General features: G+C 63.6%; 105 protein-coding genes and 2 tRNA genes (1 of these 107 running past the window's edge). 53 read left to right on the top strand and 54 right to left on the bottom strand.

Translation table 11 applies throughout. The features are described from left to right. Window positions 1-938, top strand: partial view of a bifunctional DNA-binding transcriptional regulator/O6-methylguanine-DNA methyltransferase Ada gene (gene ada, locus ACOJSJ_RS11955; RefSeq protein WP_420145205.1) — the 3' portion only. It extends 115 nt beyond the left edge of the window; only the last 938 of its 1,053 coding nucleotides appear in the window; its start codon lies beyond the left edge, outside the window; it ends in the stop codon at window positions 936-938. Window positions 939-1,051: 113 nt separating this feature from the next. Continuing rightward, window positions 1,052-2,581 (top strand): hypothetical protein, encoded by a 1,530-nt coding sequence (locus ACOJSJ_RS11950; protein ID WP_420145204.1) that lies wholly within the window; start codon window positions 1,052-1,054, stop codon window positions 2,579-2,581. Window positions 2,582-2,646: 65 nt separating this feature from the next. Here the strand turns inward: ACOJSJ_RS11950 and ACOJSJ_RS11945 are convergent, their stop codons facing one another. Further along, window positions 2,647-4,818, bottom strand: a complete 2,172-nt coding sequence (locus tag ACOJSJ_RS11945) for a primosomal protein N' (protein WP_420145203.1) — start codon at window positions 4,816-4,818, stop codon at window positions 2,647-2,649. A 46-nt stretch (window positions 4,819-4,864) separates the two neighbouring features. Next, window positions 4,865-5,536, bottom strand: a complete 672-nt coding sequence (locus ACOJSJ_RS11940; RefSeq protein WP_420145202.1) for a DUF2490 domain-containing protein — start codon at window positions 5,534-5,536, stop codon at window positions 4,865-4,867. Window positions 5,537-5,668: 132 nt separating this feature from the next. On the opposite strand from ACOJSJ_RS11940, the gene fsa reads away from it, so the two are divergent. Then, the gene (gene fsa, locus ACOJSJ_RS11935) at window positions 5,669-6,322 is read left to right on the top strand and encodes a fructose-6-phosphate aldolase (protein ID WP_420145201.1); all 654 of its coding nucleotides are present in this window, start codon (window positions 5,669-5,671) and stop codon (window positions 6,320-6,322) included. 112 nt (window positions 6,323-6,434) lie between these two features. On the opposite strand, the gene ACOJSJ_RS11930 is transcribed toward fsa, so the two are convergent. After that, window positions 6,435-8,135: an FAD-dependent oxidoreductase gene (locus tag ACOJSJ_RS11930; protein WP_420145200.1), complete on the bottom strand. Its 1,701-nt coding sequence runs from the start codon at window positions 8,133-8,135 to the stop codon at window positions 6,435-6,437. Between the two features lie 240 nt (window positions 8,136-8,375). On the opposite strand from ACOJSJ_RS11930, the gene ACOJSJ_RS11925 reads away from it, so the two are divergent. Both ACOJSJ_RS11925 and ACOJSJ_RS11920 read left to right on the top strand, forming a co-directional pair. Further along, the gene (locus ACOJSJ_RS11925) at window positions 8,376-9,659 is read left to right on the top strand and encodes a citrate synthase (protein WP_420145199.1); all 1,284 of its coding nucleotides are present in this window, start codon (window positions 8,376-8,378) and stop codon (window positions 9,657-9,659) included. A 138-nt stretch (window positions 9,660-9,797) separates the two neighbouring features. Beyond that, the gene (locus ACOJSJ_RS11920) at window positions 9,798-11,315 is read left to right on the top strand and encodes an acetyl-CoA hydrolase/transferase family protein (protein ID WP_420145198.1); all 1,518 of its coding nucleotides are present in this window, start codon (window positions 9,798-9,800) and stop codon (window positions 11,313-11,315) included. Window positions 11,316-11,622: 307 nt separating this feature from the next. Here ACOJSJ_RS11920 and ACOJSJ_RS11915 read toward each other — a convergent pair whose 3' ends face one another. Further along, complete coding sequence (locus ACOJSJ_RS11915) at window positions 11,623-12,681, bottom strand: hypothetical protein (RefSeq protein WP_420145197.1); 1,059 nt, start codon at window positions 12,679-12,681, stop codon at window positions 11,623-11,625. A gap of 305 nt (window positions 12,682-12,986) precedes the next feature. On the opposite strand from ACOJSJ_RS11915, the gene ACOJSJ_RS11910 reads away from it, so the two are divergent. Next, window positions 12,987-13,421, top strand: coding sequence for a GNAT family N-acetyltransferase (locus ACOJSJ_RS11910; RefSeq protein ID WP_420145196.1), 435 nt, complete (start codon window positions 12,987-12,989; stop codon window positions 13,419-13,421). On the opposite strand, the gene ACOJSJ_RS11905 is transcribed toward ACOJSJ_RS11910, so the two are convergent. From ACOJSJ_RS11905 to ACOJSJ_RS11885, 5 genes are all read right to left on the bottom strand, one after another. Then, window positions 13,418-13,978, bottom strand: a complete 561-nt coding sequence (locus ACOJSJ_RS11905) for a hypothetical protein (RefSeq protein ID WP_420145195.1) — start codon at window positions 13,976-13,978, stop codon at window positions 13,418-13,420. The genes ACOJSJ_RS11910 and ACOJSJ_RS11905 overlap by 4 nt on opposite strands. Window positions 13,979-14,067: 89 nt before the next feature. Next, a complete protein-coding gene (locus ACOJSJ_RS11900; RefSeq protein WP_420145194.1) occupies window positions 14,068-14,682 on the bottom strand; it encodes an outer membrane protein in 615 nt (204 codons plus the stop codon). Between the two features lie 315 nt (window positions 14,683-14,997). Continuing rightward, window positions 14,998-15,828 carry an alpha/beta fold hydrolase gene (locus tag ACOJSJ_RS11895; protein WP_420145224.1) on the bottom strand — a complete coding sequence of 277 codons (831 nt, stop codon included), beginning with the start codon at window positions 15,826-15,828 and terminating at the stop codon, window positions 14,998-15,000. 687 nt (window positions 15,829-16,515) lie between these two features. Further along, window positions 16,516-17,133, bottom strand: a complete 618-nt coding sequence (locus tag ACOJSJ_RS11890) for an FMN-dependent NADH-azoreductase (RefSeq protein WP_420145193.1) — start codon at window positions 17,131-17,133, stop codon at window positions 16,516-16,518. An 82-nt stretch (window positions 17,134-17,215) separates the two neighbouring features. Then, entirely contained in the window at window positions 17,216-17,695 is a 480-nt protein-coding gene (locus ACOJSJ_RS11885) for a carboxymuconolactone decarboxylase family protein (protein ID WP_420145192.1), read from the bottom strand. A gap of 236 nt (window positions 17,696-17,931) precedes the next feature. Here ACOJSJ_RS11885 and ACOJSJ_RS11880 point away from each other — a divergent pair, with 236 nt between their 5' ends. Then, complete coding sequence (locus ACOJSJ_RS11880; protein WP_420145191.1) at window positions 17,932-18,255, top strand: hypothetical protein; 324 nt, start codon at window positions 17,932-17,934, stop codon at window positions 18,253-18,255. A gap of 71 nt (window positions 18,256-18,326) precedes the next feature. Here the strand turns inward: ACOJSJ_RS11880 and ACOJSJ_RS11875 are convergent, their stop codons facing one another. The 3 genes from ACOJSJ_RS11875 to ACOJSJ_RS11865 all read right to left on the bottom strand — a co-directional run bounded on the left by ACOJSJ_RS11875 (window position 18,327) and on the right by ACOJSJ_RS11865 (window position 21,470). Next, complete coding sequence (locus tag ACOJSJ_RS11875; RefSeq protein ID WP_420145190.1) at window positions 18,327-19,982, bottom strand: ATP-binding protein; 1,656 nt, start codon at window positions 19,980-19,982, stop codon at window positions 18,327-18,329. Between the two features lie 216 nt (window positions 19,983-20,198). Beyond that, window positions 20,199-20,687 (bottom strand): Rrf2 family transcriptional regulator, encoded by a 489-nt coding sequence (locus ACOJSJ_RS11870; RefSeq protein ID WP_420145189.1) that lies wholly within the window; start codon window positions 20,685-20,687, stop codon window positions 20,199-20,201. 99 nt (window positions 20,688-20,786) lie between these two features. Then, window positions 20,787-21,470: an alternative oxidase gene (locus ACOJSJ_RS11865; protein WP_420145188.1), complete on the bottom strand. Its 684-nt coding sequence runs from the start codon at window positions 21,468-21,470 to the stop codon at window positions 20,787-20,789. A 165-nt stretch (window positions 21,471-21,635) separates the two neighbouring features. Between ACOJSJ_RS11865 and ACOJSJ_RS11860 the strand changes: the two genes are divergently transcribed. The 3 genes from ACOJSJ_RS11860 to ACOJSJ_RS11850 all read left to right on the top strand — a co-directional run bounded on the left by ACOJSJ_RS11860 (window position 21,636) and on the right by ACOJSJ_RS11850 (window position 23,774). Further along, window positions 21,636-22,025 (top strand): group III truncated hemoglobin, encoded by a 390-nt coding sequence (locus tag ACOJSJ_RS11860; protein ID WP_420145187.1) that lies wholly within the window; start codon window positions 21,636-21,638, stop codon window positions 22,023-22,025. Window positions 22,026-22,049: 24 nt separating this feature from the next. After that, complete coding sequence (hmpA, locus tag ACOJSJ_RS11855; protein ID WP_420145186.1) at window positions 22,050-23,264, top strand: NO-inducible flavohemoprotein; 1,215 nt, start codon at window positions 22,050-22,052, stop codon at window positions 23,262-23,264. A gap of 219 nt (window positions 23,265-23,483) precedes the next feature. After that, complete coding sequence (locus ACOJSJ_RS11850; RefSeq protein WP_420145185.1) at window positions 23,484-23,774, top strand: DUF1971 domain-containing protein; 291 nt, start codon at window positions 23,484-23,486, stop codon at window positions 23,772-23,774. A gap of 17 nt (window positions 23,775-23,791) precedes the next feature. Here ACOJSJ_RS11850 and ACOJSJ_RS11845 read toward each other — a convergent pair whose 3' ends face one another. Both ACOJSJ_RS11845 and ACOJSJ_RS11840 read right to left on the bottom strand, forming a co-directional pair. After that, the gene (locus tag ACOJSJ_RS11845; protein ID WP_420145184.1) at window positions 23,792-24,334 is read right to left on the bottom strand and encodes a hypothetical protein; all 543 of its coding nucleotides are present in this window, start codon (window positions 24,332-24,334) and stop codon (window positions 23,792-23,794) included. 148 nt (window positions 24,335-24,482) lie between these two features. After that, window positions 24,483-24,824, bottom strand: coding sequence for a hypothetical protein (locus tag ACOJSJ_RS11840; protein ID WP_420145183.1), 342 nt, complete (start codon window positions 24,822-24,824; stop codon window positions 24,483-24,485). A gap of 250 nt (window positions 24,825-25,074) precedes the next feature. Here ACOJSJ_RS11840 and ACOJSJ_RS11835 point away from each other — a divergent pair, with 250 nt between their 5' ends. After that, window positions 25,075-25,758 (top strand): response regulator transcription factor, encoded by a 684-nt coding sequence (locus ACOJSJ_RS11835; RefSeq protein WP_420145182.1) that lies wholly within the window; start codon window positions 25,075-25,077, stop codon window positions 25,756-25,758. Continuing rightward, window positions 25,703-26,206 carry a response regulator transcription factor gene (locus ACOJSJ_RS11830; RefSeq protein WP_420145181.1) on the top strand — a complete coding sequence of 168 codons (504 nt, stop codon included), beginning with the start codon at window positions 25,703-25,705 and terminating at the stop codon, window positions 26,204-26,206. Before ACOJSJ_RS11835 ends, ACOJSJ_RS11830 begins: the two co-directional genes overlap by 56 nt. 130 nt (window positions 26,207-26,336) lie before the next feature. Here ACOJSJ_RS11830 and ACOJSJ_RS11825 read toward each other — a convergent pair whose 3' ends face one another. After that, the gene (locus ACOJSJ_RS11825) at window positions 26,337-27,002 is read right to left on the bottom strand and encodes a response regulator transcription factor (protein ID WP_420145180.1); all 666 of its coding nucleotides are present in this window, start codon (window positions 27,000-27,002) and stop codon (window positions 26,337-26,339) included. Between the two features lie 278 nt (window positions 27,003-27,280). Between ACOJSJ_RS11825 and ACOJSJ_RS11820 the strand changes: the two genes are divergently transcribed. The 4 genes from ACOJSJ_RS11820 to ACOJSJ_RS11805 all read left to right on the top strand — a co-directional run bounded on the left by ACOJSJ_RS11820 (window position 27,281) and on the right by ACOJSJ_RS11805 (window position 32,002). Then, entirely contained in the window at window positions 27,281-28,861 is a 1,581-nt protein-coding gene (locus ACOJSJ_RS11820) for an MFS transporter (protein WP_420145179.1), read from the top strand. Further along, window positions 28,858-30,036 (top strand): HlyD family secretion protein, encoded by a 1,179-nt coding sequence (locus tag ACOJSJ_RS11815; RefSeq protein WP_420145178.1) that lies wholly within the window; start codon window positions 28,858-28,860, stop codon window positions 30,034-30,036. Before ACOJSJ_RS11820 ends, ACOJSJ_RS11815 begins: the two co-directional genes overlap by 4 nt. Beyond that, window positions 30,033-31,436, top strand: a complete 1,404-nt coding sequence (locus ACOJSJ_RS11810) for an efflux transporter outer membrane subunit (RefSeq protein ID WP_420145177.1) — start codon at window positions 30,033-30,035, stop codon at window positions 31,434-31,436. Before ACOJSJ_RS11815 ends, ACOJSJ_RS11810 begins: the two co-directional genes overlap by 4 nt. Before the next feature lie 146 nt (window positions 31,437-31,582). Further along, window positions 31,583-32,002 (top strand): Ohr family peroxiredoxin, encoded by a 420-nt coding sequence (locus ACOJSJ_RS11805; protein ID WP_420145176.1) that lies wholly within the window; start codon window positions 31,583-31,585, stop codon window positions 32,000-32,002. A 47-nt stretch (window positions 32,003-32,049) separates the two neighbouring features. On the opposite strand, the gene ACOJSJ_RS11800 is transcribed toward ACOJSJ_RS11805, so the two are convergent. The 7 genes from ACOJSJ_RS11800 to ACOJSJ_RS11770 all read right to left on the bottom strand — a co-directional run bounded on the left by ACOJSJ_RS11800 (window position 32,050) and on the right by ACOJSJ_RS11770 (window position 38,097). Then, entirely contained in the window at window positions 32,050-32,982 is a 933-nt protein-coding gene (locus tag ACOJSJ_RS11800) for a LysR family transcriptional regulator (RefSeq protein WP_420145175.1), read from the bottom strand. Window positions 32,983-32,986: 4 nt separating this feature from the next. After that, entirely contained in the window at window positions 32,987-33,520 is a 534-nt protein-coding gene (locus tag ACOJSJ_RS11795) for a DUF6438 domain-containing protein (RefSeq protein ID WP_420145174.1), read from the bottom strand. A gap of 120 nt (window positions 33,521-33,640) precedes the next feature. Beyond that, window positions 33,641-34,345 carry a sensor histidine kinase gene (locus ACOJSJ_RS11790; protein ID WP_420145173.1) on the bottom strand — a complete coding sequence of 235 codons (705 nt, stop codon included), beginning with the start codon at window positions 34,343-34,345 and terminating at the stop codon, window positions 33,641-33,643. 71 nt (window positions 34,346-34,416) lie between these two features. After that, window positions 34,417-35,073, bottom strand: a complete 657-nt coding sequence (locus ACOJSJ_RS11785) for a sensor histidine kinase (RefSeq protein WP_420145172.1) — start codon at window positions 35,071-35,073, stop codon at window positions 34,417-34,419. Window positions 35,074-35,096: 23 nt separating this feature from the next. Next, window positions 35,097-35,537, bottom strand: coding sequence for a cupin domain-containing protein (locus ACOJSJ_RS11780; protein ID WP_420145171.1), 441 nt, complete (start codon window positions 35,535-35,537; stop codon window positions 35,097-35,099). Window positions 35,538-35,581: 44 nt separating this feature from the next. Next, window positions 35,582-36,346, bottom strand: coding sequence for an SDR family oxidoreductase (locus ACOJSJ_RS11775; RefSeq protein WP_420145170.1), 765 nt, complete (start codon window positions 36,344-36,346; stop codon window positions 35,582-35,584). A gap of 59 nt (window positions 36,347-36,405) precedes the next feature. Continuing rightward, complete coding sequence (locus ACOJSJ_RS11770; protein ID WP_420145169.1) at window positions 36,406-38,097, bottom strand: ATP-binding protein; 1,692 nt, start codon at window positions 38,095-38,097, stop codon at window positions 36,406-36,408. A 437-nt stretch (window positions 38,098-38,534) separates the two neighbouring features. Here ACOJSJ_RS11770 and ACOJSJ_RS11765 point away from each other — a divergent pair, with 437 nt between their 5' ends. The 4 genes from ACOJSJ_RS11765 to ACOJSJ_RS11750 all read left to right on the top strand — a co-directional run bounded on the left by ACOJSJ_RS11765 (window position 38,535) and on the right by ACOJSJ_RS11750 (window position 42,007). Continuing rightward, a complete protein-coding gene (locus ACOJSJ_RS11765; RefSeq protein WP_420145168.1) occupies window positions 38,535-38,957 on the top strand; it encodes an organic hydroperoxide resistance protein in 423 nt (140 codons plus the stop codon). Between the two features lie 13 nt (window positions 38,958-38,970). Beyond that, window positions 38,971-39,801 carry an SDR family oxidoreductase gene (locus tag ACOJSJ_RS11760; protein WP_420145167.1) on the top strand — a complete coding sequence of 277 codons (831 nt, stop codon included), beginning with the start codon at window positions 38,971-38,973 and terminating at the stop codon, window positions 39,799-39,801. A gap of 100 nt (window positions 39,802-39,901) precedes the next feature. Next, on the top strand, window positions 39,902-40,951 hold the full coding sequence (locus ACOJSJ_RS11755) for a threonine ammonia-lyase (protein WP_420145166.1): 1,050 nt from the start codon (window positions 39,902-39,904) through the stop codon (window positions 40,949-40,951). A 27-nt stretch (window positions 40,952-40,978) separates the two neighbouring features. Beyond that, complete coding sequence (locus ACOJSJ_RS11750; RefSeq protein ID WP_420145165.1) at window positions 40,979-42,007, top strand: alpha/beta fold hydrolase; 1,029 nt, start codon at window positions 40,979-40,981, stop codon at window positions 42,005-42,007. A gap of 7 nt (window positions 42,008-42,014) precedes the next feature. Here the strand turns inward: ACOJSJ_RS11750 and ACOJSJ_RS11745 are convergent, their stop codons facing one another. Next, window positions 42,015-42,989, bottom strand: a complete 975-nt coding sequence (locus ACOJSJ_RS11745) for an AraC family transcriptional regulator (RefSeq protein ID WP_420145164.1) — start codon at window positions 42,987-42,989, stop codon at window positions 42,015-42,017. 60 nt (window positions 42,990-43,049) lie between these two features. Here ACOJSJ_RS11745 and ACOJSJ_RS11740 point away from each other — a divergent pair, with 60 nt between their 5' ends. After that, window positions 43,050-44,012 carry an oxidoreductase gene (locus tag ACOJSJ_RS11740; protein ID WP_420145163.1) on the top strand — a complete coding sequence of 321 codons (963 nt, stop codon included), beginning with the start codon at window positions 43,050-43,052 and terminating at the stop codon, window positions 44,010-44,012. Window positions 44,013-44,061: 49 nt separating this feature from the next. Here ACOJSJ_RS11740 and ACOJSJ_RS11735 read toward each other — a convergent pair whose 3' ends face one another. Further along, the gene (locus ACOJSJ_RS11735; RefSeq protein ID WP_420145162.1) at window positions 44,062-44,436 is read right to left on the bottom strand and encodes a RidA family protein; all 375 of its coding nucleotides are present in this window, start codon (window positions 44,434-44,436) and stop codon (window positions 44,062-44,064) included. Between the two features lie 197 nt (window positions 44,437-44,633). Between ACOJSJ_RS11735 and ACOJSJ_RS11730 the strand changes: the two genes are divergently transcribed. From ACOJSJ_RS11730 to ACOJSJ_RS11715, 4 genes are all read left to right on the top strand, one after another. Then, window positions 44,634-46,085 carry a catalase gene (locus ACOJSJ_RS11730; protein WP_420145161.1) on the top strand — a complete coding sequence of 484 codons (1,452 nt, stop codon included), beginning with the start codon at window positions 44,634-44,636 and terminating at the stop codon, window positions 46,083-46,085. Window positions 46,086-46,323: 238 nt separating this feature from the next. Further along, complete coding sequence (locus ACOJSJ_RS11725) at window positions 46,324-46,758, top strand: YybH family protein (protein WP_420145160.1); 435 nt, start codon at window positions 46,324-46,326, stop codon at window positions 46,756-46,758. Window positions 46,759-46,773: 15 nt separating this feature from the next. Then, window positions 46,774-47,868: a bifunctional DNA-binding transcriptional regulator/O6-methylguanine-DNA methyltransferase Ada gene (gene ada, locus ACOJSJ_RS11720; protein ID WP_420145159.1), complete on the top strand. Its 1,095-nt coding sequence runs from the start codon at window positions 46,774-46,776 to the stop codon at window positions 47,866-47,868. Between the two features lie 368 nt (window positions 47,869-48,236). Then, window positions 48,237-51,323: a sensor histidine kinase gene (locus tag ACOJSJ_RS11715; protein ID WP_420145158.1), complete on the top strand. Its 3,087-nt coding sequence runs from the start codon at window positions 48,237-48,239 to the stop codon at window positions 51,321-51,323. A 278-nt stretch (window positions 51,324-51,601) separates the two neighbouring features. Here the strand turns inward: ACOJSJ_RS11715 and ACOJSJ_RS11710 are convergent, their stop codons facing one another. Continuing rightward, a complete protein-coding gene (locus ACOJSJ_RS11710; protein WP_420145157.1) occupies window positions 51,602-52,198 on the bottom strand; it encodes a response regulator in 597 nt (198 codons plus the stop codon). Window positions 52,199-52,621: 423 nt separating this feature from the next. On the opposite strand from ACOJSJ_RS11710, the gene ACOJSJ_RS11705 reads away from it, so the two are divergent. After that, window positions 52,622-53,050, top strand: a complete 429-nt coding sequence (locus ACOJSJ_RS11705) for a DoxX family protein (RefSeq protein ID WP_420145156.1) — start codon at window positions 52,622-52,624, stop codon at window positions 53,048-53,050. Window positions 53,051-53,102: 52 nt separating this feature from the next. On the opposite strand, the gene ACOJSJ_RS11700 is transcribed toward ACOJSJ_RS11705, so the two are convergent. Then, complete coding sequence (locus ACOJSJ_RS11700; RefSeq protein WP_420145155.1) at window positions 53,103-54,038, bottom strand: AEC family transporter; 936 nt, start codon at window positions 54,036-54,038, stop codon at window positions 53,103-53,105. A 144-nt stretch (window positions 54,039-54,182) separates the two neighbouring features. On the opposite strand from ACOJSJ_RS11700, the gene ACOJSJ_RS11695 reads away from it, so the two are divergent. After that, window positions 54,183-55,388: an MFS transporter gene (locus ACOJSJ_RS11695; RefSeq protein WP_420145154.1), complete on the top strand. Its 1,206-nt coding sequence runs from the start codon at window positions 54,183-54,185 to the stop codon at window positions 55,386-55,388. Window positions 55,389-55,394: 6 nt separating this feature from the next. Here the strand turns inward: ACOJSJ_RS11695 and ACOJSJ_RS11690 are convergent, their stop codons facing one another. After that, the gene (locus ACOJSJ_RS11690; RefSeq protein ID WP_420145153.1) at window positions 55,395-56,906 is read right to left on the bottom strand and encodes an amidase; all 1,512 of its coding nucleotides are present in this window, start codon (window positions 56,904-56,906) and stop codon (window positions 55,395-55,397) included. 111 nt (window positions 56,907-57,017) lie between these two features. Here ACOJSJ_RS11690 and purU point away from each other — a divergent pair, with 111 nt between their 5' ends. Further along, complete coding sequence (gene purU, locus ACOJSJ_RS11685; RefSeq protein WP_420145152.1) at window positions 57,018-57,875, top strand: formyltetrahydrofolate deformylase; 858 nt, start codon at window positions 57,018-57,020, stop codon at window positions 57,873-57,875. A gap of 164 nt (window positions 57,876-58,039) precedes the next feature. Here the strand turns inward: purU and ACOJSJ_RS11680 are convergent, their stop codons facing one another. Continuing rightward, the gene (locus tag ACOJSJ_RS11680; protein WP_420145151.1) at window positions 58,040-59,326 is read right to left on the bottom strand and encodes a spinster family MFS transporter; all 1,287 of its coding nucleotides are present in this window, start codon (window positions 59,324-59,326) and stop codon (window positions 58,040-58,042) included. Between the two features lie 151 nt (window positions 59,327-59,477). On the opposite strand from ACOJSJ_RS11680, the gene ACOJSJ_RS11675 reads away from it, so the two are divergent. Next, window positions 59,478-60,488, top strand: coding sequence for an alpha/beta hydrolase (locus ACOJSJ_RS11675; RefSeq protein ID WP_420145150.1), 1,011 nt, complete (start codon window positions 59,478-59,480; stop codon window positions 60,486-60,488). A 16-nt stretch (window positions 60,489-60,504) separates the two neighbouring features. Further along, window positions 60,505-62,049, top strand: a complete 1,545-nt coding sequence (locus tag ACOJSJ_RS11670; protein ID WP_420145149.1) for a M20/M25/M40 family metallo-hydrolase — start codon at window positions 60,505-60,507, stop codon at window positions 62,047-62,049. Window positions 62,050-62,469: 420 nt separating this feature from the next. Here ACOJSJ_RS11670 and ACOJSJ_RS11665 read toward each other — a convergent pair whose 3' ends face one another. Both ACOJSJ_RS11665 and ACOJSJ_RS11660 read right to left on the bottom strand, forming a co-directional pair. Further along, window positions 62,470-63,438 carry a diacylglycerol/lipid kinase family protein gene (locus ACOJSJ_RS11665; protein ID WP_420145148.1) on the bottom strand — a complete coding sequence of 323 codons (969 nt, stop codon included), beginning with the start codon at window positions 63,436-63,438 and terminating at the stop codon, window positions 62,470-62,472. Between the two features lie 11 nt (window positions 63,439-63,449). Next, on the bottom strand, window positions 63,450-63,944 hold the full coding sequence (locus tag ACOJSJ_RS11660) for a DUF2141 domain-containing protein (RefSeq protein WP_420145147.1): 495 nt from the start codon (window positions 63,942-63,944) through the stop codon (window positions 63,450-63,452). Window positions 63,945-64,073: 129 nt separating this feature from the next. Between ACOJSJ_RS11660 and lptF the strand changes: the two genes are divergently transcribed. After that, the gene (gene lptF / locus ACOJSJ_RS11655; protein WP_420145146.1) at window positions 64,074-65,300 is read left to right on the top strand and encodes an LPS export ABC transporter permease LptF; all 1,227 of its coding nucleotides are present in this window, start codon (window positions 64,074-64,076) and stop codon (window positions 65,298-65,300) included. A 3-nt stretch (window positions 65,301-65,303) separates the two neighbouring features. Continuing rightward, entirely contained in the window at window positions 65,304-66,404 is a 1,101-nt protein-coding gene (gene lptG, locus ACOJSJ_RS11650) for an LPS export ABC transporter permease LptG (protein WP_420145145.1), read from the top strand. 265 nt (window positions 66,405-66,669) lie between these two features. Here lptG and ACOJSJ_RS11645 read toward each other — a convergent pair whose 3' ends face one another. Next, on the bottom strand, window positions 66,670-67,737 hold the full coding sequence (locus tag ACOJSJ_RS11645) for a fatty acid desaturase family protein (RefSeq protein WP_420145223.1): 1,068 nt from the start codon (window positions 67,735-67,737) through the stop codon (window positions 66,670-66,672). 238 nt (window positions 67,738-67,975) lie between these two features. On the opposite strand from ACOJSJ_RS11645, the gene ACOJSJ_RS11640 reads away from it, so the two are divergent. Both ACOJSJ_RS11640 and ACOJSJ_RS11635 read left to right on the top strand, forming a co-directional pair. Further along, on the top strand, window positions 67,976-69,133 hold the full coding sequence (locus ACOJSJ_RS11640; protein WP_420145144.1) for an N-acetyltransferase: 1,158 nt from the start codon (window positions 67,976-67,978) through the stop codon (window positions 69,131-69,133). A 259-nt stretch (window positions 69,134-69,392) separates the two neighbouring features. Beyond that, window positions 69,393-69,575: a CsbD family protein gene (locus ACOJSJ_RS11635; protein ID WP_420145143.1), complete on the top strand. Its 183-nt coding sequence runs from the start codon at window positions 69,393-69,395 to the stop codon at window positions 69,573-69,575. A gap of 499 nt (window positions 69,576-70,074) precedes the next feature. On the opposite strand, the gene ACOJSJ_RS11630 is transcribed toward ACOJSJ_RS11635, so the two are convergent. Continuing rightward, the gene (locus tag ACOJSJ_RS11630; RefSeq protein WP_420145142.1) at window positions 70,075-71,445 is read right to left on the bottom strand and encodes an alanine/glycine:cation symporter family protein; all 1,371 of its coding nucleotides are present in this window, start codon (window positions 71,443-71,445) and stop codon (window positions 70,075-70,077) included. 123 nt (window positions 71,446-71,568) lie between these two features. Between ACOJSJ_RS11630 and glmM the strand changes: the two genes are divergently transcribed. From glmM to ACOJSJ_RS11610, 4 genes are all read left to right on the top strand, one after another. After that, entirely contained in the window at window positions 71,569-72,909 is a 1,341-nt protein-coding gene (glmM, locus tag ACOJSJ_RS11625) for a phosphoglucosamine mutase (protein ID WP_420145141.1), read from the top strand. A 93-nt stretch (window positions 72,910-73,002) separates the two neighbouring features. Further along, complete coding sequence (locus tag ACOJSJ_RS11620; RefSeq protein WP_420145140.1) at window positions 73,003-73,227, top strand: DUF1272 domain-containing protein; 225 nt, start codon at window positions 73,003-73,005, stop codon at window positions 73,225-73,227. Next, the gene (thiD, locus tag ACOJSJ_RS11615; protein ID WP_420145139.1) at window positions 73,224-74,108 is read left to right on the top strand and encodes a bifunctional hydroxymethylpyrimidine kinase/phosphomethylpyrimidine kinase; all 885 of its coding nucleotides are present in this window, start codon (window positions 73,224-73,226) and stop codon (window positions 74,106-74,108) included. The genes ACOJSJ_RS11620 and thiD overlap by 4 nt, the downstream gene beginning before the upstream one ends. Next, window positions 74,101-74,715 (top strand): ribonuclease HII, encoded by a 615-nt coding sequence (locus ACOJSJ_RS11610; RefSeq protein WP_420145138.1) that lies wholly within the window; start codon window positions 74,101-74,103, stop codon window positions 74,713-74,715. Before thiD ends, ACOJSJ_RS11610 begins: the two co-directional genes overlap by 8 nt. Window positions 74,716-74,949: 234 nt before the next feature. On the opposite strand, the gene ACOJSJ_RS11605 is transcribed toward ACOJSJ_RS11610, so the two are convergent. Then, the gene (locus ACOJSJ_RS11605; protein ID WP_420145137.1) at window positions 74,950-75,387 is read right to left on the bottom strand and encodes a hypothetical protein; all 438 of its coding nucleotides are present in this window, start codon (window positions 75,385-75,387) and stop codon (window positions 74,950-74,952) included. 560 nt (window positions 75,388-75,947) lie between these two features. On the opposite strand from ACOJSJ_RS11605, the gene ACOJSJ_RS11600 reads away from it, so the two are divergent. Beyond that, the gene (locus ACOJSJ_RS11600) at window positions 75,948-76,880 is read left to right on the top strand and encodes an NAD(P)H-dependent flavin oxidoreductase (RefSeq protein WP_420145136.1); all 933 of its coding nucleotides are present in this window, start codon (window positions 75,948-75,950) and stop codon (window positions 76,878-76,880) included. On the opposite strand, the gene ACOJSJ_RS11595 is transcribed toward ACOJSJ_RS11600, so the two are convergent. Both ACOJSJ_RS11595 and ACOJSJ_RS11590 read right to left on the bottom strand, forming a co-directional pair. Next, window positions 76,836-77,753 (bottom strand): alpha/beta fold hydrolase, encoded by a 918-nt coding sequence (locus tag ACOJSJ_RS11595; protein WP_420145135.1) that lies wholly within the window; start codon window positions 77,751-77,753, stop codon window positions 76,836-76,838. The genes ACOJSJ_RS11600 and ACOJSJ_RS11595 overlap by 45 nt on opposite strands. Window positions 77,754-77,895: 142 nt before the next feature. Continuing rightward, window positions 77,896-79,866 carry a PAS domain S-box protein gene (locus ACOJSJ_RS11590; protein ID WP_420145134.1) on the bottom strand — a complete coding sequence of 657 codons (1,971 nt, stop codon included), beginning with the start codon at window positions 79,864-79,866 and terminating at the stop codon, window positions 77,896-77,898. A gap of 170 nt (window positions 79,867-80,036) precedes the next feature. Here ACOJSJ_RS11590 and ACOJSJ_RS11585 point away from each other — a divergent pair, with 170 nt between their 5' ends. Further along, complete coding sequence (locus tag ACOJSJ_RS11585) at window positions 80,037-80,948, top strand: sugar kinase (protein WP_420145133.1); 912 nt, start codon at window positions 80,037-80,039, stop codon at window positions 80,946-80,948. A 47-nt stretch (window positions 80,949-80,995) separates the two neighbouring features. Beyond that, window positions 80,996-81,069 (top strand) — tRNA-Gly (locus ACOJSJ_RS11580). A 22-nt stretch (window positions 81,070-81,091) separates the two neighbouring features. Here ACOJSJ_RS11580 and ACOJSJ_RS11575 read toward each other — a convergent pair. From ACOJSJ_RS11575 to cyoA, 7 genes are read right to left on the bottom strand one after another with little or no spacing between them, the layout of a single operon-like run. Next, window positions 81,092-81,625: a response regulator transcription factor gene (locus ACOJSJ_RS11575; RefSeq protein WP_420145222.1), complete on the bottom strand. Its 534-nt coding sequence runs from the start codon at window positions 81,623-81,625 to the stop codon at window positions 81,092-81,094. Continuing rightward, entirely contained in the window at window positions 81,615-82,949 is a 1,335-nt protein-coding gene (locus ACOJSJ_RS11570) for an ATP-binding protein (RefSeq protein ID WP_420145132.1), read from the bottom strand. Before ACOJSJ_RS11570 ends, ACOJSJ_RS11575 begins: the two co-directional genes overlap by 11 nt. After that, window positions 82,946-83,665: an SURF1 family protein gene (locus tag ACOJSJ_RS11565; protein WP_420145131.1), complete on the bottom strand. Its 720-nt coding sequence runs from the start codon at window positions 83,663-83,665 to the stop codon at window positions 82,946-82,948. Before ACOJSJ_RS11565 ends, ACOJSJ_RS11570 begins: the two co-directional genes overlap by 4 nt. Then, window positions 83,662-84,111 (bottom strand): cytochrome o ubiquinol oxidase subunit IV, encoded by a 450-nt coding sequence (gene cyoD, locus ACOJSJ_RS11560; RefSeq protein ID WP_420145130.1) that lies wholly within the window; start codon window positions 84,109-84,111, stop codon window positions 83,662-83,664. Before cyoD ends, ACOJSJ_RS11565 begins: the two co-directional genes overlap by 4 nt. Next, window positions 84,108-84,731, bottom strand: a complete 624-nt coding sequence (gene cyoC / locus ACOJSJ_RS11555; RefSeq protein WP_420145129.1) for a cytochrome o ubiquinol oxidase subunit III — start codon at window positions 84,729-84,731, stop codon at window positions 84,108-84,110. The genes cyoD and cyoC overlap by 4 nt, the downstream gene beginning before the upstream one ends. A gap of 5 nt (window positions 84,732-84,736) precedes the next feature. Next, a complete protein-coding gene (cyoB, locus tag ACOJSJ_RS11550) occupies window positions 84,737-86,737 on the bottom strand; it encodes a cytochrome o ubiquinol oxidase subunit I (RefSeq protein ID WP_420145128.1) in 2,001 nt (666 codons plus the stop codon). Between the two features lie 5 nt (window positions 86,738-86,742). Beyond that, a complete protein-coding gene (gene cyoA, locus ACOJSJ_RS11545) occupies window positions 86,743-87,858 on the bottom strand; it encodes a ubiquinol oxidase subunit II (protein WP_420145127.1) in 1,116 nt (371 codons plus the stop codon). Window positions 87,859-88,047: 189 nt separating this feature from the next. Here cyoA and ACOJSJ_RS11540 point away from each other — a divergent pair, with 189 nt between their 5' ends. Then, window positions 88,048-89,379: an MFS transporter gene (locus ACOJSJ_RS11540; protein ID WP_420145126.1), complete on the top strand. Its 1,332-nt coding sequence runs from the start codon at window positions 88,048-88,050 to the stop codon at window positions 89,377-89,379. Between the two features lie 79 nt (window positions 89,380-89,458). Here the strand turns inward: ACOJSJ_RS11540 and ACOJSJ_RS11535 are convergent, their stop codons facing one another. The 4 genes from ACOJSJ_RS11535 to ACOJSJ_RS11520 all read right to left on the bottom strand — a co-directional run bounded on the left by ACOJSJ_RS11535 (window position 89,459) and on the right by ACOJSJ_RS11520 (window position 94,803). After that, complete coding sequence (locus ACOJSJ_RS11535; protein WP_420145125.1) at window positions 89,459-90,322, bottom strand: glycosyltransferase; 864 nt, start codon at window positions 90,320-90,322, stop codon at window positions 89,459-89,461. Between the two features lie 5 nt (window positions 90,323-90,327). Then, window positions 90,328-91,596, bottom strand: coding sequence for an ammonium transporter (locus ACOJSJ_RS11530; protein WP_420145124.1), 1,269 nt, complete (start codon window positions 91,594-91,596; stop codon window positions 90,328-90,330). Window positions 91,597-91,897: 301 nt separating this feature from the next. Then, on the bottom strand, window positions 91,898-92,179 hold the full coding sequence (locus ACOJSJ_RS11525; protein ID WP_420145123.1) for a LysR family transcriptional regulator: 282 nt from the start codon (window positions 92,177-92,179) through the stop codon (window positions 91,898-91,900). A gap of 317 nt (window positions 92,180-92,496) precedes the next feature. Then, window positions 92,497-94,803, bottom strand: coding sequence for a TonB-dependent receptor (locus ACOJSJ_RS11520; protein WP_420145122.1), 2,307 nt, complete (start codon window positions 94,801-94,803; stop codon window positions 92,497-92,499). A 407-nt stretch (window positions 94,804-95,210) separates the two neighbouring features. On the opposite strand from ACOJSJ_RS11520, the gene ACOJSJ_RS11515 reads away from it, so the two are divergent. Further along, complete coding sequence (locus tag ACOJSJ_RS11515) at window positions 95,211-95,807, top strand: TetR/AcrR family transcriptional regulator (protein WP_420145121.1); 597 nt, start codon at window positions 95,211-95,213, stop codon at window positions 95,805-95,807. Window positions 95,808-96,104: 297 nt separating this feature from the next. Here the strand turns inward: ACOJSJ_RS11515 and ACOJSJ_RS11510 are convergent, their stop codons facing one another. Genes ACOJSJ_RS11510 through ACOJSJ_RS11495 form a run of 4 tightly spaced genes read right to left on the bottom strand, consistent with a single transcriptional unit; the run spans window position 96,105 to window position 101,070 of the window. Continuing rightward, complete coding sequence (locus tag ACOJSJ_RS11510) at window positions 96,105-96,608, bottom strand: hypothetical protein (protein WP_420145120.1); 504 nt, start codon at window positions 96,606-96,608, stop codon at window positions 96,105-96,107. Continuing rightward, a complete protein-coding gene (locus tag ACOJSJ_RS11505; RefSeq protein ID WP_420145119.1) occupies window positions 96,601-99,489 on the bottom strand; it encodes a 2Fe-2S iron-sulfur cluster-binding protein in 2,889 nt (962 codons plus the stop codon). The genes ACOJSJ_RS11510 and ACOJSJ_RS11505 overlap by 8 nt, the downstream gene beginning before the upstream one ends. Next, a complete protein-coding gene (locus ACOJSJ_RS11500) occupies window positions 99,486-99,818 on the bottom strand; it encodes a sarcosine oxidase subunit delta (RefSeq protein WP_420145118.1) in 333 nt (110 codons plus the stop codon). The genes ACOJSJ_RS11505 and ACOJSJ_RS11500 overlap by 4 nt, the downstream gene beginning before the upstream one ends. 10 nt (window positions 99,819-99,828) lie before the next feature. After that, on the bottom strand, window positions 99,829-101,070 hold the full coding sequence (locus ACOJSJ_RS11495) for a sarcosine oxidase subunit beta family protein (RefSeq protein ID WP_420145117.1): 1,242 nt from the start codon (window positions 101,068-101,070) through the stop codon (window positions 99,829-99,831). Between the two features lie 270 nt (window positions 101,071-101,340). Here ACOJSJ_RS11495 and ACOJSJ_RS11490 point away from each other — a divergent pair, with 270 nt between their 5' ends. The 6 genes from ACOJSJ_RS11490 (at window position 101,341) to ACOJSJ_RS11465 (ending at window position 107,763) form a co-directional block, all read left to right on the top strand. Continuing rightward, the gene (locus ACOJSJ_RS11490; RefSeq protein WP_420145116.1) at window positions 101,341-102,582 is read left to right on the top strand and encodes an amidohydrolase family protein; all 1,242 of its coding nucleotides are present in this window, start codon (window positions 101,341-101,343) and stop codon (window positions 102,580-102,582) included. 48 nt (window positions 102,583-102,630) lie between these two features. Continuing rightward, a complete protein-coding gene (locus tag ACOJSJ_RS11485; protein ID WP_420145115.1) occupies window positions 102,631-103,170 on the top strand; it encodes a 3-hydroxyanthranilate 3,4-dioxygenase in 540 nt (179 codons plus the stop codon). A gap of 12 nt (window positions 103,171-103,182) precedes the next feature. Beyond that, a complete protein-coding gene (locus ACOJSJ_RS11480) occupies window positions 103,183-103,824 on the top strand; it encodes a cysteine hydrolase family protein (protein ID WP_420145114.1) in 642 nt (213 codons plus the stop codon). A gap of 67 nt (window positions 103,825-103,891) precedes the next feature. Then, entirely contained in the window at window positions 103,892-104,998 is a 1,107-nt protein-coding gene (locus ACOJSJ_RS11475) for a branched-chain amino acid aminotransferase (protein WP_420145113.1), read from the top strand. A 28-nt stretch (window positions 104,999-105,026) separates the two neighbouring features. After that, window positions 105,027-106,118 carry a threonine aldolase family protein gene (locus ACOJSJ_RS11470; protein ID WP_420145112.1) on the top strand — a complete coding sequence of 364 codons (1,092 nt, stop codon included), beginning with the start codon at window positions 105,027-105,029 and terminating at the stop codon, window positions 106,116-106,118. Window positions 106,119-106,158: 40 nt separating this feature from the next. Then, a complete protein-coding gene (locus ACOJSJ_RS11465) occupies window positions 106,159-107,763 on the top strand; it encodes a long-chain-fatty-acid--CoA ligase (protein ID WP_420145111.1) in 1,605 nt (534 codons plus the stop codon). A 26-nt stretch (window positions 107,764-107,789) separates the two neighbouring features. Here the strand turns inward: ACOJSJ_RS11465 and ACOJSJ_RS11460 are convergent, their stop codons facing one another. Then, a complete protein-coding gene (locus ACOJSJ_RS11460) occupies window positions 107,790-108,197 on the bottom strand; it encodes a hypothetical protein (RefSeq protein WP_420145110.1) in 408 nt (135 codons plus the stop codon). A gap of 367 nt (window positions 108,198-108,564) precedes the next feature. On the opposite strand from ACOJSJ_RS11460, the gene ACOJSJ_RS11455 reads away from it, so the two are divergent. After that, on the top strand, window positions 108,565-109,188 hold the full coding sequence (locus ACOJSJ_RS11455; protein WP_420145109.1) for a carbonic anhydrase: 624 nt from the start codon (window positions 108,565-108,567) through the stop codon (window positions 109,186-109,188). Window positions 109,189-109,369: 181 nt separating this feature from the next. Here the strand turns inward: ACOJSJ_RS11455 and ACOJSJ_RS11450 are convergent. Then, a tRNA-Arg gene (locus tag ACOJSJ_RS11450) sits at window positions 109,370-109,446 on the bottom strand. 69 nt (window positions 109,447-109,515) lie between these two features. Between ACOJSJ_RS11450 and ACOJSJ_RS11445 the strand changes: the two genes are divergently transcribed. Both ACOJSJ_RS11445 and ACOJSJ_RS11440 read left to right on the top strand, forming a co-directional pair. Further along, window positions 109,516-110,235, top strand: coding sequence for a queuosine precursor transporter (locus ACOJSJ_RS11445; protein ID WP_420145108.1), 720 nt, complete (start codon window positions 109,516-109,518; stop codon window positions 110,233-110,235). A 55-nt stretch (window positions 110,236-110,290) separates the two neighbouring features. Beyond that, on the top strand, window positions 110,291-111,307 hold the full coding sequence (locus ACOJSJ_RS11440) for a diguanylate cyclase domain-containing protein (RefSeq protein WP_420145107.1): 1,017 nt from the start codon (window positions 110,291-110,293) through the stop codon (window positions 111,305-111,307). On the opposite strand, the gene truA is transcribed toward ACOJSJ_RS11440, so the two are convergent. Together truA and fmt are read right to left on the bottom strand one after the other, a co-directional pair. Beyond that, window positions 111,300-112,055: a tRNA pseudouridine(38-40) synthase TruA gene (gene truA / locus ACOJSJ_RS11435; RefSeq protein WP_420145106.1), complete on the bottom strand. Its 756-nt coding sequence runs from the start codon at window positions 112,053-112,055 to the stop codon at window positions 111,300-111,302. The genes ACOJSJ_RS11440 and truA overlap by 8 nt on opposite strands. An 18-nt stretch (window positions 112,056-112,073) precedes the next feature. Then, window positions 112,074-112,982: a methionyl-tRNA formyltransferase gene (gene fmt / locus ACOJSJ_RS11430; RefSeq protein WP_420145105.1), complete on the bottom strand. Its 909-nt coding sequence runs from the start codon at window positions 112,980-112,982 to the stop codon at window positions 112,074-112,076. A gap of 203 nt (window positions 112,983-113,185) precedes the next feature. On the opposite strand from fmt, the gene recR reads away from it, so the two are divergent. After that, window positions 113,186-113,785 carry a recombination mediator RecR gene (gene recR / locus ACOJSJ_RS11425; protein WP_420145104.1) on the top strand — a complete coding sequence of 200 codons (600 nt, stop codon included), beginning with the start codon at window positions 113,186-113,188 and terminating at the stop codon, window positions 113,783-113,785. Window positions 113,786-114,185: the final 400 nt, after the last annotated feature.

The following is a 114,185-nucleotide window of genomic DNA, read 5'->3' as shown; positions in this document are numbered from 1 at the left end:
CCGGCATCTATTGCAAGCCCAGCTGCGCCGCGCGCCATCCCAAACGGGAAAACATGACCTTCCTGCCCGATCCGGCGGCGGCGCGGGCGGCGGGCTATCGCGCCTGCCTGCGCTGTCGCCCCGATGAGGTCGGGCGCGATCATGTCGCGGTACAGCGGGCCATCGCCTTTATCGAAGGGGCAGGGGACGTGCCGTCGCTGGAGACGATCGCCGCCCATGCTGGCTATGCCCCGCATCATTTCCATCGCCTGTTCAAACGGGAAACCGGCCTGACCCCGGCGGCCTTCGCGCGCGGTGTGCGGGCGGCGCGGCTGAAGGATGCGCTGGCCGGGCAGGGCAGCGTGACGGACGCCATCTATGCGGCGGGCTATAATGCCGCCAGCCGCGCCTATGCCGACGCGCAGCAGCATCTGGGCATGACGCCCAGCGCATGGAAGGATGGCGGGCGCGGCGTCACCATCCGCTGGCGGACGATCGACAGCCTGTTGGGACTGATGCTGGTGGCGGCCACGGATAAGGGGCTGTGCCGGATCAGCTTTGATGAAGGGGAGGCGGCCTTGCGCGCCCGTTTCCCGCATGCCGATCTGCAACCCGCCGATGCAGCGCTGGATGCGATGGCGGCGCGGGTCGTGGCGCTGGTGGATGATCCCGCTTCGGGCGCGGACCTACCGACCGATGTTCATGGCACCGCGTTTCAGCAGGCGGTCTGGGCCGCGCTGCGCGCTATCCCACCGGGCGAAACGCGCAGCTATGGCGACATTGCCGCCGCCATCGGCCGCCCCGGCGCGGTCCGTGCTGCAGGGACGGCCTGTGGCGGCAACAACCTCGCCATCCTCATCCCATGCCATCGCGTGGTGCGGGGGGATGGCAGCCCCGGCGGATATGCATGGGGCGCCGATCGCAAACGGGCGCTCCTCGCACGGGAGGGCGGCGCATAGCGCAAGGCCCGGTCCAGTACGATCGATCCTGCGCCAAAGCGCGGATAACCGACTTTGTACCTTTCCATCCCCCGTCATCGCGGACAGAATGAATTGATAAGTCGGGGGAAAAAATGCGATTCTGGACGAAGGCGCTGATTGCGACGGGCGTGGCGCTGGCCAATATGGGGACCGCGCAGGCCGCCTGGTATCAGGCACAGACCCGGCATTTCACCGTGTATAGCGAGGGGAATGACGAACGGCTGCGCGACTTTGCCGAACGGCTGGAGAAATTCGATTTCCTGTTGCGCCGCCTGACCGGCGTCACCAGCCCGGATCAGGGCAGCCCGGTCAAGGTCTATCTTCTGTCCAGCGAGGGGAAGGTGAAGGAACTGGCCCGCAACCCCAATATCGCGGGCTTTTACACGACGTCGGAACGTTCCGCCTACGCCTTCCTCTCCCGTGGCGGCAAAACCCATAAATTCGACGTCGGAGCGGAGGAAATCCTGTTCCACGAATATGCGCATCATTTCATGCTGCATCATTTTCCGGCCGCCTATCCCGCCTGGTATGTGGAAGGGTTCGCGGAATTTTTCTCCGTCGTGAAATTTCAGAAGGACGGGTCGATCCAGTTCGCCCATATCCCCATGGCGCGGGTGCCGGGGCTGGTGCTGGGGCAACCCTATCCGCTCAAACAGCTGTTTGCCCGCACGACCGATGGGCTGAACCTGCGCGACGGCGACCGCTATTATGGGACGGCATGGCTGCTCACCCATTATTATTTTCAGAACAAGACCGCCTACACCGCTGCCATGTCGCGCTATCTCAACGATCTGACGGGTGGCGTGAAGGATGTGCAGGCGGACAGCTATTTCGATGGCGGGCTGGACGGGCTGGAAACGGAGCTGAAGGCCTATATGAAACGCCGCATGACCATGTCGGTCATGAAACCGCAGGAAATGGCCATCGGCACGATCGCGGTGGAGCCGGTCGATCCGGCGCAGGGCGCGCTGATCGAGGATGAGCTGCATGTGACGCACCGGCCCAAGCCGGAGGATATGCCCGGCCTCATCCAGTCGATCCGCGCGACGCAGGCGAAATATCCCGACAGCGCCTATGCGCTCGCCCTGCTGGCGGAGGCGGAATGGACGGCGGAACAGAAGGACGCGGCGCTAGCCGATGCGGATCGTGCCATCGCGATCGATCCGAACTCGGCCCGCGCCTATGCCGTCCGGGCCAGGGTGCTGCTGGAACGTGCGCATGACAACGACCGGGAAGAAGACTGGAAGGCGGCGCTGACATCCATCGTGCGCGCGAACCGCGCCGATACCGAAGATCCGGTGCCGCTCGCTTTATTCTACCGCTATCATGCGATGCGCGGCGGGAAAATGCCCGACATCGGCTATGATGGCCTTTACAAGGCGTTCAGCCTGTTGCCGCAAAGCCCCAATTACCGGTTCCAGATTGCCCATGCCATGGCCGGGCGGGGCGAATATGCGGCGGCATCGACCCTGCTCGATCCCATCGCTTTTTCCCCGCATGATTCGGGAATGCGGCAGGCGGCGCTGCGCATCAAGGCGGGGCTGGACAAACAGGCCGCGCGCAAGGCCGCCGGGCAGGTCACGGACGATGCAGAGGATGACAATCCCGAACCCCCATCGTGATCGCATCGTGCCGCGCCAGTGAAGGATTCTCCCGGTGGTGCGGCACGGGCCGACCAGCCTGGCTCTCACATGAAACTGTAAGGATCGACGTCCACCGCCACCCGCGTTCCCGATTTCCAGGCGAGATTGCCCAGCCATTCGCGGATCGCCGCCTGCACATCCACCTGCCGCGTGGCGTGGACCAGCAGCCGGTGCCGGTGCCGCCCGCGCAGCACGGACAGCGGCGCGGGGGCGGGACCGTACACGCGCATCCCCTCTATCACGGGCGCGGACTTGCCGATCAGGCGCGCGGTCTGCGCGGCCTCGTCCGCATCCTCGCTCGATATGATGATCGCGGCGAACCGGCCGAATGGCGGGGCGTTGGCGCGCCGCCGGTTCTCCGTTTCCACGGCATAGAAACGCTCGGTATCGCCCTCGATCAGCGACTGGATCACCTCGCTGTCCGGCATCCGCGTCTGGATGAACACCTTGCCCGGCTTTTCGCCGCGCCCGGCACGCCCGGCGACCTGCACGATCTGCTGGAAGGTCCGCTCCGCCGCGCGCAGATCGCCTCCTTCCAGCCCCAGATCGGCGTCGATCACCCCCACCAGCGTCAGGTTGGGGAAATGATAGCCCTTTGTGATCAATTGCGTGCCGACGATGATGTCGACATCGCCCGCCTCCACCGACTTCACGAAATCGGCGGCGCGGGCGGGGGACCAGAGCGTGTCCGACGTCGCGATGGCGGTGCGCGCCTGTGGCCACAGCGCCTTCACCTCGTCCGCGATCCGCTCCACGCCGGGACCGCACGCGACCAGCGAATCCTCTTGCCTACAGTCGGGGCAGGCGCGCGGCGCGGGCACGACATGCCCGCAATGGTGGCAGGCCAGCCGATGCGTCAGCCGATGTTCGACCATCCACGCCGTGCAATTGGGGCATTTGAAGCGATAGCCGCAATGGCGGCACAGTGTCAGCGGTGCATAGCCCCGGCGGTTGAGGAACAGCAGGCTCTGCTCCCCCTTCGCCATCACCTCATCGATGGCGGCGACCAGCGGCGGGGCGATCCAGCGGCCCCGTTCGGGTGGATCGGTCAGCAGGTTGATCCCCTCGATCGCGGGCATTTCCGCCCCGCCATAACGCGACGGCAGCTTGATTTCGGCGTATCGGCCCAGTTCCACCTGATGCCGGGTTTCGATGGCGGGCGTGGCCGACGCCAGGATGACGGGGAATTTTTCGATCAGGCCGCGCATCACCGCCACGTCGCGGGCATGATAATGGACGCCGTCTTCCTGCTTGAAGCTCGCCTCATGCGCTTCATCCACGACGATCAGGCCCAGATTGGGATAGGGCAGGAACAGCGCCGACCGCGCGCCCACCACCACCTGCGCCTGCCCCGACGCGATGGCGCGCCATGCCCGCCGCCGCTCGCTCTGCCGCAGCCCGCTATGCCAGTTGACCGGCACCGTGCCGAACCGCTTTTCAAACCGCTCCAGAAAGGGTTCGGTCAGCGCGATTTCGGGCAGCAGGACCAAAGTCTGCCGGTCGGCCCGGATCGCCGCCGCAATCGCCTCGAAATAGACTTCCGTCTTGCCGGACCCGGTAACGCCGTCCAGCAGGAAGGGCGCGAAATCATGCGCGCGCACCGCATCGGCCATCTGCCCCGCCGCCGCCGTCTGCGCGTCCGACAGGGCGGGCGGCGCATGGTCCGGATCGGGCATGGGGAAGGGCGTATCGACGCTGACCTCGACCGGTTCGAAAATATCCTGCTTGATAAGGCCGCGGATCACCGCGTCGCTGACCCCGCCGATCATCGCCAGTTCGCGGATCAGGCCCTGCCGATCGCCGATCCGCTCCAGCGCCTGTGCGCGCTGCTCGGTCATCCGGTCGGGCACGGCGCCAGTGGCGCGATATTCGATCACCGTGCGCGCTCCCTCCAGCGCGGCCATGGACGACAGCGCCATGCGCAGCACGGCGGCAGGCGGGCTGAGATAATAATCCGCCGTCCATTCGATCAGCCGCCGCAATGTTGCGGGCAGGGGCGGGGCGTCCACCACCTCCATCAGGTTGCGCAGGCGATTGTCGCCGACCGTGTCGATGTCGGGGAAACTATCTTCTTCCCATACGACGCCGATCAGCTGGCGTGGCCCCAGCGGCGCGACGACGATGCTGCCGGGCTGCACCGACATGCCGTGCGGCACCCGATAATCGAGCGGCCCAAGGGCAGCGTTCAGGATCAGGACACGGGCGCGCGAAGACATGCCCCTGTCCTTATAGCGCTGGGCGCAGCGCGCAATCCTCTGTCGGTCAGAGCCGCCAGCTGAGCGTCAGCCAGGGAATGTGCGACACGACGTCCGGCCGGCCGTCACGCAAATTCTGCTGCCGCATATGCCGCATATAAAGCATCTGCGCGTCCAGTATCTTGCCCAGCGAACGGCGCAGGCCGATCTGCTGCCGCATCATGGCCAGGCCGGTCTTGTCATTCGCCCGCGCGCGGTTGAGGTGGAAGAAGATTTCTCCCGCCGCGATCACCGTCCATCGCTTGGCCCGGTCGACCGCCACGCTCGCCTGCACCCGTTGCCGCAATCGCCAGCTTGGGGTGTCGGCAGTGTCGAAGAAACGCTGCTCCATCCGCGTGTGGGCCAGCCATATGCCCTTGCTCAGGATCGCTTCCTGAAACAGGCGCAATTCCTGATCATCCTCGCTCTTCAGATAGGCGAAACCGCCGCCCATCTGCACAAGCGGCGCGATCTGGCGGTCCAGCGCGACGCGCGCCAGAAACTGCTCCCCGCCGCTGCGCGCATCGGATCGCAGCCGCTGGCTCGAATCGATGGTCAGTGTGTTGGCGTCGTCGATGCGGATCGTTGCCAGTTCGCTCACCCATGCCTGGCTTTCCTGCGTTGCGGCGCGTGCGGGCATCGATAATGGCGCAAGCAGGCACAGCGCGCCGATCAGGCGCGCACAGGGCAAACGGGGCATGTCTGGTCCTTTGGAAAGGTGCCCGCGCCCTAATCCGGCCCGATGGCATATGCAATTGTTACAGCGCAAAGATAGAAAATCCGCCCGCCAGCCGCTAAAGGGACGCGATTCGTCCTATCCCGGAGTCCTTCCATGAAATTCTTCGTCGACACTGCCGACACCGCTGAAATCCGCGATCTGGCCGCCACCGGCCTGCTTGATGGCGTGACCACCAACCCGTCGCTGATCGCGAAGTCGGGCCGCCAGTTCCTGGAAGTCGTGGCCGAAATCTGCGGCATCGTGGACGGCCCGGTGTCCGCCGAAGTCGTGGCGCTCGACCATGAAACCATGATGAAGGAAGCCGAAGTCCTGCGCACAATCGCGGACAATGTCTGCATCAAGGTGCCGCTGACCATCGACGGCCTCAAAACCTGCAAGGCGCTGACCGATGATGGTACGCAGGTCAATGTGACGCTCTGCTTCTCGGCCAATCAGGCGCTGCTGGCGGCAAAGGCTGGCGCGACCTTCATTTCGCCCTTCGTCGGCCGTCATGACGATAATGGTTTCGACGGCATGGCGCTGATCGGCGACATCCGCCTCATCTACGACAATTATGGTTTCGACACCGAAATTCTGGTCGCGTCGGTCCGTCACCCGATCCATGTGCTGGAAAGCGCGCGCATCGGCGCCGATGTGATGACCGCGCCGCCCGCCGTCATCAAGATGCTGTCGAAGCATGTGTTGACCGACAAGGGCCTCGAAGGCTTCGCCGCCGACTGGGCGAAGACGGGTCAGACCATTTTGTAAGAGAAAAGCACCGGCCCGACCTCTCACCCTGTGGGAGGTCGGGTAGGAGCAGCCGCCTCACGTCGCCGGACCCGAAAGACCATCGGAACCGGCGCCCATCTTTATCTGCCCCTCATTCCGCTGACGTCGATGCGGGTTCGGATTGGCGGGATTGCGGCTCGTACAGTTCCATCTGTCCCAGTTTCATCAGGCTTTCCGGCAACGCGAACGCCTGTTTCCGTACGGCGGCAATATGATCGGCGGTGCGCAGCGTCAGCGCGGCGATGGTCAGCGTGGGGTTGGCCCATCCCCCCGTCGGAAAGACGGACGACCCGACGATATAGAGGTTGGCGATGCCATGCACGCGGCCAACGCCATCGACCACGCCCGTCCGGGGGCTGTGCGACATGCGGGTGGTGCCCATATGGTGATAGCCGCCAATGGCATGGGCCGACACCCGATCGTCGCTATGCCATGGGATGGCGTCGTCCATCAGCCATGGCGCGGGCGACACCGTGCCGATGCCCAGTCGCGCAAATTCGCGGCCGACGGTATCGACCAGCACCGCGACACTGCGCTTGTCGATGTCGGACAATCGCCAGTCCAGCCTGACCTTCGGGACGCCCAGCGCATCGGTCGCCCGGTCCAGCATGATCCGGCTGTCGGGATTGGGCGCCTGTTCCGCCCGTACCGACAGCGTCAGTTCCAGCTTCCCCATCCTGTGCAGCAACCATGGGCGCAGTGGATCGACGGCACGCTGCGCCGCGGTCACCATCGCCTTCGTGCCCAGCCACAGGGCGCGGTTGCGGCGATTGGGCGCCAGCCTGTGCTTGGCATGGCTATAGGCCCGCATGCCCAGAAACGGGCGGTCATGTTCGGGCTGGCGGGCCGCGATGGTCAGCGAACTGTTCAATATCCCATGGCTCCGCTGGACCTGCTCGCTCGCGGTGATCAGGGCGGCGACATCCTGATCGTCCACCCGGTGCCGCTTGCCGAACAGGCGCAGCAGCGGCCAGGCCCGGTCGCTGTCGACCCGCCCACCGCGCGTGTGCGGATGCTCCATGAAGAACCGCCCGACCAGCCCGTGGCCGTTGCCCAGCCCGTCCTCGCTCAGCGACCGGGATGCAAGCAGCATGCGCGCATTTTCGATGCCGCCCGTCGCCAGCATCAGCACGCGTGGCCGCACCATCAGCTGACGACCCGTCAGCGATTTCGCCACGACGCAATCGACCGACCGACCATGGGCATGGGGGCGGATGTCGGTGACCGTGGCATGGGTGAACAGGGTGCAGCGCGGATGGTCGATGACGTCGCGACAATGGCGCATGGTGAAACGATCCTGCCGTGGATCGAACGACCAGATCGGCATGTTGATCCTGTCGCGGTCGAATGCCGGAACCGGCAACCCTGCTTCGTTCAGGTCGCGGCTGATCGGCATCCATGGGTTCAGGCCGAATGCGGATCGCGCCAGTTCATAATAGGGTTCCAGTTCGTCCCACCGGATCGGCCAGCCCGAATGGGGTATCCATGACCGTACCTCCAGATCGATGGGGGACAGTTCGGCGCATCTGCGGCCCCATATCGCGCTGGTCCCGCCGAAAAAGCGCAGCCGCGCGTCGCGCAGCGAATAATAGGGGCGCCCGTCGCACGCCCCGTCGTTCAGCTCTGCGGTCCTGCTTTCATAATCTCCCCCGCCGCTTTCCAGCAGCGTGACGTCGCATCCCGCCGCCAGCAGCCGTCGCGCGGCGGTGATGCCTGCAATGCCCGTTCCGACGATGCAGATTTCGGTGTGATGGAAATTGAGCGGACTGCTTGCCGTGGCGAGGTCGATCATATGGCTCTCCTGCGGAAGGACGTCGGGCTGAAAAGCAGAAGACCAGTTACGCGCCACGGTCGGAATCAGGTGATGGGGCAGAATGACCTATACGGATGGACAGGCGCTTTATCCCCATGTCCGGGCGTTGCCGCGCCGGGCGATCCGCCATTGGCATGGGGTCGATTGGACGTCCGTATAGTGGCCCGACATCAGCGGCTTGGCGACTGTGGCGCGCACATCATCCTCTGGAGCGCCTCCATGACCAGCACCGCCACATTCTCGCTATCGGGTGAAGATCGGGACTATCCCGTCCTGTCCGGAACGGTCGGACCCGATGTCGTCGACATCCGCAAATTCTACGGTCAGACCGACAATTTCACTTATGATCCCGGCTTCACCTCCACCGCGTCCTGCCGGTCGGCGCTGACCTATATCGACGGTGGGGAAGGGGTGCTGCTGCATCGCGGCTATCCCATCGGCGAACTGGCCGAACAGGCGAACTTCATGGAGGTAGCCTATCTGATGCTGAACGGCGAACTGCCGTCGCAGGGCGAACTGGGCGACTTCGTTTCCACGATCACCATGCACACGATGTTGCATGAACAGCTGGCCAGCTTCTACCGCGGTTTCCGCCGCGACGCGCACCCCATGGCGGTCATGTGCGGGGTGGTCGGCGCGCTGTCGGCCTTCTACCCGGATTCGACCAATGTGCATGATCCCGCACAACGGCTGGTCGCCAGTCACCGGCTGATCGCCAAAATGCCGACGATCGCGGCCATGGCCTATAAATACAGCATCGGTCAGCCCTTCCTCTATCCCGACAATTCGCTGTCCTATGCGGGCAATTTCCTGCGCATGACCTTCGGCGTGCCTGCCGAACCCTATGAAGTGAACCCGGTGGTGGAAAAGGCGATGGATCGCATCTTCATCCTCCACGCCGACCATGAACAGAATGCGTCCACATCGACCGTTCGCCTGGCCGGTTCGTCGGGGGCCAATCCCTTTGCCTGCATGGCGGCGGGCATCGCCTGTCTGTGGGGGCCGGCGCATGGTGGCGCCAATGAAGCCGCGCTCAACATGCTGCGGGAAATCGGCACGCCCGACCGGATCGCCCATTATATCGATCGCGCGAAGGACAAGGATGATCCGTTCCGGCTGATGGGCTTTGGCCATCGCGTCTATAAAAATTACGATCCCCGCGCGACCGTGATGCAAAAAACGGTGCGCGAAGTGTTCGACAGCCTGAAGGTCAGTGACCCACTGTTCGAAACCGCCCTGCGACTGGAGGAAATCGCGCTCAGCGATCCCTATTTCATCGAAAAGAAACTGTTCCCCAATGTGGATTTCTATTCGGGCATCATCCTGTCCGCGATCGGTTTTCCCACCACCATGTTCACCGCGCTGTTCGCGCTGGCCCGCACGGTCGGCTGGGTTGCCCAGTGGAACGAGATGATCACCGATCCCGATCAGAAGATCGGCCGTCCGCGCCAGCTGTATGTCGGCCCGGCGCAGCGCAGCTTCGTCCCCATCGGCGACCGCTGATCGCGCGTCGCGCATCAGGTAAACGGGGCGGCGATCATCGGATCGTCGTCCCGTCCAACCTAGACGTTCGGTTGATTGGCGCGATACCCGCCGGTGCCTACCGCGCTTTCCGTCCAGCAATGACAAGAGGATGCCGTCATGTCCGTTTATTCCCGCATCGCGCATGCCGGTTTCCGCAGCAGGATCATGCCGGCGGCGCAGGCGGCCGAACTGATCGGGTCTGGCGACACCGTGGGCATGAGCGGCTTTACCGGGTCGGGATACCCAAAGGCCGTGCCGATGGCGCTCGCCGAACGGATAGAGGCGGAACGCGCCGCTGGTCGGCCGTTCCGCATCAGCGTATGGACCGGCGCGTCCACCGGGCCTGAACTGGACGGCGCTCTGGCAAAGGCCGACGGCATCGAATTTCGCCTGCCCTACAATAGCGATCCGATCGCGCGGGAACGGATCAACAAGGGCGAAATGAACTATTTCGACATGCATCTCAGCCAGGTCGCGCCCATGGCGTGGCAGGGTTTTCTGGGCAATCTGGACGTCGCCGTGGTGGAAGTGACCGCCATTCGGGACGATGGCGGGCTGGTCCCGTCCTCGTCCATCGGCAACAACAAGACATGGCTCGATCGCGCGAAGAAAGTGATTTTAGAAGTCAATCGCTGGCAAAATCCCGCGCTGGAGGGGATGCACGACATCTATTACGGTACTGCGCTGCCGCCTTATCGCGTGCCGATCCCGCTGGTACGTCCCGATGATCGCATCGGCAGCGCCTATCTGCGCGTCGATCCGGACAAGGTGGTGGGTGTGGTCGAAACCGACGTGCCCGATCGCAATCTGCCGTTCGCCGCGCCCGATGCTGCCGCCAACGCGATCGCTGGACATCTAATGGAATTTTTCCGGCATGAAGTCGCCCGCAAACGGCTGCCCGCGTCGCTGCTGCCGATCCAGTCGGGCGTCGGCAATGTCGCCAACGCCGTGCTGTCGGGCCTGGTCGACAGCCCCTTCGACGATCTGACGGCCTATACGGAGGTGATCCAGGACGGCATGCTGGACCTGCTGGATTGCGGCAAGCTGCGCATGGCGTCGGCTACCGCATTCTCGCTCAGTCCGCAGGCGGCGGAACGCATCAATACGGGGATGGAGCGCTATCGCGACCGCATGATCCTGCGCCCGCAGGAAATCAGCAATCATCCCGAACTGATCCGGCGGCTGGGCTGCATCGCGATGAACGGCCTTATCGAAGCGGACATTTATGGCGCGGTCAATTCCACCCATGTCATGGGTTCGCGTATTCAGAACGGGATCGGCGGATCGGGCGATTTCGCCCGCAACGCCTATATCTCCATCTTCATGACGCCATCGACCGCGAAGAACGGGCAGATTTCGGCCATCGTGCCGCAGGTCAGCCATGTCGATCATATCGCGCAGGATGTGCAGATACTGGTCACGGAACAGGGGCTGGCGGACCTGCGCGGCCTCAGTCCAAAGGAACGGGCGCGCCTGATCATCGCTCATTGCGCCCATCCCGATTTCCGCCCGATGCTGACCGATTATTTCGAACGCGCACTCAGGGGTTCCTACGGGCTTCAGTCCCCCTCGCTGCCGGATGAGGCGCTGTCGTGGCATTACCGCTTCATGACGACCGGCAGCATGCGTCCCTGATCATGGAGATCGGACGCTGAAAACGGGGCGCAATCGGCGTTCCGTTTTCAGCGTCCGGCTTCTGTCCGCGCATTGCAGCCGCCATATCATGGTCTGGAAAAGGGAGCGGGCTGGACAGCTATCGGGGCGGAAAGGCCAGCCCGCTCAGAGACGCAAGGTCAAAACGCACCAGAGGTCTGGGAGAGGGTCTGACCTCCGGGCGTGCCATCCTTCTATCATTGCGCCGCAGCAACGCCGATCAGCCGCAGGTCAACCCCTGCTCATCTGATGGTCTAGGCGATGCGAAACCTCCCAATTCAGGCGTCGATCAGATCCGCATGCCGCACATCGCCAGCATGATCGCGGTGGACAGCAGCGCGGCGAACGCGATGCCCGCGCCCCAGATGCGGTTCGCCGTCATACGCTGTGCGCCATGGGCCAGCATCACGACCCGCAGCCCGGAAAACAGATGTCCCACGATCAGGAAGATCGCGAGTGCATAATGGGGGATCAGGCGGATGCTCCACGGATCGTGGATCAGGCCGTTGGGCGCGCCGGTCGCGAAATCCCACCCGGTCGGGATGCCATAAAACCACCGGGCAAAGGTGAAGACCGAATTCATATGCCCCAATATGTAGACGGACAGGAAAAATCCGGAAGCGACCTGAAATATCCTGTGGAAATCGAGCCGCCTTGCGCTCCATCGCCATGCCAGCATCAGGCCGGTGACCACCTGAAACAGCATCGCGGCGACCAGAACCGGTTCCACGAAGGACGATCGATAGACCATGCGCCCCACGTCCATGACGGCGGCATGCGCTGCCTGTCCTTTCCATGCGAACATATGGTTGGTCAGGTGGAATGCGACGAAGACGACAAGGATCGCCGCCGTAACCCCGTGCACGACACGCAGGGCAGGGGATGGCGCGCGCCAAGCGCCCGCTTCGCCGCCTGCCGGTACGCATGCCGTATAGGCGATGGCCAGTCCCCAGATGATCGCCCAGGCGGCTTCATCGGGCAGCGGGCTGGACAGCAGGAATTTCCACACGCCGATGAAGCAATAGATGGTCGGCGCGACCACGGTCGCATAGGCCAGCCGGCGGGCGCGGATTTCAAAGGCCGGGCTGACCCCCGGCGCCATGGGCGCCTTTGCGATGCGGACAAATCCGTAAAGCGGCACGGCGAACATGAGAGTCAACATCGCTGTCGCAACGATGATGCGGCTTTCGGTCACCGACGATCCGGGCAGGCCGACCGCCCAGTGAAAACCATCGACGAACAGCGGATAGAACAGCGCGAATATCGCCGGCGCGACGGCCGATACCACCGCACTGCGGCCGGACCGGACGGACCGACCGACGGATGCTGTTTCGATGAAGGCGGTCATCTTTGACCCTTTCCTGTTTCTGGCCTGCTTCTGGCGGAACGGCGGCGCGCGCCAACGGTCCATCCGCCGCGCACGGTCCACTTTGGCATGACGTCATTGCCACGGCGGGGTGATGTTTGCGCTCATACGCTGGTCTAGCGGAGCGATGACCTATGCTTTCGTATAGAGGGATTTGCCCTGCGAAGGATCGCGGTCTTCATCGCGCGGCGATAGGGTTTCGATGCCGGGTTTGCGGCCGTGGCGTCGTCTGACGGCATGGCTGCATCCCCAGAAGGTCGCGCCATAACAGGTCGAAGAGGAATGACATGCACAGGATCAGCGAAATTACGGCAGAATATGACATCCGGTCCTGCATTCCGGTCATGCGGGAATTGCGCCCGCATCTCGATCCCGACGACGGCGTGGTGGTCGAACGTTTCAAACGGCAGATGGCCAGCGGGTATACATTGCTCGCTCTGCTGGACGGCGATGACGTCCTTGCGCTCGCGGGTTACCGGCATCTGGACAATCTGCTGTTCGGCCAGTTCATCTATATCGACGATCTGGTGGTCGCGCCCGATGCGCGGCGGCAGGGGCATGCCGAAACCATGCTGAACGCCGTGCGCGACATCGCCGTGGCGGCGGGCTATGCCTTCGTCACGCTCGATACCGCCATTTCCAACGTCGGCGCGCAGAAAGTCTATGAACGCTGCGGTTATGAAAAGGTCGCCTTTCACCTGATCCAGCGTCTCAACCCCTAACGCAGCACATGGTCACGCGGCGCCGCGACGGACGCCAGCGTGGCAAAGCCGACGCCGGTGATGATCAGGCTGATGATGGTTTCGCCCAGCATCATCTGCATCAGGCCGAACAGCATCAGTGCGATCAGCGCCAGCACCAGCCATGCCAGCATCTTGGGCCGTCTGGCCCGCTGCGCTGCGGTCTTGCGCAATATCGTCTGCTGCACCAGATCGGCCTGCTCCAGCGTATATCCGGCGTCGACAAGGCGGCGCAGCGTCAGCGGATCGACCTTGTTGCGCACGCGGAAGATGATGGAAAAACGGCGCAGCTCCTCCAGCCGGTCGTTGGCCAGCCGGTTCAGTTTTTCCGTCCGCATCAGGTGCGGCATCGAAAAATGCCAGCGCGGGGCGCCGGTGATGGACGCCACCGGGTCCGTCAGCGAAAGGCCGATCACCGACAGTTCGAGCGGGGACAGCTCCGCTGGTCTGCGCGCCGCGGACATGGCAGGGGCATGATCGTCAGAGGGGATAAAGTCGGTGCGTTCGGCGTCGATGACGCTGCTGTCGAAAAATTCCATGATGACCTCCCGTCGGTCCGGACTGGTCCCCGACCGCGCTGGCGATCGGGGAGCCGGTCCTGTCGGGCGCGGGCAGCGCCCGGCGGTTGTCAGAAGTGGTAGGCGACGCCGACCAGAGCCTGATGACGCTGGAACTTGGCATCGCCCCCGCCCAGATCGCTGTAGCGATATTCGACACGGGCGGAGACCTTGTCGGTCAGCATCCGTTCGACGCCGCCGCCGACCGACCAGCCGTCGAAATTATCCTTGCCATAACGCGTTGCGGTGGCGTCGTTGATGCGGACCGAAGCACGCAGATTTTCATAGCCGCCACGCACATAGACCAGCGTCTTGTCGTTGACGAGGTAACCGGCACGCACGCCCACATCAAACGTATATTCCGGGTCGATGCTGGCCAGCGTGCCGCCGCCCGACCGGGTCGCCTGATCGTCGAAGCCCATGCTGAAACCAGCTTCGCCCGACAGCACGATCTTGTCCGTGACCTTGTAATTATAACCGGCGAAGATGCCTGCGGTCGCCGAATCCTTGGACGTATGGACATTGGCGATGCCGACGTCGGTATCGGCCGAACCGACCTTGTTCTTGTTCCAGCCTGCTTCGATGCCGGCATAGGGGCCCTGGAATGCTTCCTGAGCGGCGGCCGGGGTGGCGATGGCCAGCACGGCGGCGATGGCGGTGGGGGCGGATGCGATGATGGTCTTCATGGGACTTCCCTTTCTTTTGCCGTCCGGATCCCGCTTGCGGGTTCCGGGCGATGGTTGCCGTCGGGGCTGGCGCACCATGGATCGCGAGAGCGAAGGCCATCCTCTGCGAAAGCGCATTCAGCGCGATCGCCTGATCGATCCGGCCTTGTCCTGTGTCCTTTGCGATAACGTCGCCTGACGCATCCTAGGTAGTCCCGTCATCGGGATAATATTATCGGCCACAATGCCATGTGATTGATGCTGGAAAGTGAGGAATAGCCAGCAGATGCCATGGGATTGCGGGAGCGGCGGCATATGCGCCGCTCCCGCAGGCTCTTATTTGCGGATGAACGCCAGAATATCGGGATTCAGCACATCGGCATGGGTGGTCAGCATGCCGTGCGGATAGCCCTTATAGACTTTCAACTCGCCATTTTTCAGCAGCTTGATCGCCAGCTGCGCCGAATCCGCGATCGGCACGATCTGATCGTCATCGCCATGCATCACCAGCACCGGCACATTGATCGCCTTCAGATCTTCGGTGAAATCGGTTTCGGAAAAAGCCTTGATGCAATCATAATGGGCTTTGGCGCCGCCCATCATGCCCTGACGCCACCAGTTGTCGATCGTGCCCTGCGTCACCTTGGCGCCCGGACGATTGAAACCGTAGAAAGGACCGCTGGGGACGTCAACGTAGAATTGCGCGCGGTTCGCGGCCAGCGCAGCCCGGAAGCCGTCGAACACCGACAGGGGCAGGCCGCCCGGATTCTTGTCCGTCTTCAGCATGATGGGCGACACCGCACCGACCAGCACGGCCTTGGCCACGCGGCCCGGCTGGGCCTTGGCGACATAGCGGGCGACTTCGCCGCCGCCGGTCGAATGGCCGATATGCACCGCCTTGTGCAGGTCCAGATGCGCCGTCAGTTCCAGCAGATCCTGCACATAGGTGTCCATGTCGTTGCCGCTGTCGGTCTGGGTCGACCGGCCATGGCCGCGCCGGTCATGGGCGATTACGCGAAAGCCCTTTTCGCGGAAGAACAGCATCTGCGTGTCCCAGTCGTCCGCACTCAGCGGCCATCCGTGATGAAACACCACCGGCTGCAGATCCTTCGGACCCCAATCCTTGTAGAAGATGCGGGTCCCGTCCTTGGTCGTGAAATTATCCATGGTCATGTCTCCTGTGGTGGATGAAGCCTGTGTCGTGGCGGCCGTGGCCACCATGGGTGCAGCGGAAAGCGCCAGTCCCGCGACGGCCATGCTGCCCAGCACGTCGCGGCGATTGGCGGTCGGCCAGGCCGGATTTTCGGACTCGTCTATGTGCGTCATTATCATAAACTCCCTTCCCGGAAGAATGGCGGTGCGGACATGGCCGAAGCAACGGCCATGATGCGCCGAAATCCGCCGCGCTCCCGGTCGCGGACGGTCGACGGACGATCAGGATGAAAACCGGCGGCCCGCATATCGCTGTCGTTGACCGGGGTGGCGTCATCATCGGGGTGCCGTGGTGACGCTGCCGGAAATGAGAATAGGCAAGTCGCCCAATGCCTTCGAGCCGCAGAAGGGCGAGGCGTCATCATACCGTGGGATAGGCTGGCCGCGCGATGTCCGCAGGCCATGCACGCAACGGGCGGTTACGCCATCTGCTGTCGTTGCCATCCATGATGTAATGGGCGGACCGGGCTGGGGTCAGGCCGGTCCGCCCAAATCACTGCACATGCCGAAGGGGCGGTCGACAGTGCAGCAAGCTCGGGATGCAGGGTTGGGGAGGGAAGTCCCGAGCAGGGAAAATATGATCGGATCGCTGTGTTGCGGCCATTAACCAAGCAGGCAGCGCGCGCCATCCGATGGTATAGTTCAGGCCGCCAGCTTCTTGCCGAAGACCGCGTCCGCGTCGATGGCCTGAATGCCGTCTGCGGTCACCTGTTCGGCGCGCGCCGGATTAGCCAGCCCATCCATATAGATGAATTTCAGGTCGTCGATGCCGATGGTCGACAGCACGTCCTGCAAATATCCGGAAAGATGATCGGGCTGAAGGCGGCGGGGACCGGACACGATGCCGCCCGCAGTCACGACGATCATCGTCGGCCGATCCTGCAAAAAGCCGGTCTTCACGCCATCGATCGGCGCGAAGCTGCGGCCATAACGCAACACGAAATCGATCCACACCTTGAGCGCTGCGGGCACGGTATAATTGTGCATAGGCGTCGCGATGATGACATAGGCGGCCGCTTCCAGTTCGCAGATCAGTTCTTCCGACAGGGCGAAAGCCGCAGCGTCATGCGAATGGCCGCCGATGATCGCATCGGCATAATCGGAATGAATGGTGGCGCTGGCGAGCGCGGACAGGTCGCGCTGAACCAGCGTGAGCGACGCATCTTTCGACTGGAGGTTCGCCACGGCCTGCATGGCCAGCTGCGCGCCACGCGACGCGGCGCCATAGGGGCTGGCGGTGATGAGGAGAATGGAGGACATTGGAATCTCCCTGTCCGGATCAATCGGTTTAATCGGTCGACCGGACCGTCCTGGACTTCACCGGACGGTCCATGCCGGGACGTCAGGCCAGATTGGCCTTGTCGAGGCCAAAGGCCTTGTCCTGCGAACCGGGAACCGACCGGAAGGCGATTGATGCGCGGTTCCATGCGTTGATGACCATCACCTGATAGGTCAGCTGCACGATTTCATCTTCCGAAAACTGGCCGCGGACGTCGTTATAGATTTCGTCCGACACGCCTTCGGGGGCGATTTTGGTCAGTGCTTCAGTCCATTCCAGCGCGGCGCGTTCGCGATCGCTGAACAGCGTCGATTCGCGCCAGATCGCAACGTGGTACAGGCGCAGTTCGCGTTCGCCGTGCAGCTTCGCCTGCTTGACATGCATGTCGAGACAGAAGGCGCAGCCATTGAGCTGAGATGCACGGATTTCGACCAGGCTCAGGATGGTTTCGTCGACGCTACCCTTCTTGAGGGCAAAGGTCAGCTCCACCAGCTTCTGGGTGAGGGCGGGGTTCTGCTTCATGTGATCGAGACGTTGGGTCATGTCGTCATACTCCTTTGCATCGCTTCGGTAGCGAGGAGATACGAGACCGTAATTCATACGATTAGATAGGTGATTGCCATGTGATTGCTGACGGAAAGGGTGTAATCGTCGAAATGGCATCGCCCGGCGGCATCAATGCGCGACACAAAATCTAAAATGGGGCGTAAATGCATGAAAAAGCAATAGATTATTAACCAGGTCGATTTAGCTTTCCGCGTCACAGGAGGACCAATCTCATGGCGATCACAATCGGTAGCGGACTTCAGAATTTTGCTTTCCCCGTCGGCTATACCGGCCCCAGCGGTGGCAAGCAGTCGGGCGAGGCAAAGGTGGATAGCAATCTGGCGCGCGCGATCGAGGATCTTAAGGAAGCGGCGGCAAAGACACCTGCGGAGCGCGCCCGCGACGAGATATTGAAGCGCAACAATCTGGACGAAAAAAGCTATGCCGCGCTCGACGCCGACGCCCGTCAGGCGATCGACGAACAGATTGCGGAAGCCGTGAAGCAGGCGACCGGCGTCAAGGACAAGGCGGAAAGCACCTTCATGCGCCTCGGCTGAACCCGTCGGGGCTCGCGCATTATACGAAAATATAATCGGTTCGGTGCATGGTGATCGGACCGGCTATGTCATTATGCGGTTGGCAGACGGATGACGAAGGATGCGCCGCCAAGGCCTGACCGGCCGACCGTCAGGCGCCCGTCATGGCTGGCGACGATGGATCGGCAAATGGCCAGACCCATGCCCAGTCCCGACTGTTTGGTCGTGAAGAAACTGTCGAAGATGCGATTGCGATCAGCCGCGCCGATGCCCGGACCGCTGTCTGCGATCTCCAGCGTGACATGATCATCGTCGCTGGTCAAAGATAATATCTCGACCATGCGCCGTTCCGCCCCACTCTGATCCACCGCCTGCAATCCGTTGGTGATCAGGTTGACGACAACCTGGGTCAACTGCACATGATTGCCCGAAATCATGGGCAGGGCGTCGTCCAGTCTGGCGCGCAAGTCCACCGACCGGGTGCGTCCTTCATCCTGTGTCAGGGTCAGCGCTTCCTGCACCACATCGTTCAGGCTGATCGGGACGCGTTCGACGGGTATCCCCGACGACATGTCGCGCAGGCGCTGGATCATGTCGGTCGCCCGCCGTGCATCGTCGACGACGCGCTGCATCCGCAACGCCGCCCGGTCCAGGTCGGGCGGGAACTTGTCCAGCCACAGCAGCGCGGTCTGCCCGTTGACGGCGATGGACGACAGCGGCTGGTTCACTTCATGGGCGATGGAAGCAGACAGTTCGCTGGTCAGCGATGCGCGCGCGGCGTTGACGAACGACGCCTGCATCCGCTGCAATTCCGCTTCGGCCCGGACCTGCCCGCTAATGTCGATCATGCCGATCAGGCTGTTGCCCTGTGGCTGGTTCTGGGTCGGGAATGCCTGCGACAGCAATACCGGCACCCGTTGCCCCGCCAGGCCGCACACGACCGTTTCCTCCATGAAATAGCGGCAACTGGTATAGCGCGCGATCAGGATGCGCCGGAACGTGTCGGGGCGCGCTTCCCAATAAGGGCGCACATTGCGTAGCATCGATCGCGGCTCGCCCGTCCCGAACATGGTTTCGGCATGTTCGTTCGCGTCGGCGATGCGGACCAGATCGAGTGCACGCTCAAATTCCTGCGGATGGGCGTCCAGATAGGCGCCAAGGTCGGTGACGCCTTCGCGCCGCGGCTTTTCGAAAATGGTCAGCGATCCCAGCGCATCGATGCGTAGCAACGCGATGGGCATGTCGTGAAACAGTTGGCGATAACGTTGCTCGCTCGCCTGCAGGCGGGTCATCGTATCATAGGATCGCTCGCGCGTTGCGAATACCAGTCGGACGGATGTGGCGCTGACGGCGCAGGCGCCTACCCGGACGGGCAGATGATCGCCCGCAATCGTGCGCGCCAATATGGCATAGTGCGGGCTGGCGACGCCATGCATGGTCGCGTTCAGAACGCCCTGTACCGACATGAAATCCTCGACCGACACCAGCCGTTTGACCGACTCGCCGATCAGATGGTCTTCCCGTTCCGCACCGAACATGTCGAGCGCGCTGCGATTGACCCGTTCGATGCGCCAGTCCGGACCGATGCTTCCACCGCCTGCCGCCATCGCGCTGACCACGATCGACGGGATCATTTCTTCAACCAGCCTGACATAGGGGGCTGCGTCGTTGAATGGTGCGGCTGGTCCGGAAATCATGCTATCTCTGGCATTCTGCACATCGTCGGCCGGTTTCGCCCATTCCGACATTCCGACCTCTCTTCCCGGATACGGGTGCGGCAACCGGGCCATTTCACGCCGACATCACCGAAAATTGTGCAGGCTGATTTGTTGCAAGTCAAAAGATTCGGGCACGGCAACGTGGCGACATATATGAAAGTATGAGTATCCGTCACTCCGCCACGGGGGCGACACCCCGGCCATTGCGCCTGCATCCATGGTCGTTCGATCGAACGGGCAGCTATGTCAGTGACTGTGATGCAGGCACTCTTCATCCGCTCCGGCGACCGATCGCATATCCTCTATCGCGCCGGTCCTGTTGTCGAACAGCCTGCGCAGATCGATCTGCCGCGACAATATGTCCGCCAGCGTGTAGCGATCCAGAACCGTCAGAAAGGCGCGGGTCGCTTCGTTCAGAATGCGCGGCAACGTGCAGGCGGGCGCGATCAGGCATGAACTGCAATCGACCAGATCGAACCCGGTTTCGGTATGCCGCACGATCTGGCCGATGCTGATCTGATCGGCGGGGCGCCCCAGCCGCAGCCCGCCATTGCGCCCGCGCACCGTGTCCAGAAATCCGGCCTGGCCCAGATCCTGCGCCACCTTCTTCAGATGATCCTTGGACACGCCATAGACGTCGGCGATTTCCTGTATCGACGACAAGCCGCCTTCGTCGCGCGCCGCAACATGCACGAGCACGCGCATCGCATAGTCGGTGTAGCGGGTCAGTTGCATCGGTCGCGTCCAATATATTCCGTCGTGCATCGGCCATGACGCGCGAAACGGCCCGGCACAAGCCGGACCGTCATGCGCATCATGGCCGGGGGATAAACGTCAGGCCGCAACGTTCAGCTCCGTGGCATGTTCGGGATAGGGGGCGACATCGCCCGCACCCTCATTGCCGCCCAGTTCATCGGCAAAGCCATGGTTGACGTCGCGGTGATGGGCTTCGTCGGCCCGCACCACCAGCACCACGTCGCGCAGCGTCGCGTCTTGCGGCAGCTTCCAGTAATGGATGGCGATGGCCGGGGCAGGGCGGTCGGCAATGGCGCCCGCGTCGATCGCCTGCAGGAAGTGGGTGTAGCTGATGACCGCTTCTTCCTCGAAATAGCCCACCACCCGGTGCGCAATGCGCGGCGCGACCAGATAGATGCCGAAGAAAGCGCAGTAGAATCCCCACTGGACCAGCAGGATCAGCAGCCGTTCGAACATGTTGGGCTGCGCCACCTTGATGAAGGTCATCAGGTGCATCCGTTCATTTTCCGCTTCTTCCATCAGCGTGCGGATCCAGCCATTGTCATCGACCATGCGGCGCAGGCACTTGAGGTGGGTCAGCGTGGCGCCGACCATGCCGGGAACCGCCGCGACCGTTTCGATCACGATGGCGCGATGGGTGTGGCGTTCCTGAAACATCAGGTCCGCAAAGAAGCGCAGGGTCTTGGTGAAGCCGAAGGCAATGCGGTCGCCGAAATTTTGCGGTTTCCGATGTTCGATGCTGACTGCGATTTTCTCATACATCTCGAATTCCTTCCCTTGCAGCGCGGCCCGTCAGAAGGGCGAGTCGCGAAAGGTGCATCCTGTGTGCCCCTTTTTGATTCGAAGTGCAAGCTAAAAGATGCTGTTGACATGCACCTTTTTATCGAACAATAGGTGCACTTAACTTGCACCTTATGGAGTCGCTCCATGAACCATCCATTGATGATTGAGGAAGCCGCCATCCGGCCGCTGGTCGAGGCTTTCTATGAACGCGTACGCGCCGACGCGCTGCTGGCGCCTATATTCGGCGCGCATGTGCATGACTGGGATGATCATCACGGTCGGCTGACCGATTTCTGGTCGTCCATCATGCGCACCAGCGGCCGGTACAAGGGTAGCCCGCTCGCACTGCACCTGTTGCATGCCGATGCGATGACGCCAGATCGTTTCGAACGCTGGCTCGCGCTGTGGCGCGAAACGTCGGACGCGCTTTTGCCCGCACCTGCCGCCGCCGCCGTGCAGGCCAAGGCCGCCCGCATCGCCGAAAGCTTTCAACTCGCCATCCAGTATCGCCGTTCGCCCGTCGCGGCGGCCTGAACCATCCCCCAAGGAGTGAACATCATGTCCGAACCTCTCAGCCCCGCCACCATCGCCATCGTCAAGGCGACTGTTCCCGCACTGGCCCAGCATGGCACCGCCATTACCAAGGCGATGTATGCGCGCCTGTTTGAGGACGATCATATCCGGTCGCTGTTCAATCACGCGAATCAGGGTGAAAGCGGGGCGCAGGTCCATGCGCTGGCCGCCGCGATCGTCGCCTATGCGCAGAATATCGAAAATCTGGGTGCGCTGGTCCCGGTGGTCGAACGCATCGCCTATAAACATGTCGGCTATCACATCCTACCCGAACATTATCCGTTCGTCGCCAACGCCCTGCTGGCCGCGATCAAGGAAGTGCTGGGCGACGCCGCAACCGACGATGTGCTTGGCGCATGGGGGGAGGCCTACTGGTTCCTTGCCAACATCCTCAAGGCCCGCGAAGTCGTGCTGCGCGATGAAATCATGCGGTCGGAAGGCGGCTGGAACGGCTGGCGTCGCTTCGTCGTCGCGGACAAGATCCGCGAAAGCAGCGTCATCACATCCTTCATCCTGCGTCCCGAAGATGGCGGGCCGGTGCTGCGTCACAAGCCTGGCCAGTATCTGACCTTCCGCCTGAAGCCCGAAGGCGTGCCCGAACTCAAGCGCAACTATTCCATCTCCTGCGGGCCGAACGGCGAATATTACCGCATTTCGGTGAAGCGCGAAGAAAACGGGCAGGGCGGCTCGCGCTTCCTGCACGATCATGTGCAGATTGGCGATGTGCTGGAAACGACGCCGCCCGCCGGTGACTTCTTCCTGGCCGAAGCGCCCCAGCGTCCGGTCATCCTGCTGTCGGGCGGCGTCGGCCTGACCCCGATGGTCAGCATGGCCGAAGCGATCGCCCGCGATCATCCGCATCTGAACGCCCATTATGTCCATGGCGCGATCAACAGCGAAACCCATGCCATGGACGCGCATGTTCGCGAACTGGCGGCGGCGTGCCCCACGCTCAAAATCTCGACCTTCTACAGCGACCCTCTGCCCGCCGACGAACTGGGCCGCACCCATCAGGGCGAAGGCTTCATTTCCACCGACTGGCTGGCGGCAAACACGCCGCTGACGGAAGCGGACATCTTCCTGTGCGGTCCCAAGCCCTTCCTGCGGACGTTCGTGGCGGGACTGTCGCTCGCGGGCGTTGCGTCCGACCGTATCCATTATGAGTTTTTCGGCCCTGCCGACGAACTGATGGCGGCCTGATGCGATGAAGGTGGCGGAACCCGATCGCGTGCCCTTAGTCGGCGCCTGACGCGATCGGGTTCCAATCCATCGATCGTCGCATGACGCCGCCGGGTGCGTGCCGGATTATCGGGCGCGTCCGGCGCGCGATACTGGCGACAGGCGCGCCATATCGATCACCTTCGCTACCGGCCATATGCCAGGGCGAACCTGCGATCCGACCCTGAAGGAATGATCATCATGACCGACCAACCGTCACAGCCCTACCGGTCCACGCCGCTCTTCACGCAGGACAATTTGCCACAGGCGCTTCAGCGCGAACATCGCACCAAAATCGGGGTGTGGGGCCTGCTCTGCGTCACCGAAGGCAGCATCCGTTTCGTGCACGAAGATGGTCGCCCGCCCTGTATCGTGACGCCGCAGGCCCCCTGTCTGATCGAACCCGATTCCCCGCATCATGTCGAATTGATGGGACCGGTGTCGCTGCGGGTCGATTTCTACGATCATCAACCGGTTGGGCGATTGCCCTGATTGTCGGCCGGGATGGATCAGGCCGCGGACCTGTCGGCATCCTCATCCCCCGAACACGCCGCCGGGCATGTGGAGAAGGGCGGGAACATATTTTCCTGCTCCGTTGAAGGCGGAATTGGCGGCGGCGGATAGCCTTCCGCCGGGACCAGCGCGGCCGCCCGGTCGAGGATGGTGGCGACGAACACCTCCCGCGCATATTTGGGCATGCGGTGTACGGCGTTGAGCAGGGACAGTTGCGCATCGTCGGCGATCGCCATGATGCCGTCCTCCATGCCCGATGCGGTCGCATATTGGCTGCCGCTTACGCTGTCGAGCGTGGCGCAGCGATGAACCACCAGCCGCAACAGGTAACGGACCGGGGTATCGAACAGGCCCGACGTTTCGTGCCAGGCGTCGCGCACTTCTTCCAGGACGCGTTCGACGTCGATGCGATTGGCGAGCAGCCGGGTGGCCAGCCGCTTCAATTGCGGTCGCGCGCGCATGAAATCCTGTTCCCGGCATCGGGTATCGATCTGCGCCGATACCGGCTCTGCATCGTCCATGACCATATATTGCGTCATTGCGGCCTCTGTTGGTCAGGCTGTGACGGACGCGCCGTGCAGGACGCATCCGTCACAGCCAAAATCCTGTCTTTGCAGGGGCAGCAACATCAGACGGAATCCCAGTCATCATCATCCGGTCGGATAGGTTTCGCATGAAATGGGCGCGTCAATGCGCGCGATATTCCTGCCCCAGCTGACCCGGCACGGTCAGCATCGCAAGCGCCTCCACCTGTCGGCGGTTAAGGCCGAAGGACAGCAGCGCAGGCACATATTCCTCCGCCATGCCGCGCCGGACGATCGACGCATGGACGAACTGGCGCAGCGCCTGACGACGCGGCGTGTCGGGTTCCTGCACCGGTTTTTCACCTATGATCATCGCCATCGCATGGGACAGCATGGACCATAATGTGCCGGGACGCGGGGGTGCGACTGGTGCCTTGCGGGTCGATTCGTCGAATGCGCGGGATACTTCCGCCCATTCCGTCTGGTTCAGATGCAGGTCGATCATGATGTCTGCTCCTCGGCTCGACCGATCTGTACGACGGATGGATTGCTGCGATTATCGGTGTGTCGGGCACCTGATTGCTGATCAAAAGCGACCAATATGCTCCGGCTGGCCCCCCCCCGGATTGTGCGATGAACAGGCCACTGTCGCCCCGCGCCATGGCGCATGTGCCTCATACGATGGGATAGGCGACGGCCTCCTTCCTTGGTGCGCGCCCTTGGCTCTGTTAAAACCCCGGCAGGAGTTTGAGGCATTGATCGAAAAAGATTTTCCCACGTCGGACGAGAATGGAGGCGCCGCGCCGGCGGATGCAGCGCCTCTGGTCGTTATCGCCGACGATCAGGAAAGACAGCGTGAAGCGCTGGAGGAACTGTTCGCCTCGGTCGGCATCGACACGCTCTGTTTCGCCAGCGCGACCGATCTGCTGGCCGCGACCCTGCCCGACCGGCCCGGCTGCTTCATTCTGGATGTACGGATGCCGGGGATCAGCGGGCTTGATCTTCAGATCGAACTGGCGCGCAATCGCCATGTGATGCCGATCATTTTCCTGACGGGGCATGGTGACGTGCCGATGAGCATCCGGGCGATGAAGGCCGGGGCGTTCGAATTCAAGACCAAGCCGGTGCGCGAACAGGATCTGCTGGACGCCGTGGGCGCCGCGATCGACATCGACCGCGCGCGCCGCGCCGCCGATCAGGGCGTTATCGAAAATATCGCGCGTTTCGAAACGCTGTCACCGCGGGAACGGCAGGTGTTGGAACTGATCGTACGGGGGCTTCTCAATAAACAGATCGCCTATGAACTGGGCGTCATGGAGGTAACGGTGAAACTGCACCGTGGAAGTGTGATGAAAAAAATGGAAGCCGGATCGGTCGCGGAACTTGTACGCATCTGGGATATGTTGCCCGTGGAAATCCGACAGGACGAAGCTGCCTAGACCACCGTATGCCTTTAGCAACGCCCTGAATTTTCGCATTGTCGGTGTCCAGGTTCCGACTATCGAGGAACTTCAATTGCAGCCTATTCCTATCATTGCTGTCGTCGATGACGATCCGGGCATGTGCGATGCTATCGCCGAACTGGTGGAGGTTCTGGACTTCGACAGCGCGCGATACACGTCGCCCGAAGATTTTCTGGCGGACCTTGCCGACCGGCGTTTCGACTGCGTGGTATCGGACGTCCGCATGCCCGTGATGGATGGGTTCGAACTCGCGCGCCATCTGGCCCGGATCGCGCCGACCCTGCCGGTCATCTTCGTCAGCTCGATCGACGACGAAACCACCTACCGGAATGTGGAGCGGGCAGGGGGCATCGCCTTTCTGCGCAAGCCGCTCGACATCGACGATTTCCAGCGCTGCATCGTACAGGCGCTGGAACGGGCCTGACCCCGCATCCTGACAGCATTTCGATGTTATCTGGAACAGATGGCGGTTCGCAAAATGCGGTAAACAAAAGACATTTTATAGCATGGTGGAATTCAATCCAGTCGGATCATGCTCTCAATATTCCGCGCCCCTACATATCCTGTGGCGTCGACTGGTGATCGATGCTGCTGATCGAAAAACTCAGCATCCTGTCCATCCGCACCAGATCCTGCACATTCTTCGCTGCGATCTTGTGCATGGCATTGCTGCGGTGGATCTTGACGGTGATTTCGCTCAGGCCCAGTGCCTGCGCAATTTCCTTATTCTTCCTGCCCGTCAGGATCAGCGACGCGACCTGTTTTTCGCGGGGCGTCAGGCTGGCATAGCGCAGCCTTATCTCACCCGTTCCGATGGCCTGCATGCGTGATTGCAGGTTGATTTCTATGGCGGTGTTGGCCGCGTCCAGAACATCCTGATCGCGCAGCGGCTTCAACAGAAAATCGATCGCCCCGGCTTTCAGCCCGCGCACGGCCATGGGAATATCGGCATGGCCGCTCATGAAGATGACGGGCAGCATTAAGCCATGCGCCGCCAGCCGGGCCTGCAATTCCAGCCCGCCCAGTTGCGGCAGACGTACGTCGCACAGCAGGCATCCGGGCGAAAGCGGATCGGCCTGATCCAGAAATTCCAGCGCCGTCGTGTAACTGCGGACCGGCAGACCTACCGACAGGAACAGTTCTTCCAAAGCGTCGCGGATACCTGCGTCGTCGTCCACGACATGGACGATCGGTTCGGCTGCTGTTGTCTGTGCGTCCATTGCGTCCTCCCGCTCAGGCGACGATGGCGCCCGACGCGTTATCGGGCAAATCCAGGGGCATGATAGGTGGAAAGCCGTATGTGCGCCAGCATACGAAGGGTTAGGGCATGTCCCGTCAGGCCCAACCGATCGTCGGCTGATCCCGTCCCGTCCCATGACCTGTTCTTTTGCATCGGGATTGCTTCCTTTTTGGCACCTATGATCTGACGATTGGGTCGATAATCGAAGCACTCGGTTCGACCTATCCTGCCATCGTGAAAATAACGATGGAGTGGACCGTGCCAGCAGCCGCCGATCAGACACCACCCTATGCGGCGCTGGCCGTCGCGGGATATGGCGCGGTTCTGGGATCGCTGTTTCCGCTGGTCGCGGTCTTTTCGCTGGCCGACATTACGGGCGGCCTGCATGTCGCGGCCGACAGCGGTGCACTGGTCAACACATTCCAGAATGTCGGCGCGATTGCCGGCATTTTCGCAACGCCCGCGCTGGCGTTCGGGATCGGTCGAGGCCGCGCGATGGCGGTTATCGCCGCTGGCTTCATCATCAGCGCCTCTCTCTGCGCGCTGGCCCCCAATCTGCCGGTCATGCTGTTCGCCCGCACGCTGCACGGCATATTCGGTGGGGCGATGCCGCTGATGTTCATGCTGCTCGTCATGACGACATTATTGCCGGGGCGGGGACGGTTCGAAGGGATGACGCTGTTTGCGGCATCGACCTCCATATTCTTCGGTCTGGCGGCCAGCGTGGGCGGCCTGCTGGTCGATCATTTCGGCTGGCGCAGCCTCTTCTGGGCGCAGGCGCTGCTCGCCATTCCCTACTGGCTGATGGCGCGCGGGGTGATGACCGCTGAAAAAGGCCGCATCGACATACTGAAAGGCGCCGACTGGCCCAGCTTCGCGATGCTGTTCGCGGGGCTTGCCATGATCGTGATCGCCGGGTCTGAAGGCGAACGCCATTTCTGGCTGGAAACATGGTGGGTGCCCGCACTGGCGCTCGGCGGCTTCGTCATGACCGTCATCGCCGTCGCCGGTATGCTGCGGTCGCAAAAGCCGCTGCTGATGCTGTCGGTCTTTCGTCGCGCCACGTTCAGCTGGGGCATCATCCTCTCGCTCTTCTTCCGCTTCGGGCAGATGTTCGCCGTCTATATCGTGCCATCCTATCTCGGCCGGTTGCAGGGTTACAGGCCGATCGACACCGGGACCGTGCTGTCGGCGATGGCGCCCGCCACCGCACTGGCGGTGATCCTGTCCTATATCTGGGCGCGGCGTTTCGACAGCCGCTGGCTGCTGTCGGCGGGCCTTGCCAGCTTTGCCGTCGCGGCCGGTCTGTGCGTGTCGCTGACCACCGAATGGGCCGCCGATCAGTTGCGGGTCGCGGCCGCCGTCACCGGCCTTGGCATGGGTTTCTTCAGCGTCGCGGTGCTGCGCTTTGCAACCTTTCAGGTCACGCTTCAGGATGGACCGACCGTGGGGATGATCTTCAACCTCACCCGCATATTCGGCATCGTGTCGGGCCTTGGCATCCTGTCGCACGTCGTGGTGGAGAGGGAGAAATTCCATTCGGCCATGCTGGTCGAAACGATCGGCGCGACTTCGCCCGAAACGGCCCAGCGACTGGCCCAGAGCGCGGGCGCATTCGCCCGGTTCAGCGGTGACATGGACGCGGCGCAGACCGCCGCCATTTCCGCACTGGGCCGTGCCACGGGGGGGCAGGCCTTCACGCTCGCCTTCTCCGACGCCTTCTTCGTTTCCGCCATTTCACTCGCCCTGGGGGCCATTCTGGTCTGGGCGCTACCCGCCGTCCCGGCCGAAGTCCCCGTACATCCAACACGCCCCGCAGCAAAGGGATCAGCCGCATGACCAGCACAGTATCGCAGCCCCATATTGCAGGGGTTCAGGACAATATCGCGCCGCCCGCACCGCCCAGTTGGAGCGCGGGCCGCCGCGTCGCGACCGCCTTTCTGCTGGGTGGTGCCGCCATTGCCGGCGTGGCCGCGCTTTACGCCTATGGGCCGGGCAGCATAGCCTTCGTCTCTACGGACAATGCCTATGTGAAGGGCGACGTCACATTCATATCGCCCAAGGTGCCGGGATATGTGACCGCCGTGCTGACGGAGAATAATCAGCGGGTAAAGCCCGGTCAGCTGCTGATCCGCATCGACCCCACCGATTATTCGTCGGCGGTCGCCGACACCGAAGCCTCCATTGCGCAGGCTCATGCCTCCCTGCGTCAGATCGCCGCGCAACAGCAGTTGCAGGATGCGCAGATCCGGGCTGCCGACGCGGGCGTCATATCGGCAAAGGCCAATGCCACCCGCAGCAGCGCGGATTTCAGGCGATCCGATGCGTTGGTCGATCAGGGGGCGGTGAGCCGCCAGCTGTTCGAAGCGGCGGAGGCGGAAAATATCCGTTCCCGGTCCGCCGTGGCGCAATCCTCCGCGCAGGCCGATGTCGCCCGCAAACAGCTTGGCGTGCTTGGTGCCCAGCGCCTCACCGCGCAGGCGCAATTGCAAAGCGCGCAGGCGAAACTGACACGGGCGCAGGCGGATTTGGGCCGAACGGATATACGCGCGCCGCGCGAAGGACGCGTGGCGGCCCGCAATGTCCGCCTTGGCGAATATGTGAATACCGGTACGCGCTTGCTCGCCATCACGCCGACGGAAGGATTGTGGATAGAGGCCAATTTGCGGGAAACCCAGCTGGCGCGCATCCGCCCCGGCGACCGGGTGCAGATCGGCGTGGATGCGGTGCCCGACGTCCGATTCTGCGGTGTGGTGGAAGGGACGCTGGGCGCCAGCGGTTCGGAATTTTCCGTCATTCCGCCCGACAATGCGACCGGCAATTTTACAAAGATCGTCCGGCGCTTCACCGTCCGCATCCTGCTCGATCCGCGTCAGCCAGGCCTCGATCGCCTTTCGACCGGCATGTCGGTGACGCCCCGGATAGAGATCGGGTCGCATGTCGATGGCCGGTCGCATGGCGGGTTGATCAGCTGGCTGGTCGGCGGCGCCTTCCGTTGCGAGGCGCGGTCATGAGGCGTTTTCTGATCCTCGCCGCCGCCGGGCTGCTGGCGGGCTGCATGACGCCGCCGTATCTGGGACCAGCGCCTGAAGTGAAGGCGCCCCAAACATATCGGAGCGCGGACAGTTTCACCGCCGCGCCCACGCCATGGCCATCGGACACATGGTGGACCGCCTATGGCGACCCGCAACTCAGCGCGCTGATCGACGAAGCGCTGGCGAACGCGCCCACCATGGCGCAGGCGTCCGCCCGCCTGCGCCGTGCCGAAGCACTGGTGGGATCGGCCAATGCGGCGCTGTTGCCGTCGATTTCCGCCGACGGGTCGCTCACGGTCAGCAAACCCAGCGTCAATGACGGAATTCCCGTCCTGCCCGAACGGCGCGGCTATCATGATTATGGCCGCGCAACGCTGGGCTTTGGCTGGGAACTGGATTTCTGGGGCAGGAACCGCGCGGCGCTGGCGGCGGCAACGTCGGATGCGCAGGCTGCGGGCGCGGATGCGGCGGCGGCCCGGCTGATCGTGTCGGCATCGGTTGCTGCAACCTACGCCGATCTCGTGCGCCTGTATAATGATCGCGACGTGCTGGCCGAAACGCTCAGGGTTCGGGAAAAATCGCTCGCACTGGTGCAGATGCGCGTGGAACAGGGTTTCGATTCCGACGCCGATCTGGCGCAGGCGCAGGCAGGTCCACCGGCGGTCCGTTCGGACCTGGCCCAGGCCGATGAAGCGATCGGGCTGACCCGCAACCGCCTCGCCGCCTTGCTGGGGGCGGGGCCGGATCGCGGACGCCGGATCGATCGCCCGAATGCGCCTGCGCTGAAGGGTTTCGGCCTGCCGTCCAATCTGTCCGCCGATCTTCTGGGGCACCGTCCGGACATCGTGGCGGCGCGCTGGCGTGTCGAGGCGGCGGGCAAGCGGATCAAGGTCGCAAAGGCGCAATTCTACCCGAACATCAACCTGATGGGCCTGATCGGCTTTGAATCGCTGGGCATCGGCAATCTGCTGGACGGTGGCAGCGACATCGGCGCGGCTGGACCGGCGATCAGCCTGCCGATCTTCGATGGTGGTCGCCGCCGCGCCCATTATCGCGGCGCGCGGGCGGATTATGACGCGGCGGTCGCAAGCTATGACGAAACGCTGACACAGGCGCTGCGCGATGTCGCGGATGTCGCCGTCAGCAGCCGTCAACTGGCGGAAGAAATGCAGGGCGCCGACGCCGCGCTGTCCGCCACGGAACGGGCCTATCGCCTTGCCCGGCTTCGCTACACGCAGGGGGCCAGCGATTATCAGTCCGTCCTGCTGGTGGAGGATCGCCTGCTTCAGCGGCGCCGCATCGTCGCCGCGCTGCAATCGCGCAATTTCATCCTCGACGTGGCGCTTATCCGCAGCCTTGGCGGAGGCGTCATGCGCTGACTTCTCATTGTGGTGCCGGGGGCAGGAATGATGTGGCGCCTTGCCCGTAATTCTTGCCGAACGGACCGGCTACACGGGGAATGCGGTCGCTCGGTCCCCCCTCCCGATGCTTCGAGCGACCGCATCCCCAGATAGGAAGCCCCCAGATGACCCAATTTTACAGCGCCGCCGCCACCGCCCTTGGTGGCCGATCGGGTTTCGCCAGCAGCAGCGATGGCCGGTTGAAAGTCGAACTGTCGACCCCTTCCGCCCTTGGCGGAGACGACGGCCCCGGCACCAATCCCGAACAGCTTTTCGCCGCGGCGCAGGCCGCATCCCTGCTCGCCGCCATCCGCAAGGTGGCACGGGCGAAGGGGATGGACGTGCCCGCCGATAGCAATGTCACCGCGACCATCGCGCTTGATGGCGACAGCGACGACGCCCTGATCCTCAGCGTCGCGCTGGCTGCGGACATCCCGTGCATCGACATCGCGACGGCGACGCAGATCGTCGAAGAAGCGATGCGCATCTGTCCTATCGCCCGCGCGACCGGCGATCATGTGTCGGCCATCGTCAACGTCGACTGACGGTGACGACGCGATACCGGCGCGATCCGTTCCGGCCGGATCGCGCTTTACGGCGTTTCGCTGCGGTCGCGTTGCGCCCGTTCCTGACGGGTATAATGATTGCGCAGCCATTCGATCAGCACCCGGACCCGTGCCGGGCGCGCCACGCCGGGCGGCGTCACCATATAGGCCGACTTGGTGGTTGCGGACCATTCGGGCAGCAACCGGATCAGCCGTCCATCCGCCAGTTCGTCGCCGATGAAGAAATCGGGCAGCAACGAAATGCCCACCCCGGCGACGGCGGCGGGCACCACCGCCCCGGCATGGTTGATGTGGAACCGGCCCGACATTCGCACCGCGACGGGATCATGATCGGGATGGTCGAACTCCCATTCCAGACCCCATGGCACATTGGTCGGGATGATCGCGGGATAGCGGGTCAGGTCGTCGGGATGGTCGGGCATGCCCAGACGCTCGATCAGCGACGGCGCAGCCACCAGCGGCCGGATAAAGGACAGCAGGCGTACGGTGCGCAGCGAACTGTCCGGCGGCTGGCCCAGCCGGATGCAGACGTCGAAACCCGCCCCGATCAGGTCCACCTCATCCTCCGTCAGGCTCAGGTCCAGCTCGATGTCGGGATAGGCGTTCAGAAAGGACGGCAGGATCGGCACGATGGTGGCCAGGCCGAATGCCGTGGGGCAGGCGACCCGCACCTTGCCCCGTGGGATCGCGGCTTCCTCGACAATATCGGCCTCGATCGCCCGGCCGTCCGCCAGAATGCGCGCGGCGCGTTCGACGGTCAGCCGTCCAGTTTCGGTCAGCGACAATTTGCGGGTGGTGCGATGGAACAGCGTCGTCTGCATCCGCTGTTCCAGCCGCGTAATCGCCTTGGACACGGTGGTGCTCGCCAGACCGAGTTCTTCGGCGGCGTGGCTGAACGACCCCACTTCGGCGACCTTTGCGAAAATCGCCCATGCTTCGAAATCTGGAATATGCGGCAATCAACTACCCCCGTGATGCGCCCGGCCGTGTTACCTGCTTCGCCCATTGCGCGATGCCCAGCTGTTCCGGCAAGCCCTGAAGAACCCCGTCCAGCGCCTTGCCCGGTCCGCCGCTGCAACGGCTCTGATGCGTGGCGATGGCCTGCGTTCCGTCCGCCTTGCGCCATGTGATGGTGTAAAGGCTGGTGTCGGTGATCGCGGCGTCGCAATCGACACGCTGCGTCGTGCCGTCGGCGGGGCGATAGGGGGCAAGGGCGGCGGCAACCTTGCCATAGGTGGGGCTTCCTGCCTCACGATGCTGTTCACCCAGCATCTGCGTATGCCGTTCGCCGGTGTAGGAAACGCTGCCCGACGGGGCGATGCTCACCTGATATACCGGGCAGAACCCAAAACATGGTCCGACCGCGACGCTGATGGTTTCGCCCCCCGTTGAACCGGCACCCGAACCGGCGCCCGCTGTGGTCGGCCGGTCGCCATAGGTACAGGCGGAAAGGGCGGCGATGATTGCCATGGCCGCGGCCGGGATTGTCCTCTGCATGAAATTCTCCTGATCATTGACGGGCATGCTAGCCCATTCCCAAGACGTCAGGAACCGCCAATGCCCTTCGCTGCGCCGACGATGAATCTGCTCGGGCCGTCATGACCGGTCGGGGCGGGGTCAGGAATAGATATGTCGGCCATCGCCCGATGCGGCGGGGGATGACAGCGTGTCGAACGGCCAGTGATCGTCCGCCTGCGCCTCGTCCTTCCACAGGATGAAGCGTGTACCGGGAAAGCTGTCCTGCCATACATAGGCCGCGCCCAGATTGGCCGCGCTGGCATCGATCAGATAGGCGCCGATGCTGGCCTGCGACCGTTCGGGCGATTGCCCGAACCCGACGCCGTCATCCTCGACCATCAGTTGCCAGCCCTGTTTGCGGCTTTTCAGCAGGATGCGGATTTCGCCCGGCTGATCCTCGCAATAGGCATGTTTGCACGCGTTGCTGACCAGTTCGGCCACCAAAATGCCAACGGACACGGCGTCCCCTGCTTCGACATAGCGGGATTCCGCATCGATGCTGAACGACCGGCGACCGCCCGCATCCTGACACACGATCTGAAGATCGTGGCCCAGATCCTCCAGATAGCTCGCCAGATCGACGAAGCCTTCGCGGTCCGACTGGCACAGCCGCCGGTGGATATTGGCGACCGCATAGATTCTGCGGCGCGTCACATCGAGTATCCTGGCGATGTCGGGCGATCCGGCATCCTCCGCATTGCGGCTGTCCAGTTCCAGCAGCGACGCCAGCAGGCCCAGATTATTCGCGATCCGGTGGTCGGATTCCGCGTGGGCGACGACATCCGTCGGGGGGAGCACGGTCATCAGCATTTCGATGCCTCCAGAAATACAAGGCGGTTCCGGCCTGTCGGCGGCCATCGCCCGATCATGAATTTTCAGCTGTCGACCGCGACGACCGTGGCCATCGCGCCCGAACATTTCCACAGCGTGAAGCGGGTGCCCGGTCGCGTATCTTCCCACGCATAGCGTGCCGACAGGCGGGTGACGGCGGCGGCGATCAGGCGGGAACCCAGCCCTTGACGGGCAAAGGCGCTGGCCGGGTCGAACCCATGCCCGTCATCTTCGACCATCAATGTCCACTCGCCCGGCGCGGCGGCGGACAGCAGGATGCGGATGTCGCCCGGCTCGCCGACATGATAGGCATGTTTGCACGCGTTGCTGACCAGTTCGGCCACCAATATGCCGACCACCACCGCCTCTTCGGCCGATACCCACACGCTGTTGGCCTGAAATATCAGATGCCGGTCATGCGCGCCGCTTTCGCAGACATTGCGAAAATCCTCCGCCAGATCGCCCAGAAATTCGCCCAGGTTCAGCCGGTCGGTCTTGTTGATCATGTACAGGCGGCGATGGACGTTCGCGATCGCATGGATGCGCCTGCGTGCCGTTTCCAGCACGCTGATGGCGTCGGGGTCGATCACCGCGCGCCCGTCCAGCTCTATCATCGACGCCAGCAACGTCAGATTATTGGCGATCCGGTGGTTCATTTCCGCCGTCGCGTGGGGGGCATGGGCTGCTGCGGTGGCGGACATCTGCGTCTCCGGCGGGCGTTGCGTCAATGGTCCGCCGCATGATCGGGCACGGTCAGCGGCCCGTCATTGTCGTCCACGACGAAGATGGCGAGCAGCCGGGCAGGCTCGGTCTTGCTGGCGTTCGCGCTGACGCCATGCTTGTCGCCGGGGCTTTCCGTCCAATATTCGCCCGCCTTGAAGGTTTGCGGCGTTCCGCCATTTACGCCGCTGACGATCGCGCCTTCCAGCACATAGGCCACGATGAAGGCGGACTTGGCATGGGTGTGCGCAGGCGAACTGTCGCCCGGCGCATAGGTGACCAGCACCGTCTTCACCGACTTGCCGGGAATATTGGTGATGGGGTGCGCGAAATCGGGTTTGATCGACGTCAGCACCGGCGATTTGGCGGGAGCCGCCGTCTGCGCCGACGCGACTGTCGATCCGAACAGGGCGGCGGCGCCTAAAGCTGCAATGACGATACGCATCGATATTCCTCTCACAAAATATGGGGATGGTGATAGCAACGGGATCATGCCGCAGCGGCAATGACGCGCCGTGCCATCCATTTGCCGAAGCTGGTCCAGCGGATATGCGTGCCTTCGCCGGGCATCAGCATATTTTCCGTCAGCGGCGCGCCGAAATAGGTGCCATTCGGATCGGGCAGGATGCGGGTCGTGCCGCCCGTTTCGCTGACATAGCGCGCGGCCAGTTCATCCATCCGGAATGCTTCCGGCCCGGCGACGCGATAATCGCCATTGGCGGGCGCGCGCATCGCGATTTCCACCAGAGTGTCGGCGACTTCCTCCGCCGCGATCGGCTGGAACAGGACATGGGGCAGTCTGGCGACGCCATCGACGGCCATCATCTGCACCATCATCGGCACCAGTTCGAAAAATTGCGCGGCCTGCACCAGCGTATAGGGCACCGGCCCCTGCCGGATAACCTGTTCCTGCGCCAGCTTGCCAGCGATATAGCCGCTTTCGGACAGTCGCTCACCGTTCAGCACGGACAGGGCGATATGGTGGCTGACGCCCGCGGCGATTTCCGCGTTCAGAATGTTGCGCGCGGCGGTGCCGAAGAAACCGATGGCGCTGTCCCGGTCCATCGCGATCTTGTTGGTCGCATCGATCACGATTTCAGCACCGACCAGCGCTTCGTCCAGACCTTTGCGGGATATGATGTCCACGCCGGTGCTGGATGACGCGACAAGGACGCTGTGCCCAAGCGTTCGGAGCTTCGTCACGACCCTGAAGCCGATTTGTCCGGTGCCGCCGATTACCACTATGCGCATCATAGTCTCCCAGTGTCAGAACTGTGTGGCCTATGAGTAACCGCTTGTGCCGGGCGGCTGGATTATAGGGAGGTCACATTCCCATCATACGAAGGTAGAGGCGTCGCCCGGCGGCCCACCGATGCCGTCGAAACGGGGGCATCGTCGCAGTCCGGGGCAAAGCGCACCCGCGCGATCACGCCCCCGCCATCGGCATTGTCCAGCGTCAGCGTGCCGCAATGATTTTCGACGATCGACCGGCATATGGCCAGCCCCATGCCGACGCCGTCGGCCTTGGTCGTAAAGAAGCTGTCGAACAGGCGCGGCAGATGTTCGGCCGCGATGCCGGGGCCGGTGTCGCGCACCGTCAGTTCCACGCCGCCGTCCGGCGCGGGGTGGGTGCGCAATTCGACCTCTCGCATGATCGCGCCGGACTGGTCCACCGCCTGAATGGCATTGACCACCAGATTGACGACGACCTGTTGCATCTGCACCGCATCCCCCTGCACATATGGCAACCCGGCGGACCCGATCAGTTTCAGCGTCACGTCGTGCGAGCGCGCCTCATCCTGGACGAAGGTCAGCGCATCCTGCGCCAGCAGGTTGATGTCGACGGCGCTGCGTTCGGCCATGCCGCCGCTCGCCATTTTGCGGATGCCATGCACGATGGCGGCGGTCCGTTCCGCATCCTCCAGCACCCGCTTGATGCGTTTTACCGCCCGCTCGATTTCCGGCGGCTCCTTGGACAGCCATTTCAGCGCAGTACCGCTGTTGACCGTGATGGACGACAGCGGCTGCATCACTTCATGCGCGATCGACGCAGTCAGTTCGCCCATCAGCGACAGGCGCGCCGCGCGGGCAAATTCGGCCTGCGTGCGTTGCAGTTCGGCTTCGGTGCGCAACCGGTCGCCGATGTCGATCATCCCGACGAAACTATTGCCTTCGACCTCCGCATCGTCGGGATAGCATATGGTGAACAGCACGTTACGTATCTGTCCGCCCATGCCGCACATGACGGTTTCTTCCGAATAATGGCGTGCGCCGTTGAACGCGGCGGCCATGTTCCGTTTGAACGCATCGGGCACCATCCGGTAATAGGATCGGACTGGGCACAGCACCGAATCCTTGGTCCCGTCGCCGAACATTTCGACCGACCTGTCGTTGGCATCGACGATGCGGGTGCAGTCGAGCGCCGCTTCGAAATCGTCGGGATGGTCGTCCAGATACCGGATCAGGTCGTCATAACCCGCATCGCGCGCCTTGGCGAACAGGCCCAGTGCGCCACGGGAATCGACCCGCATCAGGGCGATGGGCACATCGTTGAACAGGCGGCCGTAACGCTGTTCGCTGATCCGCAGGCGCGACGCCACTTCCTCCGACCTGGAGATCGCGGAAAAGATGAGGCCGATCCTGTCTTCGCTCCATCGCGTGGCGACCATGCGCACCGCCACCGGTTCACGCGACAGGGTGCGCACCAGGCCGATGACGGGTTCCGTCACCACGCCGTCGCGCGCTGCGTGCAGCAGCGGTTCGATCTGATATGCGCTTTCGAACGCGATCAGGTGGCTGAGCGGGCGACCGACCAGTTCGTCGGTGGCAATGGCGCCGAACATCTCCATCGCCGGGGTCGATGCGGATTGAACGATGAACGCGGCGGTCGACATGGCGCGGGCATCGTCGTCCGGCGCGGGAATGGCGATTTCCAGAATGGGATTCAGAGTCTCGATCAGATGGCGATAACGCTCCGTTACGGCTCGAACTTGGTCAGATTGCATGGCTCTGCACCTCGTCGCCGCGGTCGTGCCGCGAACGTTATCACTCCGAAATGATGCCGGAAATCTCACAATTTCCGGATATGTCCCTCTCGCCTCAGCATATCCTTACAGTCCTGTTCGACCATCCCCGTTTGGGTATTCACGGATGACGGCAAACGATGTTTTAAAGCAGGATGACCTCAATTTTCGATGATTTGGACGCGGGGGGCAGCCGACATGCCGCCCTTGATCGGCGCTATCCCGCTGGACGCGACGGCGCGCGTACGGCCTGCCATGTCTCGGCCGGGTGTTGCCGCTGACATCGGGGCAGGGCGCAAGGGCGCAAGGCCTGATGACCTGTACTTCGGCATGACCCGACTTGATCGATCGCGTGGTGAGCGGTGCGGTGCGAACGGCCTATCGTCGCTCCGTCCGCTTTTCGGAAAAAAGGATAAGCCATGACCGATATTCTCTACCGTACGACGGCCACCGCCACGGGTGGGCGCGACGGGCATGCCCGCACCGCCGACGGGAGTTTCGACGTAAAACTGGCCACGCCAAAGGAACTGGGCGGTAATGGCGAGGGCAATAATCCCGAACAGTTGTTCGCGTCGGGCTATGCCGCCTGCTTCCTGGGCGCGATGAAATTCGCCTCCTCCCGCGACAAGCTCGCCAAAGTGCCGGCCGACGCTTCGGTCACCGCGACGGTCGGCATCGGCCCGCGCGCGGATGAAGGCTTTGGTCTGGAGGTCAAGCTCGTCATCAGCCTGCCCGGCGTGGATGCGGCCGATGCCGAAACGCTGGTCGCCACGGCCGACCGCATCTGCCCCTATTCCCACGCCACGCGCGGCAACATCACCGTCACCATCGAAATCACCTGACATCAGAGGATTTATGTCGAAGACCATTTTCGTCACCGGGGCTGCAACCGGCATCGGTCTGGCCACCGTATCGCGTTTCGCTGCGGCGGGGTGGAATGTCGTCGCCACCACCCGTCGCGAAGGCAGCCTGCCCGATCATCTGGATCATCCCAACATCGTGCCGCTAACCATGGACGTGACCCTGCCCGATCAGGTCGCGACCGCCGTGGAACAGGCCGTTGCGGCATTCGGTCGCATCGATGTGGTGGTCAATAATGCAGGCGTCGGCGAATTTGGTCTGTTCGAAGGCATTTCGGACGAAAAGCTGCGTCGCAGCTTCGACATCAACATGTTCGGCGTCATGACCGTCATGAAGGCCGTTCTGCCGCATTTTCGCGCGCGCCAGTCCGGCATTTTCGTCAATATCAGCTCGACGGGCGGGCGTGTCGGCATGCCCGGCATGTCCGCCTATCTGGCGACCAAATTCGCGCTGGAAGGGTTCAGCGAAGCGGTCTGGTACGAACTTGCGTCACAGGGGGTCGCGGTGAAACTGGTGGAGCCGGGCGGGGTGGAAACCCCCTTCCTTGGCAAGATCGGCGAAACGCGGCGCGATAATGGCGTGCCGGCCGACTATGCCGACTTCGTTCAGCATAATGATGCCGTCATGGCCAAACTGGCGTGGCAGCGTTCGACGCCGGAAGAGATTGCGGACGTCGTCTTCACCGCCGCGACCGATGGCTCGTCGCGCCTGCGCTATTTCGCGGGTCCGGGCGTGGCGCATCTGGTGAAGGCGCGGACCAGCATGGACGATGAAGCCTATGAAACTTTCATGCGGACAGAATTTCAGGCCTTGTCGAAACTGTGAAATCGCCGATCTTTGAACGGCGCGATGGCGGCCGGTCGGCCTATACGACCGGATGATGGCGCAAAGACGGACCGGATGGTCTGATGGGAAAACGGGCAGCATGTGGAGTTTCAGGAAAGTGGCGAACCGGATCGATGACAATCGCACAGCGCAGGCCGGGCAGTCTCCGGTGATCGGACTGGACGATGTCCTGTCGGCCGCCAATGCGATCCGCGGCATTGCGGTGCGTACGCCCCTGCTGGAAAACCGGCCGCTCAACGAACGGATGGGGCGGCGGGTTTTCATCAAGTTCGAAGGGGCGCAGCATACCGGATCGTTCAAATTCCGCGGGGCGATGAACCGCCTGTCGCGATTGAATGATCAGGAACGCGCCGCAGGCGTCGTCGCATGGTCGTCCGGCAACCATGCGCAGGGGGTCGCCGCGGCGGCCCGCATGCTCGACATGCCTGCCACCATCGTGATGCCGGCCGATGCGCCTGCCATCAAAATGGCCAACACCCGCGCGCTGGGGGCGGAAATCATTCCCTATGACCGCCGCACGCAAAGCCGCGAGGAAATCGCGACCGCCCTTGCAAAGGAACGGGGTGCCGTGCTGGTGCCGTCCTTCGATGATCCCTTCATCATCGCGGGGCAGGGGACGGTGGGCCTCGAAATCCTGCAACAGGCGACTGAACTGGGCGGCAGGCTGGAACAGGTGATCGTGCCGTGCGGCGGTGGCGGACTGATCGCGGGCACCGCAACGGCGATCAAGGGCACATGCCCCGACATCCAGCTTTTCTCCGCCGAACCGCAGGCATTTGACGACACCGCCCGCTCGCTCGTCAGCGGGACGCGCGAACAGGTCCCGCCCGACGCGGCGTCGATCTGCGACGCTTTGCTGGCCCCGTCGCCCGGCGCGCTGACCTTTCCGATCAACCATGGTCTGCTCACCGCCGGTCTGGCGGTCAGCGACGATGAAGTGCGCAGCGCCATGCGGTTCGCCTTCAACACGCTCAAGATCGTGGCCGAACCGGGTGGCTCCGTCGCGCTCGCCGCCCTGCTCAGTGGAAAGCTGCCCGCAGGCACCGGGGATGTCGCCGTCGTGATTTCCGGCGCGAATGTCGATCCCGATGTCTTTGCCGACATCATCCGGGCCGAAGACCCATCATAACACAAGCAAGATGAAGGAGGGCGCCCGATGCCATCCGCCAAATCTAGTTCCGGCCACGATGCCGTCCGCCGCGACCTGCTCAAGGCGGCCGCGCTCGCCACGGCATCGCTGTCGTCCACGACCCGTGCCGCGCTGACGCCCAAATCGGCGCCCACGCTGCTGGGGCAGGTGCGACAGGTTGATGCAGGCGCCCTGTCGATGGGCTATGTCGATATGGGGCCTGCGAATGGCCGGCCGGTCATCCTGCTGCATGGCTGGCCCTATGACATTCACGCCTTCGCCGATGTCGCGCCCATATTGACGCAGGCCGGGCTGCGGGTGATCATCCCGCATCTGCGCGGTTTCGGGACGACCCGTTTCCTGTCGGCCGATACCCCACGCAATGCGCAGCAGGCGATGTTGGCCACGGATGTCGTCGCGCTGATGGATGCGCTCCATATTCCAAGGGCGACGATCGCCGGTTTCGACTGGGGCGCGCGTTCGGCCTGCATCGTCGCTGCCCTGTGGCCCGAACGCTGTTCCGCGCTGGTTTCCGTCAGCGGTTATCTGATCGGCAGCCAGAAAGCGGGACAGGCGCCTTTGCCGCCCAAGGCGGAACTGGCCTGGTGGTATCAATATTATTTCGCGACCGAACGTGGCCGCGCGGGCTACACCGCCAATTGCCGGGCGTTCAACGAACTGATCTGGCGCCTCGCATCCCCGCGATGGGCATTCGACGATCCGACCTATGCGCGTTCGGCCGCGTCCTTCGACAATGACGATCATGCCGCGATCGTCATTCACAATTATCGCTGGCGCCTGTCGCTGGCGGACAGCGATCCCGCACTTCAGCCGCTGGAGGATCGTTTGGCAAAGGCGCCGCCGATCGCCGTGCCGACCATCACGATGGAGGGGGACGCCAATGGCGCGCCGCATCCCGAACCCGATGCCTATCGGGCGAAATTCACCGGCGTGTACGAACATCGCCTGATCGGCGGCGGGATCGGCCATAACCTGCCGCAGGAAGCGCCCCGTGACTTTGCGCAGGCGGTCCTCAAAATGGCGGGCGTGGCCTGATCGGCTGTCAAGCCGGTTCCAGCAGGTCGTCCGTGTCTGCCAGGCTGATCAGCGATCTGTCCGGTTCCATGGCGGCCGTGCGATACTGGCCCGGCGACAGGCCGAACTTGCGCTTGAACGCTGCGCCAAATGCGCTGTCGGACAGGAAACCCAGCGCCGCCGCGATGGCGGAGGCGGATTCGCGGCCGTTGCGCAACCGCGCCGCTGCCACCGTCAGCCGCCATCCTGCCGCATAATCCACCGGCGTCGCGCCGACCCGCGCCCTGAAATGCGCGGCGAAGGTGGACCGGGATTGCCCGGCGATATGCGCCAGTTCGTCCAGCCGCCATGGCCGCGCGGGTTCCCGGTGTATGGCCCGGATCGCGGCGGCGATCGGCGGGTCGGACAGGGCGGCGATCCATCCCGGCGCATCCGCACCGGCCTGCGCAAAATGCGCGCGCAGCGCATGGACGAACATCAACCGCAACATGTCGTCGCAGGCCGCGCGCGATCCCGCCCGGCCATCGCGCCATTCGCGGTCGAGCTGATCCAGCAGCCATCCGATGGGCGCGGCCCCGGCCGCATTCGCGGGGATCACCAATATCGGCGGCAACAGGTCCAGCATCAATGACGCGTCCGCCGCGCCAAAGGCGACGCTGCCGCCCAGTATCGCGACATCATGCCTAGTTCCGATACGCCCCATCAACGCGTCGTCCGTAAAGGCGATGGCCGCATCGACCGGCTCCAGCGCCGGGTCGCTCGCCAGTGTAAAGGCCGTGCCCGCCTTGACGATCAGGCAGTCGCCCGGGTTCAGCAACCACCGCGCGTCCTGCGCCATCAGCCAGCATTGGCCATAGCGCACGACGTTGAACTTGCAGCCGGGCGGCCTGAACCTCAGCGACCAATCGCCGCCCGCGTCCAGCCGCACCGAACAGGCCAGCTTCGCCTGCACCATGGTCAACATATCCGACAGGGGATCGGCAGGGGCGTTATGGACGATCACGACAGAAGATGAGACGATGAATGATGTTTCATCCGAAATATATAGGGCATATCCATGGCCATGACTACATCCCAAACCCCAATTCATTCAGGCTTCGGGCCTGCCTCCACCGCCGCCGATGTCATGCAGGGCATCGACCTGTCGGGCACCACCGCGATCGTGACGGGCGGCTATTCCGGCATCGGGCTGGTCACCACGCGTGCGCTGGCCGATGCTGGCGCCACCGTGGTCGTGCCCGCGCGCGACATGGCAAAGGCGGGGGCTGCGCTCGACGGCATCGCCAATGTCGAACTGGCGGCCATGGACCTGATCGATGCACAATCGGTTATCGATTTTGCCAACCGCTTTCTGGACAGCGGCCGCCCGCTGCCGATCCTGATCAACAGCGCGGGCGTCATGGCGACGGCGCTGTTCCGCGATGCGGACGGGCATGAAGGCCAGTTCGCCACCAATCATCTGGGCCATTATCGCCTGACCTGCGCGCTCTGGCCGGCGCTGCGCGCCCATGGCGGGCGCGTCGTTGCCGTGTCGTCGCGCGGGCATCAGATCGCGCCGGTCGATTTCGACGACATCGACTTTCTCGAACGCCCCTATGACAAATGGCAGGCCTATGGTCAGGCAAAGACGGCCAATGCGCTGTTCGCCCATGGCCTCGACCGTCGCGGCCGGGACCATGGTGTGCGCGCCTTCTCGCTCCATCCGGGGCAGATTTTCACGGACCTCGCCCGCCATCTGTCGGCGGAGGAACTGTCGGGTTTCGACGCCTTCGACGCCGACGGCAATCCAAAGGTCGATCCCGAAGCTGGCCTGAAAAATGTGCAGCAGGGCGCGGCGACCAGCCTGTGGTGCGCGACCAGTCCCGCGCTCGACGGCATGGGCGGCGTCTATTGCGAGGATTGCGACGTCGCCGTGATCAATCAGGGTGAAATGGGCCGCAAGGGCGTGGCCGCATGGGCGACGGACGATGCAGCGGCCGAACGTCTGTGGGCGCTGTCGGCGGACTGGACCGGCATGACCATCTGATCCGACCGGCGGCAGGGCGCGGCCGTCGCTGCGCCCTGTCGCCCATGGATCAGATCATCGCAATCGCGTCGATCTCGACCAGATAGCCGTGGTGCAGCGCGGGCACCGGCACCACTGTCCGCGCCGGGCGGGCATCGCCCATGATCCGTGCATAGACGTCGTTGAAGGCGGGCCAATGTTCGACTCCCGCCAGATAGACGGTGACGCGCGCCAGATTGCGCGTCGTGCCGCCCGCCGCCTCCAGCACCTCCAGCATGGCGCGGATCGCGCTTTCCGCTTCGGCGTCCAGATCGGCCGATCCCGGCGCGATGGAGGGTAAATGTCCGGATATAAACAGGAATGGCGCAGCCGTCATGCCGGGCGAATAATGGCCCTTGGGCGGCTCGCGGCCTTCGGGGGCGACGGGTTGGGGCGATGATGACATGGCGGTTCCCAGCTGTTGCAATCGGTCCCCCATCCGAAGGCGATCTGCCCGCACGCGTCAAGGCGCAACCGGCATGGCGGAGGTCCGCCTATTCCTTCGTATGACTGCCCCCAAACCTTCACCCAATCGCAGCCAGCCTGCCGCCGACCTAGCCTGCTCCATGACGGTCATGTCGGCCGTCATGCATGGAGGCGGGTTTGAAAAAGGATTTGACGACGGCTGCGGGCGCGCCGGTCATCGACAATGTGAACATCATGACGGCGGGACCACGCGGCCCGGCCCTGCTTCAGGATGTCTGGCTGATCGAAAAACTCGCCCATTTCGACCGGGAAGTGATCCCCGAACGACGCATGCATGCCAAGGGTTCGGGGGCGTTCGGCACCTTCACCGTCACCCATGACGTCACCCGTTACAGCAAGGCCAGCATGTTCGCGCAGGTCGGCAAGAAAACCGAGGTGTTTCAGCGTTTCTCCACGGTCGCGGGCGAACGCGGCGCGGCGGATGCGGAACGCGACATTCGCGGCTGGGCCACCAAATTCTACACGGACGAAGGCAATTGGGATCTGGTCGGCAACAACACGCCGGTCTTCTTCTTCCGCGATCCGCTGCGTTTCCCCGATCTCAACCATGTGGTGAAGCGCGACCCGCGCACCGGCCTGCGCAGCGCGCAGAACAACTGGGATTTCTGGACGCTCCTGCCCGAAGCGCTGCATCAGGTGACCATCGTCATGTCGGATCGCGGCATTCCGCGCAGCTACCGCCACATGCATGGTTTCGGCAGCCATACCTACAGCCTGATCAACGCGGATGGCGAACGTTTCTGGGCGAAATTCCATTTCCGCTGCCTTCAGGGCATTGAAAATCTGACTGATGCGGAATCCGTCGATGTGATCGGCAAGGATCGCGAAAGCCATGGCCGCGACCTGCTGGAATCGATCGACAGGGGCGATTATCCGCGCTGGCAGCTTTGTTTCCAGATCATGACCGAAGAACAGGCGCGCCAGCATCGCCATAACCCTTTCGATCTGACGAAGGTCTGGCCAAAGGGCGACTATCCGCTGATCCCGGTCGGCGAACTGGAACTGAACCGCAACCCGGACAATTTCTTCGCCGACGTCGAACAGGCGTCCTTCACGCCCGCCAACATCGTGCCGGGCATCGGCTTTTCGCCCGACAAGATGCTTCAGGCGCGGCTCTTTTCCTATGGCGACGCCGCCCGCTACCGGCTGGGGGTCAATCACCATTCCATCCCGGTCAACGCGCCCAAATGCCCCTTCCACAGCTATCATCGCGACGGGCAGATGCGGGTCGACGGCAATCTGGGTGCGACCACGCCCTATTTCCCCAACAGCCTTGGGGTGTGGGACGATCATCCCGAATTGCGCGAACCGCCGCTGCCGATCGGCGACGTCGCGGACCATTGGGACCACCGCGTCGATGAAGATTATTTCGAACAGCCCGGCATCCTCTTCCGCAAGATGACGACGAAGGAACAGGATCGGCTGTTCGCCAATACCGCCCGCGCCATATCGGGCGCCTCGCTCGATGTGCAGATGCGCCATGTCGCCAATTGTACGCAGGCCGACCCTGCCTATGGCGAAGGCGTCGCGCGGGCGCTCGGCCTCGCTTTGCCGCAGGCGGCGGAATAACCGCTTTCGCCATGGGCCGTGCAAGGGACGGTCCATGGCGATCCGCATGCTCTTTCGAATTTGAAGGCAAGCATCGGAGTGGCCGGCGTCTGCGGCCGGGATAGGGCGGCCATGCATTGAAAGCGTGTTCCGGGGCAGGCGGTATCATCCGCCGGTCAGGAACACGCGGCAAATCAGATCAGGGGAACAGCCGGGCCGATGTCGTCGGATCGGCCGTCCAACAGGAAAGATGAACCGCATGGCCGACCATTTCGAACCGAACCGTCCCGACATTGCTCAACCCCAACTGGCCCGTACGCCCGATCAGATCGTCCCTTCGCTGCTGGCGCACTTCAATTCGATGGATGTCGATGTGATGTGCGGCTTTTACGAACCGGACGCCATATTGGTCAGCGCCGATGGCACGCCGCAACGCGGCATCGCCGCGATCCGCGCCGAACTGCTCAAATATTACAGCGTCCAGCTGCCGATGCGGATCATCGCGCGCCATGTCTTCGTCGCGGGGGGCATCGCGTCGCTGGTGCTGGACTGGAACATCGTCGGCGTGACCCCTGCGGGCGATGATTTCCATATGGTCGCGACGTCGAACGACATCGCCCGCCTCGGTGCGGATGGCTATTGGCGCTATATCATCGACAATCCATTTGGTACGCAGGTGCGCACCCTCGGCTGAACCGGAAACCCGTCCATGGTCAGCGATGCCTGCGCATCGACCCTTATGCCTGATCGCGCCACCTGCATCGACCAGATCGGGCGGCGCGATCCCGATGCGGACGGCCGTTTCTGGTATTCGGTCGTCACGACCGGCGTCTATTGCCGTCCGACCTGCCCGTCGCGGCGCGCGCGCCCGGACAATATCCGCATCCATGCGACGCTGGATGAAGCGCGGGCGACCGGCTTTCGTCCCTGCCTGCGCTGTCGGCCCGACGGACCGGGCCTGCGCGAACGGCAATCCATGATCGTCGCGCGGGCCTGCGCGCATATAGAGGCGTCGGAAACCGACATCCCGCTCGAAACCCTGGCTCGCGCGATGGGCCTCAGCCCCAGCCATTTCCACCGCCTGTTTCGGGCCGTCACCGGCGTCACGCCCAAAGATTACGCCTTTGCCTGTCGCGCGGCGCGGGTGCGAAAGGCGCTGGCTCGCGACGGCGCGGTCACATCGATATTCTATGATGCCGGTTTCGGATCGAGCGGCCGATTCTACGAAAAGGCCGGAGCCATGCTGGGCATGACGCCCACGCAGTTCCGGTCCGGAGGCGCCTGCGAAATCATCCGCTTCGCCGTTGGGCAAAGCATGCTCGGCGCCATATTGGTCGCGTCGAGCGAAAGGGGCGTGGTCGCCATCCTGCTGGGTGATGATCCGGCCGTCCTGCTCGCAGATCTTCAGGATCGTTTCCCTCATGCTGATCTGATCGGCGCCGATCCCGATTATGAACGCACCGTCGCGCAGGTCGTGGCCATGGTCGAACATCCCGCCATGCCGGTCGATCTGCCGCTCGATGTGCGCGGCACCGCGTTTCAACAGCGCGTCTGGCGCGCGTTGTTGGCGATCCCTGCTGGCGAAACCCTGTCCTATGCCGAAATTGCCCGGCGGATCGGCGCGCCAAAATCGGTGACGGCGGTGACGCAGGCCTGCGCCGCCAATAATCTGGCGGTGGCGATTCCGTGCCACCGCGTCGTCAGAAATGACGGCGGCTATCGCGGTTACAGCTGGGGTATAGCCCGAAAGCGACAACTGCTCGCGTGCGAAGCGCAGGATGGGGAAACACCCGCACCGTCCTGATCTTTGCGCCATTCGCTCGGCCTGGAATCCGTCCTCCGCGATTGTCGCGAACAATTGCTCGCGCGTGCAATATTCGTATGAAATCCGGTGGATTAGGCGCTATTCTTCAGCAATGGGATTCGTGCTTTGTTTCGACGCCTGCCATGGGCGCACATGGTACGGACACGACCGACTGGTGCGACTGCCCATAACCGGCCGATTTGCACCAACATCGAACGGTCTGCCCCGTTTACAAGGGTGTGTTCGCGCCTTCGCGGGCCAGCATGGATCGGTGCGAAAAATGACCGTATCGGCGGGCAGGGGCGCAGCCGGTCGATGACGATGCGGAATGACAAGCGCGTGGCGGTGTGGGGAATGGTGGTTTAGCCATGCGCAATCGCCTGGAACAGTTGATCGTCAGGATTGTGCCGCTGCTGATCGTTGCGCTCGCGCCATCGGCTCCGCTGATCGGCGCGGACTATGCCGCGCCATCGGCCTTTTCCGCCTACACTCATCAGAAATGGGGGCGGGAACGCGATTCCCCCATACAGATTTATTCGGTGGCGCAGGGCAAGGACGGCTACCTCTGGCTCGCGACGGGGCAGGGGCTGTACCGGTTCGACGGCATCCGGTTCGAATCGCTGCCTGCGCCCCTCGCCAATCAGGGCGCGCCATCGGCCGTCATGGTGGCCAGCAATGGCGATGTCTGGACCAATTATGCCGGTTCCTATCGCTTCGCCATATATCATAATGGCCGCCTGACGCTGCTGCCGCCATCGCCGGTCACGCATCGCGTGTCGACGATGAAGGAGGGGCCGGACGGATCGATCTGGGTGCTCACCGATGCGGAGGATGAACCGCTGCTGCGCTACAGGGGCGGGCGCTGGACCATCTATGGCCGCCATAACGGCATCCCGTCGGGCAATCCGTTCGACATCGCCATCACCGCCGACGGGGTGGTGTGGCTGACCCATGCGGAATTCATCCTGCGGCTCGATACGGGCAGCGACCGATTTCGGCCGGTCATGCCGTGGAGCGCCACGATCGCGCGCCTCGCCATAGATCCGCAGGGGCGCATCTGGCTCAGCGATCAACGCGGCACCTACCCGATTACCGGTGACCGGGGGCGCGGATCGCCGCCGCCGCTGCGTTTCCCCTATGCGACGGACAAGCCCCAGATACGCGGCTATACGATGTTCGACCGGTCCGGCCATTTCTGGATGGCAACCGAATATCGCGGTGTTCAGCGCATCACCCGGCCCGATCCGCGCGGCGCGACCAGCGCGGCTGACGCGTCCGACCGGGTGGAACGCTTCACCATTCAGAACGGCCTGACATCCAACATCACCGAACGCCTTTTTCAGGATCTGGAAGGCAATATCTGGGTCGGCACGGAAAAGGGGATAGACCGCTTCCGCCGCGCCTCCATCGTGTCCGAACCCCGGCTGGACGATCCGCATGTCTTTGGCGACCGCATCGTCCCGGCCCGCGACGGCAGCCTGTTCATCATACAGGCAAAGCATCTCTTTCACGTCAGGCCGGGCGAGCGGCCGGAACGGATATTCTCGTCCGACATTCTGCCCAGCACCCTCTGTCAGGCGCCCAATGATGATCTCTGGCTGACGCTCGATACCGAAGTGGTCATCCTGCGCGGCGGCAAGGTCGTGGGACGTAGGCCCGATGTCCCGACCGATATTACGCTCTATGACTGCGCGTTCGATGCGCATGGCGACTACTGGATCAGCGCAGCGCGCGGTGGCCTGTTCCGTCTGCATGACGGCAAATGGGAAGCGATGTTCGGCAAGACCGGACCGGATTTCCGCCCCCGTTCGATGATCGCCGATTCGCAGGGGCGGATATTGGCCCAGTGGAGCTATCATGAACTGCGCTACGCCACGCCGGGTGGGGGGGCTGGCGGCGGCGAAAGCATCCCGATCCCGTTTAAGATACAGGATCCTCAGCCCGTCACGCTCTACATTCCCGCGTCCGGTCCGCTGCGTTCGACCCTCTATGTCGGCGGGCCTCAGGGCGTGGCGCGCCGCGTCGCGGGCAAATGGCAGCGGCTGGGCAAGGATCGCGTGCCCGAACTGGTGAATGTGAACGGCATCGTCGTCACGGCCGATGGCGATCACTGGTTCGGCGGCAGCGCGGGCATCATCCGCATCCCCGCCACGCAGGCGGAGGCTGCCTTTGCCAACCCGGTCATGCGCCCGAAATTCGACCTGTTCGATGAAGATTCCGGCCTCGTCAGCATGCCGCACGACCATAGCCGCCGCTCGATCGTTCAGGGCGCGGACGGGCGGCTGTGGATCGCGACGCAGTCGGGCACGGCCTGGATCGATCCGGCCCGGCTGACGCGCAATCCCTTCCCGCCCAAATTGTCGATCCGCGGCGTGCGCGTGGGGCAACGCAACTTTCGCGATCCGCATCATATCCGGCTGGAATCGGGCGAAGCCGACGTCGAAATCGACTTCGCGGTTCTCAGCCTGTCCAACCCCGACCGGACCAGAGCGCGGTACCGGATGGAGGGACAGGACAAGGGCTGGATCGACAGCGGCCACAGGCGGGAGGCATTTTACACCAATCTGCCGCCGGGGCGCTATCGCTTCACGGTCGTCGCTGCCAATGAAGATGGCGTCGAAAATGATGAGGGTGCCTCTGTCGACATCGAAGTCGTGCCGACCTTCGTCCAGTCGATCTGGTTCTTCGTCGCGCTGGCGATTGCCGGCGTGCTCATCATCTGGCTGCTGCTCGTCCTGCGTTCGGCGCAGGTCGCGGCGCAGATGCGCAACCGGCTGGAACAGCGGCTGATGGAACGCGAAACAATTGCCCGCGACCTGCACGATACGCTGTTGCAGGGGGTTCAGGGTTTCATGTTCCGTATTCAGGCCGTCGCCAACCGGCTGGTGTCGGGCAGCCCCGAACGGCGATCGCTGGAAGAGGCGCTGGACAGGGCGGACGAACTGGTCATGCGCGGGCGGGAAAATGTGCGCGATCTGCGCACGCCCGATGGCGCGGCCGACCTGCGCCGCATGCTTCAGGATGCGGTCGATGACGCGTTGCTGGATGAATCGGTCGACGTGCTGATCACGGAACTGGGCGCGATACAGGCGATCCATCCGCTCGCCCTGACGGAAATCAAGGCGATCGTGGGGGAAGCCATGTTCAACGTCGGCCGCCATGCCGAAGCGAGCGAGGTGGAACTGGTCGCCTCCTACGGCCGCCGCACCTTCCGCCTGCGGGTGCAGGATAATGGCCGCGGCATTCCGGGCGAAATATTGGACAGCGGCCAGCGAGAGGGGCATTTCGGCCTTGTCGGCATGCGCGAACGCGCCCGTGTGATCGGTGGAAAGCTCACTCTGCGCGGGCACAAGGCGGAGGGGACGGAAGTCATTCTCGAAATCCCCGGCGCCATCGCCTATGAACGGCAGGTGCGCTGGCGCGCCTGGCTCGACCGGCTATGGCCGCGCCTGTGACGCGGCAGGAACGTGTCGAGATCGCCCGATACAGGCGGTGGCACGCATTATGTGGGCAAGAGAGGAAGCTGGCGGCATGGACCGCCCCCGCCCCGGCCGGGTCATGCCGGGAAACATGTCGGGGCGGGGATCGCCGCCATGCTCTCAACGTCGTTTGCTGGCCGCATTGTGCGAACCGTCATCTGTTCCGGATGACGGCGCAACGTCCTAGAGCGCGCTGCATTAAATGGAACGCAGGTCGCGCTTTCTAAGCTTTTGTTGTTGCATCGTTTTAAGCCCTAAAGCTCCAGAAAGCCCCTGCGCGTGGCGGTGATGGCCGCTTCGGTCCGGTCGGTCGCGTCCAGCTTGAAGAACACATTTTTCAGCGCGACCTTCACCGTTTCGGTCGAAACGCCGATGTCCTTTGCGATTTCCTTGTTGGTCAGGCCGCGTGCGACCATGCGCATAATCGTGATTTCGCGACTGCTCAGATGTTCGCTGACCGGGTGCTGTTCGAAATCGTCCAATATCTCGCTCTGCACATAGGTGCTGCCGATATAGACCTTGCGAATGGCGTCCAGCAATTGCGTGCGCACCCCGCTTTTCAGCAGATAGCCGCTCGCCCCGGCGCGCAACAGGGCGCGGGCGGGCACATCGCCCTTGTAATTGGTCAGGATGATGATGCGGGCGGTGGGAAATTCGCTGCGGATCGCGATGACCGCGTCCAGCCCGTTCATCCCCGGCATCTGCAAATCCATCAACGTCACGTCGGGGCGCAGCGCGCGATAACGCTCCAGTGCCTCCGCACCGCTCGAAGCCTCACCGCACAGCGCTATGTCCCCCTGACCATCGATCAGGGCGGAAATGCCGTCGCGAAGCAGCGGATGGTCGTCCACGACCAAAACTTTGATAGGATCTAGGGCAACCGCCATGACACCCGGCTCACTTCCTCTTACGGGCTGAAATGTTTCTAACTGCAAATGCTTCTTAACGCGACAGATTTATATTTGGACTGTTGACCCACTTGGGTATTTCCAACCTATCCGCCGCCGCCGAACCTGTCGTCGCATCATGTGGGATTCGTTGCCATGCATCATGGTGACTTTGGAGCGGATCACCCGGATGCCGTTACGGCCTCACTTCCGGGGTCATAGGGACGTCGGGCCTGGAACGTTCGATGGATGACTGACGGTCCGCGCCGCCGCGATCGGCGCCATTTCGTAACCCGACGATATTGCCCGTCTTTCGGCCTTCGCCGTCAGGCGGGCGGTCATTCATCATGACGGCCTGTCACGCGACGGGCCGGAGAGGAGCCGCACATGAATCCCACTCCCACAGACAGGGATCGGCGTATCGATCCACGGGCGATGGCGCTGTCCGACGCGCTGCAACTGGTCGGACGGCTGATGATCGCGCCACTCTATCTGCTCAGCGGTTTCGCCAAACTCAGCGCGCCCGATCAGATGCTGGCCTATATCGATGCCGCCGCCCTGCCATTTCCCGCTGTCGCGCTTGGCGTGGCGATCCTTGTCGAACTGATCGGCGGCGCGCTGCTGGTCGTGGGGTACAAGGTGCGGGCCGTGGCCGCGATCATGGCGCTCTTCACCCTCGCCACCGCTATCATCTTTCACAATCAGCTGGCGGATCAGACGCAATTCCTGTTCTTTTTCAAGAATATCGCGATAATCGGCGGATTGCTGCAACTGGTGGCGCTGGGCGGCGGCCGCTGGAGCATCGACAATATCTGACGGCACGGGGGACAGCGCCGGGCAGGGGCAGCGATGCGCCCGCCCGCGATGATCAGCCCAGCCAGTGGAACAGCAGCGGCACCGTCACGATCGAACCCAGGGTCGACGCCAGAATGATGCGCGCGGTGCGGGTGCGATTGATGGCGTATAGTTCCGCCAGCATGAACGGCCCCGTACCCGTCGGCAGCGCGGCCAGCAACGTTGCGCATGTCGTCATCGGCCCGCTCAAGCCAAAGGCGCGGCACAGCGCGAATACCGCCAGCGGCTGGAACAGCAGCTTTACGGCCACCATAATCGCGGTCAGCCCGCCGTCCCTGCTCGCCGTTCCTTCATGCCGGTTCGCCAGAAACAGGCCCAGCGACACCAGCGCACATGGCGATGCGGCCTGACCCAGCAAGTCGATGAAATGATGGGCTGGCGCGGGCAGGTGCCATCCGCGCATCGCCATGGCCAGCGCCAGCGCGGGCGCCAGCACGACCGGGTTTTTCAGGATCGCCAACCCTATGCCGCGCGCCACCATCGTCCATGGCTTGTCGCGCGCCAGCCCCGCCTCCACCAGCGCCATGGCCAGTGCGAACAGGCCGCATATCGTGACCATCGATGCGACCAGCGTCATCGGCTGCGTCCATGGGCCAAGCGTCGCCAGCATCAATGGAAAGCCCAGAAAGCCGGTATTGGCATAGCCCGCATTCAGCCCGTCCAGCGCCGCATTGGCAAAGGGCGCGCCCGTCCATCTCGCAATGCCGATGCCCAGCGCCATCGCGATCAGGCTGCCGCCGGTAAAGCAGAGGAAGAAACCGGTATCCCACAATAGATGCGGGTCGGTATCGCCGATGATCCTGAACAGCAGGGCGGGCAGGGCCAGATAGACGACGAACCTGTTCATTTCCCGTGCGGCTTCATCCTGCGCGATGCCCGATGCACGCAACAGCCATCCCGCGCCGATAATGGCAAAGATCGGCAGCGTCGCAAAGAAGGATGCGATCATGGGTGGACCGCCGCTTGGGCCGCCCGCGACCGGCGCGGCGATACAGCGAAGGAGACAGATGCAGGAATAATCATTGATTTACATGCATAGATGTATTTAAATCGTCACGCAACCGCGCATCGGGCGTGGGCAAGGGGAAATCATATGGCACCGGTTCATCCATCCGACCCGTCATCGGCTGACACAATGCGCTGGTCCATGGTGGCGGTTGCCCTGCTTCTCAACATCCTGAACGGCTATGGTCTCACCATCATGGCGGTCGTCGGGCCGGCCATGATCGCCGCCGGGGTCGGGACCGCCGCCGACATCGCCGCCGCCTCGGCCTGGGGGCTGACCGGCATGGCGGCCGGATCGCTGCTGCTGGCGCAGGTCGCGGACGGCGCGGGGCGGCGGCCGGTGGCCATCATCGCCGCGCTCGCCATCGCGTTGGGCCTGCTGCTGCCCATGGTCGGCTGCACTGTCACTTTCCCTGTCTCAGCCCTCATCCTGTCGCGTCTGCTGGCGGGGCTTGGCATCGGCATATTGCTGCCCCTGACGGACGTCATCGCGGCGGAGGCCGCGCCCGATGGGCGGCGTCCGCTGGCCGTCGCCATCATGTTGACCGGTTATGGCATCGGCGCGCTGTCCGCGATGCTGGGCGGGCCTGCGCTTGGCGCCGTCCATTGGGGCGCTGGCTTGGCTGCCGGGGCGGGCGCGGCCCTGATCGCCGCGCTGCTTGCCGCGCAGGTGCTGGCATCGCCTGCGCCCCATCCCCGGCACAGGGTGCCGCTCGTTACCGTCCTGACCAGCCGGGCGATCCTGTCCGTCGCGGGCATGGCGCTGATCTACGCGCTGCATGTCGCGACGCTGGGTTATGTGCTGGGCACCCTGCCGCGCCTGATGGTGCAGGCGGGGGCATCCGCCGCCATGGCGCAGGGGGCGGCGCTGGCGGGCAATCTGGCGGGGATCGCCGGTGGCCTGACGCTGGGTTGGCTCGCCATGCGAATGCCCGTGCGCCATCTGCTGATTGCCGTGATGCTTGGCGGCGGCGCTGCGGCCGCGCTGTTCGGCCTGTCGGCCGCGCATCCACCGCTGCTGGCGGGGCTGCTGATCCTTAGTTTCGCGTTGGTGCAATCCGCGATGGTCGGCCTGTACGTCATGATGGCCACGCTGTTCCCCGCGTCGATCCGCGTGACGGGCGTGGGCCTGGTGCTGGGCTGCGGCCGCATGGGCAGCGTCATTGCGGCGGCGCTGGCGGGCAGGCTGGCGGCGGCGCATATGGATGGCGGGGCGATCGTCGCCATAGTGGCGCTGGGCACGATCGCGGGCGCGCTGCTGGTCCGGCTGCTGCCGCTGCGCGCTGCGGCATGATCCGGTTCAGCCGGGGCGCAGCGGCGTCGGCATCACGAACCCGCCCATCGCCTGTTCCACCAGCTGCGCGAAACGGATGGTGGTGCGATCCTCCAGATAGCCGCCCATCGCCTGCACCCCGACCGGCAGCCCTTCTGGCGAAAGGCCCGCTGGCATCGCTGTCGCCGGTATGCCCAGCAATACCGACGCGCTGGCCCAGACCATCTGGTCGTCATAATTCATCGGCCGCCCGTCCACATCGATCTGGTGCGCAATCCGGTCGGGCTTGAGATCCTGAAGAAAGGTGCGATGCTGATCATGCGGGATCGCCGCCGTGGGCGATACCGGCGTCAGGACGATGTCGAAATCCTGCATCAGCAACCGCCATTGTTCGGTCAGGGCGGCGCGCCGCCGCCGCGTCGCCTGCCAGTCGCGATGCGCCATCACCAGTCCCCGCATGCGCGCGACGTGCAGGGGGCTGGCCTGCGGTTGCGGCTGGCCGACATAGGCGCTGATTTCCTCCGCCATCGTCCGTGGCGCGGCCTCCGACAGGAAAGCGCCCAGCAATTCCATATGGGTGATGGTCAACATCTCCAGATCGGGCATCAGCGGGGACGTCCGCGTCACCACGCACCCCTCGCGCGTCAGCCGCTGCGCCAGCGTCTCGCACGCCGCGCGGACGGCATGGGATGTGGGATAGAGCGGGTGATCGGTCAGCATCAGCACCCGGTAATCGCGCAACCGGTCATGCCGTGGCGCGGGCAGCGTCAGGCGATAGGCCTTGCCGTCGGTCAGCGGGTCGGGACCGGCCAGCACGTCCAGCCCCAGCATCAGGTCGCGTGCGCTCCGCGCCATCGGGCCATAAGCGGAAAAATCGCCCCGTTCGGGCAGCGCGGGCGCCTTGGGCGGTCCCCCGCCGCGCGTGGGCACCAGGTCGATCGACGGCCGATGCGCATATATGCCGCAAAAATGCGCGGGAATGCGCAACGACCCGGCAAAGTCGGACCCCAGCTCCATCGCCACATAACCCGCCGCCAGCGCCGCCGCCGATCCGCCCGACGACCCGCCACAGGTGCGCGCGGCATCCCATGGATTGCTGGTCGTGCCATGGATCGCGTTGAAACTTTGCAGGTCGCCCATGCGCAGCGGCGTGTTGGTTTTCCCCAATATGATCGCCCCGGCCGCGATCAGCCGCTCGACGCACAGCGACGTATGCGGCGGCATCCATTGCGCCATGGCCGGGTCGCCCCAGCTGGTGGGCAGGCCGGTCAGGCTGAAACTGTCCTTGATCGTCATGGGCAGGCCCAGCAGCGGCGCGACCGCGCCCTTCGCCCGCGCTGCATCAGCCGCTTTCGCCGCTACCCGCGCCCGATCGAAATCGCGCACCACCACGGCATTGATCGTGCCGTCCAGCGCCTCGATCCGCCGGATCGCCCCTTCGGTCAGCGCCGCCGCGCTGATCTGTCCCCGGTTCAGCAGATCCATTTGCCCGGTCGCGTCCAGATAGGCGGTGTCGATCGAAACGGCTTCGGCGGTCATCCGGCATCCCCATGGCATGGCAACGATCTGAGCGTCGCCTGTTGAACATACAGTTGTGTATGTTATTAGGGCGCCGTCATCAACCCATCCTGTCTAGCAGAGGAAAAGAGCTTGGCGCATCCCATCCCATCATCCATCGTCCTGCGGTTCAGTTCACCCGACCGTCCGGGCATATTGGCCGCCGTCACCACCGCTCTGGCCGATACCGGCTGGGACGTGCGCGATGCGTCCGTCTATGGCGATCCCGACAGCGCGACCTTCTTCACGCGCATGGAAATCGCCCATGCCGCGGCGGGGCTGCCCGACCTTTCCGCCATCATGGACGATGCCGCGGCCACGCACCGGCTGGAATGGAGCGCGCGCGATCTGCGCCGGCCGATGCGGGTGCTGGTGGCGGTGTCGAAATTCGACCATTGCCTGATCGACCTGCTGCACAAACAGGCGATGAAGGCGCTGCCGATAGAGATTGTCGGCGTCGTATCCAACCATGATGCCGCGCGCGGCATCGTCGAATGGTACAAGGTGCCGTTCCATCATCTGCCGATGGCGGAAGGCAAGGCCGCGCAGGAGGCGCGCTTTGCCGCCATCATGGATGAAAGTGCCGCCGAACTGGTGGTGCTCGCCCGCTATATGCAGATATTGTCGGCGGATATGTGCGCCCGCCTGTCGGGCCGCTGCATCAACATCCACCACAGTTTCCTGCCCAGTTTCAAGGGCGCGAAACCCTATCATCAGGCGCATGCGCGCGGCATAAAGCTGATTGGCGCCACCGCCCATTATGTGACGACCGATCTGGATGAAGGGCCGATCATCGAACAGGATGTCCGCCGCGTCAGCCATGCGACGACGGCCGATGAAATGGTGTCGATCGGGCGGGAAGTCGAAGCGTCGGTGCTGTCCCGCGCCGTGCGCTGGCATGCCGAACATCGCGTGCTGATGAACGGCGCGCGGACCGTGGTGCTGTGCTGATCGCGGCCTGATCATGGTTGATCGGGGCGTCGCGTTTCACCCTGAAGCATTTTCGAAGCAGATGGCATCATCTGCTGGCTCGGGAAATGCGGAAAACAGTAAATAGAGCATGATCCGATTCGGTATGAACGGATCATGCTCTAGGAACGCGACGCCTCGTCTTTTCAATCCTCCAGATCGTGCAGGCTGCGGCTGCCCGCTACCGCCAGCGCGATGGCGCAGGGGATCAGGAACAAAGTCCCCGCCATCAATGCGTAGCGCAGGCCCACCGGCCCATGCGCGGCGGTGAAGACATCACTCAGCAATCCGGTGATCAGCGGGCCGAAACCCAGTCCCAGCAGGTTGGAAAAGAAATAGACGATCGCCACGGCCATCGCCCGGCGCGGCGATCCGCATACCGAATGCAATATCGCGAACATGCCCGGCAACGCCCCGTAAATCCCGGCCGTGCCGATGGCTGCGGCGATCAGGAATACGACATAGCTGTCGGTCATCAGCGCGATCGCCAGCACCGGCCAGCACAGCAGCAATATCGCGCCCGGCGCCCATCCCAGCAACCGCCGGTCACGCGCGCCCAGCCGGTCGGTCAGCACGCCGCCGCCCAATGTGCCGATCAGCGCGGCGATGGCCACGACCGGGCCGTAACTGGCGCCGATCTGGCCCAGCCCGATGCCCAGCACGCGGCCCAGATAGGCCGGAAACCAGCTGGTCGCGCCATAGGCGACCAGGAAATACAGCGTCATGGCGACATTGGCCAAGATATAGCTCGGCTTGCGCGCCAGCGCCCTCAGATTGTCGGCAAAACTCTCGCCCCCGGCCTTTGCCACCTGCGCCGCGCGCATCCGTCGCCGTGGCTCCTTCAGGAACAGGCCGGTCAGCATCGCGACGACCAGTCCGGGCAGGCCCAGCACGATGAAGGCCATGCGCCAGCCATGCGATTCGGCCACCTGCGCGCCGATGGTCAGCGCGATGAAAGACCCGCACATGGCCGATGACATGAACACCGCCAGTGCCCTTGTGCGTTGTTCTGGCGGGAAATAATCGGCGATCAGCGACTGTGCGGGCGGGATCGCGCCCGCTTCGCCCACGCCCACGCCTAGCCGCGTCGCGACCAGTTGCGTAAAGCTCGCGGCCGCGCCGCATGCCGCCGTCAGCACGCTCCATATCGCCACCGAAACCGTCAGGATGATTCGACGGTCGCCCCGGTCGGACAGGCGCGCCACCGGTATGCCGAATATCGCATAGGACGCGGCAAAGGCGAACCCCGTCAGCAGTCCCATCTGCGCGTCGGACGCCTGAAATTCCGCCTTGATCGGCTGGATCAATACCGACATCACCGCGCGGTCGACATAATTCCACATGCTCGCCAGAAACAGCAGGGCTAGGAAGAACCAGCGCTGGCGCGCCGAATAAAGCTGATAGGCTGGCTGGGGCTGGTCCGCTTCGGTCATATGCGCTCCATTGATCATCATGATCAGCTTGGCACAAGCGCAGGCTCAAATAAATACAGTATTGCATTTAAAATGACTCGGTCGTCTAATCCCCCTGCGCGGACGGCATCCATCGCCATGGCGCGCCGGAGGGTTATCGATGAAAAGCTTCATGACCATCGCAATGCTGGCCGCGCTGGGCGTGGCCGGAACCGGTATGGCCGGATCGGGCAGGGCGGCACCCGCGCAACCGCGCCCCGCCGCACCTGCGCCCGCGACGACGGGTGCCAATGTCTGGACGGGCACCTATCTGGACGGGGTTCAGCGCTTCACCCTGCACGCGAACAGCAATGGCGTCGATTACGACATATGGGTGTCGCTGCCGCCCGGTTATGACAGGGAAAAGCGCGCCTATCCCTTGCTGGTTCAGCTGGACGGCCAATCCCAGTTCGCGCTGGCCGCCACCGCCGCCCGGCTGGTGCACAGCGATTCGCTGGTCGACGACATGATCGTCGTGGGTGTGGCCGCCGCCGGGCCTGCGATCCGCCATCAGGCGCAGCGTCTGTATGATTACACGCCCGACAATGTCCCCGCCTCGGTCAAGGCCCGCATGGTCCCCTATCTGGAAAAGGGGTTCAAGGCGCAGGGGATGAGCGATGCGGAATGGACCGCGCTCGACACCAGCGGCATTTATGGCGGCGCGCCCAAATTTCTCGCCTTTCTGGAAAAGCAGCTGCTGCCCACGCTCAAGGGGCGTTACCGCGTCGATACCGCCACGATGGGCCTGTCGGGCCATTCGGTGGGCGGCGCATTCGTCAGCTACGCGCTGCTGATGGGGTCGTCCTTCAACCGCTACAGCATCGGCAGCTATACCAGCGACTGGTATGGCGACCGCATCCCCGCGCTGATCGACGCCTTTGCAAAAATGCCCGATCGCCGCGACATCCGCGTCTATGAAGCGCATGGCGATTATGAACTGACTCAGCTCGCCTCTCTGGGCGGCGGGCAGGCGGCGCTCGACCGGGCGCTCAACCTGCTGGACGCGACCGCCACCGCGCGTCCGGGCCTTGTCACCGTGACGCATCGGGTCATCGCCGATGCGGGCCATTCCGGCATGGTCCCCGCGCAGATCACCGGCGGCATTCGCATCCTCTTCGGCCCTGCCGCGCCCAAGGCGCCCTGATCGCGAAAGGCCCGTCATGACCGACCGTTCCGCCCCTTCCGCCCTTCGCCTGCCGCGCCGCGATCTGTTGCGGGGCGGCATGGCGGGCATGCTGGCCGCGTCCCTGCCGGGCAGTGCCTTTGCCGGCAGTGGGGACGATGCGCTCAGGCAGGCGATCATGAAAGGGCAACCGGCGGCCATCGACCGGCTGCGCGAATGGATCGCGCTGCCCTCCATCGCTGCGGAGGGGCGCGACATGGACCGGGGCGCCGCCTTCATGCGCGATCTGGCGCTGGGCGCGGGCTTCGACCGGGCGGACATCATCCCCACCGGCGGCGCGCCGGGCGTGTTCGCCACGCTGGATGTGGGCGCGCCGCGCACGCTCGGCCTCTATTTCATGTATGACGTGAAACAGTTCGACGCGGCCGAATGGTCGTCCCCACCGCTGGAAGGGCGGCTGGTGGATCGGCCCAATCTGGGCACGGTGATGGTCGGGCGCGGCGCGCTCAATCAGAAGGGACCACAGGCGACGCTGCTCGCGGGCCTCTACGCCCTGCGCGCGCTGGGGCGAAAGCCACCCGTCAATCTGGTGCTGGTCGCCGAAGGGGAGGAGGAAATCGCATCCCCCCATTTCCATGAGATCGTGGCCCGGCCACAGGTTCTTGCCGCCCTGCGCAAATGCGTCGGCGTCATCATCCCCGAAAGCTGGCAAAGCCCGGTCGATGGCGGCGTGGTGGTGAAACTGGGGGCAAAGGGCATATTGGAATTTGAACTGGTCGTGTCGGGCAAGGCGTGGGGCAGGGGGCCTCAGGCCGACATTCATTCCAGCGACGCCGCCATCGTCGACAGCCCCGCCTGGCGGCTGATCGGCGCGCTGTCCACGCTGACGACCGATGGCGGCAACCGCCCGACCATCGACGGCCTGATGGACAAGGTCCGTCCGATGAGCGCGCGCGACCGCGAACTCATTGCGCAGGCCGCGCGCCAGATCAACGAAGCGGGCTACAAGAAAGCGCGCGGCGTCACCCATTGGGTGGACGACCTGCCATGGACGGATACGCTGACCCGCCTGTCGGAACAGCCGACCGTCAATATTCAGGGGCTGGTATCGGGCCATACCGGGCCGGGCGGCAAGACCGTCCTGCCTGCCCGTGCTGCTGCCAAGATCGAAATGCGGCTGGTGCCGGACATGACGAAGGACGACACGCTGCGCCTGCTGCGCGCGCATCTCGACCGGCATGGCTATGGCGACGTGGAAATCGATGTGACCGGCGGATATGATCCCACCGAAACGGCGGAAAACAGCGCATTGGTGCGCGCCTGCGTCAGCACCTATGAACGGGCGGGCGTCCCCGTCATCGTCTATCCGCGCCTTGCCGGATCATGGCCGGGCGTGGTCTTCACCGGCGATCCGGTGCGCCTGCCTGCGGGTCAGTTCGGCCTTGGCCATGGCGCCAACGCGCATGCGCCCGACGAATATTATCTGATCGACAGCGCCAACCCGCAAAAAATCCTTGGCATGGCGCAGGCCGCCTATGCCTATATCGACTTCATGGCCCAGATCGCCCGCGTCCCGCTCTGACATATAGAGCATCGTGCGGAAAAGTGGGAACCGGTTTTCCGCTTAAAAGGATGCGACAACAAAAACTAAGAGCGCGACCTGCGCCCCATTTAACGCAGCGCGCTCCAGCGGGGCGGCGCGGGCGATGGCGGATTCTGGCCCGAAGCGGACCCCATTCGTCATGCCGGCGAAGGCTGGCATCTTCATGGGTCTGGCGCGTCATCGCCTGAGATGTCGCTGGGGGAGCGCCTGCCTCCCAACACCCTGCGGCGGCACGGCAACCAGGGTTCAGGAATAAAGACATGCGGTGCGCTTATCAGGGCATGATCCGACCGGATTGAATCGGATCATGCTCCATTTCTCTCCGGGTTTCCGCATGGTCCGATCCGGCAGGCGATGCCGTCCGCTTGGAATATGCTCCGGCCGTCGCCAGAGCGTCCTTCACGCCGCCAGTCGCAGGAACGGCACCGGCTGGGTCGATCGCAGGACGATGGGCTTGCCTTCGGACGCTTCGAACAGTTCGCCGTCCAGAATGACGCTGCTCTTGTCGCCTTCGATGCGGATGGTGTCGCCCTGTTCCAGATGGATGCCCTGCATCGTCTGCTTGCCGACTCGCTTGAACAGGCTGGCCCAGATCAGGCGCAACAGCGCAGGCAGGCTCTGGTCCACGGCCATCAGCTTCATGTTGCCACGCGCGCTGCCGCCTGGCTGCACGCCCAGCAACAACTTTTCCAGCGTGGTGACGATCAGCACAGCGAACCGCCCGACCAGCTGGCCGTCGCGGATCAGCGAAATGCGCACCGGATTGCCCGATGGCGGCAGGAAACTCGCCCGGATGCCGAACAGCAGGGACACCACCACCGCCATGGCGGTGATGAAGTGGCTCAGGCCATTGGACAGGCCCAGCGGATAGATCTGGTTGCGGCAATAGAGCATGTAATCGGCCAGCCCCGCGCCGCCCAGAAACATGCCCAGCACCGGTCGCGTTTCCGCCTGCCCGTCGGACAGGGCGATCAGTTCGCGCGCCACGACATGGTCCTCGACGCCCGACTTGGCGATCTCGACGATCTTTTCCAGCGCCTTGATCGGGTCGCCATGAATGCCAAGGTCCAGCGCGATCAGGTTGGTCTTGCCATTGGGCAGCACCGCGATAGGCGGCACGCGCCCCTTGAAATGTTCGCCCTGATACAGTTCGGTCAGCGACGCCTGCACCGTGCCGTCGCCGCCATTGATGACGATGACGGCCGGATCGACGCGGGCGATGGTCTGGAACGCCCGGCCGATCTGGTCCACCTGTTCCACTTCATAATGGAAGATGTCCGGATTGCTGGCGCAGTAACTGCGCACGCGCGGAAGCGTCTGCCGGTTGCCCGTGGATTTGGGATTGGACAATAGGGCGACGCTGACCATGGTTTATCGGATCACATATATTTGAGGTTGATCGTGATTTTCGTCACGCCCGGCCCGACCTGAAAGGCGGCCTTTTCCACACCCGGCTTGCCCAGGTTGAAAATGCTGATCGACGGATTGTTGGAAAATCCGCCGCCGTCGCGCGAAATGTCGGTCTTGCCATTGCCGTCGCGGTCGTGCCGTACGGCGATGCCATATTGACCCGGCTGGGGCACCGGCATGCAAAACCGCATGGAACCGTTGGCGGGCTTCACCAATGTGTCGATTCGGTTCAGCCATTCGCCCTTGGCCAGCCAGGCGGATTTCGTGGCGGGATAGGACTGGATGCGCACCTTGCCCGTATTGGCCGCAAAGCCGCGCACATCGACCAGCACCGCGGGACCGCGGGCATCCGCGCCGCAGCGTGCAAGGTCGTTCGAAATTTCCTGGCCATGGGCCATGGCCGGACCCGCAGCGATCATCGCTGCCACCGACATCAGACCCATTGCAACTTTTACCATGACCATCAGACTCCTGGAAGCTATAGCCACCCGCATGGATCGGATGGCGAGCCCCTGTTCGCCCCACTATTGACCTGACTCGCATATGGGCCGGGTTTGCGGCCAAAACATGGTGATGGGACGACGACTTAGAGAATGCTGACCGCCACCGACCGTTATCTCGCCCGCCTGATCGCGGTGCCCATGCTCGGCACGCTCGTGATCGCCGCGATGCTGCTCGTGCTCGACAAGATGTTGAGCCTGTTCGATTTCGTCGCGGCGGAAGGGGGACCGGTCAGCGTCGTGTGGCGCATGCTCGCCAACATGCTGCCCGAATATCTCTCGCTCGGCATCCCCATCGGCCTGATGCTGGGCATCCTGCTGGCGTTCCGCAAACTGGCCATGTCATCCGAACTGGACGTGATGCGCGCGGTCGGCCTGTCCTACGGCCGACTGCTGCGCGTGCCCTATATATATGCCATCGCGCTGGCGCTGCTCAATTTCGGCATCGTCGGCTTCGTTCAGCCGCTGTCGCGCCACGCCTATGAAGCGCTGCGATTCGAATTGCGGTCCGGCGCGCTCGGCGCCTCGATCAAGGTGGGTGAGTTCACCACTCTGGGCAAGCGCATGACCATGCGCATCGAACGCAGCAAGGATGAAGGCCGCAATCTTCAGGGCATTTTCGTGCGCGCCGTCAGCCGCGACGGTCAATCGGTGGCGGTCACCGCGGCCCAGGGCACCTTCCTTGCCACGGACGATCCCGACGTCATCATCTTTCGCCTGCGCGACGGCGTGCTGGTGAACGACGCGCCCAAATATAAGACGCCGCGCATCCTGTCCTTTTCCAGCCATGACCTGCCGATCGACCTGCCGCAGATAGAGAATTTCCGTGGCCGCGACGTCGACCGGGAAAAGACGATTCCCGAACTGATGGTCATCGGCCGCAACCCCGCCACGCCCGACAAGCTGAAGGCCGAAGTGCGCGCCAATTTCCATTATCGCATGGTGGAAGTGGTGTTCATGCTGCTGTTGCCGCTGGCGGCGCTGGCCTTCGCCATTCCGCCCAAGCGCTCGACATCGGCGCTGGGCGTGTTCCTCTCCATCGTCTTCATCGTCACCTATCACAAGATCAACCAATATGGCGAAGGCATCGGCGCGCTGGGCAAGGTCGATCCGATCATCGCCCTGTGGGGACCGTTCCTGCTGGCGTCGGGCCTTGTGCTGTGGATGTATCATGTGATCGCCCACCGCCCCGGCGGCCAGCCCATTGGCGCGCTGGAGGTCGCCTTCTCCAAACTCGGCAAGCAGGTGGTGCGCCTGCTGCGCTTTGGTCGCCGCCGCGATCCCGCCGCGGCCGATGCGACCGGACAAGGAGCGGCCTGACCCATGCAGTTCAACTTCTTCCCCTCGCGCCAGATCAGCTGGTACATGGCGCGCCTGTTCCTCACGCGCACCTTCGCAGTGCTGGCGCTGCTGGTTGTGGTGCTCCAGACGCTCGACCTGCTGGGGCAATCGGGCGACGTGCTCGCCTATCCCGGCAATGGCGATCCGGAATTATGGCATTATGTCGGGCTGCGCGCGCCGCAGATCATTGCCCGATTTTTGCCATTTTCCGTGCTGCTGGGGACGCTGGTGATGCTGGCGACGCTCAACCAGAACAGCGAAATCATTTCCATGAAGTCGGCGGGCCTGTCCGCGCATCAGATACTGGCCCCGCTGGTCGTCGCGGCGCTGGGCGTGTCGATCCTCAGCTTCGTCTTCAACGAACGTATCGTCGCCCGCTCGACCGCCGCGCTCAGTGCATGGCAGGCGGTGGATTATGGCCCGATCCCGCCGGACAGCGGGGTAAAGGCCAATCCATGGGTCCGCGACGGCAACAATCTCGTCAATGTGGCGATCGTCGCCGGGCGCGGCAAAGAAGTACAGCTGCGCAAGGTCGAAATCTACAACCGCGTGAACAACAGCCTGACGACCATCGTTCAGGCGCCACGTGGCCATTATGACGCCGCTTCGCAAAGCTGGCTGCTGGAAGATGCGCGTCAGTTCGACGTCGCGCGCGGCACCATGCGCAATGTCGGCACGGTGCGGTTCGGCCGCGACATCCGCCCGGACCAGTTCACTCTGGCAAAAGTCGATCCCGACGCGCTGACCTTCACCGAATTACAGGCCGCCATCGCCGATCTGCACGATGCCGGTCGCCCCACTGCCGAACTGGAAGGGAATTTGTGGCACAAACTGTCCGGTCCGCTTTCCGCGCTGCTGATGCCGATCCTCGGCTCGGTCGCGGCGTTCGGCCTGGCCCGTTCGGGTCAGCTGTTCATCCGCGCCGTCATGGGCATGGCGCTGGGCTTTGCCTATTTAGTCGCCGACAATTTCTCGCTCGCGATGGTCAGCCTTTGCGCATATCCGCCGGTGCTGGCCGCCTGGGCGCCCTTCTTCCTGTTCCTGCTGGTGGGCGAAACGGTGCTGTTCCGCACCGAGGAATAGGCGTCCGTCCCGGCATGTGCCTGTGGCGCACCTACCCCTGAAATAAAGAAGACCCCGGCGACCAAGGGACGTCGCGCGGGGCCTTCCAGAGGGGGCGTTCCGATCCCTCGTTGAGGGGGGAGGGGAAGAACCGGAACAGCCCCGATATGGGTCGCTCAAATCCGGTTTCAAGGCGCAACCGAAAATATTTCACGCGCCGCCCATGAAAAAGGCGGCGGACCTTCGCCATCCGCCGCCTTTTTCGTAATATTGGATCGCGACGCCCTTACCGCGCGGCCATCGTGCTGCGGGCGATCTTGCCGACCAGCGGCATCATCCCCCTGTAATTGCCGCGATGATAGGGCGACTGCGCATCCAGCGTCGCGATCAGCCGGGCATGCGCCTTGCCCAGCGCGTGATAGGGAACGCTGGGCAGCAGGTGATGCAGCGCATGGTAACGCAGCCCCACCGGCGCCCACAATGCGGGCAGGTAACCGGGCGGCGGCACATTGACCGAATCCAGATATTGCGCGGTCACGGTCATCGGCTCTCCCTCATTCTCCCACAGATGGGCGACCAGCGTGCGCAGCTGGTTGATGACGGTCATGGCCGAATGGATCGCCATATAGACCAGCAGCGGCTTCCATCCGAATGCGAATATGCTGCCGATCAGCGCCAGTGCGAACAGGCTCGCGCCGACTTCCTGCCACATCCAGTGACGCGCAAATTCGCCTTCGGGCGCGCGGCGGCGATAGGCGGGATTGATCGACAGGGCCGAAAATTCCGCCACGACCTTCGCCCGCAACGGCGGGACGATCAGCGACAGCGGCGTCAATATGCCAAAGCGCAGGATCAGGCCGATCGGCGCCAGCGACGCCACGATGATGAACAGCGGCAGCGACCATGGCTTCATCAGCGCCAGCGGCAGATATTCGGGGTCTTCCGCCGTGCCGTACCGTGTACGCTGGTGGTGCTGGGTATGGACGCCCTCATACATGAAGGACGGGATCATCAGCGGCACGCCGACGATGATGTTCCACCACAGCCGGAAACCGGGTAGAGCGCCCTTGCGGATATGGGTCAGCTCATGGATGAAGCTGGCCGCGCGATACAGCGCCAGCATCGCCACCACGCCGCACAATATGGCCACCGCCACATTGTCGACCCATATGGCGCCCACCATCGCGCCCCAACCCACCAGTGACGACAGCAACAGGTCGGTCCAGTAGATGCGCGGGTTGGCGGTGGAAAATTCACGCGTCAGATCGGCGGCCGCGCGCAGCATCACCGTATCGTCGGGAATGGCCGCCCGCGCTTTCTGCGCCGCGGCAAGAATGGGATCATGCACAGTCATGACGGTGCCAATAGCCTCCAAATGCGCTGAGATCATGGCAGCACCATGACATATTCACCATGTTGGAGGCTGTTTGGAAGATGCGCGAAAGGGCGCATTTTGATGCGGGCCGGTGCGGACTCACCAAAAGCGCATTTTCCAGACAACCTCCTGGCCCCCCGAAACGCGCGCGTGATTGACATTGCGCAAACAAGGGTCGAACTGCTCCGCATTCCTTTTTTCCTCGAAGGCGGCACAAGTGGCGCATACTGATCTGGTTATCACCCCCGTATCCGGCAAGTCGGACCTCAAGGCTTTTATCGATCTGCCCTGGCGGCTCTATGCCAATGATCCCAATTGGGTGCCGCCGCTCAAGGCTGAGGTGAAGGAATTGCTGACGCCGGGGAAAAACCCCTTTTTCGGCCATGCGGAGGCGCAATATTTCCTTGCCCGTCGCGGTGGACAGGTCGTGGGCCGGATTTCCGCCCATATCGATCATCTGGCGCTGGCCCAGCCGGTCGAACAGGGGATGGGGCCGGGCACCGGCAATTTCGGCCTGTTCGAAGCGGAGGACAAGACGGTCGGCGATGCGCTGATCGCCGCGGCCGAAAACTGGCTGCGGGGCAAGGGGATGATCCGCGTGCTGGGGCCGATCTCGCTGTCCATCTGGGAAGAACCCGGCCTGCTGATCGCCGGGCACGAGCATCCGCCAACGGTGATGATGGGCCATAACAGCCCCGCCTATCAGGCGATGATCGAAGGGGCGGGCTATGCCCCCGTCAAGCAGCTCAAAACCTATGAGCTGGACATTGCGCAGGAATTTCCGCCGCTTATTCAGCGTATCGTCCAGTCGGGCGAAAAAAGCCCCCGCATCACCATTCGTAAGGTCGACAAGTCGAAATTCGACAAGGAAGCGGCGATTATCCTGTCGATCCTGAACGATGCATGGGGCAATAACTGGGGTTTCGTGCCGATCACCGATGCGGAGGTCGCGCATACCGGCAAGAAGCTCAAGCCCATCGTGTTCGAAGATCTGATCATGATCGCCGAACTGGATGGCGAACCGGTCGCCTTCATGATGACGCTGCCCGACCTTAACGAAGCGGTGAAGCCGCTTAACGGCTCGCTCTTCCCGTTCGGTTTCATAAAGCTGCTCAAATGGCTGAAGAAGCCCAATTGCCGCACCATGCGCGTGCCGCTGATGGGCGTGGTGCAACGGCTTCAGTCCTCGCGCATGGCCAGCCAGCTCGCCTTCATGATGATCGAATATATCCGCCGCAACGCGACCGCCCATTATGGGTCGACGCGCGGTGAAATCGGCTGGGTGCTGGACGATAATCAGGGGATGAACGCCATCGCCGACGCGATCGACAGCAAAGTGAACAAAATCTACCAGATTTACGAAAAGCCGCTTTAAGGGAGTGTTTTGGAATGCGCCTTTCAGCGCATTGCTGCATCAGCCCGCTCCCCCACCCGGCCACCCATAAAATACTGCCGTTGGGCGGCCGGGTGGGGAAGAGGGCCGGTTCAGCTTTGGAAATCGCTCCTTCGCGATATCTCAAACACTCTCTAAGGCTTTCGTAATATTGAAATAATCATTGCGCGCCCGTTCCGGTTGCAACCGCGTTGCCCATGGCTCGTTCTCTCTTCAAACCACCATGTGAAGGAGTTTGACCATGGGTGAAGCGACCGACAAGCTGAAGGCAGCCGGTAACAAGGCGGCCGGTTCGATCAAGGAAGGCATCGGCAAGGCGACCGATAACGAACGCCTCGAAGCCGAAGGCAAGGCGCAAAAGGCCAAGGGTACGGCGCAGGACATCGCCGGATCGGTCAAGGGCGCGGTCGGCGACAAGATCTGACGCCACGCCGTCTGCACGAATGCAAAGGCCTCGTTCCCGATGGGAGCGGGGCCTTTTTGCATTTCTGTCCTACAGGGTGGAAATGGCATTAGCCTTTCCATCTGGCGCGACCCTCTCTCCATTCGGTACGATCTTCTCTCCGAGGGGGGCTAACCTTTCCCTCCGTTCGGTCGAGCCTGTCGAGAAGCCATGGCGTAAGCCGCGCAATCAACGCAGACAGCAAATATCCGCATGTCGATAGGATCAACGCCACGCAAGAAAATGTCCGATTAAGCGGGAAATGTGCGAAGTTAAGCGCGATCACGCCAGACCAGCACCGTTCGCTTCGAGCGCAGTCAAGACACGCCAGCGCGCCGCCTTCCGCCGCTCCACTTAGCCCGAAGCGAACGGACAAATCCGAAGCATGATCCGCTCACCCTCAATCGGATCATGCTCCATTTCTCTTTTGCTTTCCGCATTTTCCGATCCGGCAGATGATGCCATCTGCTTCGAAAATACTCTACGCCTCGCCCCCCGCCAGATAGGCTTTCACGTCCCGCCGCAATTCCCCGGCGCACAGGTAAAGGGCGATGACATTGGGAATGGCCATCAGGAAAAAGCTGCTGTCCACGATCCCGACCACCCGGCCCAGGTCGATCGCGGCGGCCGGGGGCAGGGCGACGACGTACAGGATCTTGTACGTCCATTGCGCCCGCGGTCCGTTGCCGAACAGGTAACCCCACGCCTGCAAACCATAAAATCCCCATGCGACCAGCGTGGAATAGGCAAACAGGAACACCACGACCGCCAGCAGCCATGGGAACCATGGCGACACTTTGGCAAAGGCGGCCGATGTGATGGCGATCCCTTCCAGCCCGCCGTTCCACGTCCCCGCGACCACCAGCGCCAGGCCGCCCAGCGCGCACACGATCATCGTGCCCAGCAACGGCTCCAGCAAAGCGACCAGTCCTTCCGACACCGGATGCTGGGTCCGCGCCAGACTATGCGCCATGACCGCCGAACCCACGCCCGCTTCGCTGGCGAATACCGCGCGCCGCATCCCCGCGACGAAAGCGCCCACCGCGCCCCCGGTCGCCGCATCGCCGCTCCACGCCCCGTTCCAGATCAGCGCCAGCGCGCCGGGAATCGCGCCCGCATGCAGGATCAGGATCGCTGCGACCCCGCCCAGATAGACCGCGACTTTCAGCGGCGTCAGCCGTTTTGACACCTCGCCCAGCCATGCCGCGCCGCCCAGCGTCACCAACGCGACCGCGCTCGCGATGAACACGCCATAGGCCCATCCGTTGGTCATGCCGGTCACGACCTTCACCTGCGCAAAGCTCTGGTTGACCTGCACCATCGGGATCGCCCCGAACAGCGCGAAAAAGGCGTAGGCCCCGCCCAGCGCCGCGCCGATTTTCGGCCATCCCCGCGCTGCGCCCACGGCTTTGAGCACATACATCGGCCCGCCATGCACATGGCCGCGGCTGTCGAATACGCGATATTTCAGGCCCAGCGTCACTTCGGCCATCTTCACCGTCATGGCGAACCATCCGATGATGAACATCCACAATATCGCACCCGGCCCGCCCATGGTCAGCGCCACCGCGACGCCCGCGATGTTGCCAAGGCCGATGGTGCCCGACAGCGCGGTGGACAGCGCCGCCCACTGGCTGACATCGCCCTTCGCCTCGCCTTCGTTCGGCTGGGATTTCAGGATGCGGATCGCCCGACCGACCTGTGTCACATTGGGGAAGCCCAGCCATAGGGTAAAGAACAGCATCGGCAACGCCAGATAGAGGACGATCAGCTCGATCTGCGCGCCAAACAACGGTACCTTGAAGAATATGGCGGCGGACAGCCCGTCGACGAACGCATTGAAATTTTCCATCCCATGCCGATGCCGCGACGGCGGGGGAAAGTCGATCAAGAAAAACTTGATGCGGTCCAGTCCGGTTCGGCATCGACGGTTGAGGGTTGATAGAGGGCCACCCTCCGGTGCATGACGGGCGGCATGAGCAGGCAATATTTCGGCACAGACGGCATTCGCGGCCGCACCAACCAATGGCCCATGACCCCCGATCTCGCGATGAAAGTCGGCATGGCGGCGGGCACCCATTTCCTGCGCGGCAGCCACCGCCATCGCGTGGTGATTGGCAAGGATACGCGGCTGTCGGGTTATATGGTCGAAAATGCGCTGGTCGCGGGCTTCACTGCCGTGGGCATGGACGTCGTGCAGTTCGGCCCCATCCCGACGCCTGCCGTCGCGCTGCTCGCCCATTCGATGCGCGCGGACCTTGGCGTCATGATCTCCGCCAGCCACAATCCCTATTATGACAATGGGATCAAGCTGTTCGGCCCGGACGGCTACAAGCTGTCGGATGAGGATGAACTGAAGATCGAAGCCCTGCTGGGGCAGGACATTCCGCTCGCCGCGTCGAAGGACATCGGTCGCGCCCGCCGCGTGGAAGATGCGCGTGGCCGCTACATCCACTCGGTCAAATCCAGCTTCCCCGCCGACCTGCGGCTCGATGGCCTCAAAATCGTGGTCGATTGCGCCAATGGTGCCGCCTATCAGGTCGCGCCATCGGCCCTGTGGGAACTGGGCGCCACCGTCGTTGCGGTCGGCGTCACCCCCAATGGCGTCAACATCAACGACGGCTGCGGATCGACCGCGCCGATGCTGCTTCAGGAAACCGTCGTATCGTCGGGCGCGGACATCGGCATCGCGCTGGATGGCGACGCGGATCGCCTGATCGTGGTCGATGAAAAGGGCCGACTTGTCGACGGGGATCAGATCATGGCCCTGATCGCCTCCAATTTCGCGCGGGAAGGGACGCTGCGCGGCGGCGGCCTCGTCGCGACGATCATGTCCAACCTGGGCCTTGAACGCTTCCTGTCCGGGCAGGGCATCGGCCTTGAACGGACCAAGGTCGGCGACCGCTACGTGCTGGAACGCATGCGGGAGGGCGGCTTCAATGTCGGCGGCGAACAGTCGGGCCACATGATCCTGTCCGATTATGCCACGACCGGCGACGGCACCGTCGCTGCGCTTCAGGTGCTGGCCGCGCTGGTCCGTTCCGGCAAACCCGCCAGCGAAACGCTGCACCAGTTCGACCCCGTGCCGCAACTGCTCAAAAATGTCCGCTTTTCCGGTGGCAGGCCGCTGGAACATGATGATGTGAAACGCGTCATCGCGCAGGCGGAAAGCGAACTCAACGGCACCGGCCGCATCGTCATCCGCCCGTCGGGCACAGAACCGGTCATCCGCGTCATGGCCGAAGGCGACCGGGAAGATCAGGTGAAGGATGTGGTGGACCGCATCTGCGCCGCGGTGGAAAAGGCGGCGGCGTGACCGGTCCTGTTTCCACCTCCGTTCGGTTCGCGCCTGTCGGGAACCCTGTGCTTCGCTCTCGACAGGATCGAACCGAACGGGCAGGGGCCACCCATGCTTGAAATGCGCCCCGATTGCGAACGCTGCGGCACGGATCTGCCCGCCGATGAGCCGGGCGCATTCATCTGCTCCTTCGAATGCAGCTTTTGCGCGCCCTGTGCGGAGGCATTGGACGATCGTTGCCCCAATTGCGGCGGCGAGCTGATGGACCGCCCGACCCGCATGGGTAAGGCGCTGGCCGCCAATCCGGCCTCCACCGTCCGCAAATATCGGGGATGACGCCAGCGCGCATCCTCATCATCGCCGGGTCGGACAGCGGCGGCGGCGCGGGCATTCAGGCCGATCTGAAGACCGTGACCCTGCTGGGCGGTTTCGGCATGACCGCCATCACCGCGATCACCGCGCAAAATACGCTGGGCGTACAGGGCGTCCACCCGATCCCGACCGACATGGTGCTGGCGCAGATGGAAAGCTGCATCGGCGACATTGGCGTGGACGCGGTCAAGATCGGCATGATCGGATCAGCGCAGACCGCTGCGGCCGTCGCCGAACGCCTCGCCAGCCTTGACGACATTCCCATCGTGTTCGACCCCGTCATGGTCGCGACCAGCGGGTCGATGCTGGCGGACGACGCCACCATTACGGCCTTTGAAAAACTGATGCAGGTCGCCACCGTCATCACGCCCAACCTGCCGGAATTGCAGGCGCTGACCGGCCGGACTATTATCGATCTCGACGGGCTGGAGGATGCGGCGCAGGCGCTGCGCGCACGGACCGGATCGATCATATTGGCCAAGGGCGGCCATCTGCCGCAACAGCCGCAGGACGATCAGCCGACGATTCACGACCTGCTGGTCGATGAAGATATGGTCGCCGATTTTTCGATCCGGCGGATCGATACGCGCCACAGCCATGGCACCGGCTGTACGCTGGCCAGCGCCGTTGCCGCCGGTCTTGGCCATGGCCTGTCATTGGGGGATGCCGTGGACCGGGCGGAAGCCTTCGTCGCCTGCGCGCTCGCCGCCGCGCCGGGGCTTGGTGGTGGCCATGGGCCGATGGGCCATGCGATGGGCCTGACGCCCTTCTACCATCTGTGCGCCGCAAAGGATGATGATGGCTGGGATGCGGCGGCGTTTGCCGCGCGTTATGGCGATGCCTGATTATACGCACGAACTGATCCATCATCCCGGCCTTGTCGCCGGGGTCGATGAAGCGGGGCGTGGTCCGCTTGCCGGGCCGGTGATTGCCGCCGCCGTCATCCTGCGCGCCGACGATATTCCCGAAGGCCTCAACGATTCCAAGCAGCTGAGCGCAAAGAAGCGCGCCATATTGGAAACGCAGATAAAGGCCCGCGCGCTGTGCTGGCACATCGGCGTCGCGACGGTCGCGGAAATTGACGACATCAACATCCTCTGGGCGACGATGCTGGCCATGACCCGCGCGATGGCGGGGCTGCCCCATGATTGCGCGCATGTGCTGGTCGACGGCAATTTCAATCCGCACGGGCGCTGCCCGGACTGGCGCTGGCCATCGACCGCCGTCGTGGAGGGGGACGCCAAATGCCTGTCCATCGCGGCGGCCTCCATCCTTGCGAAGGAAGAACGCGACCGCTTCATGATCGCGGCAGCGGCGGATCACCCGCATTATGGCTGGGAAAGCAACAAGGGCTATGGCAGCACCAGGCATATGGCGGCGCTGCGCGAACATGGCCCGACCCCGCTCCATCGCCGCAGCTTCGCCCCGGTCGCGCAACTCAGCCTGCTTTAGGGGCGCGCGGGACGGGCGGCTTACGAAGCCGAACCCCCATGGTCATCCCAGCGAAGGCTGGGATCTCAGGCCATGACACGCCAGATCAACGAGGACGCGATCCTGCGCAGGCATGACGAAAGAGGTCCGCTTCCGCCAGCCATCGGCCGCACCACCCGGTGCCGCCACGCCATGCTCCAGCCGTCACCGCATTTTCCGACCCAGCAGATGATGCCATCTGCTTCGGAAATGCTCTTAAATCTGCCGCTTCGCGTCGAACGGCTCCACGATCTTGCAATGATAGGATCGCGCTTCGTCGATCAGCCCGGCGCGCAGCTGGGTGGAAAGAACCAGCGTCGCCCGGTCCAACTGCTCCAGCCGCCGCGTATCGCTCAATATGCCGTCGATAAAGCCGCCGCCCTGCTTGACCAGCGTAATCGTCGAATCGTCCTGCGCCGCGATCTTGGTCCAGCCCGACCCGCCTTCGCGCCAGCGACCGGCGGTAAAGTCGATCACGATTTCGCGCACGGACCGATCGTCGCCGGTACAGGACAGGCCTCTGGTCTGCGCCAGCGTCGGCACCGAGGGGGGCGGCGGCGTCGCGCCAGTGGCAGGCGCCGTCGCGGCCCCCGCAGGCGCAACCATCAGGCAAGCGAGCGCGATCAGCATCGCCGGGAACGATCTTTTCAGCATCGGCCCATCATAACAGAAGTGGGGCCGCTCCGATAGCGCAGCCGCAATGCGCCCCGTAACGACGGGCACAGACACGGGTAGGGGGCGATGATCTGCTTCCAATGTAGGATTTGATCTAATCTACAATCACGGATGAAGCAGGCCGCCCATTTCGCCATCCCGCACCGGCCGATCGAAATTTCTGTGTGAAAAGGCGTGTTTGGTGTCGCGCCACTGTCGCGTGCCCATTGCGTTGCTGTGGCGCATGCGGCGCGTATCTGTCGCGCGGCAGGCGCGTTTGCGGCGCAAAGGGGGCGAATCGCCGGTCATACCCCTGACAACGGTGTGAACTTCGACTGTCGCGCCGTTGTGACCCTGGGAATGCGCAAAAAACTTCCTGTCCCGCTCGACCTGCGCCGTCGCATCGTTCCGCTACGGCAAGGGATGACGGACGCGTCCGGCCGCTATGGTCGGCGGGCCATTGCTCCAGCCAACCCCGTGCCCCGCAGGATTTGGCCCTTTTTCCCGCGCCTCGCCGGTGTTAGCCCATGGTGCAGAGATAAGAGAGGAGACGTTCGTTCATGACCATGCCGACTTTGCTGGAAGGCCGCCTGTCCTTGCCGCTGATCGGGTCTCCGATGTTCATCATTTCGCAGCCCGATCTGGTGCTGGCGCAATGCCGTGCCGGGATCGTGGGGGCATTTCCCTCGCTCAACGCCCGCCCGTCCGGCATGTTCGAAACATGGCTGCAACGGCTACAGGCCGAATTGACGCAGGCCGACGCGCCCTTCGCCGTCAACCTCATCGTCCACCGCACCAATACGCGGCTGGAGGAGGATCTGGCGCTGTGCGTGCAATATCGGGTGCCCATCGTCATCACTTCGCTCGGCGCGCGGGAGGATGTGAATGCCGCGATCCACAGCTATGGCGGCATCGTCCTGCATGACGTCATCAACGACATGTTCGCGCGCAAGGCGATCGAAAAGGGCGCGGATGGCCTGATCGCGGTCGCCGCCGGGGCAGGGGGGCATGCGGGCACGCTGTCGCCCTTCGCCCTCGTGCAGGAAATCCGCAGCTGGTTCGACGGGCCGCTGGCGCTGTCCGGCTCCATCGCGACGGGACGGTCGATTGCCGCCGCGCGCATGATGGGCGCCGACCTCGCCTATATGGGGTCGCCCTTCATCGCCACGACCGAAGCCAATGCGGACGCCACCTATAAACAGATGATCATCGACAGTCATGCCGCCGACATCGTCTATTCCGACGTCTTCACCGGGGTTCATGGCAATTATCTGCGCCCCAGCATCGTGGCGTCGGGCCTCGATCCCGATGCCCTGCCCAAGGCGAGCGACATGGACTTCGCGTCGCTCACCGGCGGCGACAAGAAAGCGTGGCGCGACGTCTGGGGCTGCGGTCAGGGGATCGGCGCGATCGACCGGGTTCAGCCGGCGGCCGACTTCATCGCCGGGTTACAGGCGGACTACAGATCGGCTGTCGCCGGCATCGCCCTGTAAGAACCCGCGCAGTTCCGCGATGAACCGGTCGAACTGGTCGTGGTGCAGCCAATGGCCCGCCTTTTCGAACTCCACCAGCCGGGCATCGCGGAAATGGCCGATGCGGCCATCCTTTTCCGGGTTGGACGCCCAGCTGTCCTGCCCCAGGCACAACAAAGTGGGGCAGATGATCCGTTGCCAGAAATCGGGCAGGTCCAGTTCGTTGACGGCGTCGGGCAGCATGCCCTTCAGATAGGGGTCGAATTTCCAGCTATAGCTGCCATCTTCGTTGCGGTTGACGCCATGGCTGGTCAGGTGCAACGCCTGTTCGACCGTCAGCTGCTCGTTGCGTTCGCGCATCCGCCCGACGGCGGCCTCTATCGTGGGGTAACGGCGCGGCATTTGCCGGGCGCGGGCGCGACGCCCGTCGATCCATGCACGCCAGACGTCGGGCGCTGGCTTTTCGGCGCTTTCCTTCAGCCGCATCGGCGACAGGCCCAGCCCTTCTATGGCGACCAGCCGGTGCAGCTTTTCGGGGAAAAGGCCCGAATAGCGCAGGCTGATCGCACCGCCCAGCGAATGGCCGACGATGGTGACGGGCGACCGGTCCAGCATATCGATCAGCTGGGCCAGGTCATAGACATAGTTGGCGATCGGGTAACAGCCGTCCAGCGACCATCCACTGTCGCCATGGCCGCGCAGGTCCGGCGCGATGACATGGAAATCGCGCGACAATGCCCGCGCGGTCCAGTCCCAGCTGCGCGCATGATCGAACCCGCCATGCACCAGAATCAGCGTCGGTGCCGACGGATTGCCCCAGTCCAGATAATGGAGCCGGGTCCGCAGCGACGTGAAGAAATGCGATGTCGGCGTCGGGGCGGGCGAAATGTCCATGCGGTCCTTTTGTCCTGGCCTTCGGCTCTGGTGCCGTCCGGGAAAGATCGTTTCCCCATTGGCGAACCGGATCGATGTTGCAAGCAAAGAGCGACGGAATGGCGACTTTTCCAATATTTCGCGGCAATATCTCCGAACGACGTTAAAGTTCGGGCGGCGGCATGTCCGTGGGCGATCCCGTCATGACGGCCCTGATGTTGCCATGCATCGTGCCTGATACGATATGGGCCAGCTCCGCCTGCCGAAATGGCTTGTCCAGCCGCGGACGGCGCGATGCATGGGGCGGCAGTTCGGCAAAGCCGGTGATGATGATGACCGGCAGGCCGGGCAGCCGTTCCTCGATCGCATCGGCCAGCTGCGCGCCGGTCATTCCCGGCATGGCGTGGTCCGTCACGACCAGATCGACGCTGCCCCGCTCCAGCAATCGCAATGCATCCGCGCCGGATGATGCCCGGAATACGGTATGGCCCATATCTTCCAGCATGCCCGCCGTGTTCGTCAGCACCAGATCGTCATCGTCCACCGCCAATATGACTAATGGCCTGTCCAGCGCCTGCTGTTCTTCGGCGATGGCGATCGCCGCTTCGACATCCCCGTCGCTGTCCGCCACCGGCAGCCATAGCGACACCGCCGTTCCCAACCCCGGATCGCTGGCGATGGTCAGTGATCCGCCGCATTGCTGGGCAAAGCCATGAACCATCGACAGGCCAAGCCCGGTGCCCTTGCCCACGCCCTTTGTGGTGAAGAAGGGTTCGCGCGCCCGTTCCAGAGTCGCGGCGTCCATCCCTTCGCCCTCATCGACCACCGACAGGCGGATATAGCCTCCGGGCGTCAGGTCGGGCCGCTCGCCCTGCGCCACGTTGATTTCGGTCGCTTCGATGATGATCCTGCCGCCGTTCGGCATGGCGTCGCGGGCGTTGACCGCCAGGTTGAGCAGCGCCAGTTCCAGCTGCGCCGGATCGGCATGGGCGGTGGCGATCGTCAGCGGGAAACGGGTTTCTACCGAAACCATCGCGCCCAGCGTCGTGCGGAACAGTTCCGCCATGCCGCGCACCAGCGCGATGCAATCCACGCTCTGGAACTTCAGTTCCTGCTTGCGGGCAAAGGCCAGCATGCGCTGCGTCAGCGTGGCGCCCCGGTCGGCCGCAGTCATCGCATTGTCCAGATACCGGCTGATGTCGCCGCCGGTCGCCATCCGTTGCCGGGCCAGATCCAGACTGCCGACGATGACCGCCAGCAGATTGTTGAAATCATGCGCCACCCCGCCGGTCAGTTTGCCGATGGCGTCCATCTTCTGCGTCTGGATGATGGCATCGCGGGCTTCGTCCAGCGCTCGCTGCGCTTCCCGCCGCTCGGTCAGGTCGCGGGTGATTTTCGCAAAGCCGATCAGCAGCCCGCCGTCATTATGGATCGGGGCGATCACCACGCTGGCCCAGAAACGCGATCCGTCCTTGCGTATGCGCCATCCTTCAGCTTCGAACCGGCCTTCAACCTGTGCGGTATGCAACGCGCGCGACGGCAATCCGGCCATCCGGTCCTCTTCGCTGTAGAAACGGGAGAAATTCTCGCCGACTATCTCTTCCGCGCGATAGCCCTTGAACCGTTCGGCCCCCATGTTCCAGCTGGTGATCGTGCCTACCGGGTCCAGCATATAGATGGCATAATCGGTCACGCTCTGTACCAGCAGGCGGAACCGTTCCTCGCTTTCCCGCAACGCTTCCTGTGCTGCGCGGCGTTCGGTCAGGTCGCGGGTAACCTTGGCAAAGCCCAGCAATTCTCCGCCGGGCGCGCGGATCGGGCGAATGACGACATTGGCCCAGAACTGCCCGCCATCCTTGCGGACGCGCCATCCGTCCGCCTCGAACTGGCCATCATGCTCGGCCGCCTGCAGGGCGAGGGCGGGGATGCCCAGCGCCTGTTCGTCCGCGGTATAGAAACGCGAAAAATGCTGGCCGATGATTTCGTCGGCTTCATATCCCTTGAACCGCCGCGCACCCGCGTTCCAGCTGGCGACGATGCCGTTGGGGTCCAGCATGAAGATCGCATAGTCGGTGACGCTTTGCACCAGCAGTTCGAAGCGGTTGCCCATGGCGTCGTTAAAGGCGGTTGTCATCTGGTCCCCAAATCGGACGCCGCTTGCGCCACATCATCTCTTTGCCATGGGCAAAACAGTGGGGCAGGGCAAATGTTCCGGTAACGATCCTTTTTGCCATATCGTTACAGCCTCTTGACTTGAAACGCCGCTCTGCCCACCACGCCCCCATCACAGGGAGCGGGACAGGCATGGCGACGAAGGCGACGATTACGGTCATTGGGGAAGCGATGCTGGAGCTGAGCCGGGGCGAAGGCGACAGCTGGAACCTGCGCTATGGCGGGGACGTCATCAACACCGCCATCCACCTGGCGCGCGCGGGCGACCGGGTTCGGCTGGCCAGCGCCCTGGGCGCCGATCCGATGAGCGCGGAGTTGCTGAATCAATGGCAGGCGGAAGGCGTCGATACATCGCTGGTCATCGCCGCGCAGGGGCGTCTGCCCGGCCTCTATGCCATCGAAACCGATGCCGCCGGCGAACGCAGCTTTCATTACTGGCGCAGCGAAGCCGCCGCCCGGCGCATGTTCGAATTTCCGCAAAGCGCGGCCATGGTCGCGCAGGCGGCGCAATCCGACCTTCTTTATTTCTCGCTGATCACGCTTGCCATCCTGCCCGATTCCGGGCGGGAGGCGCTGCTCGATCTGTGCGTTCAGGTGCGGGCCAATGGCGGGCGCATCGCCTTTGACGGCAATTATCGCCCGCGCCTGTGGGAAGATGCGGCGACGGCGCGCCACTGGCGCGACCGGGCGATTGCGGTCAGCGACATGGGCCTGCCGACGCTGGCGGATGAAGTCGAAATGGGCGAAGCCGACGATGCGCAGGATGCCGCGACGCGCTGGGGCGCGGGGGAAGGCAAGGATGTCGTCGTCAAGCTGGGCGGCGAAGGCTGCCTTGTCGCGGGCCGGACCGTGGACATTCCGCAGCGCGTCGATGTGATCGATTCCAGCGGCGCAGGGGATGCCTTCAACGGCGGCTACCTGCATGCGCGGCTGGCGGGGGCCGATCCGCATGAAGCGGCGCTGGCCGGGCATCGGCTGGCGGGGTGGAATATCGGCCGTCGCGGCGCGATCCCCGCCCGCGACGCGGCTGCACCCTACGGCTGAACTGAGTTGACAGCGGCCCATGGCTTGCGCCATGGGCGGATCAGCGCGCGGGTGTAGCTCAATGGTAGAGCAGCAGCTTCCCAAGCTGACGACGGGGGTTCGATTCCCCTCACCCGCTCCATTCCCGCCAACATCCAGCGGTTTTAGCCGACCTGCCGCTTCGCCAGTTTGCGCGCCAGCGTCCGGCGATGCATGCCCAGCCTGCGGGCGGCTTCCGATATGTTGAAATCGCTGTCTTTCAGCACTTCGTGAATATGCTCCCACTCCAGCGTCTTGATCGACGTCGGGCGCGGGGCAAGGGGAGTGGCCGGATCGCCGCCGGACCGGGCGAATGCGGCTTCGATGTCATCGGTGTTGGACGGTTTGGCGAGATAGTTGGTCGCGCCCAGCTTGATCGCTTCGACCGCCGTGGCGATGCTGGCAAAGCCGGTCAGCACCACGATCAGCATGGCGGGATCATGCGCATGCAACGCCTGAACGCAGGCAAGGCCCGATTGCGGGCCGAGTTTCAGGTCCACGACCGCAAAGCCGGGCCGATGACTGGCCAGCAGCGCCGTCACCTTTTCCAGGCTGTCGGCGTGCAGCACGTCATAGCCACGCCGTTCGAAGGAACGTTTCAGCGTTCGGGCGAATGTTTCGTCATCCTCGACGATCAGCAACTGCCGGTCATGCGTCATCGCCATTCTCCTCCTCTTCCTCCAGCGCGAGCGTGGCGAAGGGCAGGCGCAACTGCACCATCGCGCCGCCATCTGCGCCATTGCTGGCATCGACCCGTCCGCCCAGCTTGCGCACGACATTGACCACCAGGAACAGGCCCAGCCCGCCGCCCTGTTTCCCCTTACTGGACCGATAGGGTTTGCCGACATCGGCCAGCATCGCGGGATCGAACCCGCGCCCGTTGTCGCGCACCGCGATATGCAGCCACTGGCTGTCGCGGCTGACCATCATGTTGATATAGCTGGCGCCCGCTTCCCGCGCATTGTCGAGCAGGTTGGTCACCGCCTGACGGATCACCGGATCGGCGACGATACGGGGATAATCGTGCGGGCCGAAATCGCAGCGCAGCGGCATGCCGGGATTGGCCGATCGCCAGTCGCGCGCGATGATGTCGATGAAGGTGCGGACATTGGTGATTTCCGGCGCTTCGCCGCGCGCTTCGCCCGCCGACATCAATATGCCGGTCAGGATGGTCTTGCACCGTTTGACCGCGGCTTCCATCTCGCCCACTTCCTCGACCAGCGTGGGATGTTGCCTGATTTCGGGCATATGCCGCCAATCGCCAAGCACGACGGCCAGCTGAGCGAGCGGCGTGCCCAGCTCATGCGCGGCGCCCGACGCGAGCAGCCCCATGCGGACGATATGTTCTTCCTCCACCGCCTGCTGCCGCAACCGGGCGAGATAGGCTTCGCGCTGTTGCAAATTCTGCGTGACCCGCGTCATGAAAAGCACCAGCAGGACCGCGATCATGGTGATGCATATCCATGTGCCCACGATATGCAGATCGAACAGATGGCCTTGCAGCGCTTCGTTGAGGTTGAGCGGTCGATAGACGAAAGCCAGCATCGCCGCGCAGAGCGTGGACACGACCACGATCCCCCATGCGCTCCACCGATGGAGCAATATCGCGCCCAGCGCCACCTGCACCAGATAGAGCGAAACGAAAGGATTGGTCGCACCGCCGCTCAGGTAAAGCTGGGTGGTGAGGGCAAAGACGTCGAACAGCAGCGCCAGGAACAGTTCGGCATGGGTGATGTCGGTGCGCCGCCGCAGCACCATCAGGCTGCCGATGTTCATCATGGTGGCGATGCACGGCACGACCAGCATCGATGCGATTGGCAGGTGGATGTCCATCCCGAAATGCACGAAGCCGATGGTGCCAACCTGACCGGCGATGGCGATCCAGCGCAACTGGACCAGCAACACCATATTGCGTCGCCCGGCCGCATCGGCGGGCCAGCGGCCGGGCAGCCAGCGTCGGCGTCTGGCTGGCGGCGGGGTCATCCCTGGCGATCTTTGCCCGTCTGTCGCATGACCAGCATATAGGCGCCGACGGTCATCGCCGCCAGTATGAACCATGTGATGGCATATTGCAGATGATTGTTGGGAAACTGCACCACGGTCAGCCCGCCGATCGGATAGCCGGTGGGGGAGGGGGTGCGTTCTGCGTCGATGAAATAGCCGCGCGTCCGCCCCAGTCCGCGCGCCTTCGCGATAGCGGCGACGTCGCGCGAATGCCACCGGTCGGCGGCCGGATCGTTGCTGCGCAGGAAACCGCCGCCCGGTTCGGTCAGGCGCAGCAGGCCGGTGATCCGCATTGGCCCTGAGGGACGGTCGTAAACGGCGGTGCGGCTGGGCACGAAGCCGCGATTGATCAGGGTCACGGTGCCGTCGTCGCTGCGAAGGGGCGTCAGCACCCAGAAGCCGGGGCCATATATGGTGACGGCCTGCGTCAGGGCGGCCTTGTCATGCTGGAATGTGCCGGTCAGTGCGACGCGGCGATATTCGTCTGCCTTCGTCGCGGCGGCGGGCGGGGCGACGGGTGCGGCGTGGATGCGGGCATCGACACGGGCAATCAGGTCGCGTTTCCAGCCGAGCCGATAGACCTGCCACGCGCCCAGCGCGCCGAAGCCGCAGAACAGGATCAGGGCGATCAGGCTCAGCCCGATCGTGAAAGCCGGGGAGCGCCTTGCACGCCCCCCGTCTTGCGCCGTTGTCACGGCATTTCGCTCATGTTCGCCATGGCATCCATGTCATGGCTGGTCTGCATTTCGCCCGTCATGTCCATGTCGTGCGGCATCATGTTGGTGTTCATGTGATACATGACCCATGTCGACCCGGCGAGCACGATCACCAGCAGCACCAGCGTCAGCATCATGGCCATGAACGACCAGCCGCCTTCGATGCGGGTGTTCATGTGCAGGAAGTAGATCATGTGGACGATCACCTGCACCGCGGCAAAGGCGATGATGATGATGCCGGTCAGCTTGGCATCGCCCAGCACGTTCGACATCACCAGCCAGAACGGGATGGCCGTCAGGATTACCGACAGGCCGAACCCGATCATATAGCTGCCAAAGGTGCCATGGGCGCCTTCTTCATGATGATCGTCGTGATGATCTTGCCCATGTCCCTGGGCGTTGTGGCTATGGACAGCGTCGCTCACCGCAGGACTCCCATCAGATAGACAAAGGTGAAGACGCCGATCCAGATGACGTCCAGGAAGTGCCAGAACATGGACAGGCACAGCAGGCGACGCTTGTTGGCCGGGATCAGGCCCTTCTTTGCGACCTGCACCATCAGCGTGATCAGCCAGATCGAACCGAAGGTCACGTGCAGGCCGTGCGTGCCGACCAGCGTGAAGAAGGCCGACAGGAACGCCGAACGCCACGGACCCGCACCTTCATGGATCAGGTGCGAAAATTCGTAGAGTTCGATGAACAGGAACGCCCCGCCGAACAGCAGCGTGACGAAAAGCCAGCCCTGCGTGGCGCTGACCTTGTTCTTTTCCATCGCCAGCATGGCAAAGCCATAAGTGATGGACGAAAACAGCAGCATCGCGGTGTTGATCGCGATCAGCGGCAGGTCGAACAGATCCTTGGGGCCGGGGCCGCCAGCGAAACTGCCGCCCAGCACCGCATAGGTGGCGAACAGGATGGCGAAGATGAGGCAGTCGCTCATCAGGTACATCCAGAAGCCCAGCATGGTGCTGTGGCCTTCGTGGAGGTGGGGTTCCTCGGGCAGGTGGAATGCCCGAGGTTCCGTGTTTGCAGTTGCGCTGCTCATGTCAGTCAGACTCCAGCGGCGAGGATGCGCGTACGCTCTTCCTCGGTGCGCGTCACATCCTCGACCGGGATGTAATAGTCGCGCTCGTAGTTGAAGGTGTGGAAGATCGCGAAGCCGATCAGCCCGATGAAGCTGAGACCAGCCAGCCACCACATGTACCAGATCAGGGCAAAGCCGCAGATCGTCGACAGCGCGGCCAGGATCACGCCCGAACCGGTGTTGCTGGGCATGTGGATCGCCTGATAGCCGGTCAGCGGACGCTGATAACCGCTCTTCTTCATGTCCGCCCAGCTGTCGGCGTCATAGACGACCGGCGTGAAGGCGAAATTATATTCGGGCGGGGGCGAGCTGGTCGACCATTCCAGGGTACGGCCGTTCCATGGATCGCCTTCCACCTTCAGTTCGTCGCGCTTCCAGATGGAGACTGCGAACTGCACCAGCATGGCCCCGATGCCCGCTGCCACGATGGTCACGCCGACGGCGGCGATGATCATCCAGATGTGCAGGCTGGGGTCGTCGAACACCCGCATGCGACGCGTCACGCCCATGAAGCCCAGAATGTAGAGCGGGGTGAAGGTCATCCAGAAACCGACCTGCCAGCACCAGAAGGACACCTTGCCCCAGAACTGGTTCAGCTTGTAGCCGAACGCCTTGGGCCACCAGAAGTTGATCGCCGCGAACAGGCCGAACAGCACGCCGCCGATGATCACGTTATGGAAATGCGCGATCAGGAACAGCGAGTTGTGCAGCACGAAGTCGGCGGGCGGAACCGCCAGCATCACGCCGGTCATGCCGCCGACCGTGAAGGTCAGCATGAACGCGACGGTCCACATCATCGGCAGTTCGAAGCGGACGCGGCCGCGATACATGGTGAAGAGCCAGTTGAACAGCTTCGCACCCGTCGGGATCGAAATGATCATCGTCGTGATGCCGAAGAAGCTGTTGACGCTGGCGCCCGAACCCATGGTGAAGAAGTGGTGCAGCCACACGAGGTAGGACAGCACCATGATGCAGCAGGTGGCGTAAACCATCGAGGTATAGCCGAACAGACGCTTGCCGGAGAAAGTCGAGGTGACTTCGGAGAAAACGCCGAACAGCGGCAGGATGAGGATATAGACTTCGGGATGACCCCAGATCCAGATCAGGTTCACGTACATCATCGGGTTGCCGCCGAAGTCGTTCGTGAAGAAGTTGGTGCCGGCATAGCGGTCGAGCGACAGCAGGACCAGCGTGGCGGTCAGGATGGGGAAGGACGCGACGATCAGGATGTTCGCGCAGAGCGAGGTCCAGGTGAAGACAGGCATCTTCATCAGGCTCATGCCGGGCGCGCGCATCTTCACGATGGTCACGATCAGGTTGATGCCCGATAATGTCGTCCCGACACCGGCCACCTGTAGCGCCCAGATATAATAGTCGACACCTGTGGCCGGGCTGTAATCGATCCCCGACAGCGGCGGATAGGCGAGCCAGCCGGTCTGGGCGAATTCACCCAGGAACAGCGAGGCCATCACCAGCACCGCGCCGCCCGTGGTCATCCAGAACGAGAAGTTGTTCAGGAACGGGAAGCTGACGTCGCGCGCGCCGATCTGGAGCGGGACAATATAGTTCATCAGGCCGGTGATGAACGGCATCGCCACGAAGAAGATCATGATGACGCCGTGGGCGGTGAACACCTGATCATAATGGTGTGCGTTCAGATAGCCTTCGGAACCGTTGAAGGCGACGGCCTGCTGCATGCGCATCATCAGGGCGTCGGCGAAGCCGCGCAGGAACATGATGAGGCCCAGCACCATGTACATGATGCCGATCTTCTTGTGATCGACGCTGGTGAACCACTCTTTCCAGAGATAGCCCCATAGCTTGAAATAGGTGAGCGCTGCGACCACCGCCGCGCCGCCCAGAACCACCGCGCAGAATGTCGCGACGACGATGGGCTCATGCCATGGGAAGCTGTCCCATGTCAGACGACCAAAGATCATCTGTGCTGTTGTCATTGTGCCAGTCATGGGCCTTACCGATGCTGCGCGTGCGCGTCAGCGCCGCTGTGAGAGGAGTGATCGGCCGGAGCCTGAGCCGCGCCGGGCGCGTCGGGGGCGGTTTCCTGCCCCTTGTTCAGATCGGTCTGTTCGATCACATGGCTGTTGGGAACGTCGTACTGAAGGCCTTGCGTTTCCTTCGCCGATTCCTTGCCTGCGCCGCCCATCTTGTCGATGTGCATCAGCTCGCTCATGCAGCGCTGACCCGGCTTGACGCACAAGTTGACGACCGCATCGAACAGCTTGGCGTCGTTGACGCCGAAATAGGCAACCGGCGCCTTTTCCGACGGCTTGGCAAGGGCGAGGTAGACGTTGCGGTCAAGGACGGTGTTGCTGCTCTTCACCTTGGCGACCCAGGCGTCAAAACCGGCGCGGTCCAGCGCCTTATAGCCAAAGCGCATATGGGTGAAGCCGGCGCCCGAATAGTTGGCGGAAAAGCCCGTGCCCGTCACGACCTTGTTGGCCACGGCGTGCAGCTGGGTCTTCATGCCGGGCATGGCGTAGATCTGACCGGCGAGTTCAGGAACGTAGAAGCTGTTCATCACGGTCGACGCGGTGATGTCGAACCGCACCGGGACGTTGGTCGGCAACGCCATTTCATTGACGGTCGCGATGCCGAGTTCGGGATAGATGAAGAGCCATTTCCAGTCGAGCGCGACCACCTGAACCGTCAGCGGCTTGGCCTTGGGGTCGATCGCGGTGTTCGCATCGATCCGGTCGAGCGGACGATAGGGGTCCAGCTTGTGCGTGCTAACCCACGTCACTGCGCCCAGCGCAATGATGATCAGCAGCGGTGCGGACCAGATCAGCAGTTCCAGCTTGGTGCTGTGGTCCCATTCGGGATCATAGTCCTTTTGCGTCGCTTCGTTCGTGGCGCGATAGCGCACCGCGAACCACACGATCATCGCCATGACAGGGATGACGATGAGGAGCATCAGCGCGACCGAAATCAGGATCAGATCGCGCTCTTGCACCGCAACATCGCCCGACGGATTCATCACGACCCAGTTGCAGCCCGCCAGGGGCGCCGCAAGGATCGGAGCGGACCAGCGCAAACGCCTGATCCAGTTGGGGGAGAGTGGGTTAGCCATGGGCGCGCGCCTAATGGTTCCGCAAGGAGTCGGATAGTGGGCAATTTGTCCAATTGTGTGCAAATGCAAAAAATGTTTTGGGTGTGGGATACTGCTTAGACTCTGCGGGTTTTCTGTTATGCTGTGATTCCACGGCCACTGGCAGACGACATTAACCGCACCGGTGGCCTTGCCAAGGAGCGGGTGTCTATGACTTCAGGGGCCATTGCCTTCACCTCCACGCCACTTGAGGATGATGCGCGCGCCATCAACGCGCGCGACCACAAGATTGCGCCGGGTGACATTTCGATCGGGGTTATCATCGGTCGTACCTCCGAATTTTTCGATTTCTTCGTATACGCCATCGCTTCGGTGATCGTGTTTCCCAGTCTGGTCTTCCCCTATGTGGATGCGCTGACCGGCACGCTTTATTCCTTTGCGATCTTTGCCGTGGCCTTCATCACGCGGCCCATCGGTTCGCTGATCTTCATGGCCGTCGACCGGCGTTTTGGTCGCGGTACGAAACTGACCATCGCGCTCTTCCTGCTCGGCGGGTCCACGGCGTCGATCGCGTTCATGCCCGGCTATGCGACGATTGGCCATTATGCCGCGATCGTGCTGATCATCCTGCGCGCGGCGCAGGGCATTGCGCTGGGCGGAACATGGGACGGCCTTGCCTCTCTGTTGTCGCTCAACGCCCCGCCGCATCAGCGCGGATGGTATGCGATGGTCCCGCAACTCGGCGCGCCGCTGGCGCTGCTGGTGGCGAGCGGCCTGTTCGCCTTCTTCCTGCTCAACATGGGCAAGGCGGATTTCCTTGACTGGGGTTGGCGCTATCCTTTCTTCGTGGCGTTCGCAATCAACGTCGTGGCGCTGTTCGCTCGCCTGCGCATCGTCGTGACGCATGAATTCGAACGTCTGTTCGAACAGCGCGATCTGCAACCTTCGCCGGTGCTCCCGACGCTGCAAAGGGAAGGGCGCAACATCGTCATCGGCGCCTTCGCCCCGCTGGCGAGCTTCGCGCTGTTCCATATGGTCACCGTCTTCCCGCTCAGCTGGGTTGCGCTCTATACCGATCAGCCGCTGGACCGCTTCCTCATCATCGAAATGATCGGCGCCTCGGTCGGCCTGCTCGCCATCGTCGTTTCGGGCTTCATCGCCGACCAGATCGGTCGCCGCTCGCTGCTCGGCTGGTCGGCGATGGGCATTGCGGTCTTTGCGTTGATGGCGCCGCTGCTGCTGAACGGTGGCGAACTGGGTGAGGTCGCCTTCATGATCCTGGGCTTCATGCTGCTGGGTCTGGCTTTTGGTCAATCCTCCGGCGTAGTGGCGTCCAATTTCGCGACGGAGGCCCGCTATACCAGTTCGGCGCTGACGTCCGACCTTGCCTGGCTGGTCGGGGCAGGTTTCGCGCCGCTGGTCGCGCTGCTGCTGTCGGTGAAATTCGGTCTGGCGGCTTCGGGCATCTATCTGCTGTCCGGCGCGATCGCCACCATGGCCGCACTTTATATCAACAAGGAACTGGCGGGCCGCGACCGCTGAACCTTGTAACGAAGCGGCCTGCCCCGTACCGTCGGGGCGGGCCGCCATAACGAAACATGCAAAGCGCGCTGCGGTGAATTTATCGCAACGCGCTTTGGCTTGCGGCCTTGCGCATCCGGTCCAGCGCCATGCGGTCGAACCATCCGGTCAGGCCCGCGCGCGGGCGCCAGCGGGGAAGCCATTGGGCATAAAGGTCCGACAGCCGCGTGGGCAGGCCGTCCGGCCCTTTGCGCGTCATGATGTCGGATATGATCCGATTCTGGTAGAAACGGACCGAATAGTTGATCAGCCGCTTATATTGCATCGCCCATGTTGACGGGCGGGCGATGCTGACCTGTTCCGCGATGAAGCCGGCCCCTTTGCAGGCGAGCAGCCGGTCATGCACCCAATGCCCGTCATCCTGCAAATCGGTATGCGCCCAGGCGGCGACCAGCCCGTCGTCGCCGATCAGGTCTTCGGGCAGGCGCAGGCCGCGCGCCCGGATCGCCCGGATAAAGTGGCCCGACAGGGCGTAAAGGTCGCCGAACAGCCCCCCTTCGTCGCGCAATCCCTGCTGATAGACCGCCGCCATGCGCCCGTTCATCGGCATGCCCGCCGCCGCATTGGCATGCGGATGGGCCGCCAGATCGGCCAGCAGCGCGTCGAAGGCGCCCGGCGTAATCTGCGCGTCGCCATCCATGAAGATCACCGCATCCTCATCCCCGGTCAGCAGGTCGTGAACCATGTGGTTCCACGTCCGCGACTTGCCGCCCCGCGCAATGTCGTGGACGATGACATTGGCGCGTCCGGCGGCCGCGTCCCTGGCCCGCGCGGCGGTGGAATCCGTCGTGCCGTTCACCAGCACATGGACGGTCATATCCGGCCGATCGAGCGGGATCGACGCCATACTGAGCGCGATCCGCCTTTCTTCCTGATACGCAAAAATGGCGACGGCGACAGGCATGGCCCTCAACGAAAATCCCAGCCCTGCTGGCCATGTTCGCTGATGTCGAGGCCGTCCGATTCCGCCTGCGCGCCAACTCGCATGGGGATTGCCACGGAAACGATCAGCGCCGCGATCGCGCTGCCGACCATGGCCCATAGGGCGACGACCACCAGCCCGATCGCCTGCGACGTCAGCGCGCCGGTCAGCGTGATATTGGCGTCGAACCCGACCCCGCCCATCAGCGGCAGCACGAAAATGGGCAGCAGCATCGTGCCGATCAGGCCGCCAATCCCGTGAATGGCAAAGACGGCGCTGTCGTCCACCTTGCCCGACACCATGCCCCAGCCGATGCGCGCGACCAAGGCGGCGGTCACCCCGATCAGCATGGCGCCGCCCGTACCCACCAGCGCGGCGCAGGCGGATATGGCGGCGGTCCCGGCCAGCGCTCCCGACAGGATGCCGGTGGCGCGGGCCTTTCCGCCCAGCAGCCGGTCAATCAGCGCCCAGCCCAGCGCAGCGGCGCAGGCCGCGAACATATGGTTGAGGATGGCGGTGGCGGCATCGTCCGTCGCGCCCAGTGCCCATCCGCCGACTGCGCCCGACAGGCCGACCCACAGCAGTGCGCCGCCCGCCATGCTGATCAGCGGGGCGTGGCCGGGGTCCGACGCGTCCCGCCGTGCACCGGCGATCAGCGCAAGGGCGAGCGCGGAAAAGCCCGCCGTTGCATGCAGCACCAGCCCGCCCGCAAAATCCATGACGCCCAGATCGGCGAGCCAGCCGCCGCCCCATATCGCATGGACGACCGGCGCATAGACCAGCAGAATCCATAGCGGGGTGAAGGCGATCCACCATCCCACCCGCGTGCGTTCCGCCACCGCGCCGATCATCAGGCATGCGGCCAGCATCGCCAGCCCAAGCTGAAACAGTACGAACGCCGATTCGGGCACGGTCAGCCCGTCGCGCAAAGCCGCCAGATTGGCGAGCAGCAGATTGCCGCCGCCGCCCAGCCACGGGCTGCCCGGCGCATAGGCGATGCTGTATCCCGCGATCGCCCATGTCAGCGCGGCGATGGCGGCGACCGCGGCTCCCTGCGCCGACACCGACAGCGCGTTGCGCACATTCACCCGCCCGGCATGACGCAGCATCAGGCCCGGCAGGGCCGCCAGCAGAATCAGCAGGGCGCACAGGATCATCCAGCCGGTATCGCCGCTGTCGGCCACGGCGACCTGCGCAAGGGCAGGTTGCGGCAGGGCGATGGCGGCAAGGACGGGCAGGGCGGCAAAAAGGCGCATGGTCGCAAATCCGGCAATCAAAAGTCAGGCGGGTCTAAACGCGGGCTGGTAAAGTTTTCGATAAGCAGAGCCTCTGATACGACGGGATCGCCATCATGGGGAGATATTCTGGAAGGTCGCGCCAGTTTGAATATGGAAGATTCAGGGTCACATCGGCGCGACAGGTTGAAGTTCACACCGTCGTCGGGGGTAAAGCGGCTCAAGCGCCCGCAATGCGCCGCAAAAGCGACAGATACGCGCCACCGGCGCGTCACCCACGCGACAGGCGCGCGCCAGCAAGGCGACAGTGAGGCGACGGACTTCACCGTTTGTTGTGCATCGGATCGGCGAAGGAATCGCCCATGCGCCCCGCATGCAGCACCAATGCCTGTTCCCATGTCCGGTCGAACGTCGTCCCCGCCAGCCTTTGCCGCAACCGGTGCGCGCTGGATCGCGACATGCCCACCGCGCGCGCCGCATGGGACACATTGCCGCTGTCCAGCAACGCCGTCAGGAACAGCCGCTGCCGCGCGGGGGGCGTCCAGCGGGCGGGGGAAGGGATGGATGCCGCTTGCGCCGCGGCGGGCGATGGATGCTGTGTCATCCGACATGATAGATCAGACACGCGCGTGTAGGACAGCGCGTGAGGCGGATCGCCTGTCACGCGGAAGGCGGGATGGTGGGTTTCGGCCGAAGTCGGACATGTTCCCCCTCCCGTTTACGGGAGGGGGTTAGGGGGTGGGCTGGACGGTGAGAAAGCCCACCCCGCTGCGACTAACGCGCTGCGCGCGCAAGTCTCGCTGCCCCTCCCGCTCGCGGGAGGGGGATGGCGGAAAACCACCCAATCCCCAATCCCGGACAAAAACCGGCCGCATCCCTCCCAGGACACGACCGGTTCCCCCTTCTACCCCCGCAGAGGGATCAGAATGACTGGCGCACCTCCATGCCGATGGAGCGCGGGCGCAGCGTCTGCGCGCGTTCCGGGAAGGCGCGGACCACGCGGGACAGCGGGCGCGTGTCCGTCAGGTTGTTGATATAGAAGCGCAGGCTGGTCTTGCCGTCGGCCAGCGTCGCGTTGACGTTGACGACCTGCGATCCTTCCTGAAATTCCGCTTCGTTGGGCACCAGGATGCTGGTGCCGTTGGGCAGGCGGACCGATCGCGTACGTTCATAGGCGTAGCGCTGGCGCGACCGATATTGATAGTCGCCGCGCAGCGTCAGCCCCCATTCGCCCCCGACGGGGATGGAATAGCTGCCGTAGACGCTGGCCATCCATTTCGGCACGAACTGGATTTCATCGCCATTGCGGGCGGTGGTGCCGAACGCCGCCTTGGTGATTTCCGTGTCGGTATAGGTCAGGTTGCCGCCCAGATGCAGGCCGTCGATCGGGCGGACGCTGGCTTCGAATTCGCCGCCCTTGATTTCGGCCGATCCGAAATTGTCGGTAAAGCCGAACCCGCAATTGGGCAGGAACACGCGCTGCTGAATGTCGCTCCATTTGCTGTAGAAGCCCGCGGCATTCACCGTCACCGCGCCGCCGCCAAAGCTGTTCTTGGACCCGGCTTCATATGTCCACACCCGGTCGGATTCGAACTGGGCGGGGCGGTCGGTCCGGCCGATTTCGGTCAGGTCTGCGCGGCATACCGCGGTATTGGGCAGCGCCCCGAAATTGAGGCCGCCGGGGCGGAAACCCTTGGCCGCGTTGGCGTAGAGAAGATTGTCGGGCGTCGCTTTATACGCGATGCCGAATTTGGGGTTGATCCCGTCCTCATTCGCCTTGCCCGCCCGGCGCGACAGGCCGCCCGCCAAAATGCCGTCGGTATATTCGTCGGTGCTCTGCTTGATCTTGAACGCGCGGGCGCCCGCCGTCAGGTCCAGCCTGTCGGTAATGTGCAGCGTCGCTTCGCCAAAGGCGGCATATTGTGTCAGTTCACGTTTGGAATCGCTGACATAGGAAATGTTGTTTGGGAAAATCGGGCTGTCGGTGATGACCGTCTGGCCCATCCGTTCGTCCTGATCCGAATAATAGAGGCCGACGAGCCAGGTCACGACCTTCGATGCGGCCGGGGCCGATCCGATGCGCAGTTCCTGGCTGAAGGTCTTCACATGGTCGGGGTTCAGCGAAATGCTGTCATTGCCATAGAAGGCGGAGGTCGCACCGCCGGTCAGCCGGGCGATTTCGAAACTATAGTCGCGGCTGAAGCGCAGGTCGCGGTCGAAATAGGATGTCAGCGACGTGACATCGACGGCCGATCCGATCTGCTTGTCGATCTGAAGGCTGTAGATCGTGCCTTCGTCGCGCTTGGGCGACCGCAGGCGATAGGATGCGGTCAGCCCGCCCTGATTGGTGAACAGGTCCGGTTCGGTGTTCAGGTTGGTCTGCTGATAGACGATCTGCGGTCGGATGGACCAGTCGTCGCCCGGTTCCCAAAGCGCCGACAGGCGCGCGCCATAGATGTCGATGAAGTTGATGTCCTTGCGGTTCAGTTCCGACAGCGACGGCAGCGATTGCGGCGTCAGGTTGGGCGCGGCGGTCGTCGATACGCTGGGGTTGGCGACCGGCAGGCTGCCGACATTGTCGATATATCCACCGATATGCTGATAATAGCCGCCCGCGCGGATCGCGAATTTGCCCTCGACGATCGGGATATTGGCGATCGCTTCGACATTGTAGGATTCGGACCCATGGGCAATCGTGCCCACGCCCGCCGCGACTTCCATCGACTGGCGGTTGAGGTCGGGGCGCGAACTGACATATTTGATCGCGCCGCCCATGGTGCTGCCGCCATAGAGCGTGCCCTGCGGTCCTTTCAGCACTTCCAGCCGTTCGATGTCGAAGAAGACGATGTCGAACGCGCCGCTGAAATCATTGGCCTGCGTCAGCAGCGAAATATCGTCGAGATAGATGCCCACGGTCGGCGACGCGCTGGTCGTGGCGAGGCCGCGGATATTGTAGCGCGTCTGGCTGGGGTCATTCTGGTTGAACGCCAGGCCGGGGATGCTGCCCAATATGTCTTTCACATCGGTGGCGCCGCGTTCTTCCAGTTCGGCCCTGCCGACGGCGGTGACCGACAATGGCGTGTCCTGCAATCGGGTTTCGCGCTTCTGCGCGGTCACGACGATGTCGCTCTGTGCGGCATCGATGTTGCGGCCCTGCGCTGAACAGGGCTGAACAAGGCCCAGCGCGATAATCCCGCTTAGTGACGTCAAAGCAATTTTATGTCGCATATCGTCCCCCATGCTATGCCCGGCCGTGCCTGGGAATGACACTAACATTGCACAAGTTCATTAAAGTGCAATATTGTATAAAAATCACATTGCCGTTCCGGTCGATGCCGGAAATTGCCCAATTTCCGCTTATTATTCCGTATTTTGAGTATGAAATCACGAAATTTCCTGCTTCTTGCGCAGGGGGCTTCAGATAAAAAATTTTTGGCGACAATCCCGATATAACGGTAAATTCTCGCGAATCATTCGTTTGACACAACTGTATGATTTGATGATCGCGCCGAACCGTGTATGGGTGATGTAGGCCATCGGACCGGGCCTGCTCTGGTCAGGCGGCGCGAATTGGTGAACAAGAGATGTTCCGAACAGGCCCGGACAGCGGGCAGGCGGACAAGATGTAGGAAGATATGCGCGGACGCACACCAAAGGTTCTGGCCACGACATGGATCGACACGGCGCGCCGCGTCCTGATCGAAGACGGTATCGGCGGCGTGAAGATCGACCGGCTGGCCAATCGGCTGGGCGTGTCGCGCGGCGGTTTCTACCATTATTTCGGCGACCGCGACATATTGCTGGAAAAGCTGCTGGATCATTGGGAGGAAAGCTGTCGCTTCCTGCCGACCCAGACGTTGGGCACCACGCCCGCAGCCGCGCTCGCCTGGCTGGAAGGGATGACCGAACGGCTGATAGAGGAAGATGGATATGACCATCATTTCGACATGGCGGTGCGCGACTGGGCGCGGTCGGACCGGCGCGCGGAATGGGCGGTGGAGCGCGCCGATCGCGCCCGCATGCAGCAACTGGAACGCGCCTTCGCCGTTCTGGGCTATGGGAACGATGAAGCCGCATTGCGCGCCCGCATCTATTATTACCACCAGATCGGCTATTATGCGATAGGCGTAAGGGAAAGCATCACCGACCGCCGCCGCAACGCGCAGCTTTATCACGAAATTCTGTTCGGCATCGCCGCGACGAAACTGGTCGAGGACGCCGCAAAGGGCTGAGCGCGGGATCGATGCCGCCCGGCGCGGTCGCACGCCCGTCGGGGCGTGGCGCTCCGGCGGGCGGCCGGGTGGGGCGTGCGCCGTGCGGGTGCATGCGCGCGCATGTTCGAACAGTCTCTGGCGCCACCAATGGCACGGCTATCCCCCTGCATGGCAGGCTCCGCAATCCTGCGGGTCATCCTCCATCTGCATCATCGGGGCCTGATGCGATCGGCTCCGATCGGATCATGCTCTGTTTTTCTTTTGTTTTCCGCATTTTCCAGGCCAGCAGCTGATGCCATCTGCTTCAAAAATGCTCTAGCTGCCGCGCGTCACCACCGCCAGAAAGCGAGCGGCGCGCGATTGATCCACCACGGCGCGGAACCCGTTTTCCAGTCGGACGATCATCGTGCTGATGTCTTCGACGATGGTGCGCGCGACCGCGGCCACCGGAAAAGCGCGGTCGGACAGGTCCACCGGCGACAGCGCGCACAGCCGTTCCGCCGCATCCCCCTGCATCAGGCAGGCGACCCGGCCGGGGCTGACGTCCAGCACCAGCGCGACTTCGCCCTCCAGCGCCCTGCCGATCGTCGCGATCATGTCGGGCAGGGCAAGCAGGGGACATGACAGCAGCCATTCGGCCGGCCCGATCGTCGCCAGCGCGACCGGGCCGTTGCGGCTTTCGCGCAAGGGCGGCGGACTGGGCAGGCCGATGGCGTCCGCCACCGCGCCGATGGCCTGTGCGTTCAGCAGGCGGATCTTGATGAAGCCCGCATCGCCCTCGACCGCGAGGCCGGGCATTGCTGCATATGTTTCACCCACGCAGTTTCGCTCCTTCCGCATCGACGCGGCATGGGTCGCACAGGGTCGCGATATGCTGCCCGTCCATATCCCACACATTCATCGTTTCGCCGATCCGCGACCGGCCGCCTTCCACCATGGCCAGCGCCACCGGGGCATTGAGCGTGGGCGACCATGCGCTGGACGTGATCCATCCTTCGCTGCGCGCCTTTGCCCCGCCATCGACCCGGCGCAGATGCGCGCCCACCGGCAGCGCGGCGGTCCCTTCGCAGATCAGGCCTACCAGCTGTCGCCGGTCCGGCCGCAACGCGTCCTGCCGGATCAGCGATCGCCGCCCGATAAAGTCGCGATCGGCGGCATCCAATATTTTCAGAAAGCCCAGATCCCCCGGCGTGGTCGACCCGTCGGTTTCCGAACCGACATGGATCAGCCCCTTTTCGATGCGCATCGTCATCAGCGCCTCGATCCCGAACGGGCCGATGCCCATCGCGCCGCCCACCAGCGCCAGCCCGCTCCACAACGCGGCGGTGCGGTTCCATGGGACGGCGATTTCATAGGACAGCTCGCCCGAAAAGCTGACGCGCTGAATGCGGCAGGGCATATCCATGATGCGCCCGATCCGGATCGCCATATGGGGGAATGCCGCCGCATCATAATCGATGTCGCTGTCGACCCGCTGCAAGAGCGCGCGCGCCAGTGACCCGGCGACATTCACCACGCCCCAGCAGGTGGTGACGTCCTCCGTCAACACGCGCAGATCGCGCCATTCGCATTGCAGCCATTCCTGCAATGTTTCGGCGATCCCGGCGGCATGGCCGCTGGTGGTGCCGACGAGGAAATGATCGTCCGCCAGCCGCGCGACGATGCCGTCGTCGATCACATTGCCATGTTCGCTCAGCATCAGGCCATATCGGCACCGGCCCGGCTTCACGCTGCGCATCGATGTCGCATAGACACGGTCGAGGAACAGGGCGGCGTCCGGCCCCCGCACCTCTATCTTGCCCAGCGGCGACGCGTCGAACAGGCCCACGGTTTCGCGCACCATGCGCACTTCGCGTGCGATCGCCTGCGCCTCCGTTTCGGCGTCCGTGCGATAACAGGCCGGGCGCATCCAGCCGCCATAATCTTCCATCTGGCCATGCGCCGCGCGATGCAGCGGCGCGGCGGGCAGATGGCGCACCGGGGACAGCCCTTCGCCCACCTGCGCGCCTGCGAACAGGCCGATGGTCGTCGGGTCGAATGGCGGACGGAACCGGGTGGTGCCGATGGCTGGCACGGGCTTGTCCAGCAGGCGGGACAGGATGCCGATGCCCACCACATTGGACGTCTTGCCCTGATCCGACGCCATGCCGAGCGTGGTGTAGCGTTTGAGATGTTCGACCGATCGGAAATTTTCCCGCGCGGCCAGCGCGACGTCCGCCATGGTGACGTCATTCTGGAAATCGACCCAGGCATGGCTGCCGTCCACATCCTTGCCCGGCCCGGTCCATGGGGCGCCGTCGGCATCGGCAGCACGGGCGGACAGGGGCATGTCCAGATCGTCGGGCCGCCAGGCGAAATCGCCCGCCGCCCCGCCCACACATTCCAGGCCCGTCCCCGCGCGCGGCAGGAACGCGCCCGATTGCGCGTCGAAATCCAGCACGCCTCCGGCCTGCGAATGCAGATGCACGGTCGGGTTCCATCCGCCCGCCATCAACAGCGTGTCGCACCCGATCCATTGGGCGCCCATGCGACTGCCCGGTTGCGCCAGCTGGACGGACTTCACGCGCCGCCGCCCCGCCACGGACAGCGGCACCCGGTCCAGATGGACGGCGATGCCCAGCGCATGAACCTGCGCCTGCAATGTCGTGGCGACCTGCGCCCGGCGGTCGGCGATGGCGACGATGTGCAGCCCCATGGCTGCCAGCGCGATCGCCGATCGCCAGCCGCTGTCATTGTCGGTCGCGATCACCAGCGCGCGGCCGACCGCCACGCCATGGCGCCGGGCATAGATTTCCGCCGCGCCCGCCAGCATCACGCCGGGCCGGTCGTTCTGGGCAAAGGTCAACGGCCGTTCGATCGCTCCGCTGGCCAGCACGACCCGTTTCGCGCGGATTTTCCACAGGCGCTGGCGGAAACCGGTCCGCGCCGCGACGGGTTTATGGTCGGTCAGATGTTCGCACAGCGCCACCATGCCATGGTCGTAAACTCCGGTCGCCAGCGTGCGGTGCAACAGCGTGACATTGTCCGCTTCGGCCAGTTCCACCATCGCCTGTCCGATCCATGCATCGGCATCGCCGCCGCTGCCCGCCAGCCGGCCGCCCCACAGCCGCCCGGACGTGACCAGCACGACCTGATCGCCGGCCGCCGCCGCGCGCCGGGCCGCGTCGATCCCGGCAATGCCCCCGCCGATCACCAGCGTATCGCAATGGGCGAAACGCTGGTCGTAAATGTCGGGGTCGGCCTGAACCGGGGCGCGGCCCAGCCCGGCGGCCTTGCGGATGGCGGGTTCGAACAGGTGCCAGTTCGGCCAGATGAAGGTCTTGTAGTAAAAGGCAGCGGGGATGAACCGCTTGAACAGTCCGTTGATCGCCATCGCATCGCGTTCCGCGCGGGGATGGACGTTGACCGGCCAGGCGTGCAGATCGTCATAAAGTTCGACGGTCGTCGCCTTGGGATTGGGGGTGCTGTGCGCGCCCGTTTCCAGCTGGATGATGGCATTGGGTTCGTCATGCCCGGCCGCCAATATCCCGCGCGGGCGGTGATATTTGAAACTGCGCCCGACAATATCCTTCCCCGCCGCGATCAGCGCGGACGCCAGCGTATCGCCGCGATAGCCGTTCAGCCGGTCGCCCTGCCAGCGAAACGGCACCGGCGCCGTCCGGTCGATCAGGCCGCCATGAGGCAGACGATAACCGCTCATCGCGCCGTCGCGTCCCGTGACGCTGCGGCATGGCGCGCGTCCATCGCGCCGGACAGTTCGACAGGCGGCGGGCTGCCCATGGGGTAGCTGCCCGAAATGACGTGCGACACCGTGTCGCGCCGCAGGTTGAACCACATGGCGCAGCCATGGCGGTGCAGCCACCGTTCCAGATGCGCGCCCTTGGGATTGTCGCGATAGAAGAGATAGGCCGCCCATTCGGCGTCGCTGGTCGCGTCGGTTTGCGCCGGGCGCTCCTGATGGCTTGGCCCGCCATAATGAAATTCGATTTCGGCGCGCGGCCCGCAATAGGGGCAGGGGATCAGCAGCATCGCAATATCCTCAATGTTCGATGGCGGAGGCGGACGCCTCGTCGATCAGCGCGCCGGTGGTGAAGCGTTCCAGCCCAAAGGCTGTGGCCAGCGGATGGGGTTGCCGCGTCGCGATCTGGTGGGCCATGCATGTGCCGCCCGCCGGGATCGCCTTGAACCCACCGGTGCCCCACCCGCAATTCAGGTACAGGCCCCGGATCGGGCTTTCGCCCAGGATCGGCGTGGAATCATGCACCACGTCCACGATCCCCGCCCATTGCCGCAACAGGCGTACGCGCGAAAATTGCGGGAACAGGTCGATCAGTCCCGCGGCGCTATGCTGGGTCACCGGCAATCCGCCGCGCTGGGCATAGGATGGATAATGGTCAAGGCCGCTGCCCATCACCAGCTCGCCCTTGTCGGACTGGTTCACATACAGGCCGCTGCTGCCGATGATGATGGTGTCCAGCACCGGCTTCATCGGTTCCGATACCATCGCCTGCAACTGATAGGATGTGATCGGCAGGCGCAGCCCCGCCATCTTCGCCAGCACCCCGCTATGCCCCGCCACCGCCAGCCCGACGCGGGGCGTGGCGATGTTGCCCCTGCTGGTGCGCACGCCGATCACCCGGCCGCTGCGGATGTCGAACCCGGTGACTTCGCAATTCTGGATGATGTCGACGCCCAGCGCCGACGCCGCGCGGGCATAGCCCCATGCCACCGCGTCATGCCGGGCGGTGCCCGCGCGCGGTTGAAGGAATCCGGCGCGAATCGGGTATCGGGGCGACGGGTTCAGGCCCGGTATCCGGCGATATACGCTTTCCGCGTCATGCAGTTCGCCGTCGATGCCGTTCAGCTGCATGGCGTTGGTCGCCCGGCGCAACATATCCTCGCCATGGCGGTCATGTACCAGCACCCACTGGCCGCGCTGGGAAAACATGATGTTGTAATTCAGCTCCCGGCTCAGCCCTTCGTACAGATTGACCGCCAGGTCGTAGAAGGCCGCGCTTTGCGGGAAGAAATAATTGGACCGGATGACCGCGGTGTTGCGGCCGGTATTGCCGCCGCCCAGCCATCCGCGTTCCAGCACGGCGATGTTCCGCATGCCGTGCGTTTTCGCCAGATAATAGGCCGTGGCCAGCCCATGGCCGCCGCCGCCCACGATGACCGCGTCATAACTGGGCTTCGGCTCGGCATCGCGCCAGGCCGGTTTCCAATGTCGCTGTCCGTTCAAACCCCCGCGAATCAGGGACCAAGCTGAGTAGCCCTTCACAGATGCCTCCTGCATGGCATGATCGATACATGCACTACTGTATATTTACAATATGGCAGAATGGGAGAGGAAAAAATAATATTTCAGACGGGTCGCCTGATCGAAATATACAGGAATCGCGCCGTTATGAGCGGTGTCGGGGCTGAATTGCGATAGGCATGACCACTGCAAAATGATAAAAATACACTATTGCATGTTGTTTGTCATTTTGCGACAGGTGCATAAGGCGATGTCGGCGCACCATTCCGATGGCGCCTTAGGGAGATAGACATGTCGCAGATCCTTCTGGAAAACGCCCGAATCTTCGATGGCTTCAACGAATCCTGCCCCGAAGGCATGTCGGTGCTGATCGAAGGGGACTGTATCCGCGAAATTTCGGCGACGCCGATCAAGGCGCCCGATGCGCGCCGCATCGACGTTGCGGGCAAAACCCTGATGCCCGGCCTGATCGACCTGCACATTCACGCCTATTTTTCGGACGTGAACGTCAAGAAAGTCGACCTGTCGGACATTCCCTACCGCACGGCCCATGCGGTGCGCATGCTCAACCATGCGCTCGATTGCGGTTTTACCACGCTGCGCGACATTGGCGGGGGCGACTGGAGTCTGGCAATGGCGCTGTCGGACGGCCTGATCCGCGGGCCGCGCTATTTCTATGCGGGCAATGTCCTGTCGATGACGGGCGGCCATGGCGACAACCGCACGCCGGGCGAAGCGCATCATCACAAGGGCTATTGTTCCTGCGGCAGCACCAATTTCGCGTGCAAGGTGGTGGACGGCGTCGACGAATGCCTCAAGGCCGTGCGCGAAGAACTGCGCCGGGGGGCGCACTGCATCAAGATCATGGCGTCGGGCGGGGTCGCATCGCCCACCGATCCGCTGTGGATGAACCAGTTTCGGGAAGATGAAATCCGCACCATCGTCAATGAATGCGTGGAACGGCGCACCTATGTCGCGGCGCATTGCCATCCCGCCCATTCGGCGCGCCGTTCGGTCGACCTTGGTGTGCGCTGCATCGAACATGGCACGATGATCGACGCGGAAACGGCCGCCTATGTCGCCGAACATGGCGCCTATGTCGTGCCGACGCTGGCCATCACATGGGCGCTGGTGGAACGTGGCGCGGGGCTGGGCTTCCCGCCGCAGAGCCTGGACAAGATCCGCATCGTGCAGGCCGCCTCGATCGAGGGGCTGGATCATATGCGCACGGCCGGGGTGAAGCTGGGCTATGGCACCGACCTTTTGGGCAGCACCTATGTCGAACAATGCCGCGAATTCACGCTGCGCAGCCAGGTCTTCTCGCCGATCGAGCTGTTGCGGCAGGCGACGTCGATGGGTGCGGAAATCCTGATGCAGGACGGGAAGCTGGGCTGTATCGCGGAAGGCGCGCATGCCGACATCATCGTCGTGGATGGCGACCCGCTGACCAATATCGATCTGCTGGCGCAGGACGGGCGCAGGCTCGACCTGATCATGCGCGCGGGTGAGATCATCAAGAACAGGCTGGATTAAGGGACGTCGCGCCTGCGGGCGGCCGACACGCAAGGAAGGATTTCGCGCATGCTCATCAACCCTTTCGACATGGCGTTCATGGAGGGGATCGATTTCGAAGCCGTCATGCGCGACCTGACGCAGTCCGGCCGCCGCACCCAGCAATTATGGATTACGGAAGATTCGCTCGCCTTCATCGCGCGCGGGCGCGAATATCGAAGCGAATTTCACCTGAACCCCAGCTATGAAATCCAATATTCGCTCAAAGGCACGCTGAACCTGCATTACCGTACGCCCGAAGGCGTGGAGAAGGTGGCGGTGGTGCCGGAAGGGCAGGGGCTGTTCCAGCCGCCGATGATGCCCCATTCGCCGCGTTTCGGCCCGGACTGTTTCCAGTTCGTCATCGAACGCGCGCGCCGTCCCGGCGACATCGATACGTTCCACTGGTATTGCCAGTCATGCGACGCCTTCCTGCATCAGGAAACCTTCATCGTCGACGATTATAAAATGGACCCGGTGTCGCGGGCTTATGACAATTTCTATGGCTCGCTGGCCGCGCGCACCTGTTCTGCGTGCGGCACGGTGATGCCCGCGCCCGAAACCTATTGAAGCCGTGCGGCCATGATCGTTCCGGTCCCGTCCTTCTTTGATCCGGCCCGTGCCGCGCTGGTCGTCATCGACATGCAGAATGATTTCTGCGCGCCCAACGGCTTTCTGGCGCTACGCAAAGGCTATGACGTGGCCTTCGCAGATGGGGTCGCGGACAGGATAGAGGCGTTGCTGCCACACGCGCGCGCAGCGCTGGGAGCGGTCGTCTGGGTCCGGTCGCATTATGACTTCCGCTACCTCAACTCCGCCGAAATCGCCAAGCGGGGGGAGGAAGGCTGTTGCATGGAGGGCAGCGCGGGCGCGGACTTCTACCGCCTTGTGCCCATGCCCGACGAAGCGGTGGTGACGAAGCATCATTTCGACGGATTTCACGACACCGACCTCGATGCGCAGCTGCGTGGCAGGGGCATCGACACGCTGGTCCTGTGCGGCGTCGCCACCAATGTTTGCGTTGAATCGACGCTGCGATCAGGTTTCTTCCGCGGCTATCATGTGCTGCTGCTGGACGATTGCACCGGCAGCGGCAACCGCGCGGGGCATGATGGCACCATCGCCACCGTGCGCACCAATTTCGGAACGGTCCTGTCCAGCGCCGACATGGTCGCCGCGCTGGCGGGGGGAATGCCGACGGCAACGCCGCCGCCGGGCCGCTGATTTCGCGCGCGCCGCCGGACGTTGCCCGGTCCTTCGCGCCATTTTTATCTTGAGGCTGAGAACAACGATGACGACGCTGTCCCCTTCCATCGCCGGGCTGGACCTGACCAGTACCCCCACGGCCAGTCCCACCCCGCCGGCCCGTATCGCCGCGCTGACGGATAGCCCCAAATATGGCGTGATCTTCACCGATCATATGCTGACGATCGAATGGACGCAGGAACGGGGCTGGCACGATGCGTCGTTGCGCCCGCGCGAACCGTTCCGCATCGATCCGGCCTGTTCGGTGCTGCATTATGCGCAGGAAATCTTCGAAGGGATGAAGGCCTATCGCGGCGCGGACGATGCCACCTATCTGTTCCGCCCCATGGCCAACGCCACCCGTTTTCAGGAATCGGCGCGCCGCATGTCGATGCCTGAACTGCCCGAAAGCCTGTTCATCGAATCGGTCGAACGACTGGTGCAGAGCGAACGCGCATGGATACCCCAAGGCGAGAGCGGCAGCCTGTATCTGCGCCCCTTCATGTTCGCGACCGAACCCTTTCTGGGTGTCCGCCCGTCGCGCAGCTATGTCTTCTGCATCATCGCGTCGCCCGTCGGCGCCTATTTTGCGGGCGGGGTAAAGCCGATCAGCGTGTGGGTGTCGGGCCTGTACGCCCGTTCGGCCCATGGCGGCACCGGCGCGGCCAAGACGGGCGGCAATTATGCGGGCAGCCTGATCGCGCAGATGGAGGCCGGCCGCAACGGGTGCGATCAGGTGCTGTTTCTGGACGCGGCCGAACATTGCTGGCTGGAAGAACTGGGCGGCATGAATATTTTTGTGCAGATGGCCGACGGCACGTTGATCACTCCGCCGCTGGGTACGATCCTGCCCGGCATCACCCGCGATTCCATCATTTCGCTGGCCCGCGAAGAAGGCGTGGTGGTGGAAGAAAAAGCCTATAGCAAGGATATGTTGTTCGCTGACGCTACGGCAGGGCGGGTGACCGAAGTCTTCGCCTGCGGCACCGCCGCCGTCGTCACGCCGATCGGCAGCTTCCGCGCCTATGAAGGCGAAGTGACGATCGGCGACGGGAATGAGGGGCCACGCACCCGCGCGCTGCGCGAACGGCTGCTCGGCATTCAGCGCGGGGGGCTGGACGACGGCTTTGGCTGGCGGCATCGGGTCCGCTGATTCTCTCCATAGCGGCAAGGAAAAGCCCATGACCGATCATCCGCAACAATTTGCCAGCGACAATTATGCGGGCATCTGTCCCGAAGCGATGGAAGCGCTGACCATCGCCAATCAGGGTCATGCCCGCGCCTATGGCGATGATGAATGGACGCTGCGCGCGGCCGATGCCCTGCGCCATCTGTTCGAAACCCCGTGCGAGGTGTTTTTCGCCTTCAACGGCACGGCGGCCAATTCGCTGGCGCTGGCCGCGATGTGCCAATCCTATCACAGCGTCATCTGCGCATCGTGCGCGCATGTCGAAACCGATGAATGCGGCGCCCCGGAATTTTTCTCCAACGGGTCGAAACTGCTGGTCGCGCCCGACACCGACGGCAAGTTGACGCCGGACGCGGTGCGCGCGCTCGCCACCAGCCGGTCGGATATCCATTTCCCCAAACCGCGCGTCGTCACCATCACCCAGCCGACCGAAACGGGGCAGGTCTATACCGTGGACGAAATTCGCGCCCTGTCGGCGCTGTGCCGCGAACTGGGCCTCAAACTCTATATGGACGGCGCACGCTTCGCCCATGCCTGCGCCGCGCTGGGTTGCAGCCCGGCGGACATCAGCTGGCGCGCGGGGGTGGACGCGCTCTGCTTTGGCGGGACCAAGAACGGGCTGGGCGTGGGCGAAGCGATCCTCTTCTTCGACACCAGCCTGGCCGTCGATTTCGACTATCGCTGCAAACAGGCGGGACAGCTGGCGTCCAAGATGCGGTTCCTGTCGGCGCCGTGGATCGGCCTGCTGGATAGCGGGGCGTGGCTGCGCAACGCGGATCATGGCAATCGCTGCGCCCGGCAACTGGCCGACCGGATCAGTGACCTTGACGATGTGACGCTGATGTTCCCGGTCGAATCCAACGCGGTATTCCTGCGCGCGCCCGAAGAGGTGCTGGATGCGCTGCGGTGCCGGGGCTGGCATTTCTATACCTTCATCGGCGGCGGCGCGCGCTTCATGTTCGCATGGGATGCCGATCCGCATCGGGTGGATGCGCTGGCCGCCGACATTCGCGGCGCGGCGCTTGCCTATGCCGCGGCGCCGGCCGATGCAGGGGCGGATGGGAAAAGGGTGATGACCGCCTGACCGTCAAAGACGGCGGGCCATGTGGAAGGAGAGAGATGCCATGCCCCTGCGGTTCGAAAAAGGGAGCGGGAACGCCCATGACTTCCCGCTCACCATCGGCCATCTGTTCGACGCCACCCTGATCCACAGCCCGGACCAGCGCATCGTGCAGGATGACGGCCATGTCATGACCTATCGCGATCTGCGCGCGCGGGTCGGCCGCCTCGCATCCGCGCTGCACCGGCTGGGCGTCGACAGCGGCGAAACGGTGGGTGTGCTCGCCTGGGACAGCTATCCCTATCTGGAGGCCTATTTCGCCGTGCCGATGATGGGCGCGGTGATCCAGACGGTGAATGTCCGCCTGTCGCCGGAACAGATCGCCTTCACCATCGATCATGCCCGCGCCCGCGTGCTGCTGGTCCATGCCGATTTCGTGCCGCTGATCGACCAGATCCGCGACCGCTTGCCCCATGTCCGCGCGATCATCGTCATCGGGCAGGACGCGGTGCCGGACTGGGCATCGGGGGGATATGATCATCTGCTGTCGCTGGGCGATCCCGATCATCGTTTCGACGATTTCGATGAAAATGCCATCGCCTCGACCTTTTACACATCGGGCACCACCGGCCTGCCAAAGGCGGTCTGCTTCACCCATCGCCAGATCATGCTGCACGCGCTGACGATGAAGGCGCCGCTGGGCGCGGGCGCCTATCCATGGATCGGTGCGGGGCGCGTCTATATGCCGTTGACGCCCATGTTCCATGTCCATGCCTGGGGCTTTCCCTATGTGGCGACCATGCTGGGCGTGAAGCAGGTCTATCCCGGCCGCTACGACGCCGACCGCATCCTGGACCTGCGGCGGCGCGAAGGCGTGGATTTCTCCCATTGCGTGCCCACCGTCCTTCAGATGCTGGCGGCGGCGGCCCAGCGACGGGGGGAACGTCTGGACGGCTGGTCGCTGCTGATCGGCGGGTCCGCCCTGACGCGAGAACTGTATGGCGCGGCGACCGATCTGGGCGCGGAATTGCTGACCGGCTATGGCATGTCGGAAACCGGCCCGGTGCTGACGGTGTCGCGGCCCGGCACGGCGGACGACCGGATCAGGACGGGCGTGCCCGCGCCGCTCGTGTCGGTGCGGCTGGTCGATGACCATATGGCCGATCGCCCGGCCGATGACGCCGCCCATGGCGAAATCGTCGCCCGCGCGCCATGGCTGACGCCCTGCTATGTCGGCGATGCCGAAGCGTCCGACGCGCTGTGGGATGGTGGCTGGCTGCATACGCGCGACGTTGCGACCATGGCGGCGGACGGGTCGCTGATCGTGCGCGACCGGTTGAAGGACGTCATCAAATCGGGCGGCGAATGGCTCTGTTCGCTGACGCTGGAGGCGATCGCCGCGCAACATCCCGCCATCGCCGAAATCGCCGTGGTCGGCATGGCCGACGATAAATGGGGCGAACGCCCGGTCGCGGTGGTGGTGGCGATGCCGGATGCGGCTGCGCCTCCTCTGGCGGAGGTCAATGCCCTGCTCGGCGAAGCGGTGGCGCAGGGGCGGATCAGCCGCTACGCGCTGTTCGACCGCATCCTGTCGGTCGATGCCCTGCCGCGCACCAGCGTGGGCAAGATCGACAAGAAACGGATCAGGGCGGAACTGACGGCGGAGTAGGCGCCACCCGTACCTTGCTCCGATGCTCAGTCGTCGATCATGTAAAAGGCATGGATGCGCCCTTCCACGATGAAGGCGATCTGACACCCGCTTGCGACCGGCGTGCCCCGATTATGCGCGATCCAGCGCAGGATATGCAGGTCGTTATGCCCCGATACCGGCCATAGCGGCGAACATGTCAGCCCCTCCATGCGGCTGGCGAAGCGTTCCGCCGCGTCCAGCACATTCTGCTTTCCCGCCCGGCCGCCTTCGTCATGATAGATGACGGCATTGGGGCGCCACAGCTCATCGAACGCCCTTTCGCGCACCTGGGGGTAGGGGCTGCCGAACAGGTCGGACAGGTTGCGTTGCAGGATGTCGGCGGGGGGCAGGGCATCGCCGTCCGTCCCCGCCGCCCGGTCGGGATTGGCGGCGATCGATCCGGCAAATGTCATCCTGTCCCTCAGGCGCGCCGGGGCGATGTCCATAATTCCTCCAGTTCAGCATGAAGACAGGATCAGGGTGATGCAGGATGGCCCGAACGCCCATTATACGAAGGGCGTGATGGTGGCCTGCCTTTTAGGAGGTCGCGCTTTCCCGGATGGAGCGTGGCGCGCGATCGCCTCCACCATCGGCGCGCATCAAAAATCGGTGGCTGGCCCCCGGACGCGGGTGATAGAGGCGGATCAAAGGCAAAGGGCAGTCGTTGGTCATCCCGGCGCATGGAGGCGCTGGACATCAATCGTTACGATATAGTCGGGCACCAGTGATGGTTCGTTCCTATGTCCCTCGCGTCCCCCAATTCATCTGAAGGAGCATGATGTGGCAATAGCAAGCCTAATCCCCGCGCAACCGACACCGGACGAAGCCCTCAAGCGGCTGGTCGATGGCAATCAGGCATTCGTGGCGGATGAACCGCCGTCGTCCGACCTGTCGCGCGAACGGCGCCTGACGCTGGCCGAAGGGCAGCAGCCCTTTGCCACGCTGGTCGGCTGTTCGGATTCCCGCGTTGGTCCCGAACAGCTGTTCGGCGCTGGTCTGGGCGAATTGTTCATCGTCCGCACCGCCGGCAACAATGTCGACACCGCGGGCATGGGATCGATCGAATATTCCGTGGCGGTTCTGAAGGTGCCGCTCATCGTCGTGCTGGGCCATGACAAGTGCGGCGCCGTCGCCGCCGCGGCAGAGGTCGTGACGAAGGACACGCGCTTCCCCGGCAGCATCGCCCGCATGATCGAACCGATCGTACCGGCCGTTCTGGCGGCGCAGCGTAATGTCGGCGAAGATCGGCTGGTCGATACGGCGGTCGAGGAAAATGTGCGTCGCATGGTCGAACGCCTCCAGAAATTTTCCGAACCCATGCTGATCGAACCGCAGGAACGCGGCGAACTCAAGGTCGTCGGCGCCGTATATGAGCTGGCGACGGGCCGCGTGCGCTGGCTTTAAAAAACGAGAAATATCGCCTGCGCGACATGACAGGGATGGTGGTGGCGGAACAGGATGTTCCGTCACCCCGCCTTGACAGATGGTCCGACTGACCTCGATCGGACCATGTCCGACACGTCTTTCGATCACCGCATCTTGCGAGCCGTCATCTGTTCCCGATGACTGCAAAAGGCTCTGATAATGGCGACCCCGGCAGGATTCGAACCTGCGACCATTCGCTTAGAAGGCGAATGCTCTATCCAACTGAGCTACGGGGCCGTGCGCTGCCCGCGATAGCGGCCGGTCGTTCCGCTTGCAATCACCTGTTCACAGGATATGCCATTGCGCATGATCGACGGGGCAGTTCAACGGATCGGGGCGGATGCGCTGGGCGCGCGGCCCTTGCGCTATTATGATTTCTTCATGGCGGCCTTTGTCGCCATCCTGTTGCTGTCCAACCTGATCGGCGCGGCGAAGCTGTCCAATGTGGGCGGCTTCACCTTCGGCGCGGGGATTCTCTTCTTTCCGCTGGGCTATGTCATCGGCGACGTGCTGACCGAAGTCTATGGCTATGCCCGTGCGCGGCGCTGCGTCTGGGCGGGCTTTGGCGCGATGCTGTTCATGGCGGTGATGAGCTGGGTCGTCGTCGCCCTGCCGCCTGCCGACGGATGGCCCGATCAGAAAGCCTATGAGGCGGTGTTCGGCAGCACATGGCGCATCGTCTTCGCCTCGCTCTGCGCCTTTTGGGCGGGGGAGTTCGCCAACAGCTTCGTTCTTGCCCGCATGAAGATATGGACGCAGGGGCGTCATCTGTGGATGCGCACCATCGGGTCGACCATCGTGGGGCAGGGGGTCGACAGCCTGCTTTTCTATCCGCTCGCCTTTTACGGCAACTGGACCGACGCGCAGGTGCTGACCGTGATGGTGACCAACTGGGCGATGAAGGTCGGCTGGGAAGCGTTACTGACCCCGCTCACCTATGTCGCGGTCCATATGCTCAAACGTCGGGAGGGGCTGGACGTCTTCGATGACGCTACGGACTTCACGCCATTCCGCACGCGGTTGTGACAAATTTCTCCACCGGTAAATCCTCTCTTTACCCTTTACGGTACAAGGCTGGCCGATGAGCCGCCTGTACCATGACGAATTTACCCAACCCCTGAATGGAAAAGCCGCGCGTCCCCTGACTGGCGGTGACGCCCGGACCCCGACCGATAAAGCCGCCCGTCGGATGCTGCCCTCCGACCTCGATGGCGCCTGCGACACCATGCTGGCCGAACTGGCCCGCGCGCAGCGCCGGTTCGAAGCGACCTTCCACCATGCCCCGGTCGGCATCGCCCATGTCGGGCTGGACGGCAAGTTCCTGATGGTGAACCCGCGCTTCTGCGAAATCAGCGGGCATGATGCAGACACGCTGATCCAGACCGGTTTTCAGCAGATCACCCATCCCGACGATCTCAACGCCGACGAAGCGCTGCTGGCCCGCCTCAATGCCGGCGAACTGCCACGCTATTCGATGGAAAAACGCTATATCCACAGCGACGGCACGGTCATCTGGATCAACCTGACCGTCGCCATGGTGCGCGACGATGAGGATCGCCCCGAATTTTACGTCGCGGTGGTGGAGGATATGTCGGATCTGCGCAAGGCGAGCTTCGAAGCCGTGCACGATCCGCTGACCGGCCTTCGCAACCGGCGTGGCTTTGCCCGCCGGGCAAAGGATGTGCTGGAATGCGCGGTGCAGACCGGTTGGCCTATGGGCCTGATCTTCCTCGACCTTGACGGGTTCAAGCAACTGAATGACAGCCTGGGCCATGCCGCCGGGGACGCCTGTCTGGCGGACATCGGCGCGCTGTTGCGACAGGCGACGCAGGCGGGCGATGTGGTCGCGCGGCTGGGCGGCGACGAATTCGTCCTGCTGCTCGCCGGGCGCGATCCTGCCACGGCCACTGCGATTGCGGAGGATGTCCGCGCTTCGCTGCAATCCTATGGCCGGGGGATCAGCGGCAGCATCGGTCTGGTCACCGTTGCCGCGCCCGATCCGGCCGATCTTGACGCGCTGGTCGCCTGCGCCGACGATGCGATGCGTCAGGCCAAGCGCGACGGCAAGAATCAGGTGTGGGTCGCCAGCTTCAACTGACATCCTCGCCGGGATAGGTCGCCCGCACGAAATACAGTCCGTCCGGCGGCGCATTGAGAGCCAGCGCCGCCCGGTCCCGCGCCTCCAGCGCGGCGCGCAGATCGGCCGCGTTCCACCGCCCCATGCCGACCATGGCAAGGCATCCGACCATCGATCGCACCTGATGGTGCAGGAATGATCGGGCCGCGGCGCGAATGGCGATCCAGTCGCCGTCGCGCTCCACATCCAGCCGATCGATCGATTTGACCGGACTGTCCGCCTGGCAATGGACCGACCGGAACGTCGTGAAATCATGCCGCCCGACCAGTATCTGCGCGGCATCGTGCATCGCATCGGCATCCAGCGGCTGGATCACCCGCCATGTCAGCCCCCGTTCGAACGTCAGCGGCGCGCGGCGATTGGCGATGCGATAGACATAGGATCGCCCGATGCAGGAAAAGCGCGCATGCCAGTCATCGGGCACGACGACGCAATCATGGATCGCGACCGGCGCCGGCCGCATCTTCGCATTGATCGCCTCCATCAGGCGGAACGGCGCGATGTCCTTTTCGACCTCTGCATGCGCCCGCATCGCCAGCCCATGGACGCCCGCATCAGTGCGCCCGGCGGCATGGATGACGGCGCGTTCGCCGGTGACGGCATGGATCGCATCCTCAATCGTCTGCTGCACGCTCGGCCCATGGGCCTGCCGCTGCCATCCCATGAAGGGGCGCCCGTCAAATTCGACGGTGAAGGCGAAACGGGTCATGCCCGGCCTGTATGGGCGTCACCCATCCACCCTGCTCCCCGCAGGCATGTCATATCCGCGCAGCAATTCGCCCGGCGTCATCGCGCCCTTGCCCGCCCGCTGGATCAGTGTCGGGCGGATCGCATCATGCCCGCATCCGATCAGCAGGCTGTCGTCCAGCATGTCGCCCGCTGCGCCCTGATGATGCTCGACATGCGCGGCCAATATGCGGAACCGTTCCCCGCGATATTCGAAGAAAGCGCCGGGGAAGGGATTGAAGGCGCGCACTTGCCGTTCGACCTGATGCGCGTCCTTGGTGAAATCGATCCGCGATTCCGCCTTGTCGATCTTGGACGCATAGGTGACGCCGTCGTCAGGCTGCGCCATCGGCGGATACCGGGGCAGGTCGTCCAGCACATCGACCATCAGCGCGGCGCCCGCCTGCGCCAGTTCGGCGGTCAGCGCGCCGGCGGTCTTGTCCTCCACCGGGGTCACATGTTTGGCGCGCATCGGCCCGGTGTCCAGGCCAGCCTCCATATCCATGATGGTGACGCCGGTGATATTGTCGCCCGACAGGATCGCCCGCTGGATCGGCGCGGCCCCGCGCCATCGCGGCAGCAGCGATGCGTGGATGTTCATGCATCCATGGCGCGGCGCGTCCAGCACCGCGCGCGGCAGGATCAGGCCATAGGCCGCGACGATGGCGACATCGGCGTCCAGCGCGGCGAAGGCGGCCTGTACTTCGGCGTCCTTCAGCGACACCGGTGTGCGCACCTCTATTCCCATGGCCTCCGCGCGGGTGTGGACGGGGGAGGGGCGCAACCCCTTGCCGCGCCCGGCGGGGCGGGGCGGCTGGCTATAGACCGCGACGACGTCATGACCGGCCTTGACCAGCGCGTCGAGTGCCGGAACGGCGAAATCGGGGGTGCCCATATAGATGATACGCATGATGGATGCTCAAACCTCTTGTCGGGAAACTATGCAACCCCCTATGTCTTCCGATGTTCAGGATGGCTGTTCTATTCAGTGCAGGGTGAAGCGAAAATGGTGGAGTTCGAGAACCGGCGCGCAGCGTGCTTCACGCACGTGAGCACCGGATGCGGAGAAAGCCGCCATTTGCAGCCGCCCTGCGCTGAATAGGACGCCCATCCATGGCCTCTCCCGAAATTGAAGCGCTCACGCAGGCGCTGTCCCGCCTGCCCGGACTTGGTCCCCGTTCGGCGCGGCGCGCGGTGCTGCATCTTCTCAAACGCCGCGAAGGCGCGATGGAGCCGCTGCTGCGCGCGCTGGAGGCGGTGAACGAACGGCTCGTCACCTGCGGCATATGCGGCAATGTCGATACAGTCGATCCCTGTGGCATCTGCGCCGATCCGCGCCGCGATCCGCGCGCGCTCTGCGTGGTAGAGGATGTGTCGGACCTCTGGGCGCTCGACAAGTCGCGCCTCTTCCCCGGCCGTTTCCATGTGCTGGGCGGCCGCCTGTCCGCGCTGGAGGGGGTGCGGCCCGAAGACCTCACCATCGACGCGCTGGTCAGCCGCCTTGAGCAGGGGGGCATAGACGAAGTGGTGCTGGCGATGAACGCCACGCTGGAGGGGCAGACGACGGCCCATTATCTGGCCGAACGGCTGGAACGCTTCCCGATCCGCCTGACGCAGCTGGCCCATGGCGTGCCGGTCGGCGGCGAACTCGACTATCTGGACGAAGGCACGCTGGCGCAGGCGCTGCGCGCGCGGCGGCCGGTGGTGGGCTGACGCATTTTGCCATCATCTGGAACAGGTGATGTTCCACAAAATGCTGTAAACACAAGACATTTGTCGCGTTGTTCGATTCATTCCCATGGGGTTATGCTTCAAGCCCCGCCGGGATTGTCGACGGTGCGCGGCACGGGCGCGCGCAAAAGGGCGATGCGTTCTGATCGGGTCATGATCTGGCAGAAGAACTGGGACAAACTGTCCTACATCCGCCGTTCCCGGCATAAACGGACATGCGCGTTGCGACCTATTTTATTGTTTAGGCGGCGTGGACAAATTGGTTAGAAGCGAGCTTTCCAAGTGTCGTCTGGATACTTGATGATCTGCCGCCGCCATATCCAGATGGCGAAGGCGAACATCAGCACGCCGGAAGTGATGCCCGCAGCCCATCCCCTCTGAT

Origin of the sequence: Sphingobium sp. (assembly GCF_048594625.1) — a bacterium.
Lineage (GTDB): Bacteria > Pseudomonadota > Alphaproteobacteria > Sphingomonadales > Sphingomonadaceae > Sphingobium.
Note: the sequence above shows the minus strand (reverse complement) of the source record. Positions and strands in the feature narration are given on the sequence as shown.

Coding starts and splice junctions, on each gene's coding strand:
- ACOJSJ_RS11950 (WP_420145204.1), top strand. CDS start 1,052: ATGCGATTCTGGACGAAGGCGCTGATTGCGACGGGCGTGGCGCTGGCC.
- ACOJSJ_RS11945 (WP_420145203.1), bottom strand. CDS start 4,818: ATGTCTTCGCGCGCCCGTGTCCTGATCCTGAACGCTGCCCTTGGGCCG.
- ACOJSJ_RS11940 (WP_420145202.1), bottom strand. CDS start 5,536: ATGCCCCGTTTGCCCTGTGCGCGCCTGATCGGCGCGCTGTGCCTGCTT.
- fsa (WP_420145201.1), top strand. CDS start 5,669: ATGAAATTCTTCGTCGACACTGCCGACACCGCTGAAATCCGCGATCTG.
- ACOJSJ_RS11930 (WP_420145200.1), bottom strand. CDS start 8,135: ATGATCGACCTCGCCACGGCAAGCAGTCCGCTCAATTTCCATCACACC.
- ACOJSJ_RS11925 (WP_420145199.1), top strand. CDS start 8,376: ATGACCAGCACCGCCACATTCTCGCTATCGGGTGAAGATCGGGACTAT.
- ACOJSJ_RS11920 (WP_420145198.1), top strand. CDS start 9,798: ATGTCCGTTTATTCCCGCATCGCGCATGCCGGTTTCCGCAGCAGGATC.
- ACOJSJ_RS11915 (WP_420145197.1), bottom strand. CDS start 12,681: ATGACCGCCTTCATCGAAACAGCATCCGTCGGTCGGTCCGTCCGGTCC.
- ACOJSJ_RS11910 (WP_420145196.1), top strand. CDS start 12,987: ATGCACAGGATCAGCGAAATTACGGCAGAATATGACATCCGGTCCTGC.
- ACOJSJ_RS11905 (WP_420145195.1), bottom strand. CDS start 13,978: ATGGAATTTTTCGACAGCAGCGTCATCGACGCCGAACGCACCGACTTT.
- ACOJSJ_RS11900 (WP_420145194.1), bottom strand. CDS start 14,682: ATGAAGACCATCATCGCATCCGCCCCCACCGCCATCGCCGCCGTGCTG.
- ACOJSJ_RS11895 (WP_420145224.1), bottom strand. CDS start 15,828: ATGGATAATTTCACGACCAAGGACGGGACCCGCATCTTCTACAAGGAT.
- ACOJSJ_RS11890 (WP_420145193.1), bottom strand. CDS start 17,133: ATGTCCTCCATTCTCCTCATCACCGCCAGCCCCTATGGCGCCGCGTCG.
- ACOJSJ_RS11885 (WP_420145192.1), bottom strand. CDS start 17,695: ATGACCCAACGTCTCGATCACATGAAGCAGAACCCCGCCCTCACCCAG.
- ACOJSJ_RS11880 (WP_420145191.1), top strand. CDS start 17,932: ATGGCGATCACAATCGGTAGCGGACTTCAGAATTTTGCTTTCCCCGTC.
- ACOJSJ_RS11875 (WP_420145190.1), bottom strand. CDS start 19,982: ATGTCGGAATGGGCGAAACCGGCCGACGATGTGCAGAATGCCAGAGAT.
- ACOJSJ_RS11870 (WP_420145189.1), bottom strand. CDS start 20,687: ATGCAACTGACCCGCTACACCGACTATGCGATGCGCGTGCTCGTGCAT.
- ACOJSJ_RS11865 (WP_420145188.1), bottom strand. CDS start 21,470: ATGTATGAGAAAATCGCAGTCAGCATCGAACATCGGAAACCGCAAAAT.
- ACOJSJ_RS11860 (WP_420145187.1), top strand. CDS start 21,636: ATGAACCATCCATTGATGATTGAGGAAGCCGCCATCCGGCCGCTGGTC.
- hmpA (WP_420145186.1), top strand. CDS start 22,050: ATGTCCGAACCTCTCAGCCCCGCCACCATCGCCATCGTCAAGGCGACT.
- ACOJSJ_RS11850 (WP_420145185.1), top strand. CDS start 23,484: ATGACCGACCAACCGTCACAGCCCTACCGGTCCACGCCGCTCTTCACG.
- ACOJSJ_RS11845 (WP_420145184.1), bottom strand. CDS start 24,334: ATGACGCAATATATGGTCATGGACGATGCAGAGCCGGTATCGGCGCAG.
- ACOJSJ_RS11840 (WP_420145183.1), bottom strand. CDS start 24,824: ATGATCGACCTGCATCTGAACCAGACGGAATGGGCGGAAGTATCCCGC.
- ACOJSJ_RS11825 (WP_420145180.1), bottom strand. CDS start 27,002: ATGGACGCACAGACAACAGCAGCCGAACCGATCGTCCATGTCGTGGAC.
- ACOJSJ_RS11815 (WP_420145178.1), top strand. CDS start 28,858: ATGACCAGCACAGTATCGCAGCCCCATATTGCAGGGGTTCAGGACAAT.
- ACOJSJ_RS11810 (WP_420145177.1), top strand. CDS start 30,033: ATGAGGCGTTTTCTGATCCTCGCCGCCGCCGGGCTGCTGGCGGGCTGC.
- ACOJSJ_RS11805 (WP_420145176.1), top strand. CDS start 31,583: ATGACCCAATTTTACAGCGCCGCCGCCACCGCCCTTGGTGGCCGATCG.
- ACOJSJ_RS11795 (WP_420145174.1), bottom strand. CDS start 33,520: ATGCAGAGGACAATCCCGGCCGCGGCCATGGCAATCATCGCCGCCCTT.
- ACOJSJ_RS11790 (WP_420145173.1), bottom strand. CDS start 34,345: ATGACCGTGCTCCCCCCGACGGATGTCGTCGCCCACGCGGAATCCGAC.
- ACOJSJ_RS11785 (WP_420145172.1), bottom strand. CDS start 35,073: ATGTCCGCCACCGCAGCAGCCCATGCCCCCCACGCGACGGCGGAAATG.
- ACOJSJ_RS11780 (WP_420145171.1), bottom strand. CDS start 35,537: ATGCGTATCGTCATTGCAGCTTTAGGCGCCGCCGCCCTGTTCGGATCG.
- ACOJSJ_RS11775 (WP_420145170.1), bottom strand. CDS start 36,346: ATGATGCGCATAGTGGTAATCGGCGGCACCGGACAAATCGGCTTCAGG.
- ACOJSJ_RS11770 (WP_420145169.1), bottom strand. CDS start 38,097: ATGCAATCTGACCAAGTTCGAGCCGTAACGGAGCGTTATCGCCATCTG.
- ACOJSJ_RS11765 (WP_420145168.1), top strand. CDS start 38,535: ATGACCGATATTCTCTACCGTACGACGGCCACCGCCACGGGTGGGCGC.
- ACOJSJ_RS11760 (WP_420145167.1), top strand. CDS start 38,971: ATGTCGAAGACCATTTTCGTCACCGGGGCTGCAACCGGCATCGGTCTG.
- ACOJSJ_RS11755 (WP_420145166.1), top strand. CDS start 39,902: ATGTGGAGTTTCAGGAAAGTGGCGAACCGGATCGATGACAATCGCACA.
- ACOJSJ_RS11750 (WP_420145165.1), top strand. CDS start 40,979: ATGCCATCCGCCAAATCTAGTTCCGGCCACGATGCCGTCCGCCGCGAC.
- ACOJSJ_RS11740 (WP_420145163.1), top strand. CDS start 43,050: ATGACTACATCCCAAACCCCAATTCATTCAGGCTTCGGGCCTGCCTCC.
- ACOJSJ_RS11735 (WP_420145162.1), bottom strand. CDS start 44,436: ATGTCATCATCGCCCCAACCCGTCGCCCCCGAAGGCCGCGAGCCGCCC.
- ACOJSJ_RS11725 (WP_420145160.1), top strand. CDS start 46,324: ATGGCCGACCATTTCGAACCGAACCGTCCCGACATTGCTCAACCCCAA.
- ada (WP_420145159.1), top strand. CDS start 46,774: ATGGTCAGCGATGCCTGCGCATCGACCCTTATGCCTGATCGCGCCACC.
- ACOJSJ_RS11715 (WP_420145158.1), top strand. CDS start 48,237: ATGCGCAATCGCCTGGAACAGTTGATCGTCAGGATTGTGCCGCTGCTG.
- ACOJSJ_RS11705 (WP_420145156.1), top strand. CDS start 52,622: ATGAATCCCACTCCCACAGACAGGGATCGGCGTATCGATCCACGGGCG.
- ACOJSJ_RS11700 (WP_420145155.1), bottom strand. CDS start 54,038: ATGATCGCATCCTTCTTTGCGACGCTGCCGATCTTTGCCATTATCGGC.
- ACOJSJ_RS11695 (WP_420145154.1), top strand. CDS start 54,183: ATGGCACCGGTTCATCCATCCGACCCGTCATCGGCTGACACAATGCGC.
- ACOJSJ_RS11690 (WP_420145153.1), bottom strand. CDS start 56,906: ATGACCGCCGAAGCCGTTTCGATCGACACCGCCTATCTGGACGCGACC.
- ACOJSJ_RS11680 (WP_420145151.1), bottom strand. CDS start 59,326: ATGACCGAAGCGGACCAGCCCCAGCCAGCCTATCAGCTTTATTCGGCG.
- ACOJSJ_RS11675 (WP_420145150.1), top strand. CDS start 59,478: ATGACCATCGCAATGCTGGCCGCGCTGGGCGTGGCCGGAACCGGTATG.
- ACOJSJ_RS11670 (WP_420145149.1), top strand. CDS start 60,505: ATGACCGACCGTTCCGCCCCTTCCGCCCTTCGCCTGCCGCGCCGCGAT.
- ACOJSJ_RS11665 (WP_420145148.1), bottom strand. CDS start 63,438: ATGGTCAGCGTCGCCCTATTGTCCAATCCCAAATCCACGGGCAACCGG.
- ACOJSJ_RS11660 (WP_420145147.1), bottom strand. CDS start 63,944: ATGGTCATGGTAAAAGTTGCAATGGGTCTGATGTCGGTGGCAGCGATG.
- lptF (WP_420145146.1), top strand. CDS start 64,074: ATGCTGACCGCCACCGACCGTTATCTCGCCCGCCTGATCGCGGTGCCC.
- lptG (WP_420145145.1), top strand. CDS start 65,304: ATGCAGTTCAACTTCTTCCCCTCGCGCCAGATCAGCTGGTACATGGCG.
- ACOJSJ_RS11645 (WP_420145223.1), bottom strand. CDS start 67,737: ATGACTGTGCATGATCCCATTCTTGCCGCGGCGCAGAAAGCGCGGGCG.
- ACOJSJ_RS11635 (WP_420145143.1), top strand. CDS start 69,393: ATGGGTGAAGCGACCGACAAGCTGAAGGCAGCCGGTAACAAGGCGGCC.
- ACOJSJ_RS11630 (WP_420145142.1), bottom strand. CDS start 71,445: ATGGAAAATTTCAATGCGTTCGTCGACGGGCTGTCCGCCGCCATATTC.
- glmM (WP_420145141.1), top strand. CDS start 71,569: ATGAGCAGGCAATATTTCGGCACAGACGGCATTCGCGGCCGCACCAAC.
- ACOJSJ_RS11620 (WP_420145140.1), top strand. CDS start 73,003: ATGCTTGAAATGCGCCCCGATTGCGAACGCTGCGGCACGGATCTGCCC.
- thiD (WP_420145139.1), top strand. CDS start 73,224: ATGACGCCAGCGCGCATCCTCATCATCGCCGGGTCGGACAGCGGCGGC.
- ACOJSJ_RS11610 (WP_420145138.1), top strand. CDS start 74,101: ATGCCTGATTATACGCACGAACTGATCCATCATCCCGGCCTTGTCGCC.
- ACOJSJ_RS11605 (WP_420145137.1), bottom strand. CDS start 75,387: ATGCTGAAAAGATCGTTCCCGGCGATGCTGATCGCGCTCGCTTGCCTG.
- ACOJSJ_RS11600 (WP_420145136.1), top strand. CDS start 75,948: ATGACCATGCCGACTTTGCTGGAAGGCCGCCTGTCCTTGCCGCTGATC.
- ACOJSJ_RS11595 (WP_420145135.1), bottom strand. CDS start 77,753: ATGGACATTTCGCCCGCCCCGACGCCGACATCGCATTTCTTCACGTCG.
- ACOJSJ_RS11590 (WP_420145134.1), bottom strand. CDS start 79,866: ATGACAACCGCCTTTAACGACGCCATGGGCAACCGCTTCGAACTGCTG.
- ACOJSJ_RS11585 (WP_420145133.1), top strand. CDS start 80,037: ATGGCGACGAAGGCGACGATTACGGTCATTGGGGAAGCGATGCTGGAG.
- ACOJSJ_RS11575 (WP_420145222.1), bottom strand. CDS start 81,625: ATGACGCATGACCGGCAGTTGCTGATCGTCGAGGATGACGAAACATTC.
- ACOJSJ_RS11570 (WP_420145132.1), bottom strand. CDS start 82,949: ATGACCCCGCCGCCAGCCAGACGCCGACGCTGGCTGCCCGGCCGCTGG.
- cyoC (WP_420145129.1), bottom strand. CDS start 84,731: ATGAGCAGCGCAACTGCAAACACGGAACCTCGGGCATTCCACCTGCCC.
- cyoB (WP_420145128.1), bottom strand. CDS start 86,737: ATGACTGGCACAATGACAACAGCACAGATGATCTTTGGTCGTCTGACA.
- cyoA (WP_420145127.1), bottom strand. CDS start 87,858: ATGGCTAACCCACTCTCCCCCAACTGGATCAGGCGTTTGCGCTGGTCC.
- ACOJSJ_RS11540 (WP_420145126.1), top strand. CDS start 88,048: ATGACTTCAGGGGCCATTGCCTTCACCTCCACGCCACTTGAGGATGAT.
- ACOJSJ_RS11535 (WP_420145125.1), bottom strand. CDS start 90,322: ATGCCTGTCGCCGTCGCCATTTTTGCGTATCAGGAAGAAAGGCGGATC.
- ACOJSJ_RS11530 (WP_420145124.1), bottom strand. CDS start 91,596: ATGCGCCTTTTTGCCGCCCTGCCCGTCCTTGCCGCCATCGCCCTGCCG.
- ACOJSJ_RS11525 (WP_420145123.1), bottom strand. CDS start 92,179: ATGACACAGCATCCATCGCCCGCCGCGGCGCAAGCGGCATCCATCCCT.
- ACOJSJ_RS11520 (WP_420145122.1), bottom strand. CDS start 94,803: ATGCGACATAAAATTGCTTTGACGTCACTAAGCGGGATTATCGCGCTG.
- ACOJSJ_RS11515 (WP_420145121.1), top strand. CDS start 95,211: ATGCGCGGACGCACACCAAAGGTTCTGGCCACGACATGGATCGACACG.
- ACOJSJ_RS11505 (WP_420145119.1), bottom strand. CDS start 99,489: ATGAGCGGTTATCGTCTGCCTCATGGCGGCCTGATCGACCGGACGGCG.
- ACOJSJ_RS11500 (WP_420145118.1), bottom strand. CDS start 99,818: ATGCTGCTGATCCCCTGCCCCTATTGCGGGCCGCGCGCCGAAATCGAA.
- ACOJSJ_RS11490 (WP_420145116.1), top strand. CDS start 101,341: ATGTCGCAGATCCTTCTGGAAAACGCCCGAATCTTCGATGGCTTCAAC.
- ACOJSJ_RS11485 (WP_420145115.1), top strand. CDS start 102,631: ATGCTCATCAACCCTTTCGACATGGCGTTCATGGAGGGGATCGATTTC.
- ACOJSJ_RS11480 (WP_420145114.1), top strand. CDS start 103,183: ATGATCGTTCCGGTCCCGTCCTTCTTTGATCCGGCCCGTGCCGCGCTG.
- ACOJSJ_RS11475 (WP_420145113.1), top strand. CDS start 103,892: ATGACGACGCTGTCCCCTTCCATCGCCGGGCTGGACCTGACCAGTACC.
- ACOJSJ_RS11470 (WP_420145112.1), top strand. CDS start 105,027: ATGACCGATCATCCGCAACAATTTGCCAGCGACAATTATGCGGGCATC.
- ACOJSJ_RS11465 (WP_420145111.1), top strand. CDS start 106,159: ATGCCCCTGCGGTTCGAAAAAGGGAGCGGGAACGCCCATGACTTCCCG.
- ACOJSJ_RS11460 (WP_420145110.1), bottom strand. CDS start 108,197: ATGACATTTGCCGGATCGATCGCCGCCAATCCCGACCGGGCGGCGGGG.
- ACOJSJ_RS11445 (WP_420145108.1), top strand. CDS start 109,516: ATGATCGACGGGGCAGTTCAACGGATCGGGGCGGATGCGCTGGGCGCG.
- ACOJSJ_RS11440 (WP_420145107.1), top strand. CDS start 110,291: ATGAGCCGCCTGTACCATGACGAATTTACCCAACCCCTGAATGGAAAA.
- truA (WP_420145106.1), bottom strand. CDS start 112,055: ATGACCCGTTTCGCCTTCACCGTCGAATTTGACGGGCGCCCCTTCATG.
- fmt (WP_420145105.1), bottom strand. CDS start 112,982: ATGCGTATCATCTATATGGGCACCCCCGATTTCGCCGTTCCGGCACTC.
- recR (WP_420145104.1), top strand. CDS start 113,186: ATGGCCTCTCCCGAAATTGAAGCGCTCACGCAGGCGCTGTCCCGCCTG.